The sequence below is a fragment of the Tabrizicola soli genome, assembly GCF_015999335.1.
GTDB classification, from domain to species: Bacteria; Pseudomonadota; Alphaproteobacteria; order Rhodobacterales; family Rhodobacteraceae; genus Tabrizicola; species Tabrizicola soli.
Window position 1 is genome coordinate 1 of sequence record NZ_JAEACP010000001.1, and the last position, 110,395, is coordinate 110,395.

108 protein-coding genes, 3 tRNA genes and 1 pseudogene (1 of these 112 cut by a window edge) are annotated in these 110,395 nt (G+C 67.8%); 63 read left to right on the forward strand and 49 right to left on the reverse strand.

All coding sequences use genetic code 11. The features are described 5' to 3' along the window. Both I7S92_RS23415 and I7S92_RS00010 read left to right on the forward strand, forming a co-directional pair. A partial coding sequence (locus I7S92_RS23415; RefSeq protein ID WP_197641424.1) for an integrase core domain-containing protein occupies positions 1-132 on the forward strand: 132 nt, incomplete at its 5' end. 90 nt (positions 133-222) lie between these two features. Next, positions 223-1,213 (forward strand): annotated as a pseudogene (locus tag I7S92_RS00010) (IS630 family transposase). Positions 1,214-1,225: 12 nt separating this feature from the next. Here the strand turns inward: I7S92_RS00010 and I7S92_RS00015 are convergent. The 9 genes from I7S92_RS00015 to I7S92_RS00055 all read right to left on the reverse strand — a co-directional run bounded on the left by I7S92_RS00015 (position 1,226) and on the right by I7S92_RS00055 (position 11,003). Beyond that, positions 1,226-1,981: an amino acid ABC transporter ATP-binding protein gene (locus tag I7S92_RS00015; protein ID WP_197641425.1), complete on the reverse strand. Its 756-nt coding sequence runs from the start codon at positions 1,979-1,981 to the stop codon at positions 1,226-1,228. Further along, positions 1,978-2,946: an amino acid ABC transporter permease gene (locus I7S92_RS00020; protein ID WP_197641426.1), complete on the reverse strand. Its 969-nt coding sequence runs from the start codon at positions 2,944-2,946 to the stop codon at positions 1,978-1,980. The genes I7S92_RS00015 and I7S92_RS00020 overlap by 4 nt, the downstream gene beginning before the upstream one ends. A gap of 5 nt (positions 2,947-2,951) precedes the next feature. After that, the gene (locus tag I7S92_RS00025) at positions 2,952-4,253 is read right to left on the reverse strand and encodes an NAD(P)/FAD-dependent oxidoreductase (protein WP_197641427.1); all 1,302 of its coding nucleotides are present in this window, start codon (positions 4,251-4,253) and stop codon (positions 2,952-2,954) included. Between the two features lie 91 nt (positions 4,254-4,344). Continuing rightward, positions 4,345-5,160, reverse strand: coding sequence for a transporter substrate-binding domain-containing protein (locus I7S92_RS00030; RefSeq protein ID WP_197641428.1), 816 nt, complete (start codon positions 5,158-5,160; stop codon positions 4,345-4,347). A gap of 233 nt (positions 5,161-5,393) precedes the next feature. Then, positions 5,394-6,203 (reverse strand): ABC transporter permease, encoded by an 810-nt coding sequence (locus I7S92_RS00035; protein WP_197641429.1) that lies wholly within the window; start codon positions 6,201-6,203, stop codon positions 5,394-5,396. 6 nt (positions 6,204-6,209) lie between these two features. Then, positions 6,210-7,451, reverse strand: a complete 1,242-nt coding sequence (locus I7S92_RS00040) for an ABC transporter permease (RefSeq protein WP_197641430.1) — start codon at positions 7,449-7,451, stop codon at positions 6,210-6,212. A 3-nt stretch (positions 7,452-7,454) separates the two neighbouring features. Further along, positions 7,455-8,576: an ABC transporter ATP-binding protein gene (locus I7S92_RS00045; RefSeq protein WP_386002741.1), complete on the reverse strand. Its 1,122-nt coding sequence runs from the start codon at positions 8,574-8,576 to the stop codon at positions 7,455-7,457. Between the two features lie 25 nt (positions 8,577-8,601). Then, positions 8,602-9,642 (reverse strand): ABC transporter substrate-binding protein, encoded by a 1,041-nt coding sequence (locus I7S92_RS00050; RefSeq protein ID WP_197641431.1) that lies wholly within the window; start codon positions 9,640-9,642, stop codon positions 8,602-8,604. 131 nt (positions 9,643-9,773) lie between these two features. Then, a complete protein-coding gene (locus I7S92_RS00055; RefSeq protein WP_197641774.1) occupies positions 9,774-11,003 on the reverse strand; it encodes an aminopeptidase P family protein in 1,230 nt (409 codons plus the stop codon). Between the two features lie 128 nt (positions 11,004-11,131). Between I7S92_RS00055 and I7S92_RS00060 the strand changes: the two genes are divergently transcribed. Next, a complete protein-coding gene (locus I7S92_RS00060) occupies positions 11,132-12,061 on the forward strand; it encodes a LysR substrate-binding domain-containing protein (protein ID WP_197641432.1) in 930 nt (309 codons plus the stop codon). Positions 12,062-12,653: 592 nt separating this feature from the next. Next, positions 12,654-13,964 carry an ABC transporter substrate-binding protein gene (locus I7S92_RS00065; RefSeq protein ID WP_197641433.1) on the forward strand — a complete coding sequence of 437 codons (1,311 nt, stop codon included), beginning with the start codon at positions 12,654-12,656 and terminating at the stop codon, positions 13,962-13,964. Here I7S92_RS00065 and I7S92_RS00070 read toward each other — a convergent pair. Then, positions 13,940-14,710 (reverse strand): FadR/GntR family transcriptional regulator, encoded by a 771-nt coding sequence (locus I7S92_RS00070; protein ID WP_197641434.1) that lies wholly within the window; start codon positions 14,708-14,710, stop codon positions 13,940-13,942. The two genes, I7S92_RS00065 and I7S92_RS00070, sit on opposite strands and share 25 nt — an antisense overlap. A gap of 474 nt (positions 14,711-15,184) precedes the next feature. Between I7S92_RS00070 and I7S92_RS00075 the strand changes: the two genes are divergently transcribed. The 10 genes from I7S92_RS00075 to I7S92_RS00120 all read left to right on the forward strand — a co-directional run bounded on the left by I7S92_RS00075 (position 15,185) and on the right by I7S92_RS00120 (position 31,255). Continuing rightward, positions 15,185-15,847: a tetratricopeptide repeat-containing protein gene (locus I7S92_RS00075; protein WP_197641435.1), complete on the forward strand. Its 663-nt coding sequence runs from the start codon at positions 15,185-15,187 to the stop codon at positions 15,845-15,847. 42 nt (positions 15,848-15,889) lie between these two features. Further along, entirely contained in the window at positions 15,890-18,085 is a 2,196-nt protein-coding gene (locus tag I7S92_RS00080; RefSeq protein ID WP_197641436.1) for an oxidoreductase, read from the forward strand. A 100-nt stretch (positions 18,086-18,185) separates the two neighbouring features. Continuing rightward, positions 18,186-20,348: a heterodisulfide reductase-related iron-sulfur binding cluster gene (locus tag I7S92_RS00085; RefSeq protein WP_197641437.1), complete on the forward strand. Its 2,163-nt coding sequence runs from the start codon at positions 18,186-18,188 to the stop codon at positions 20,346-20,348. Between the two features lie 53 nt (positions 20,349-20,401). Beyond that, positions 20,402-21,739, forward strand: a complete 1,338-nt coding sequence (locus I7S92_RS00090) for a hypothetical protein (protein ID WP_197641438.1) — start codon at positions 20,402-20,404, stop codon at positions 21,737-21,739. Positions 21,740-22,545: 806 nt separating this feature from the next. Further along, a complete protein-coding gene (locus I7S92_RS00095) occupies positions 22,546-24,759 on the forward strand; it encodes an oxidoreductase (protein ID WP_197641439.1) in 2,214 nt (737 codons plus the stop codon). Positions 24,760-25,050: 291 nt separating this feature from the next. Beyond that, on the forward strand, positions 25,051-26,148 hold the full coding sequence (locus tag I7S92_RS00100; RefSeq protein ID WP_197641440.1) for an aminomethyl transferase family protein: 1,098 nt from the start codon (positions 25,051-25,053) through the stop codon (positions 26,146-26,148). A 147-nt stretch (positions 26,149-26,295) separates the two neighbouring features. Then, entirely contained in the window at positions 26,296-27,081 is a 786-nt protein-coding gene (locus I7S92_RS00105) for an electron transfer flavoprotein subunit beta/FixA family protein (protein WP_197641441.1), read from the forward strand. Positions 27,082-27,084: 3 nt separating this feature from the next. Continuing rightward, complete coding sequence (locus I7S92_RS00110; protein WP_197641442.1) at positions 27,085-28,038, forward strand: electron transfer flavoprotein subunit alpha/FixB family protein; 954 nt, start codon at positions 27,085-27,087, stop codon at positions 28,036-28,038. A gap of 246 nt (positions 28,039-28,284) precedes the next feature. Beyond that, positions 28,285-30,021, forward strand: coding sequence for a trimethylamine N-oxide permease (locus I7S92_RS00115; RefSeq protein ID WP_242069994.1), 1,737 nt, complete (start codon positions 28,285-28,287; stop codon positions 30,019-30,021). A gap of 94 nt (positions 30,022-30,115) precedes the next feature. Beyond that, the gene (locus I7S92_RS00120) at positions 30,116-31,255 is read left to right on the forward strand and encodes an aminomethyl transferase family protein (protein WP_197641444.1); all 1,140 of its coding nucleotides are present in this window, start codon (positions 30,116-30,118) and stop codon (positions 31,253-31,255) included. A gap of 426 nt (positions 31,256-31,681) precedes the next feature. Here the strand turns inward: I7S92_RS00120 and I7S92_RS00125 are convergent. Then, positions 31,682-31,756, reverse strand: a tRNA-Asn gene (locus I7S92_RS00125). A gap of 68 nt (positions 31,757-31,824) precedes the next feature. After that, positions 31,825-32,691 carry an MBL fold metallo-hydrolase gene (locus I7S92_RS00130; RefSeq protein WP_197641445.1) on the reverse strand — a complete coding sequence of 289 codons (867 nt, stop codon included), beginning with the start codon at positions 32,689-32,691 and terminating at the stop codon, positions 31,825-31,827. A 50-nt stretch (positions 32,692-32,741) separates the two neighbouring features. Here I7S92_RS00130 and I7S92_RS00135 point away from each other — a divergent pair, with 50 nt between their 5' ends. Continuing rightward, positions 32,742-34,049 (forward strand): ATP-binding protein, encoded by a 1,308-nt coding sequence (locus tag I7S92_RS00135; protein WP_197641446.1) that lies wholly within the window; start codon positions 32,742-32,744, stop codon positions 34,047-34,049. Between the two features lie 2 nt (positions 34,050-34,051). On the opposite strand, the gene I7S92_RS00140 is transcribed toward I7S92_RS00135, so the two are convergent. Beyond that, positions 34,052-34,537, reverse strand: a complete 486-nt coding sequence (locus I7S92_RS00140) for a CAP domain-containing protein (RefSeq protein WP_197641447.1) — start codon at positions 34,535-34,537, stop codon at positions 34,052-34,054. A gap of 207 nt (positions 34,538-34,744) precedes the next feature. Here I7S92_RS00140 and I7S92_RS00145 point away from each other — a divergent pair, with 207 nt between their 5' ends. From I7S92_RS00145 to I7S92_RS00170, 6 genes are all read left to right on the forward strand, one after another. Beyond that, a complete protein-coding gene (locus I7S92_RS00145; protein WP_197641448.1) occupies positions 34,745-35,353 on the forward strand; it encodes a CDP-alcohol phosphatidyltransferase family protein in 609 nt (202 codons plus the stop codon). A 152-nt stretch (positions 35,354-35,505) separates the two neighbouring features. After that, positions 35,506-36,138, forward strand: coding sequence for an ATP-dependent Clp protease proteolytic subunit (locus I7S92_RS00150; RefSeq protein WP_197641449.1), 633 nt, complete (start codon positions 35,506-35,508; stop codon positions 36,136-36,138). Between the two features lie 117 nt (positions 36,139-36,255). Then, the gene (gene clpX, locus I7S92_RS00155; RefSeq protein WP_197641450.1) at positions 36,256-37,515 is read left to right on the forward strand and encodes an ATP-dependent Clp protease ATP-binding subunit ClpX; all 1,260 of its coding nucleotides are present in this window, start codon (positions 36,256-36,258) and stop codon (positions 37,513-37,515) included. Positions 37,516-37,646: 131 nt separating this feature from the next. Beyond that, positions 37,647-38,021, forward strand: a complete 375-nt coding sequence (locus I7S92_RS00160; RefSeq protein WP_197641451.1) for an NADH:ubiquinone oxidoreductase subunit NDUFA12 — start codon at positions 37,647-37,649, stop codon at positions 38,019-38,021. Beyond that, on the forward strand, positions 38,021-38,494 hold the full coding sequence (gene mlaD / locus I7S92_RS00165) for an outer membrane lipid asymmetry maintenance protein MlaD (RefSeq protein ID WP_197641452.1): 474 nt from the start codon (positions 38,021-38,023) through the stop codon (positions 38,492-38,494). The genes I7S92_RS00160 and mlaD overlap by 1 nt, the downstream gene beginning before the upstream one ends. Next, positions 38,491-38,865, forward strand: coding sequence for a DUF2155 domain-containing protein (locus tag I7S92_RS00170; protein ID WP_197641453.1), 375 nt, complete (start codon positions 38,491-38,493; stop codon positions 38,863-38,865). Before mlaD ends, I7S92_RS00170 begins: the two co-directional genes overlap by 4 nt. Here the strand turns inward: I7S92_RS00170 and aat are convergent. The 3 genes from aat to accB form a co-directional block, all read right to left on the reverse strand. Further along, entirely contained in the window at positions 38,805-39,464 is a 660-nt protein-coding gene (aat, locus tag I7S92_RS00175) for a leucyl/phenylalanyl-tRNA--protein transferase (protein ID WP_197641454.1), read from the reverse strand. The two genes, I7S92_RS00170 and aat, sit on opposite strands and share 61 nt — an antisense overlap. An 82-nt stretch (positions 39,465-39,546) precedes the next feature. Next, a complete protein-coding gene (gene accC, locus I7S92_RS00180; RefSeq protein WP_197641455.1) occupies positions 39,547-40,893 on the reverse strand; it encodes an acetyl-CoA carboxylase biotin carboxylase subunit in 1,347 nt (448 codons plus the stop codon). Between the two features lie 11 nt (positions 40,894-40,904). Next, positions 40,905-41,393, reverse strand: a complete 489-nt coding sequence (gene accB / locus I7S92_RS00185) for an acetyl-CoA carboxylase biotin carboxyl carrier protein (protein WP_197641456.1) — start codon at positions 41,391-41,393, stop codon at positions 40,905-40,907. A gap of 232 nt (positions 41,394-41,625) precedes the next feature. On the opposite strand from accB, the gene I7S92_RS00190 reads away from it, so the two are divergent. The 3 genes from I7S92_RS00190 to preA all read left to right on the forward strand — a co-directional run bounded on the left by I7S92_RS00190 (position 41,626) and on the right by preA (position 44,910). Beyond that, positions 41,626-42,945 (forward strand): NAD(P)-dependent oxidoreductase, encoded by a 1,320-nt coding sequence (locus I7S92_RS00190; protein ID WP_197641457.1) that lies wholly within the window; start codon positions 41,626-41,628, stop codon positions 42,943-42,945. A 66-nt stretch (positions 42,946-43,011) separates the two neighbouring features. Continuing rightward, positions 43,012-43,542, forward strand: a complete 531-nt coding sequence (locus I7S92_RS00195; protein ID WP_197641458.1) for a DedA family protein — start codon at positions 43,012-43,014, stop codon at positions 43,540-43,542. A 69-nt stretch (positions 43,543-43,611) separates the two neighbouring features. Continuing rightward, positions 43,612-44,910, forward strand: coding sequence for an NAD-dependent dihydropyrimidine dehydrogenase subunit PreA (gene preA / locus I7S92_RS00200; RefSeq protein WP_197641459.1), 1,299 nt, complete (start codon positions 43,612-43,614; stop codon positions 44,908-44,910). Positions 44,911-44,971: 61 nt separating this feature from the next. Here the strand turns inward: preA and I7S92_RS00205 are convergent, their stop codons facing one another. From I7S92_RS00205 to I7S92_RS00215, 3 genes are all read right to left on the reverse strand, one after another. Next, positions 44,972-45,223, reverse strand: coding sequence for a hypothetical protein (locus I7S92_RS00205; RefSeq protein WP_197641460.1), 252 nt, complete (start codon positions 45,221-45,223; stop codon positions 44,972-44,974). Positions 45,224-45,249: 26 nt separating this feature from the next. Then, a complete protein-coding gene (locus tag I7S92_RS00210) occupies positions 45,250-45,549 on the reverse strand; it encodes a hypothetical protein (protein WP_197641461.1) in 300 nt (99 codons plus the stop codon). Positions 45,550-45,638: 89 nt separating this feature from the next. Beyond that, positions 45,639-46,253, reverse strand: a complete 615-nt coding sequence (locus tag I7S92_RS00215; RefSeq protein ID WP_197641462.1) for a TetR family transcriptional regulator C-terminal domain-containing protein — start codon at positions 46,251-46,253, stop codon at positions 45,639-45,641. A 98-nt stretch (positions 46,254-46,351) separates the two neighbouring features. On the opposite strand from I7S92_RS00215, the gene aptA reads away from it, so the two are divergent. Then, complete coding sequence (gene aptA / locus I7S92_RS00220; protein ID WP_197641463.1) at positions 46,352-47,674, forward strand: omega-aminotransferase AptA; 1,323 nt, start codon at positions 46,352-46,354, stop codon at positions 47,672-47,674. 58 nt (positions 47,675-47,732) lie between these two features. After that, positions 47,733-48,035, forward strand: a complete 303-nt coding sequence (locus I7S92_RS00225; RefSeq protein ID WP_197641464.1) for a cupin domain-containing protein — start codon at positions 47,733-47,735, stop codon at positions 48,033-48,035. A gap of 52 nt (positions 48,036-48,087) precedes the next feature. On the opposite strand, the gene I7S92_RS00230 is transcribed toward I7S92_RS00225, so the two are convergent. Continuing rightward, positions 48,088-48,540 (reverse strand): heme-degrading domain-containing protein, encoded by a 453-nt coding sequence (locus tag I7S92_RS00230; RefSeq protein WP_197641465.1) that lies wholly within the window; start codon positions 48,538-48,540, stop codon positions 48,088-48,090. A 10-nt stretch (positions 48,541-48,550) separates the two neighbouring features. Next, positions 48,551-49,198, reverse strand: a complete 648-nt coding sequence (locus tag I7S92_RS00235; protein WP_197641466.1) for a TetR/AcrR family transcriptional regulator — start codon at positions 49,196-49,198, stop codon at positions 48,551-48,553. Positions 49,199-49,321: 123 nt separating this feature from the next. Here I7S92_RS00235 and I7S92_RS00240 point away from each other — a divergent pair, with 123 nt between their 5' ends. The 14 genes from I7S92_RS00240 (at position 49,322) to I7S92_RS00305 (ending at position 63,005) form a co-directional block, all read left to right on the forward strand. Continuing rightward, positions 49,322-50,572, forward strand: coding sequence for a Zn-dependent hydrolase (locus tag I7S92_RS00240; protein WP_197641467.1), 1,251 nt, complete (start codon positions 49,322-49,324; stop codon positions 50,570-50,572). A gap of 79 nt (positions 50,573-50,651) precedes the next feature. After that, positions 50,652-52,106 carry a dihydropyrimidinase gene (hydA, locus tag I7S92_RS00245; protein ID WP_197641468.1) on the forward strand — a complete coding sequence of 485 codons (1,455 nt, stop codon included), beginning with the start codon at positions 50,652-50,654 and terminating at the stop codon, positions 52,104-52,106. A gap of 27 nt (positions 52,107-52,133) precedes the next feature. Next, positions 52,134-52,811 carry a hypothetical protein gene (locus I7S92_RS00250; protein ID WP_197641469.1) on the forward strand — a complete coding sequence of 226 codons (678 nt, stop codon included), beginning with the start codon at positions 52,134-52,136 and terminating at the stop codon, positions 52,809-52,811. Continuing rightward, the gene (locus I7S92_RS00255; protein WP_197641470.1) at positions 52,808-53,605 is read left to right on the forward strand and encodes an ABC transporter ATP-binding protein; all 798 of its coding nucleotides are present in this window, start codon (positions 52,808-52,810) and stop codon (positions 53,603-53,605) included. The genes I7S92_RS00250 and I7S92_RS00255 overlap by 4 nt, the downstream gene beginning before the upstream one ends. A gap of 81 nt (positions 53,606-53,686) precedes the next feature. After that, a complete protein-coding gene (locus tag I7S92_RS00260; RefSeq protein ID WP_197641471.1) occupies positions 53,687-54,022 on the forward strand; it encodes a hypothetical protein in 336 nt (111 codons plus the stop codon). Next, positions 54,019-54,885, forward strand: a complete 867-nt coding sequence (locus tag I7S92_RS00265) for an ABC transporter permease (RefSeq protein WP_197641472.1) — start codon at positions 54,019-54,021, stop codon at positions 54,883-54,885. The genes I7S92_RS00260 and I7S92_RS00265 overlap by 4 nt, the downstream gene beginning before the upstream one ends. Next, positions 54,882-55,739, forward strand: a complete 858-nt coding sequence (locus tag I7S92_RS00270) for an ABC transporter permease (protein ID WP_197641473.1) — start codon at positions 54,882-54,884, stop codon at positions 55,737-55,739. Before I7S92_RS00265 ends, I7S92_RS00270 begins: the two co-directional genes overlap by 4 nt. Before the next feature lie 40 nt (positions 55,740-55,779). Further along, entirely contained in the window at positions 55,780-56,760 is a 981-nt protein-coding gene (locus I7S92_RS00275; protein ID WP_197641474.1) for an ABC transporter substrate-binding protein, read from the forward strand. A 100-nt stretch (positions 56,761-56,860) separates the two neighbouring features. Beyond that, positions 56,861-57,238: a hypothetical protein gene (locus I7S92_RS00280; RefSeq protein WP_197641475.1), complete on the forward strand. Its 378-nt coding sequence runs from the start codon at positions 56,861-56,863 to the stop codon at positions 57,236-57,238. A 50-nt stretch (positions 57,239-57,288) separates the two neighbouring features. Next, a complete protein-coding gene (locus tag I7S92_RS00285) occupies positions 57,289-58,569 on the forward strand; it encodes a helix-turn-helix domain-containing protein (RefSeq protein WP_197641476.1) in 1,281 nt (426 codons plus the stop codon). Positions 58,570-58,671: 102 nt separating this feature from the next. After that, positions 58,672-59,034: a response regulator transcription factor gene (locus I7S92_RS00290; RefSeq protein WP_197641477.1), complete on the forward strand. Its 363-nt coding sequence runs from the start codon at positions 58,672-58,674 to the stop codon at positions 59,032-59,034. Continuing rightward, positions 59,034-59,282 (forward strand): hypothetical protein, encoded by a 249-nt coding sequence (locus I7S92_RS00295; protein WP_197641478.1) that lies wholly within the window; start codon positions 59,034-59,036, stop codon positions 59,280-59,282. The genes I7S92_RS00290 and I7S92_RS00295 overlap by 1 nt, the downstream gene beginning before the upstream one ends. Then, on the forward strand, positions 59,283-61,970 hold the full coding sequence (locus I7S92_RS00300) for an ATP-binding protein (protein WP_197641479.1): 2,688 nt from the start codon (positions 59,283-59,285) through the stop codon (positions 61,968-61,970). It abuts the gene before it with no gap. Between the two features lie 66 nt (positions 61,971-62,036). After that, positions 62,037-63,005 carry a FliM/FliN family flagellar motor switch protein gene (locus tag I7S92_RS00305; protein ID WP_197641480.1) on the forward strand — a complete coding sequence of 323 codons (969 nt, stop codon included), beginning with the start codon at positions 62,037-62,039 and terminating at the stop codon, positions 63,003-63,005. Here the strand turns inward: I7S92_RS00305 and I7S92_RS00310 are convergent. Further along, a complete protein-coding gene (locus tag I7S92_RS00310) occupies positions 63,002-63,430 on the reverse strand; it encodes a protein tyrosine phosphatase family protein (RefSeq protein WP_197641481.1) in 429 nt (142 codons plus the stop codon). The two genes, I7S92_RS00305 and I7S92_RS00310, sit on opposite strands and share 4 nt — an antisense overlap. Before the next feature lie 130 nt (positions 63,431-63,560). Here I7S92_RS00310 and I7S92_RS00315 point away from each other — a divergent pair, with 130 nt between their 5' ends. Then, positions 63,561-63,893 carry a TraR/DksA family transcriptional regulator gene (locus tag I7S92_RS00315; protein ID WP_197641482.1) on the forward strand — a complete coding sequence of 111 codons (333 nt, stop codon included), beginning with the start codon at positions 63,561-63,563 and terminating at the stop codon, positions 63,891-63,893. Beyond that, the gene (locus I7S92_RS00320; RefSeq protein ID WP_197641483.1) at positions 63,890-64,090 is read left to right on the forward strand and encodes a hypothetical protein; all 201 of its coding nucleotides are present in this window, start codon (positions 63,890-63,892) and stop codon (positions 64,088-64,090) included. The genes I7S92_RS00315 and I7S92_RS00320 overlap by 4 nt, the downstream gene beginning before the upstream one ends. Here the strand turns inward: I7S92_RS00320 and I7S92_RS00325 are convergent. Then, the gene (locus I7S92_RS00325) at positions 64,087-64,302 is read right to left on the reverse strand and encodes a hypothetical protein (RefSeq protein WP_197641484.1); all 216 of its coding nucleotides are present in this window, start codon (positions 64,300-64,302) and stop codon (positions 64,087-64,089) included. The two genes, I7S92_RS00320 and I7S92_RS00325, sit on opposite strands and share 4 nt — an antisense overlap. Positions 64,303-64,423: 121 nt before the next feature. On the opposite strand from I7S92_RS00325, the gene I7S92_RS00330 reads away from it, so the two are divergent. After that, positions 64,424-64,678, forward strand: a complete 255-nt coding sequence (locus I7S92_RS00330) for a DUF2312 domain-containing protein (RefSeq protein WP_197641485.1) — start codon at positions 64,424-64,426, stop codon at positions 64,676-64,678. Here I7S92_RS00330 and I7S92_RS00335 read toward each other — a convergent pair. Next, positions 64,675-65,547 carry a hypothetical protein gene (locus I7S92_RS00335; RefSeq protein WP_197641486.1) on the reverse strand — a complete coding sequence of 291 codons (873 nt, stop codon included), beginning with the start codon at positions 65,545-65,547 and terminating at the stop codon, positions 64,675-64,677. The genes I7S92_RS00330 and I7S92_RS00335 overlap by 4 nt on opposite strands. A gap of 99 nt (positions 65,548-65,646) precedes the next feature. Here I7S92_RS00335 and I7S92_RS00340 point away from each other — a divergent pair, with 99 nt between their 5' ends. Beyond that, positions 65,647-67,305: an ABC transporter permease gene (locus tag I7S92_RS00340; RefSeq protein WP_197641487.1), complete on the forward strand. Its 1,659-nt coding sequence runs from the start codon at positions 65,647-65,649 to the stop codon at positions 67,303-67,305. Positions 67,306-67,349: 44 nt separating this feature from the next. Then, positions 67,350-67,425: transfer RNA gene (locus tag I7S92_RS00345), tRNA-Thr, on the forward strand. 48 nt (positions 67,426-67,473) lie between these two features. Here I7S92_RS00345 and I7S92_RS00350 read toward each other — a convergent pair. The 10 genes from I7S92_RS00350 to I7S92_RS00395 all read right to left on the reverse strand — a co-directional run bounded on the left by I7S92_RS00350 (position 67,474) and on the right by I7S92_RS00395 (position 73,603). Then, complete coding sequence (locus I7S92_RS00350) at positions 67,474-67,812, reverse strand: TfoX/Sxy family protein (RefSeq protein WP_197641488.1); 339 nt, start codon at positions 67,810-67,812, stop codon at positions 67,474-67,476. Between the two features lie 74 nt (positions 67,813-67,886). Continuing rightward, complete coding sequence (locus I7S92_RS00355) at positions 67,887-68,024, reverse strand: hypothetical protein (protein ID WP_197641489.1); 138 nt, start codon at positions 68,022-68,024, stop codon at positions 67,887-67,889. A gap of 180 nt (positions 68,025-68,204) precedes the next feature. Then, positions 68,205-69,287 carry a 2'-deoxycytidine 5'-triphosphate deaminase gene (locus tag I7S92_RS00360; protein ID WP_197641490.1) on the reverse strand — a complete coding sequence of 361 codons (1,083 nt, stop codon included), beginning with the start codon at positions 69,285-69,287 and terminating at the stop codon, positions 68,205-68,207. A gap of 67 nt (positions 69,288-69,354) precedes the next feature. Next, positions 69,355-69,432, reverse strand: a tRNA-Pro gene (locus I7S92_RS00365). A 59-nt stretch (positions 69,433-69,491) separates the two neighbouring features. Beyond that, entirely contained in the window at positions 69,492-70,142 is a 651-nt protein-coding gene (locus I7S92_RS00370; protein WP_197641491.1) for a MerR family transcriptional regulator, read from the reverse strand. Positions 70,143-70,155: 13 nt separating this feature from the next. Next, positions 70,156-70,503, reverse strand: a complete 348-nt coding sequence (gene ihfA, locus I7S92_RS00375; RefSeq protein WP_354001292.1) for an integration host factor subunit alpha — start codon at positions 70,501-70,503, stop codon at positions 70,156-70,158. 45 nt (positions 70,504-70,548) lie between these two features. Next, entirely contained in the window at positions 70,549-71,520 is a 972-nt protein-coding gene (locus I7S92_RS00380; RefSeq protein WP_197641493.1) for a beta-ketoacyl-ACP synthase III, read from the reverse strand. Beyond that, positions 71,517-72,638 (reverse strand): phosphate acyltransferase PlsX, encoded by a 1,122-nt coding sequence (plsX, locus tag I7S92_RS00385; protein ID WP_197641494.1) that lies wholly within the window; start codon positions 72,636-72,638, stop codon positions 71,517-71,519. The genes I7S92_RS00380 and plsX overlap by 4 nt, the downstream gene beginning before the upstream one ends. Positions 72,639-72,661: 23 nt before the next feature. Then, on the reverse strand, positions 72,662-72,868 hold the full coding sequence (gene rpmF, locus I7S92_RS00390) for a 50S ribosomal protein L32 (RefSeq protein ID WP_197641495.1): 207 nt from the start codon (positions 72,866-72,868) through the stop codon (positions 72,662-72,664). A gap of 165 nt (positions 72,869-73,033) precedes the next feature. After that, positions 73,034-73,603, reverse strand: coding sequence for a YceD family protein (locus tag I7S92_RS00395; protein WP_197641496.1), 570 nt, complete (start codon positions 73,601-73,603; stop codon positions 73,034-73,036). Positions 73,604-73,765: 162 nt separating this feature from the next. On the opposite strand from I7S92_RS00395, the gene I7S92_RS00400 reads away from it, so the two are divergent. After that, positions 73,766-74,251 (forward strand): outer membrane protein assembly factor BamE, encoded by a 486-nt coding sequence (locus tag I7S92_RS00400; RefSeq protein WP_197641497.1) that lies wholly within the window; start codon positions 73,766-73,768, stop codon positions 74,249-74,251. Here the strand turns inward: I7S92_RS00400 and msrB are convergent, their stop codons facing one another. Then, entirely contained in the window at positions 74,252-74,644 is a 393-nt protein-coding gene (gene msrB / locus I7S92_RS00405; RefSeq protein ID WP_197641498.1) for a peptide-methionine (R)-S-oxide reductase MsrB, read from the reverse strand. Positions 74,645-74,694: 50 nt separating this feature from the next. Between msrB and I7S92_RS00410 the strand changes: the two genes are divergently transcribed. Continuing rightward, positions 74,695-75,420 (forward strand): GNAT family N-acetyltransferase, encoded by a 726-nt coding sequence (locus I7S92_RS00410; RefSeq protein ID WP_354001285.1) that lies wholly within the window; start codon positions 74,695-74,697, stop codon positions 75,418-75,420. A 58-nt stretch (positions 75,421-75,478) separates the two neighbouring features. Here I7S92_RS00410 and I7S92_RS00415 read toward each other — a convergent pair whose 3' ends face one another. From I7S92_RS00415 to I7S92_RS00430, 4 genes are all read right to left on the reverse strand, one after another. Beyond that, on the reverse strand, positions 75,479-76,177 hold the full coding sequence (locus I7S92_RS00415; RefSeq protein WP_197641499.1) for an eCIS core domain-containing protein: 699 nt from the start codon (positions 76,175-76,177) through the stop codon (positions 75,479-75,481). Between the two features lie 286 nt (positions 76,178-76,463). Beyond that, positions 76,464-77,444, reverse strand: a complete 981-nt coding sequence (locus I7S92_RS00420; protein WP_197641500.1) for a methyltetrahydrofolate cobalamin methyltransferase — start codon at positions 77,442-77,444, stop codon at positions 76,464-76,466. 15 nt (positions 77,445-77,459) lie between these two features. After that, positions 77,460-78,377, reverse strand: a complete 918-nt coding sequence (locus I7S92_RS00425; RefSeq protein ID WP_197641776.1) for a methylenetetrahydrofolate reductase — start codon at positions 78,375-78,377, stop codon at positions 77,460-77,462. 28 nt (positions 78,378-78,405) lie between these two features. Beyond that, complete coding sequence (locus I7S92_RS00430) at positions 78,406-78,708, reverse strand: virulence factor (RefSeq protein ID WP_197641501.1); 303 nt, start codon at positions 78,706-78,708, stop codon at positions 78,406-78,408. A gap of 276 nt (positions 78,709-78,984) precedes the next feature. Between I7S92_RS00430 and I7S92_RS00435 the strand changes: the two genes are divergently transcribed. Both I7S92_RS00435 and I7S92_RS00440 read left to right on the forward strand, forming a co-directional pair. Beyond that, a complete protein-coding gene (locus tag I7S92_RS00435; protein ID WP_197641502.1) occupies positions 78,985-80,139 on the forward strand; it encodes a Ppx/GppA phosphatase family protein in 1,155 nt (384 codons plus the stop codon). Then, positions 80,136-80,882, forward strand: a complete 747-nt coding sequence (locus I7S92_RS00440) for an RlmE family RNA methyltransferase (RefSeq protein ID WP_197641503.1) — start codon at positions 80,136-80,138, stop codon at positions 80,880-80,882. The genes I7S92_RS00435 and I7S92_RS00440 overlap by 4 nt, the downstream gene beginning before the upstream one ends. A gap of 133 nt (positions 80,883-81,015) precedes the next feature. Here I7S92_RS00440 and mepK read toward each other — a convergent pair whose 3' ends face one another. Continuing rightward, positions 81,016-81,585, reverse strand: coding sequence for a peptidoglycan L,D-endopeptidase MepK (gene mepK, locus I7S92_RS00445; RefSeq protein WP_197641504.1), 570 nt, complete (start codon positions 81,583-81,585; stop codon positions 81,016-81,018). 333 nt (positions 81,586-81,918) lie between these two features. Here mepK and I7S92_RS00450 point away from each other — a divergent pair, with 333 nt between their 5' ends. The 4 genes from I7S92_RS00450 to I7S92_RS00465 are packed head-to-tail and all read left to right on the forward strand — an operon-like array spanning position 81,919 to position 86,082. Further along, positions 81,919-83,517, forward strand: a complete 1,599-nt coding sequence (locus tag I7S92_RS00450) for a L,D-transpeptidase family protein (protein ID WP_197641505.1) — start codon at positions 81,919-81,921, stop codon at positions 83,515-83,517. Between the two features lie 31 nt (positions 83,518-83,548). Continuing rightward, on the forward strand, positions 83,549-84,631 hold the full coding sequence (lpxD, locus tag I7S92_RS00455; protein WP_197641506.1) for a UDP-3-O-(3-hydroxymyristoyl)glucosamine N-acyltransferase: 1,083 nt from the start codon (positions 83,549-83,551) through the stop codon (positions 84,629-84,631). Then, entirely contained in the window at positions 84,632-84,892 is a 261-nt protein-coding gene (locus I7S92_RS00460; protein ID WP_206760969.1) for an acyl carrier protein, read from the forward strand. Next, positions 84,889-86,082 carry a beta-ketoacyl-[acyl-carrier-protein] synthase family protein gene (locus I7S92_RS00465; protein WP_197641507.1) on the forward strand — a complete coding sequence of 398 codons (1,194 nt, stop codon included), beginning with the start codon at positions 84,889-84,891 and terminating at the stop codon, positions 86,080-86,082. The genes I7S92_RS00460 and I7S92_RS00465 overlap by 4 nt, the downstream gene beginning before the upstream one ends. A gap of 52 nt (positions 86,083-86,134) precedes the next feature. On the opposite strand, the gene I7S92_RS00470 is transcribed toward I7S92_RS00465, so the two are convergent. Next, positions 86,135-86,866 (reverse strand): invasion associated locus B family protein, encoded by a 732-nt coding sequence (locus I7S92_RS00470; RefSeq protein ID WP_197641508.1) that lies wholly within the window; start codon positions 86,864-86,866, stop codon positions 86,135-86,137. 446 nt (positions 86,867-87,312) lie between these two features. On the opposite strand from I7S92_RS00470, the gene I7S92_RS00475 reads away from it, so the two are divergent. From I7S92_RS00475 to I7S92_RS00485, 3 genes are all read left to right on the forward strand, one after another. Next, entirely contained in the window at positions 87,313-88,854 is a 1,542-nt protein-coding gene (locus tag I7S92_RS00475; protein WP_354001286.1) for a helicase HerA-like domain-containing protein, read from the forward strand. 34 nt (positions 88,855-88,888) lie between these two features. After that, a complete protein-coding gene (locus I7S92_RS00480) occupies positions 88,889-89,116 on the forward strand; it encodes an N-(5'-phosphoribosyl)anthranilate isomerase (protein ID WP_197641510.1) in 228 nt (75 codons plus the stop codon). Positions 89,117-89,251: 135 nt separating this feature from the next. After that, positions 89,252-89,932, forward strand: coding sequence for a D-lyxose/D-mannose family sugar isomerase (locus I7S92_RS00485; protein WP_197641511.1), 681 nt, complete (start codon positions 89,252-89,254; stop codon positions 89,930-89,932). A 120-nt stretch (positions 89,933-90,052) separates the two neighbouring features. Here I7S92_RS00485 and I7S92_RS00490 read toward each other — a convergent pair whose 3' ends face one another. Beyond that, a complete protein-coding gene (locus tag I7S92_RS00490) occupies positions 90,053-91,006 on the reverse strand; it encodes a L,D-transpeptidase (RefSeq protein WP_197641512.1) in 954 nt (317 codons plus the stop codon). A gap of 174 nt (positions 91,007-91,180) precedes the next feature. Beyond that, the gene (gene kynU, locus I7S92_RS00495) at positions 91,181-92,377 is read right to left on the reverse strand and encodes a kynureninase (protein WP_197641513.1); all 1,197 of its coding nucleotides are present in this window, start codon (positions 92,375-92,377) and stop codon (positions 91,181-91,183) included. A 99-nt stretch (positions 92,378-92,476) separates the two neighbouring features. Between kynU and I7S92_RS00500 the strand changes: the two genes are divergently transcribed. From I7S92_RS00500 to I7S92_RS00515, 4 genes are all read left to right on the forward strand, one after another. Then, the gene (locus I7S92_RS00500; RefSeq protein WP_242069995.1) at positions 92,477-92,938 is read left to right on the forward strand and encodes a methyltransferase family protein; all 462 of its coding nucleotides are present in this window, start codon (positions 92,477-92,479) and stop codon (positions 92,936-92,938) included. 101 nt (positions 92,939-93,039) lie between these two features. Then, entirely contained in the window at positions 93,040-94,614 is a 1,575-nt protein-coding gene (locus tag I7S92_RS00505) for a Re/Si-specific NAD(P)(+) transhydrogenase subunit alpha (protein WP_197641514.1), read from the forward strand. A 10-nt stretch (positions 94,615-94,624) separates the two neighbouring features. Next, positions 94,625-96,118 (forward strand): NAD(P)(+) transhydrogenase (Re/Si-specific) subunit beta, encoded by a 1,494-nt coding sequence (locus I7S92_RS00510; RefSeq protein ID WP_197641515.1) that lies wholly within the window; start codon positions 94,625-94,627, stop codon positions 96,116-96,118. Between the two features lie 84 nt (positions 96,119-96,202). Then, on the forward strand, positions 96,203-97,483 hold the full coding sequence (locus I7S92_RS00515) for a DUF3422 family protein (protein ID WP_197641516.1): 1,281 nt from the start codon (positions 96,203-96,205) through the stop codon (positions 97,481-97,483). Positions 97,484-97,490: 7 nt separating this feature from the next. Here I7S92_RS00515 and I7S92_RS00520 read toward each other — a convergent pair whose 3' ends face one another. From I7S92_RS00520 to I7S92_RS00540, 5 genes are all read right to left on the reverse strand, one after another. After that, on the reverse strand, positions 97,491-98,429 hold the full coding sequence (locus I7S92_RS00520; RefSeq protein ID WP_197641517.1) for an ABC transporter permease: 939 nt from the start codon (positions 98,427-98,429) through the stop codon (positions 97,491-97,493). Beyond that, positions 98,422-99,429, reverse strand: a complete 1,008-nt coding sequence (locus tag I7S92_RS00525) for an ABC transporter permease (RefSeq protein ID WP_197641518.1) — start codon at positions 99,427-99,429, stop codon at positions 98,422-98,424. Before I7S92_RS00525 ends, I7S92_RS00520 begins: the two co-directional genes overlap by 8 nt. Positions 99,430-99,496: 67 nt before the next feature. After that, positions 99,497-101,200, reverse strand: coding sequence for a peptide ABC transporter substrate-binding protein (locus I7S92_RS00530; protein WP_197641519.1), 1,704 nt, complete (start codon positions 101,198-101,200; stop codon positions 99,497-99,499). Further along, on the reverse strand, positions 101,197-102,249 hold the full coding sequence (locus tag I7S92_RS00535) for an ABC transporter ATP-binding protein (protein WP_197641520.1): 1,053 nt from the start codon (positions 102,247-102,249) through the stop codon (positions 101,197-101,199). Before I7S92_RS00535 ends, I7S92_RS00530 begins: the two co-directional genes overlap by 4 nt. Then, complete coding sequence (locus I7S92_RS00540; RefSeq protein WP_197641521.1) at positions 102,242-103,267, reverse strand: ABC transporter ATP-binding protein; 1,026 nt, start codon at positions 103,265-103,267, stop codon at positions 102,242-102,244. Before I7S92_RS00540 ends, I7S92_RS00535 begins: the two co-directional genes overlap by 8 nt. A 251-nt stretch (positions 103,268-103,518) precedes the next feature. Between I7S92_RS00540 and argE the strand changes: the two genes are divergently transcribed. From argE to I7S92_RS00555, 3 genes are all read left to right on the forward strand, one after another. Next, the gene (gene argE, locus I7S92_RS00545; RefSeq protein ID WP_197641522.1) at positions 103,519-104,676 is read left to right on the forward strand and encodes an acetylornithine deacetylase; all 1,158 of its coding nucleotides are present in this window, start codon (positions 103,519-103,521) and stop codon (positions 104,674-104,676) included. Between the two features lie 162 nt (positions 104,677-104,838). Continuing rightward, positions 104,839-106,005, forward strand: coding sequence for a M20 aminoacylase family protein (locus tag I7S92_RS00550; RefSeq protein ID WP_197641523.1), 1,167 nt, complete (start codon positions 104,839-104,841; stop codon positions 106,003-106,005). A gap of 4 nt (positions 106,006-106,009) precedes the next feature. Then, the gene (locus I7S92_RS00555) at positions 106,010-109,993 is read left to right on the forward strand and encodes a PAS domain S-box protein (protein ID WP_197641524.1); all 3,984 of its coding nucleotides are present in this window, start codon (positions 106,010-106,012) and stop codon (positions 109,991-109,993) included. On the opposite strand, the gene I7S92_RS00560 is transcribed toward I7S92_RS00555, so the two are convergent. Next, on the reverse strand, positions 109,990-110,395 hold the 3' end of the coding sequence (locus I7S92_RS00560; protein ID WP_197641525.1) for a helix-turn-helix domain-containing protein. It continues 986 nt past the right edge of the window; only the last 406 of its 1,392 coding nucleotides appear in the window; its start codon lies off the right edge, out of view; it ends in the stop codon at positions 109,990-109,992. The two genes, I7S92_RS00555 and I7S92_RS00560, sit on opposite strands and share 4 nt — an antisense overlap.

The window sequence follows — 110,395 nt, forward strand, 5'->3', positions numbered from 1 at the left end:
CCCACATCCGACGCGAGAAACGCCGATCTGCCGCGCTGGCTTGACTGGTTCAACCGATCAAGACCACACTCCGCACTCAACCGAACGCCTCCCCTCTCAAAGGTGAACGACCTCGTAAGAACTCACAGCTAGAGCCTGTCCGCGTCTGATTGAATCGGGATGCGGATTCCCAGGAGTTTCGTTTCGTGATTCAGTCGGCTCACCAGATATGGAGGGCATTGGATGGTCGCGCCACTTTCTATGGACTTGCGGATGCGTGTTGCAGGCGCGTTGGCCGAGGGAGAGACGGTTCGGAGCGTGGCAAAGCGTTTTGGGATTTCGGTGGCATCTGCGGTGCGGATAGGGCAGCGCCAACGTGCGGGGCGCGGCCAGATGCCGGGCAAGATCGGCGGACATCGCCGTCAGGCTCTGGCGGGCGAGGTCGGGGAGTGGTTGCTTGCGCGGCTGGCCGAGAAGCCGACCTGACGATGCGGGCGCTGACGGCGGAACTGGCGGTGCGTGGCGTGCAGGTGGCGCATGACACGGTCTGGCGGTTCGTGAAGCGCGCGGGCCAGACCGTCAAAAAAAGACCCTGATGGCGGCCGAGCAAATGCGCCCGAAGGTGGCGCGGTTCCGGGCGCGCTGGAAGGCGCATCAGCACAGGCTTGACCCCAAGCGTCTGATCTTCATCGACGTCGAGGCGGGATCGGAAATCGTTCCAGTGGAACGATTTCCCCGCCGAGGGTGGATCAAGACCAACATGACCCGGACCTGCGGCTGGGCCGCGAAGGGCAAACGCCTGACGGCGCATGTCCCGCACGGGCACTGGAAAACCCTGACCTTCCTGGCCGGCCTGCGCAACGACGGGATCGTCGCTCCCTTCGTGCTGGACGGACCCATCAATGGCGAGATGTTCACCGCCTGGGTCGGCCAGTGCCTCGCTCCCACCCTCGCGCCTGGCGACGTGGTCATCGCCGACAATCTCGGCAGCCACAAAGGCGCGCCTGCGCGCCAGCTGATCCGCGATGCAGGGGCGCACCTGCTGTTCCTGCCGCCCTACAGCCCGGACCTGAACCCCATCGAGATGGTCTTCGCCAAGCTGAAAACCCTGTTCCGAAAAGCCGACGCGCGCACCATCGAGGCTTCATGGCGACGGGTCGGAAGCCTCCTCGACACCTTCACACCCGACGAGTGCCAGAACTACCTTCGTCATGCCGGATATGCTTCAGTCTAGGTCAGACAGGCTCTAATGCAGCACCTGCCGGAGGAAGGCCTTGGTCCGGTCGCTTCTGGGGGCGGTGAAGAAGGTCGTGGGCGGCCCCTGCTCGACGATCCGGCCCGCATCCATGAAGATCACCCGGTCCGCCACCTGCCGGGCAAAGCCCATCTCATGCGTCACGACCGCCATGGTCATCCCCTCGTCGGCAAGGGCCACCATCACGTCCAGCACTTCCTTGACCATCTCGGGATCCAGGGCCGAGGTCGGCTCGTCGAAGAGCATCACCTCCGGCTGCATCGCCACGGCGCGGGCGATGGCGACGCGCTGCTGCTGGCCGCCCGAAAGCTGCGCGGGGTATTTCGCCGCCTGTTCGGGGATGCGCACCTTCGACAGGTAGTGCATCGTCCGGTCCCGGGCCTCGGCCGCGGAAAGGCCGCGCACCAGCCGCAGGGGCAGGGCGCAGTTCTCCAGCACCGTCAGATGCGGGAACAGGTTGAACTGCTGGAACACCATGCCGACCCGGCGGCGGATCTCCTCGACCACGGCCGGTTCGCGGGTCAGCCGGAGGCCCGCGACCTTGATCTCGCCGCTCTGGAAGCCCTCCAGCGCGTTCACGGTGCGGATCAGGGTGGACTTGCCGGAACCCGAGGGGCCGCAGATCACCAGCCGCTCGCCCTGCGTGACGGTCAGGTTCACGTCGTGCAGCACCTGGAGCAAGCCGTACCATTTGTTCAGGCCGGTGATCTGGATGGCGGGAGGGGCGCTGTCCTGTGCCGATGTCATCGCGTCGCCGCCTTGTTGAAATGGGTCTCGATCCGTTTCTGCGCCAGTTCCAGCACGATCGACATCAGCCAGTAGATCAGCGAGGCGGTGACCATCATCTCGATATGGCGGAATTCGGTCTGGCCCTGGGTGCGGGCCAGATACATCAGTTCCCACACCCCCACGACCGAGACGAGCGAGCTGTCCTTCAGCATCGAGATGAACTGGTTCCCGGTGGGCGGGATGATCACCCGCATCGACTGCGGCAGGATGATCCGGGTCATCACCGAGACTGGCCGCATCCCCAGGGCTCGGGCGGCTTCCCACTGGCCCTTGGGGATGCTCTCGATCCCGGCGCGGAAGATCTCGGTCATGTAGGCGCCATAGCACAGCGACAGCGCCGCGATCCCGGTCGGGACCGCATCGACGACATAGCCCAGTTGCGGCAGGCCGAGGTAGATCATGTAGATCTGCATCAGGAGCGGCAGGCCGCGGAAGAGCGAGGTGTAGAAATGCGCGATGCCCTGCGCGATGCCGTTCGAGGACAGCTTGGCAATCGCCCCGATCAGCGCCAGCACGGTCGCGATGACGATGGACACCGCCGAGATATAGAGCGTGGTCACCAGCCCCTGGGTGATCAGGAAGCCGATCTTGCGCTGGATGAAGGCAAAGCTGAGGTCGAAGGAATAGAAGAAGAGCAGGATCAGGGCGGCAAGCTCGGCCCAGACCAGCCAGACCTGCTGGCGCAGCGGCAGGCGCATCACCACGAAGATGTTGAAGCCGACCAGCATCGTCACGCAGGCGGCGGTCGCAAGATTCAGCGCATCGCCCTCGGCCCCCGGCACGAGGCCGAGAACCAGCCGGCCAAGCGCGCCGTCGCCGGCCCGGAACCACCAGAGCGCCGCGAAGACCGCGGCCAGCACCGGCAGATAGACCGTGGGGCGCGAGAGGAGCGGCGGATAGGCGATGTTGTCCTTGTAATGCATGGCGGTCAGCCCTTGCGCTCGCGCCAGGCATCCATCGCCTGATAGCGCCAGTAGGTCAGCTGCACCGCCGCCATCCCCAGTGCGCCGCCGGTCCAGTCCAGGCCGAAGGGCGCGAAGGCGCGCCAGCGGTCGGTCTGGCCCAGGATGCCTTCGGCGATCACCCGGCCGCCGATCGCGGTCGTGTTCATCCCGTGGCCGCCGAAGGCGGTGGCGTGCCACAGGCCCGAGGGCAGCCGGCCGATCTGCGGCATCAGGTGGCGGGCGTAGGACATCAGCCCGGTCCAGGCCGTCTCGATCTCCAGCCCGGCCAGCTGCGGATAGGTGTCGGTCATGGTACGGTGCAAGAGGCGGGCCAGGTCCTGCGGTTCCGAGGTGCGGGTGGTGATCTTGCCGCCCCAGAGCACCCGCCTGCCGTCGTCGACCAGCCGGTAATAGTCGCCCGCCCTGCGGTCGTCCCCGATGGCCGAGCGGGTGTGGATCGCGCTGGCGATCAGCTCGGGCGCTTCGCGGCTGACCATCACATAGGTCGCGATCGGCAGGAAGGCGCGGTGGAGGTCCGGGACCAGCCGGTCGGTATAGCCGCCGGTGGTCACCACCACCTCGCGCGCCGAGATCCGGCCCTGCGGCGTGGTCACCGTCCAGCCGTCCGGTCCCCCTTCGATCCTGTCGGCGGGCGTCGCCTCGTGGATCGTCGCACCTGCCGCTTCGGCTGCTTTCGCAAGGCCCAGGCAATAGGCCAGCGGATCGAAATGGAAGGCGTTCCGGTCGTGCAGCGCCTGATGGTAACGCGGCGAGGTCAGGTGTTCTGCCAGGGCGGCGCGGTCAAGATGCTCCACCTCATAGCCGAATTCCCGCGCCAGCCAGTCGCGGCGATCCAGAAGTTGCCGCCCCGCGTCATAGCGTACGGCACCAAGGATGCCGGGGCAGGGGGCGGCGGCGGAGATGCCAAGATCACGGATATTCCCGGCGACGATCTCCATCCCTTCGATGGACATTCGGAACAACTCTTTCGCGGCCTCGAGGCCGATCCGGCCGGCGATGCCGTCGAATCCCAGCGCATAGCCAGGGCTGACGAAGCCGCCATTGCGCCCCGACGCCCCCCAGCCGATGCGGCGTGCCTCGACCAGCACGACCCTGCGCCCGGCGCGGGCAAGGTGATGCGCCGTGGTCAGCCCGGCAAGGCCGCCGCCCACGACGCAGACATCGGCCTCGGTCCGGGATTGCAGCGGGGGATGCAGCGGAATCTCTGCTGCGGCCTGACGGCGATACCAGACATCGGCATATTCGGTCGAAGGCTTGGTCGGCATTTCGGTTCCCTGGGGCGGCCCGGCGATGCCGGGCGGAAGGATGCGGCAGAGGCAGAGGCGGGCGGCGCGGGCCGCCCGCCACCGGGTCGGTTCACTCGCTGTAGTCCTTTCCGTACCATTTGGTGGTAAGCGCGCTGAGCGTGCCGTCGGCCTTCATCGCCGCGATCGTCTCGCCGACCTTGGCGGTCCATTCCGCATCGCCCTTGTCGGCGACGATCGCCAGCGGTTCCTGGAAGGCATAGTCGCCCGGCAGGACCTTGATCGGATAGCCGTTCTTGATCGCGCCCAGGACGGTCTGCTCGCCCGAGATCACCGCATCGACGCGCACGCCGTCGCCCAGCCGCAGGTCGTCGAAGGGCAGCATCGAATCGGCATAGGTCTTCACCTCGCCCGGTTCCAGCCAGTATTCGACCGGGGGAACGCCGGGCGCGTCGATCACCAGGCTGCGGTTGACGTATTCCTCCGAGGTCGTCGCGGTTTCCACGCCGATCCGCTTGCCGTTCAGCTCTTTCGGGTCGGTCAGGGTGCTGTCGCTGTGCACGGCGAAGACATAGGGCGTGTAGTAATAGACCGCCGCGAAATCGAGCACCTCGGAGCGCGGCTTGGTCGGCGTGATCGAGCCGACCGCCACATCCCAGCGCCCGCCCCAGCGCCCGCCGGTCATCACGCCCCATTCCGGGGTGTCGAATTCTGCCGCCACGCCAAGGCGCTTGGCGATCTCGTTCGCCACGTCGATGTCGAAGCCGACAAGCTGGTTGCTGTCGTCGAGATAGCTTTGCGGAGGCCAGCCCGCGTTGGTGGCGACCTTCAGCACCTTGGTCGAGGTCACCCGGTCCAGGGTCTCGCCCGCATGGACGGCAGGCGCCAGGAAAACGGCCGCCAATGCGCCGATCAAAGCCAGTCTCATCTTCTTCTCCTCCCTCTGGATTGTGCCCGTTGCCGCAGGCCCTGCGACAGAGGACGATTGTTGTCATACGTCTGTCAACACCGATCTGCTTTCGGCGCGAGGGTTGCGGGACGCGCCCGGCATGGCCGCGGGTGCCCGGCGCAAACGGTTGCGGCCCGCACCATGACGGTGCGGGCCGCATTGTCCGGTCCAGCGCCGGAACCGTGGCAGAGAGAGCGTTGCCGCAGCCTTCTTCAGCGCGCCTTCTTCCGGGTCAGCAGGGCCAGGGCGGCAAAGAGCAGGATCGACAGGATCAGCAACATCGTCGCCGCCGCCATGATCGTGGGATTGATCTGGTCCCGGATGCCCGAGAACATCTGCACCGGCAGGGTCCGCTGTTCGGCCGCGGTCAGGAACAGGGCGACGACCACCTCGTCGAAGGAGGTGGCGAAGGCGAAGATCGCGCCCGAGATCACTCCGGGCAGGATGTTCGGCAGCGTCACCCGGAAGAAGGCCGAGAGGCCCGATGCGCCCAGACTGTTCGCGGCACGGGTCAGGTTGGTGTCATAGGTCGAAAGCGTCGCGGTGACGGTGATCACCACGAAGGGGGTCGCCAGCGCGGTATGGGCAAGAACCAGGCCCGCGCGGGTGTTGGTCAGCCCGAACTCGCCGAAGAACAGGTAGCTGCCGACGGCGACGATCACGATCGGCACGATCATCGGCGAGATCAAAAGCGCCATGATCGCCCGGCGGTAGGGGAAATCCGGACGGGCGATCCCCAGCGCGGCCAATGTGCCCAGGGTGGTGGCGAGGATCGTGGTCAGCACGGCCGCCACCGCGCTGTTGATCATCGCCTCGAACCAGCGCGGGTTGCCGAACAGGTCCTCGTACCAGCGCAGGGAATATTCGCGCACCGGCAGGGTGAAGAACGGGTCCTTCGAGAACGAGAGCGGCACGATGATGAACAGCGGCGCGATCAGGAACAGCATGACCGCGACGGCGAAGGCGACGACGAGGATCCGCGACAGGCGCTCGGACGGGGTTGCATAGGACGGAAGCCACATGATGGATTACCCCAGTTTGATCTTGTCGGCGCCGACAAGGCGCAGGAACAGGCCGTAGATCGCCAGCGTCACCAGCAGAAGCACGACGCCGAGCGCGGCCGCCAACCCCCAGTTCAGATCGCGGTTGATGTAGACCGAGATGAAGTTCGAGACCATCTGGTCCTGCGGGCCGCCGACCAGCGCGGGGGTGATGTAATAGCCCAGCGACAGGATGAAGGTCATCAGGCAGCCCGCGACCACCCCCGGCAGGGTCTGCGGCGCGTAGATCCGCCAGAAGGCCGAGGTCGGCCCGGCGCCGAGCGAGCGGGCCGCGCGCAGCTGCGTGGGCTGGATCGAGCGCATCACCGAATAGATCGGCAGGATGGTGAAGGGCAGCTGGATATGGGTCATCGCGGTGACGGTGCCGAAGCGGGTGAAGATCAGCTGCACCTTCTCGGTGGTCAGGTGCAGCGCCATGAGGACCGCGTTGATCACCCCGTCGGATTGCAGAAGCACCACCCAGGCGGTCGTGCGCACCAGAAGCGAGGTCCAGAGCGGCAGGAGCACCATCAGCATCATCACCGCCGCGATGGTCCGGGGCGCGATGGTCAGGACATAGGCCACCGGATAGCCCAGGATCAGCGTCAGCCCGGTGACGATCCCGGCCACCAGCAGCGTGCGGCCGAGGATCGGCAGGAAGATCGCCTGATCGGGGGCCACGCCCTCGATGCCGCCGGAGGGCGACTGCTGCAGGTCCACAGCCGTCAGTAGGTAATAGGGCGTCAGCCCCGCCCCGTTGCGCCGGATCACGCTCCAGGTTTCAGGCGCGGCCCAGATTTCGCTCTGGTCCAGGAACTTCTCGCGGTAGGGCCCGGCCTCCAGCCCCGCCGCCATCCGGGACGCGGCCAGAACCTTGCTGCGCATCCCCGGGATCTCGTAGTTCAGCCGCTTGCCCGCCTGTGAGGCGGTGCTGTCCTCCTTGGCCAGCTTCAGGTCGGCGGCGAGGGCGGCGAAGACCGGCTCGTCGGGGGTCGAGACGCCGTCCCAGCTCTCCAGCGCGGTCAGGGTCCGGGGCAGGATGCTGCGGGTCTCGGGATTGTCGACGGCCGTCACCAGAAGGTAGAGGATCGGCGCGATGAAGGCGACGATCAGGAACCCCACCAGCGGCAGCGCCAGCGACAGCGCGGCCCGGCGGGCGGGGCGCGCGGCGCGGCGCACGGCGACGAAGGTGCGGATGCGTTCGATGTCGACCGTTTCGGTCACGCTCATCTCTCAATCCTCCAGCAGGCGGCAGTCGGCCGGGGAACAGGCCAGATGCACCGTCCCGCCGACCGCGATGCCGCGGACTTGGCCGACCGGGATGCGCGCGGTCACCGTCTGCCCGCCGAAGGCCGCGACCGACAGGCGCATGTGGTCGCCCAGGAAGAACATGTCCGTCACCTGGCCGGAAAAGAGGTTGCCCGGCCCGTTTGGCTGTCCGCTGGCCAGCCCGATGTTCTCGGGGCGCACCGAGAGCGAGAGCTCGGCCTTTCCGCCGGACAGCAGCGTATCGGCCGCCCGAAGCGTCGCGCCGTCCGCCATCCGCACCACGGCCAGGCCCGCCTCGCGCCCGACGAATGTGCAGGGCATGGTGTTGTTCTCGCCGATGAAGCCCGCGACGAAGCGGTTTTCGGGGGCATTGTAGAGCGTCTTCGGATCGGCAAGCTGCTGGATGCGGCCGTCGTGGAAGACGGCGATGCGGTCCGACATGGTCAGGGCCTCGGACTGGTCATGCGTGACATAGACCATGGTGATGCCCAGCGAGGTCTGCAGGTGCTTGATCTCGATCTGCATCCTTTCGCGCAGCTGCTTGTCCAGCGCGCCCAGCGGCTCGTCCATCAGGACGAGCGAGGGTTCGAACACCAGCGCGCGGGCCAGCGCCACCCGCTGCTGCTGGCCGCCCGAAAGCTGCGCCGGCCGCCGGTCGCCCATCGCCTCCAGCCCGACGCGGCCAAGCGCGCGGGCGACCTTCGCGCCCGCCGCCGCGCCCCTGATGCCGCGATAGCGCAGCGGGAAGGCCACGTTCTCGGCCACGGTCATGTGCGGAAACAGGGCGTAGTTCTGGAAGACGAAGCCGATGTTGCGCCTTTCGGGCGGCAGGCGCTCGACCGGGTTGCCGTTCAGCAGGATCTGCCCCAGCGTCGGCCGCTCGAACCCGCCCAGCATCATCAGCGTGGTGGTCTTGCCCGAGCCCGAAGGCCCGAGCATGGTCAGGAACTCGCCCTTGGCGACATCCAGGTTCAGGTCTTTCACCACATAGTGGATGCCGTCATAGGACTTCTTCACCTGTGAAAAACGGACGAGCGCATCCTCGCTCCTGACCGTCGTGAACGTGTCGGCTGGCATGGCATTCATGATGCGCTCTCCCATTTTCTGCGGTCTACTGGGCGAGCCAGGTGGTGAACCGCTTGCGGATCTCGTCGCCGTTGTCGGCCCAGAAGGCGTTGTCGAGCGTGAGGGCGACGGTCATGTTCGCCGGGCTGGTCGGCAGGTTCGCCGCATCCTCGGGCGTCACGAATTCGGCGGCGGATGCGCGGACCGGGCCGTAGGGAATGTATTTCGTGGTCCCGGCCAGAACCTGCGGCTCGACCGCGTATGTGATGAACTCCAGCGAGGCTTCGGGGTTCTTCGCGCCCTTCGGGATCACCCAGTAGTTGGAGTCGAGGATCTGGTTGTCCCAGACGATCCTGAAGTCCTGGCCTTCCTTGTTGGCGTTGTAGATCCGGCCGTTCCAGGCGGTCGTCATCACCACCTCGCCCGAGGCCAGCAGCTGCGGCGCCTGCGCGCCGGCTTCCCACCAGACGATGTCCTGCTTGATCGTGTCGAGCTTGGCGAAGGCCCGGTCCACGCCCCCGGGGGTGGAAAGCACCTCGTAGACCTGGGCGGCGGGCACGCCATCGGCCAGCAGGGCGAATTCCAGGTTGGTCGCCGGGTTCTTCCACAGGCCGCGCTTGCCGGGGAATTTCGCGGTGTCGAACAGGTCGGCGATCACCGTCGGGCCTTTCGGCAGGGTCGCGGCATTGTAGGCCAGCGCGGTGGAATAGACGATCGTGCCCACCCCGCAGTCCGAGGTGGTGCCCTCCAGCCAGTCGGCCTGATCGCCGATCCGGGTCCAGTCGATCTTCTCGAAGATGCCATCATCGCAGCCCTGCAACAGGGTGGGCGCATCGACATCGACCACGTCGACGGTGGTGTTGCCGGATTCGACCATCGCCGCGATCTTGGCGATCTCGCCGCCGTATTCCTGTTCGTCCACCTTGATGCCGGTGGCCGCGGTGTAGGTCTCGAACACCGCCTTGCGCTGGGCTTCCTGATAGGCGCCGCCGAAGCTCATCACCGAGATCGAGCCCTCGGCCAGCGCCGGCGCGGCCAGCGCCAGAAGGCCCAGAACCGGGACGGTCGTGGCATATGCTTTCTTCATGGGTTGGTCTCCACTGTTGGAAAGTCCGGCCGGCGGGATGCGGGACCGGCGTTTCAGTCACGGCCGGCTTGAGGGCCGCGCTTCTTGACTGGCGGAAGGGGCGCGGACCCTGGCCCGTGCCCCCGTTCGGATCAGCCCTTGCCCTTCACGATCAGGTGCTCGGGCCCATAGGCGAAGCCGGTGATGTTGGTGTTGCCCTTGTTGTTGTCGTCGGTGATCACCAGGATATCGTGCTCGCGGTAGCCGCCAGCGCCCGGCAGGTGGTTCGGGATGGTGATCATCGGCTCCATCGAGACGACCATGCCCGGCTCCAGCACGGTCTCGCAGTCCTCGCGCAGCTCCAGCCCGGCCTCGCGGCCGTAATAGTGGCAGAGCACGCCGAAGGAATGGCCATAGCCGAAGCTGCGGTATTGCAGCAGGTTCTCGGCGGCGTACATCTCGTTCAGTTCCTTGGCGATGTCGCTGCATTTCGCGCCCGGAACCAGCAGTTCCTTGCCGCGGTCATGGACCTTGCAGTTGATCTCCCAGAGCCGGATGTGTTCGTCGCTCGCCTCTTCCGCGAAGAGCGTCCGCTCCAGCGCGACGTAGTAGCCCGCGACCATCGGGAAGCAGTTCAGGGACAGGATGTCGCCGCGTTCGATCCGGCGGCTGGTGACCGGGTTGTGCGCGCCGTCGGTGTTGATGCCGGACTGGAACCAGGTCCAGGTGTCCAGAAGCTCGCCATGCGGCCAGACCCTGGCGATCTCGCGCACCATGGTGGCGGTCGAGTGCAGGGCCACCTCATGCTCTGGCACGCCGACCGCAGTCGCCTCGACGCAGGCCGCGCCGCCGATGTCGGCGATCCGGGTCATCTTGGTGATATGGGCGATCTCCTCGGCCGACTTGATCATCCGCAGCCGCATCGAGGCCGCGGCGATGTCGACGAACTCCATCTGCGGGAACTCGGCCTTGAGCAGGTTCAGCGTGTCGATGGTGATGTGGTCGAACTCGATGCCCAGCCGCTTCACGCCGCCGGACAGACCACGGATGGCATGAAAATAATTGTCCTTCTGCCAGTCGGTGTAGGTGACGTTGCGCCCCCCGAAGGTGCGCCGCCAGGGCTGGCCGCCGTCGATGCCCGCGCTGATCGAGGTCGAGACCTCATGCGTCACCAGAAGGCCGTAGCGGCGGCCGAAGTAGCAGAACAGGAAGTCCGAGTAGTAGTTGATGCAGTGATAGCTGGTGAACAGGGCCGCATCGATGCCGGCCTTGGCCATATGGGCGCGGACGGCGTCCAGCCGACGCTGCATCTCGGCATCGGAAAAGGTCGGGGCCGCCTTTTCGCCATTGTTCACATAGTCTTGCAGCCGCTCTCGCTTCATCCGGATCTCCTGCGGATTGGGGGGCCGTTCGCGGCCCGTCATGCGGCAGAGAGGCAGGGAATCCGGGGCGCTTGTCAAAAGATCATAATTCAGCGAAACATGAGAAAATCTAATGACAGAGGAAAAACATGGCCCTGCCGCCGCTGACCTCTCTGCGCGCTTTCGAGGCGGCGGCCCGCCTCGGCTCGTTCAAGGCGGCGGCCGAGGCGCTTTTCGTCACCCAGTCGGCGATCAGCCACCAGATCCGCAACCTGGAGACCTGGCTGGACCAGCCGCTCTTCCAGCGCGAGGGCAGCCAGACCCGGCTCTTGCCGCTGGGAGAAGAGCTGGCGCGGAGCCTCTCGGTCTCGCTGACCGAGATCGAGGCGGCCTGCCGCCGCGCCCGCGCGGGGCGGGCCGGCCAGGCGCTTGTCATCGCGGCGATCCCCTCGGTGGCGATGTGCTGGATGATCCCGCGGCTGAGCCGGTTCCGCCAGGAACATCCGGACATCGCCATCCGCATCGTCTATGCCATGCATGGCCACGGGATCAATTTCCAGGATGTGCATCTGGCCTTTGTCTTCGCGCCCGCGCCGCCGGTGATCCCGGGCATAGAAAGCGAGTTCTTCCTCAGCGGCGAAAGCGCGCCGGTCTGCAGCCCGGCGCTGCTTGACCGCCGGGGCGCCGGGCCCGGAACGCCCCGGCATCTGCTTTCCCTGGGGCTGCTGCACGACGGCGACACCTCGGGCTGGAAGACCTGGCTGGAGGAAATGGGCGAACCTGCCGCGGGTGCCATTCCCGGCGCCACCTTCGAGGATTTCAACCTTTTGCGGGCGGCTGCCTTGTCGGGGCAGGGGGTCGCGCTTTGCCCGCTGGCGATGGTGCAGCCGGATCTGCAATCGTCGAGTCTCGTCCAGCTGTCGCAACACATGATCAGCTATGGTTCGGACTATTACCTGTTGTCCACGCAACAGGCCGACCCGCAACTGATCCGGAAGACAAGGATATTCCGAGATTGGGCGATGGCCGAGCGCGACGCTCCCTTGCCCGTCCCCGGCGAACTACCCGATAGCCGATGAGGTTCGGATACTTGGCGTCGGTGGTGTTCAGGACCAGGCGGGACAGGCCGTGATCGGGGTCCAGCGGCTGCGCGCTTGTTGTTGGGGAAAGATCAGATGCCGTGCCTGAAAGTGATCGGCTGCGGTGGCTGATCGCGGATACGACGCTCGCGCCGTGCTCGACCTGATCGCCGTGCGGGGCGGAGGAGGCCACATCCCGACGCTGCGCGACCGCAAGGCCAGCGGAAGGTCGCCCCCGCCCTCTACCGCCAGCGCAACCTCGTCGCAATCAAAGCACGACGCTGCGCAATCTGCTTGATCTCGCGCACAGGATGGGTCGGGCGACCGGGAGGGTCGATACTCTGCTGCCCCAAAATGGGAAAGGCCGCCTTTTTGACGGCCTGGGCTGCGGACTCATAAGCCCGCATCCGCAACTTTGAGCAAGCGATGTTTCCGAAGGTTTTCTCGTATCGGGATGGCTTGACGCCGGCAGCGGTTCATGCGGAACGTATGGGCCTGCGATTTCACCCTTTCCCGAAGCCGGCGCCTGAATCATGTCGATCAACAGATCTGCCCCGACCCTGCGACGCGCCGTGGCCGCTGCGAAAATGCCATGAGCAAATATCGTTTCGGCGCCGATCTTGCCGTGTCGGCGAGCCTTCCCAAGCACGCGGTGCGCGCGCGCGAGGCGGTCAAGGTCGGCGTGCTGGCGCCGCTGACCGGCGACGCCTCGGCCTGGGGACGGCCGGGGTTCGAGGGCTGCCAGATCTGGGCCGACTGGGTCAACGCCGAAGGCGGTCTGCGGATCGGCGACCAGCGCCGGCGGGTCGAGATCGTCGCCTTCGACGACCAATACGACCCGGCCCGTGCGGTGCTGGGCGCCAAGCACCTGGTGCTGGACCAGGAGGTCAAGATCATCCTCATGCTGGGGGGCGATACCGTTCCGGCGATCGGCGATTTCCTGACCCGGTCGCGGATGCTGGCGACCACGCTGCTGCCCAGCGACCTGTCGCCGGACACCCCCTATCTTATCGCCCCCTGCGAGGTGCATCCGATCTATGTGGTGACCGGGGTCGACTGGCTGGCCGAGAATCGGCCCGAGTTGCGGCGCGTGGCGCTTTGTGCACAGCGCGACGCCCACGGGCTGCCGTCGCTTGCCACCTACCGCGCCGCGTTCGAGGCGGCGGGGATGAGCGTGGTGAAAGAGATCCTCTATACCGGCGCGCCGGAGGATTCCGACGCGATGGTCGACGCGATGCTGGCCGCCGGACCGGACATCCTGTGCTGGGACACGGCCTATGAACCCTTTGTCCACGCCCTGACCGAGGCCGCCTGGCGCAAGGGCTTCAAGGGCCAGATCCTGTCCTGCACCTGCGACAACTATCCCGCCCTGATTGAACGCACGAGCCGCGAGTTCATGGAGGGCTTCCTCTTCCACTTCCCGGATTTCGATGATCCGGCGCTGAACGCTGCCGGCATGGGGTTCCCGCGGCCGGCCGAGTTCTACGCCGAGTTCAACCGCCGCTTCCCCGGCGAATGGAGCACGGTGTCCTGGGAGTACTACGCAATCCTCGACATGTGGCGCAAGGCGGTCGAGCGCGTCCAGACCGTCGAGCCGATGGTGGTGCTGTCGGCGATGAAGCTGGGCGGCATCGGCGGCAACGTCTTCGGCGAGGCGCGCTGGTGGGGGCGCGAGTTGTTCGGGATCGACCATGCGCTGGTCGGGTCCTGGCCGGTGGTGCGGATCTGCGACGGGCGTGCCCGGATCGTCGAATTCCGCTCGGTCCTGAACTGGTGCGAGGAGCACGGCGACCTGCTGCTGGCCCACATGCGGGCCTGCGGCCAGATGTGGTACCAGCGGCTTGAGCGGCAGGTCAGCGGCACCGCCACGCCCGAGGATCAGGCCCCGCGCACCAGGTCCTGATTGAACTCGGCCAGCGACAGGCGCATGAATTCCACGGCAGATTCAATGTCGCGGCTTTCGATCGCGCCGCAGAGCGACAGGTTCTGCAACTTGTATTCGCGGATCCGGGCCGGCGTCAGCCGCCGCCGCCGCTGCACCGACCAGCCCGCGTCGTTGCTGACCCGGTTGATCATCGTGTAGATCGCCACCAACAGCGGGTTGTGCGTGCCCTCGGCAAGCTGCATGCGGAAGGCATCGTCAAGTGCCGAGAACCTTTCGCCATCGACGGTGACCCGGTCGATCTCGGCTTGTATCTCCTTTATCTTCTCGATGTCGCGCGAGGTCATGTTGAGCACGGCAAGCCGGGCGATCTCGGGTTCGATGATCGAGCGGACCACACCCAGTTCCAGCGGGCTGGTGATGTCCCCAAGTTCTCTAAGGTCAAGCACATCGAGCAGATCCGGCGCGGGTGGCGCTGTCGGATTCTCCTCCTGTTGCGCAGGCCGGTAGTTGACCACCGAACCGCTGCCGGCGCGGCGGAGGACGATGCCGGATCTTTCGAGCAGCGCCAGCGCCTGGCGAACGGTGTTGCGCGACAGGCCGTATTGCTCTGCCATCAGCCGCTCGGCCGGAAGGCGGGTGCCTAGCCTGTAGGTGCCGCCGGCAATCTCGGCGAAGAGTCGGTCCGCCAGTTGCCGGGTCTTGGGCGAAACCGGCGTATCGATCTCCTCCTCGGCATCCAAAGGCGATGAATTCGACCGAATCATGATTCTCCTTCCAGTTTGCCGGGTGCCCCCTGCATGGCCACCGTGTCTTGGCAAGCCCGGCAGGGATGTGGATCAGCGCTGGTTCGGAATCGGTATAATCCTGTGTGTGGCGCGGTGCATCTGGTCATGTGATCTGATCTGGTAAGAGGCTGACAATAAGTAAGAATCGAGAGATGCTCAAGCTTCTCAAGACCAATATTGAACCAATTTCACCCAAACATCAAGCGAATATCGCAACTTTCTTCCGTTTTGGTTGATTCTGGCGAAACATTCCGTTAGATTTTGCCCAGAACCCACCGAGATGGGTCGCGGCGATCGGTTTTGGCTAGATTTGGTCTAAATATGGATCAAATTGGTTCATACAGCCGAAGATGCGCCTAGGGAGGAGACGCGAATGGCCATGGATATTGGCAAGGCGGGCTTGACCCGTCCGACGCATCGCTGCGCGACAGGCCCTTGCCGGCCCGAACCCAGATGAAAGCGCATCAAGCCTGCCGCGCCCCTGCCGGACGGTGCCCCGCATCGGCGATCCCCATCCTGCGCGCACTGGTGCCGGCATCCGATGCCGAGCTTGCCGCGGCCCGTGCGGCGGGCTGGAGGGGCTGCGACCTTGGCTGGGAGCGGTTGCAGGAACGGGCGGAGTCCGCGCTGCACGCCGGGAACGGCGCCGGTGCGACCGGGCTGTGGCGCCATGGCTGGTGGCTGGCGAGGCTGCGCTTTTCCACCGACGATCCCCGCTATGCCACCAGCCTTGCCAATGCCGGAATGGCCGCGCGGCTGACCGGGAACGAGCCGCTGGCGCGGTTGCGCTATGCCCGCGCGCTTCGGCTCTGGGGCGCGGTGCCGGACTGGGTCGAGCGTATGGACATCGCACGGCGCGCCCGCAGCTCCACGTTCCACCTCCGGTTGGAGGCCACCTACTGGGAAGACTACAAGGCCAGCATCCGGCGCCGGGCGATGGACTTCGCGCGCGAAGCCGCGGCCTGTCTCGACGCCGGGGCCCACGGCACACCCGTGACCTTCCGGCTGCACGAACGCTGGCGTGGCGAGAGGCCGGCGGCTTTCGACGATCTGCGCAAGTTCCTGGGCGCGGCGCTTCTGCTTGCCGCCCCACAGTCGCCCGACATGACCAATTGACACGACGCGCCGCCGGATGCGGCAACCGAGGGAGAGTAAGAGATGGCGAAGAGACCAGAGAAACACGACATCCTGTTCGAGCCGATCCAGATCGGCCCGAAGACGATGAAGAACCGATTCCACCAGAGCCCGCACTGCATCGGCGCCGGCACCGACCGGCCCGGCTTCCAGGCGGCGCATCGCGGCGTTAAGGCGGAAGGCGGCTGGGGCGCCATCAACACCGAGTACTGCTCGATCCACCCGGAATCCGACGATACCATGCGGGTTTCGGCCCGGATCTGGGATGCGGGCGATGTTCGCAACCTTCGCGCGATGTGCGACGAGATCCACAAGCACGATTCCCTGGCCGGCATCGAGATGTGGTACGGCGGCGCCCATGCGCCGAACATGGAGACCCGCCAGACCCCGCGCGGCCCGAGCCAGTACGCGTCGGAGTTCGAGACGCTGACCTACTGCCAGGAGATGGACGAGGGTGACATCCGGCAGGTGCAGCAGTTCTACGTCGAGGCAGCGCTTCGGGCCCGGGACGCCGGATTCGACATCGTCAACGTCTATGGCGGTCACGCCTACGGCCCGATGCAATGGCTGAGCCCCTATTTCAACAAGCGTACCGACGGCTATGGCGGCTCGGTCGAGAACCGGGCGCGCTTCTGGATCGAGACGCTCGAAAAGGTGAAGAGGGCGGTCGGCGACGATTGCGCCGTCGCCTCGCGCTGCGCGATCGACACGCTCTACGGTCCGGGCGGGCTCGAGGTCGAGGTCGACGGCCTGCGGCTGATCGAACTGGCCGACCCGCTGGTCGATGTCTGGGACATCAACATCGGCGACATCGCCCAGTGGGGCGAGGATGCGGCACCGTCGCGCTTCCAGCGCCAGGGACATGCGATCCCCTGGCAGCGCCTGGTCAAGCAGGCATCCAGGAAGCCGGTGCTCGGCATCGGCCGCTTCACCGATCCCGAGAAGATGGCCGAGGTCATCCGCAACGGCGAACTCGACATCATCAGCTGCGCGCGGCCCTCGATCGCCGATCCCTTCCTGCCCAACAAGATCAAGGAAGGCCGGGCCGACGACATCCGCACCTGCATCGGCTGCAACGTCTGCATCTCGCGCTGGGAAATCGGCGGCCCGCCGATGATCTGCACCCAGAACGCCACCGCCGGCGAGGAATACCGCCGGAGCTGGCACCCCGAACGGTTCGAGAAGGCGAAATCGGACGACTCGGTTCTGGTGGTCGGCGCCGGCCCGGCCGGGTCCGAGGCCGCGCGGGTGCTGATGGAACGCGGCTATGTCACCCACCTCGTCGACAGCGCCGAGAAGGTCGGCGGCCATATCAACGATGTCGCCACGCTGCCCGGACTGGGCGAATGGGGCTATCACCGCGACTACCGCGAGGTGCAGATCAACAAGCTGCTCAAGAAGGTCAAGGGGTCGCAACTGGCGCTTGGCCAGAAGCGGCTGACGGCCGACGACGTGCTGAACTATGGCGCCGAGAAGGTCATCATCGCCACCGGCGCGTCGTGGAACACCGACGGGACCAGCGCCCTGACCCATGAGCCGATCCCAGGCGTCGATGCCTCGCGCCCCGACCAGGCGACGCCGGAACAGATCTTCCGCGGCGAGAAGACGATCGGAAAGCGCGTGGTGATCCTGAACTCGGACACCTATTTCATGGCGCCCTCGCTGGCCGAGCGGCTGGCGAGCCAGGGCCATGAGGTGACGGTGATCAGCGGTGTCGGGTTCGGGCACTACATGCACTTTTCGCTGGAATACCCGAACATGAAGCGCCGGATGATCGAACTGAACGTCAAGGTCATGGGCGATACCTGGGCCTCGCGGGTCGAGCCGGGGCGGATCGAATACTACAACGTCTGGGCCGAAGGCTCGCGGCGGGAATACCGCGGCCCCGGCAAGCTGCCGCGCGACGAGAACAAGAGCCACAAGTGGCTGGAGTTCGACACCCTGGTCCTGGTCACCGGGCGCCACTCCGAGGCCGGGCTGTTCCGCGAGGTCAAGGCGCGCCAGGCCGAATGGGACAAGCATGGCGTCAAGGCGGTCTATGTGATCGGCGATGCCTGGGCGCCGAAGATGATGGCCGATGCGACCTTCGACGGCCACCGCATCGCGCGCGAGATCGAGGACGCCGATCCGCAGCATCCGCTGCCCTACAAGCGCGAGGTCTCGCCCTGGGGCACCGCCTATCTGCCGGGCGGCGAATACAAGCAGGAGTGGCGGGTCTAGCGCTACCGCCCGGATGGCCGTGCGTTGCCGCGCACGGCCGCCACCTTACTGACGATGCGGTCCCGAACCGCATCGGAAGAACCAAAAAGGAAGACGCCAGATGTTCCTCGAGCAAGACCCGAAGGAAGTGACCCGCATCCTGTTCCAGGATTTTCCGGTCTGGATGATCGTCAGCTTCTATATGATCGGCTTCCTGGCGATCGGCGTTTTCCTCTATGGGGTCTGGGCGCAGATCCGCAAGTATCTGCGTGGCGTCCGCTCGGGCGCGTGGTCGCCCTTCTGGCCGCGCTTCCGCCAGATGATCGCCACGGTGCTCAGCCACCGGACCATCAAGCGGCGGGCCGAGGCGGCGGGCCGGAAACATGCCTGGATCTTTTACGGCTTCACGCTGCTGTTCATCGGCACCAGCATCATCACGCTGGACCACGACATCCTCAAGCCGTTGACCGGGCTGGAGTTCTGGCATGGCTGGTTCTACCTGATCTTCTCGGTCGTCATGGACGTGGCGGGCGTGGCGCTGATCGCCGGGCTTCTCTACATGATGTATCGGCGCAAGTGGCTGGCGCTGCCGCGGCTCGACTATACCCGCCCCGACCGATCGCCCGGCGACCCGGACTATGACCGCTCGTTCTACCGGCGCGAGGACTGGGCCTTTCTCTGGACGCTGATCATGATCGCCGCCACCGGCTTCCTGCTCGAGGCGTCGCGCCTGGTCTGGCTTCAAGGCGATCCCTCGGTCTGGAACTATCGCTGGTTCTCGCCGGTCGGCGCCGTGATCGCCTGGCTGATGAAGGGCCTGGGCCTTGGCCCCGATGGCGCGGCCGGGTGGCGCATGGGTCTGTGGTGGTTCCACGGAATGCTTGCGCTTCTGTTCATCGCGTTGACGCCCTACACCAAGGTCAAGCACATCTTCACCGCCATGGCCTCGCTGATGGCGCGCGACCCCGAAGCCAAGCGGCGGATGCCGGTCGCGGATGTCGATGGCGAGCGGATCGGCTTTTCGCTGCTGACCGACTTTTCCGACAAATACCTGGTCAACGTCGATGCCTGCACCAAATGCGGCCGCTGCCACGAGGCTTGCCCGGCCAATGCCAGCGGCTATCCGCTGTCGCCGCGCGATCTGGTGCTGAGCCTGCGTGAACTGGCCAATGACACCCTGTCGCACGCCCGCATGCCCGCGGGGCCGATTGAGGTGTCGGGCGCGGAGGTCAACATGATCCGACCGGAAACGCTCTGGTCCTGCCGCAGCTGCGCGGCCTGCGTGGAAATCTGCCCGGTGGGAATCGAACACCTGCCGATGATCGTCCAGATGCGCCGCGCGCTGGTCGAGGCGGGCGAATTCGATCCGATGCTGCAGCCGACCCTGAAGAGCCTGCAGAAATCCGGCAATTCCCTGGGCGAGTCCAAGCGCAAGCGGCCGCGCTGGACCAAGGATCTCGACTTCGAGATCAAGGATGCCCGGAAAGAGCCGGTGGATGTGCTGTGGTATGTCGGCGACTATGCCTCGTTCGATCCGCGGTCGCAGAAGGTGACGATGGCCTTCGCCCGCATCCTGCATGCGGCCGGCATCGACTTCGGCATCCTCTATGAGGACGAGCAGACCGCCGGCAACGACGTGCGCCGCGTCGGCGAGGAGGGGCTGTTCCAGGCACTGGCCGAGGCCAATATCGAGTTGCTGAACAGTTGCGAATTCACCTCGATCGTTACCACCGATCCCCACACCTACAACACCATCCGCAACGAATATCCCGATTTTGGCGGCACCTACCGGATCGAACATGCCAGCGCCATGCTCGAGCGGCTGATCCGCGAGGGCACCGTTCCCACGCCGGTCAGCCTGAACTACCGCGTGACCTATCACGATCCCTGCCACCTCGGCCGGATCAACGACGGATCGGAACCGCCGCGGCAGGTGCTCGGGCGTCTTGGCGTCGATCTGGTCGAGCTGCGGCGCAGCCGCGACAATTCGTTCTGCTGCGGGGCAGGCGGCGGCCGCATCTGGCTGGCCGATCCGGTCGAGATGAAGAAGCCGGCCGAACTGCGCGCCGCCGAAGCCGCCGAGATCGACGGGCTCGAGGTGCTGGTCGTCAACTGCCCGAAATGCCTGAACATGATGGAGGACGGGGTCAAGGGCACCGGAAACGAAGGCAAGTTCCGGGTGATGGAGTTGATCGAACTGGTCCATGAAGCCATGGGCCTGACCCCGGGAGCGGTCCGGGAGGATGACGAGGCAGGCGCGACCGAACGCCTGGCCACGGCATGAGCAGCATGGCCGGGCATCGGCAGATGACGCCTGGGAATGGCGCGGATGCTTTGATGGAGCGGCTGCTGGAGGCTGGCGATCCCTATGCTGCGCTCGGCGCCTATCCCCATGTGGAAGCCGGAAGGCGACCGGCGCTGGAAGGGATCATCCTGTCCAGTGTGCGCCTGCGGCTGATCGTGGCCGCTGCCCCCTATGCTCCGGCCGGCCTGCTGGACCGGCTGTCGTGCGGGGCAGGGGCGCCGGTGGCGCTGCGGCTGGTGAAGAACCCGACGACTCCGGCCAGCGCGCTCGACCGCCTGCTGCGCAATGCCGCGGATGAACGGTCGCGCCGCTACATCGCCGCCCATCCGCGGGCCGATGCCGCGATCCTCTCGCGGTTGGCCGAAGACGGCGCGATCGAGGTCCGTCGCGCGGTTGCCGGCAATGCTCGGGCATCGGCCGCGGTGATCGCGCGACTGGCCGCCGAGGATGACGGCCAGATGGCGCGCAATGCTGCCGCGGCACCGCAGGCCGATGCAGCGACCTTGCGCGCGCTTTGGGATGCGGGTGATGCCTGGGTGCGTGCCGAGGTGGCTGCACATCCGAATTGCCAGGCCGGGATCCTATCCAAGGCCGCGGCGGCCGCCGATCCGCTGATCCGCAGGAAATGTGCAGCCAATCCCGCCATCGACGACCGAACGCTGTCGCGCCTGCTGTCCGACCCTGACGAGCGGGTGCGTGCTGCGGCGGTGCGCAATCCGGCGATATCGGGCGACTGCCTCGACGAGGCCGGCGACCCGTCGGCGAAGGTCCGGCGACATTTTGCCCGGCACAGCCGGCTTGCCCCTGCGCTGCTCGCGCGGCTGGCGAGCGACCCCGATGTCTGGGTGCGGCGCTGGATCGCGCGCAACCCCGACCTGACCTGCGATCTGCTCGGCCGGATGGCAGCCGATCCGCAGATGGAGGTGCGCCGCAGCGTCGCCCGCAATCCGTCCTGTCCGCCACGGCTCTTGCAGGCGCTTGGCTCCGATCCGCAGCCCTGGGTGCGCGCCGGGGTCGCGCTGCGCGAGGATCTGCCCGAGACGGTGATCGCCCTTCTGGCGGACGAGCAGGATCGCGACGTGCTGGGCGCGCTGGGGCGAAATCCGCGCGCACCCGCGACGCAGCTCGATGCCATCGCCAGACATCCCGACAAGGACGTGCGCCGTTCGGTCGCCCTCAATCCCGCGGCTCCGGCCAGCGCGCTGGCTCTGCTTGCGGCGGATCCCTATCCGCTGAACCGGGCCGTCCTTGCGGGTCATCCCAACCTGGCACTGACGTTGGCCGAGAGGCTGCTGCACGACCCCGAACCGCAAGTGCGCTTTGCCGCCGACCCCGAGCCGGCAAGGCGGCGTTCCGGACATCGGGGATGATGAAGGCGCGGCAAGGGCTGCGCCTGAATTGGACAGATCGAATCGCTTTGGTCAACTCATGAGCGGCGACTCGAGCGAAGGAGAAATGGTTCTGAATGGCGCCGCCATTCCAGAACGTCGTCGACGTGTAGTATTATTTAATTGACTTGGGTGTCTCTTCGATAATTGAGAGCCTTGAAATCGACATCCTCTCGGGGCTGTGTCCGGCAGTCCCGTGGCGCTGAAATATCAGATCGTTCCGGCGTGTAGGCCTGCAGTGTTTTATTCTTATCCATCCGCTTTTCTTTCCAATTGATTTGCCATGATTTCGATGCAGAACGCAGGGCGGCTTTCGCCCTGTGGGATTTGTACATTGCATGATACTGATTGAAAACCAGACGAATCTATAACTTAAATAATTGATTTTAAATGATAATTTATCATAAGGCGCATCGCTTCCCCATCCATCTGATCTGCGTTCTCCGGCTGAATAATTTGCTTCGCTTTCATATGTCCGGATTGCGCGATGATCTGCGTCAATCTGCCGCATGGGGGGTTTTTCGTTGAAACAATGAATTGCAAGACTTAGGCTTTCATAAGGGAGTCTCTGGGAGGCAGATTCTCAATATCACGTATCGGCGGTCCGGGCGCAGCCGCTCCCGGTCGCCTTGCCTGGAGGATCCGACGGGGCGGCTGTCCGGGAAGTGGCGATTTGTCAGGATGCCGAGGCTGAACAGCCGCATTCCATTGCCGCTTCCGTTTTGCCGGCCTGGTTCATCGTTCGACGCGGTTAATCGCGGGTTTGCTGAAAAGGGAGAGGAGCGACAATGGCTAATACTGGTTCGGCTTACGACATCTTGTTCACACCGATCAAGATCGGCCCGAAGACCCTGAAAAATCGGTTCTACCAGGTGCCGCACTGCATCGGCGCAGGCACCAACTATCCCGGCTTCCAGATGGCCCACCGCGGGCTCAAGGCCGAAGGCGGCTGGGGCGCGATCAACACCGAGCAGTGTTCGATCCACCCTGAATGCGACGACTCGCTGCGGATCACGGCGCGGATCTGGGACGAAGGCGACATGCGCAACCTTCGCCCGATGGTCGACCACATCCACCAGCACGGCGCGCTGGCCGGCTGTGAACTGTTCTATGGCGGTCCCCATGCCCCGGGCCTGGAAACCCGCACCATCTCGCGCGGGCCGAACCAGTACAACTCGGACTTCGCGACGGTTCCGGGCTGCCCCGGCTTCACCTACAACCACATGGCCGACGAAGACGAGATCGACCGGCTCCAGCAGCACTACGTGAACGCCGCGCTGCGTGCCCGCGATACCGGCTATGACATCGTCGACGTCTATGGCGCCCATGCCTACGGCCCGATGCAGTGGCTGAACCCCTACTACAACACCCGCACCGACAAATACGGCGGCAGCTTCGAGAACCGCGCCCGGTTCTGGATCGAGACGCTCGAGAGGATCCGCAAGGCGGTCGGCAATGACGTGGCGCTGGTGACGCGCTGCTCGATCGACACGCTTTACGGCGATGCCGGGGTCGAGGTCGGCGAGGACGGGCTCAAGTTCATCGAACTGGCCTCGCCCTATCTCGACATGTGGAATGTCAACATCGGCGACATCACCGAATGGGGCGAGGATGCCGGCCCGTCGCGCTTCTACCGGATCGGCCACCAGAACGAATGGATCCGCCACATCAAGCAGGCGACCAACAAGCCTGTCGTCGCGGTCGGGCGCTACTACGATCCCGAAAAGATGCTCGAGGTGATCAACACCGGCGTGGTCGACATCATCGGCGCGGCGCGCCCCTCGATCGCCGATCCCTTCATGCCCAACAAGATCAGGGAAGGCCGGTTCGAGGACATCCGCACCTGCATCGGCTGCAACGTCTGCATCTCGCGCTGGGAAATGGGCGGCGTGCCGTTCATCTGCACCCAGAACGCGACCGCCGGCGAGGAATACCGCCGCGGCTGGCACCCCGAGAAGTTCGAGCCGGCGAAGTCGGACAAGGACGTGCTGGTGGTCGGCGCCGGCCCGGCCGGGTCCGAATGCGCGCGGGTGCTGATGGAACGCGGCTACACCGTCCACCTGGTGGACGCACGCGACAAGATCGGCGGCTATGTCAATGACGTGGCGACCCTGCCGGGCCTTGGCGAATGGGGCTATCACCGCGACTATCGCGAGATCCAGCTCAACAAGCTGGTCAAGAAGAACAAGCAGTCGCAGATCGCCCTCGGCCAGAAGCGGATGACCGCGGACGACGTGCTGAACTATGGCGCTGCGCGCGTGGTGATCGCCACCGGCGCACACTGGAGCCCGATCGGCCTCAACCACCGCACGCAGAAGCCGATCCCCGGCGCCGACGCCTCGCTGCCGCATGTCCTGACGCCGGAACAGGTGTTCGAGGGCAAGAAGCCGGTCGGCAAGCGGGTCATGATCATCAACTATGACCCCTATTACATGGCCCCGAGCCTGGCCGAGAAGTTCGCCCGCGCCGGACATGAGGTCACCATCGCCAGCGTCGGCGGCGTCGGTGCCTATATGGAATACACGCTCGAAGGGCCCAACACCCACCGCATGCTGCACGAGCTGGACATCACCATCCTGGGCGAGACCGGCTGCTCGCGCATCGAGCCGGGGCGGGTCGAGCTGTTCAGCATCTACGGCGAAGGGTCCAAGCGCCAGTACAAGGGCAGCGGCCAGCTGCCGCGCAAGGAGAACGACTCGCATCACTGGCACGAGTGCGACACCGTGATCCTGATCACCAGCCGCCGCTCCAACGACAGCCTGTTCCGCGAACTGAAGGCGCGGAAGTCCGAATGGGCCAAGAACGGCATCGACAACGTCTTCGTCATCGGTGACGCCGAGGCGCCGCGCATCATCGCCGACGCCACCTTCGACGGCCACCGCCTGGCGCGCGAGATCGAGGACGAAAGCCCGCAGCACCAGAAGCCGTTCAAGCGCGAGCAGAAGGTCTGGGGCGTCGCCTACAACCCGGGCGAGAATCCCGAACTCGAATGGCGCCTGTAGGCTGATGCGCGACCGGGATCGCGCAGGATGACCGTCGCCCGGGCGGCAGCCACGCAGGCCGCCCGGCCCGATGTCACGAGCGCGGTCCCTTCGCCGTGACACCCGCGCCGGCCGGGCATCGGCCGCCGCATCCCATCGACGCCCTGGCGCCCCGAGATCCTGACCGATCCTCGCCACGGCGGCCGCCCGCGGAGAAGCCGAAGCCGCGGCCGGTTCGATACCGTCTTCAACCCAAGGGGGCGCGTGCTTTGCGCGATCAGCCCCGGACCACAAGAGAAAGGACACAGGGAAATGGCCAAACGCATCTCCGCGCTCGAGGATACCCACCGTGCACTTGGTGCCGGACTGGGCGAATGGAACGACATGGATGTGCCGTGGAGCTATGCTCACCCGGCCGAGCAACAGCTTGACGCGGTGCGCGAGTCGGCCGGGCTGTTCGACCTTACCGGATTGAAGAAGATCTGGGTCAAGGGGCCGGACGCCGCGGCGGTGATCGACAAGGTCTCACCCCGCGACATGAGCAAGGTGACCAGGGGCAAGGCTGCCTATGTCCCGATCCTGACCGATGAAGGCACGATCTGCGACGACACGATCATCTACCGCATCGCAGACGACAAGTATCTGTTCGTCTACGGCACCGGCACCGGCGCGGATCGCCTGGCGCTGGCGGCAAAGGGCAGGAACGTCACGCTCGAAAAGGATGACGACCTGCATACCCTGTCGCTTCAGGGGCCGAAGTCGATGCCCTTGCTGAAGGCGAATGCCAGGGCCGACATCGCCGCGCTGGATTTCTTCGACCTGACCGAGACCGAGCTGTTCGGCCACAAGGTGATCGTCTCGCGCACCGGCTATTCCGGCGAGCGCGGCTACGAGATATTCGTCGACCGCAAGGATGCGGTTCCCCTCTGGAACAGCATCCTCAAGGCCGGCGAGAAGGACGGGATGGTCCCCTGTTCGTTCACCTGCCTGAACAAGGGCCGGATGGAAGCCGGGCTGCTGTTCTATCCCTTCGACATGAACGAGGCGCATACCCCCTGGGAAGTGGGCCTCGGCTGGGCCGTGTCGCGCAAGAAGCCCGACTATCTCGGCCGCGAGGCGGCGTTGCAGAAGCAGGGCAAGGAGACGTTCCGGCTGACCGGCGCCTCCGCCCCCTCGAAGGAGGGGATCATCGCCGGCGGCACCGACCTTTACCTGAACGGCGAGAAGGTGGGCGTGGTCAGCAGCTCCGAATATTCGCACCGGCTGGGCCGGTCGCTCGGGCTGGTCCATGTCCGGCCGGACCTCAAGGAAGGGGCCAGGCTGAAACTCGGCAACGAGGCGAATGCCGCGGAAGTCACGCTCGAGGAACTGCCGTTCTACGACAAGGAAAAGAAGCGGATGCGCATGTAACGGCGCCGCCGGCTAGCCGACCGCCGTGCCCGGAGAAGGTGCAGGCACCCCGGGCACGGCACCCCCTTGCAGCAAGGCAGCTGCTGCCAAGCCGGATCTATGGGGCGCGCACCGCAACAGGACAGGAACACAAGTGGAGCAAGCAAGATGAAGATACTGGTGGCGGTCAAGCAGGTCGCCTTTCTCGACGACGAGTTCGAGATGCGCGACGACGGTCGCGATGTCGACGCGGACTTCTTCGAGAAGGATCTCAACGAATTCGACCACTTCTCGGTCGAGGAGGCGATGCTGATCAAGGAGGCGGCGGGCGACGCTGCCGAGGTGGTGATCGCCATCATCGGCGACGAGGATGCCGACGACGCGCTGCGCACCGCGCTGGCCAAGGGCGCCGACCGCGGCATCCGGGTCTGGGACGAGGCGCTGGCCGATGCCGATGGCGTGGCGGTTGCCCGTGTGCTGGCCAAAGTGGTGGAACGCGAAAAGCCCGACATGGTGTTCACCGGCGCGCAATCGGCCGATTTCGGCTCTGCGGTCACCGGCATGGCGCTGGCCGGCCTGCTGGGCTGGCCGCACACCGCGGTGGTCTGCAACCTCGATTATGCGCCGGGTGCCGGCACCGCCACGATCCGCCGCGAGCTTGAGGGCGGGCTGGAAGAGATCATGACCATCCGCTGCCCGGCCGTGCTGTCGATCCAGCTCGGCATCAACCAGCCGCGCTATGCCTCGCTGCGCGGCATCAAGCAGGCCAAGCAGAAGCCGGTGGACGAACTGTCGCTGGACGACCTGGGACTGTCGGCCGCCGAGGTCGTTCCGGCTGCGCGGGTGCGCAGGATGTATGCGCCGGAACGCGGCAAGGCCGAGCTGATCACCGGGTCGGCTGCGGAACAGGCGGCGCGCCTGGCTGAAATCATCAAAGAACTGCGGGGAATGTGAATCATGGCCGAACTTCTTGTCATCGCCGCACAGCGGCAAGGCGAGCTTCGCCCCTCAACGCTGGAGGCGATCGCCGCGGCCAACGGCATCCGGCAGCCGGGCGACACGCTGGCGGTCGCGATCGTCGCCGCCGATCCGCAGTCGCTTGTCGGCGCGCTTTCGGTCGATGGCGTGGACGAGGTGATCGCCGTCAAGGCGACCGACGACTTCCAGCCCGACCTGACCGAGGCGGTGATCCTGGCGCTGGCCGCGGCGCGCAAGCCCGCGGTGATCGCCGCCGCCCATGGCGTCGATGCCTGGTCCTTCGTCCCTGCCGCCGCAGTGAAGCTGGGCTGTGGCCTGGCCACCGACGTGCAGGCGTTGCGGCGCGAGGACGGCGAACTGGTCGCCACCCGCGCCGGCTACGCCGAGAAGGTGCTGGTCGACCTCGACTTTCCCGGCAAGTCCACCGTGCTGCTGACCATCCGCACCAACGTGTTCGAGCCCGCCGCCGGCACCGGCGCCCCCCGGGTGACCGAGATGGCCGCGCCGGCCGCCGATGTCGCCACCACGCACCAGGGCTGGAAACCGCCCGCGGATGCCGGCGGCATCGACATCCCCGGTTCGGAATTCATCCTGTCGATCGGGCGCGGTGTCGGCGACGAAAGCAATGTCGAGCAGTTCCTCGAACTGGCCGAGGAGATGGGCGCCACGCTCGGCTGCTCGCGTCCGATCGCCGACAACGGCTGGCTGCCCAAGGCGCGGCAGGTCGGACAGTCCGGCCAGCTTGCCGCAAGTTGCCGGCTTTATGTCGCGATGGGCGTTTCGGGCTCGGTCCAGCACCAGTGGGGCATGAAACATGTCGAGACCATCGTCGCGGTGAACACCGACCCCGAAGCCTCGATCTTCAGCATCGCCCGCTATGGCATCGTCGGCGACATGTTCGAGATCGCCGAGGAACTCAAGGGGCACTTCTGACCCGGCGGGCAGGCCCCTTCGATTGCAACGCATGCTTCCCGGCCGGTGCCGGGGGCATGGCCCGCCAAAGGAGAGCCAGGGGCAGGGAGGCCGGCGTGACGCGAGGGGCGCGAAGGCGTCCGACAGAGGAGAAGGGCTGGACTGCACAACAAGGACAACGGGCGGCAAACGACCGCCAGAGAACAACGGGAGGAATGGAGAATGACGTCAGCAACAACTGAAGTTAGCCGCACGGAGAGTGGCCAGATGGTCCGTGCGCTCAGCTGGAAGGGGGCCTTCTGGGTCGCCGCCGGCGTGCCGCCGCTGGTCCTTTTCTCGATCGGCGGGATTGCGGGGACCACGGGGAAGCTGGCCTTTCTGGTCTGGATGATCTCGATGGTCATGGGTTTCCTGCAAAGCTTCACCTATGCCGAGATGGCGGGGATGTTCGGCAACAAGTCGGGCGGGACCTCGGTCTATGGCGCCACCGCCTGGCTGCGCTACAGCAAGCTGATCGCGCCCTTGTCGGTCTGGTGCAACTGGTTCGCCTGGTCGCCGGTGCTGTCGCTCGGCTGCGCCATCGCGGCGGGCTATATCCTGAATGCGCTCTTTCCGATTCCGCTGGCCGACAGCCAGCCGGTGCTGGACTGGGTGACGGCGAACCTGGCCAGCTACACGGCCGAAACGCCCAGCGTGGTGCAGTATCTGGCCGACAACGCCGGGACCACGGCGGAACAGGCCATCCAGGCCGTCGCCTCGGCTGACGGCGTTGCCGCGCAGACCCCGTGGTTTCGCGTCTTCGAGGCCTTCCAACTGACCATCCCGGGCCTTGGCACGCTGCACTTCAACTCCACCTTCATCATCGGCGTGGCGCTGATGCTGATCATCCTGGTGATCCAGGAACAGGGCGTCGCCCAGACCGCCAGTGCGCAGAAATGGCTGGCGATCATCGTGCTGGTCCCGCTTCTGCTGGTTGGCCTGGTGCCGATCCTGACCGGCGCCATCGACACGATGAACGTGACCAACCTGCTGCCGCCCACCGCCGCCTATTCCGGCGAGGACGGCGCCTGGAACATCGGCGGGTGGACGCTGTTCCTGGGCGGGCTGTATATCGCGGCCTGGTCGACCTACGGCTTCGAGACCGCGGTCTGCTACACCCGCGAGCTGAAGGACCCGCGGCGCGATACCTTCCGCGCGATCTTCTACTCGGGCCTCCTGTGCTGCATCTTCTTCTTCCTGATCCCCTTCTCGTTCCAGGGTGTTCTCGGGCACGAGGGAATGCTGGCCGACGGGATCGTGGACGGCACCGGCATCGCCGAGGCGCTTGGCGGCCTGATCGGCGGCGGGCCGGTGATCACCCAGATCTTCGTCATCCTGATGATCCTGGCGCTGTTCCTGGCGATCATGACCGCCATGGCCGGTTCTTCGCGCACGCTCTACCAGGGCTCGCGCGACGGCTGGCTGCCGAAGTATCTGGGCGAGGTGAACAGCCACGGCGCACCGCACAAGGCGATGTGGACGGATGTGGCCTTCAACATCTTCCTGCTGGCGCTGGCCTCGGACGCGGGAGGGTATTTCTACGTCCTCGCGATCTCGAACGTCGGCTACATCATGTTCAACTTCCTGAACCTGAACGCCGGCTGGATCCACCGCTTCGACTCGGCCCATATGGATCGCCCGTGGAAGGCGCCCACCTGGCTGATCGGGCTGAACACCTGCCTGGCCTTCGTCAACGCCCTGTTCCTGGGCGCGGGCGCCAAGGTTTGGGGTTACGAGAACGCGCTGTGGTCGGGGCTGATCTTCGCCTCGTTCATCTTTCCGGTGTTCTGGTATCGGCACTATTTCGTCGATGGCGGCAAGTTCCCCAAGGAAGCCTATGAGGACCTTGGCCTTCCTTATGGCGAGTTGGGGGAAAGGAAGGCCGGCATCCTGCCCTATGTGGCGCTGGTCGCCGGAGCCTGCGTCGTCCTCTGGGCGAACTGGTTCTTCGTCCTGCCGGGCTGATTTCGCACCTTGGAAAAAGCTTCCGGGCGGTCCTTCTGGGCTGCCCGTAGCGCCTGAATGACGAAGAAACGACATATCCTGCGAAGGAGGGAACATGACCAATTCCTGGAGATTCACGGCGCTTGGCGACCGTCACCGCGCGCTCGGCTCGGGGCTTGAGGACTGGAACGGGATGGGCTTGGCCTGGTCCTATACCAGCGGCGATCCGGATGCCGAATACATGGCGATCCGCACCAGGGCGGGGCTGATGGATGTCTCGGGGCTGAAGAAGCTCCACATCACCGGCCCGGCAGCCAGCCATATCATCGAGCGGGCCACCACCCGCAACCTGGAAAAGCTGATGCCCGGGCGCTCGGTCTATGCCTCGATGCTCGATGATGGCGGCCGGTTCATCGACGACTGCGTGATCTACCGCAACGCGCCCAACCAGTTCATGGTGGTGCATGGCTCGGGGCAGGGGCACGAGCAGCTGACCATGGCCGCCACCGGGCGCGACGTCTCGATCCGCTTCGACGACAACCTGCACGACCTGTCGCTTCAGGGCCCGCTGGCGGTGGACTTCCTGGAAAAGCACGTCGAGGGCATCCGACAGCTGGCCTATTTCGGCCATATGCATACCGCGCTGTTCGGCCGGCCGGTGACCATCTCGCGCACCGGCTATACCGGCGAGCGCGGCTATGAGATCTTCTGCCGCGGTCAGGACGCCGGAATGATCTGGGACCGGATCCTTGAGGAGGGCCAGGCGATGGGGATCATTCCCTGCCGGTTCTCGACGCTCGACATGCTGCGGGTGGAAAGCCAGCTCCTGTTCTTTCCCTATGACAACTCGGAGGTCTATCCGTTCGAGAACGGTGACGCGGGTGACACGCTGTGGGAGCTCGGACTCGACTTCACGGTTTCCCCCGGCAAGACCGGCTTCCGCGGCGCCGAGGCGCATTACCGGCTGAAGGGCAATGAGCGGTTCAAGATCTGGGGCCTGAAGCTCGAGGGCGACAAGGTGCCGGGCAACGGCGCCCCGGTGATGCGCCGCGGCAGGAAGGTGGGCGTGGTGACGCAGGCCATGCACTCGCCGCTGAACCACTGGACGGTGGCGATTGCCCGGCTGCCGCTCGATTGCGCCAACGACGGCACCGATCTGGTGGTGGCCTGCGACACCCATGGCGAGATCCGCGCCAGATCCCACTCGATGCCGTTCTACGACGTCGACAAGAAACGTCGCACCGCCAAGGGATAGGCGCGCGTCGTCGATAATTGTCGTTCGGCGCGCGAACACCGGCTTTTCGGCAAAAGTCCGATCCGACTTCTCGACCGCACCCGAGGCCGTTCCGGGCGAGGTGGCGATGAAAGGTAGAATCGCGCCCCCCACCAGAGGGGATCTCGGCCATCGAACGGGCCCCGGTTGAGGTGCATTTCCCCTCGAAGGCGTTCTGCTCCGACAGCCCTCGGATCGCCGCCTCGTACTGGTGGGGGGCTCGCGATGACATGGGATCGGTCCCGGTAGACGCCGTTACGGCGGATGAGGTGGGGGTAAGAGGGCACTGGCCGGCTCCATTCAGGAGACCGACGCGCGTTTCACCACCGGAGTGGTGGCACAGTCTGGTGGCACACCAACGGACCCCCGCGGGGGTAAGTGGGTAACATCAGATATTTACGGGATTTTTGGCTCCGGCGGTAGGGATCGAACCTACGACCAATTGATTAACAGTCAACTGCTCTACCGCTGAGCTACGCCGGAACACGGGGCGCGTATAGCAAGGGTGTCGGGGGGCGGCAAGGGGCAAATGCGGGAAAAGATGCCGGCGCTCAGATCCTCTGGAAAATCGGCTCTGGCGCGGTGGTGGAGGGGGCGGAAACCAGGCTTCTTGCGGAAAGATCAACGAGATGCGCAAGCACGTTCTGCTGGGCGGCGGGCCAGAGCGTCCGGGGGATGTCCTGGTAGATTCGCGCGGTCAGTTCGGTGGCGGTGGCCGGCGCGAGAGCGAGGGCGGCGAGGATTGCGGCCTCGCGGTTCCGCCGATGGGCGATGAGGGCGGAGAGGCGGGCTGCGGGGTCGGCGACAGCCTCGCCATGGCCGGGCAGGAGGACCTGCCACTCCCGCTCGGCCAGGCGGTGCAGCGAGGCCATGTAATCGGTCATGTCGCCATCGGGCGGGGCGACGATGCTGGAGGACCAGCCCATCACGTGATCGCCGGAGAACAGCATCTCTCCCAGCGCCAGGCAGATGTGGCTGCCCAGATGGCCGGGCGTGTGATGGATCGAAAGCTCCCAGTCGGGGCCGGAGAGGCGCTCGCCCCCGGTCAGGCGGCGGTCGGGGATGAAGTCGGGGTCAAGGCCCTCGGCGGCGGGGGGCAGGCGGCCGGCCCAGTCCACCATGCGCGGGCTGCGCCCCTCGGTCGCGGTGCCGAAGGCCAGGACTTCGGCCCCGGTGGCGGCGGCAAGGCGCGGGACGAGGGCGGAATGGTCGCGGTGGGCATGGGTCACGACGATCCGGGTGACCGGGCGGCCGGCGGCGGCGGCAAGGATCGCGGCGAGGTGGTCGTTGAGGTCGGGCCCGGGGTCGATCACCACAAGGTCGGTCGCGCCGATGACATAGGTGTTGGTTCCGGTCCCGGTCAGGGCCGAGGGGTTGGGTGCGAGAATCCGCCGGATCGGGGGATCACTGAAAGACATGGCGGGGACGGTCTTTCCAAGCGAGATCGGGGCAGCTAGGCTGGCGGGCGATGGCGATCTTCAAGCGGTTCCTTCCCCGGGGTCTCTACTGGCGCGCGGCGCTGATCCTGATCGTTCCCATCGTCACGATCCAGCTGGTCGTGTCCACCGAATTCATCCAGCGCCATTACGAGCGGGTGACGCAGCAGCTGACCTCGGGCGTGGCACTGGAACTGGCCTTCATGATGCGCGAGATCGACGCCTCTGCCACGCCCGCGGCGGCGCTCGCGGCGGCGGGGCCGCTGGCCGAGGCGCTGCAGATCACGCTGACCCTGCCGGCGGGCGCGGATGCGCCGGTCGAGGACCGGATCGGGTTCCTGGACCTGTCTGGCCGTGCACTCGTCGACACCCTGCGCGAAGGGGTGCCGGGCCTGGTCGCGGTGGACGTGACGGGCGAGGGCCGGGTGGTGAACCTGCGGCTCGACAGCGCGGTCGGGCCGGTCCAGGTGCGGATGGAGCGGCGGCGGATGTCGGCGACCAATCCGCACCAGCTTCTGGTGCTGATGATCTTCACCTCGCTTCTGATGACGGCGGTGGCCTTCCTGTTCCTGCGCAACCAGCTGCGGCCGATCACCCGGCTGGCCAGGGCGGCCGAGGATTTCGGCAAGGGGCGGCTGGCCCCCTACCGGCCGCGCGGGGCGCTGGAGGTGCGGGCGGCGGGCCGCGCCTTCCTGGACATGCGCGAACGGATCGAGCGGCAGATCGAGCAGCGCACGCTGATGCTCTCGGGCGTCAGCCACGACCTGCGCACGCCGCTGACCCGGTTGCGCCTGGGGCTGGCGCTTCTGCCCGAGGACCCGGAGGTCGCGGCGTTGCAGGCCGATGTGGCGCAGATGGAGCGGATGGTGGACGAGTTCCTGGCCTTTGTCCGGGGCGATGCGATGGAGGGGACCGAACCCACCGATGCGGTGGCGCTGGTGCGCGCGGTGGCGGAACGCGCGGGGGCGGTCCTGGCCGAGATCCGGGGCGAGCCCGCGCCGGTCGAGATGCGGCCGCAGGCGGTGACGCGGGCGGTGGAGAATCTGGTCTCGAACGCCCGGCGCTATGGCAGCCGGGTCGAGATCAGCCTGTGGTTCCGCGAGGGCAGCCTCTGGATCACGGTCGAGGATGACGGGCCGGGAATCCCGCCCGAGAAACGGGACGAGGCGCTGCGGCCCTTCACGCGGCTGGACGCCTCACGCGATCCGAACAAGGGGGGCGGGGTGGGGCTGGGGCTGTCGATCGCCTCGGACATCGCGCTGAGCCATGGCGGCGCGCTGCGGCTGGGGCAGAGCGCGCGTCTGGGCGGGCTGAAGGCCGACCTGACGCTGGCGCGCTAGGGTCAGCGCGACGCGCCGAAGTTGATGACCCAATGCAGCTTGTTGTCGGGCGCGTCCGAGACGGCGATGCCGATCCCGACCTCGTTCACCTTGCCGAGCAGGATGTTGTCGCGATGCTTGGGCGAGTTCATCCACCAGTCCACCGCCCGGGCCCCGGTGCCGAAGCCGCGCCCGGTATTCTCGGCCGCGGCGCGGAACCTGTAGCCCACGCGCTTGAGCCGGGTCTTGAGCGTGCCGCCATCCGAGGAATCATGGCTGATCGAATGGCGCCGGGCGTTGTCGCAGGCATGGCCCTGTGCGGCCTTGTCAAGCTTGGTGGAAAGCTTGAAGGCAGACAGGCCATGCGCCCGGCGCTCGGCGTTCAGATGCGCCAGCACCTCCTGCTGCAGCGCGGACGCGTCGGCCGGCTGGGTGCAGGCCATCGCCGGAGCGGCAAGGCCGAGACCCATCGCCAGGGCAAGTGCGGAAAGGCTGAACTGCGGTGACATGGCTTCCCCTTGAACGCGGTGACCCCATTGTGCAAGCCTCTGCGGCCAGATTTCGGCAGATGATGGCGAAAATGTGAAGTTTGCGCGAACTTCGCGGGTTCAATGCAACCGAAGGTGGCGAAAGCCTGCATGTCGCCGCCGGCTGAAAAAAGGGGAAAGCCGAGGCCGCGACCTTGTGCAAGGGTGGCATGGGACCAGGAGAACGGCATGCTGGACGGGCTGATGCGTGGGGTGATCGATGCGCCGCTGAACCGCGGCGGGCGGTGGCTTGCGGCGCGGGGCGCCTCGGCCGACCGGGTGACGCTGATCGGGCTGGGACTGGGGCTGTTCGCGGCTGCCCTGGTGGCGCTTGGCGGGTCGGGCCTCTTGGTCGCGCTGCCGCTCATGGCCAGCCGGCTGGCGGACGGGCTGGACGGCGCGGTGGCACGGGCGCGGGGCAAGTCGGATTTCGGTGGCTACCTGGACATAACCTGCGACTTTGCCTTCTACGCCGCGATCCCGCTGGCCTTTGCCGTTCGCGATCCGGGCGCGAACGGGGCGGCGGCGGCCTTCCTCCTGGCCACGTTCTACGTCAATGGCGCCACCTTCCTCGGTTTCGCGATCCTGGCCGCGAGACAGGGGATGGAGAGCATCCACCGGGGCGAGAAGTCGCTTTATTTCACCGCCGGTCTGCTGGAGGGGACCGAGACGATCCTGTTCCTCCTTCTGATCGTGCTTTTCCCTGCGCTTTTCGTTCCGGCCGCCTGGACCTTCGGCGCGCTGTGCCTGGTGACGGCCGGGGCGCGGGTGCTGCTGGCGGCCCGGACGTTCCGTTAGGCGCCTGGAGGGACGATTCCACCGGGCCTACGGCAAGCCGCCCGGGCCCGGGATTTCGGGCGGGCCGCCCTTGCAGCCCCCGTGTCACCCCACTAAGACTCTGGCAATACAAACGACGCTATTCATCGCGAGACACGAAGAGGCAGGCCCCGATGCGCGATCCCGTTGACCACTACATGAACACCCTCGTCCCCATGGTCGTCGAGCAGACCAGCCGGGGTGAACGCGCCTATGACATCTTCAGCCGGCTGCTGAAGGAACGGATCATCTTCCTGGGCGGCCCGGTGCACGATGGCATGTCCAGCCTGATCTGCGCGCAGCTCCTGTTCCTTGAATCGGAGAATCCGACCAAGGAAATCAGCATGTACATCAACAGCCCCGGCGGCGTGGTGACCTCGGGCCTGTCGATCTACGACACGATGCAGTACATCCGCCCCAAGGTCTCGACCCTGGTGATCGGGCAGGCGGCCTCGATGGGCTCGCTTTTGCTGACGGCTGGCGAGAAGGGGATGCGCTTCAGCCTGCCGAACAGCCGGGTCATGGTCCACCAGCCGAGCGGCGGCTACCAAGGCCAGGCGACCGACATCATGATCCACGCCCGCGAGACGGAAAAGCTCAAGCGCCGGCTGAACGAGATCTACGTCAAGCACACCGGCAACAGCTATGAGGCGGTCGAGGCCGCGCTGGAGCGCGACAATTTCATGTCGGCCGAGGATGCCAAGGCCTGGGGTCTGATCGACCAGATCCTGGAAAGCCGCGGCAAGGCGGACGATACGTCGAAGTGATCGCGACCCCTCCGCCGGCCGGTCCGGCGGGGGATTTTCGCATTGTGGTGGCCGGGGGCTTGTCCTAGACTTTGCCCGAAGGCCCGTGACAACGGACGGGTGTCCAGAGGACTTTGGATGGCGAACAACTCCGGCAGCGACAGCAAGAACACGCTCTACTGCTCGTTCTGCGGCAAGAGCCAGCATGAGGTGCGCAAGCTGATCGCGGGGCCGACCGTGTTCATCTGCGACGAATGCGTCGAGCTTTGCATGGACATCATCCGCGAGGAGACGAAGACCACGGGTCTGAAGTCGACCGACGGGGTGCCGACCCCGCGCGAGATCTGCAAGGTGCTGGACGATTACGTGATCGGCCAGATCCACGCCAAGCGCGTGCTCTCGGTCGCGGTCCACAACCACTACAAGCGGCTGAACCATTCCTCGAAGAACGACATCGAGCTGTCGAAGTCGAACATCCTGCTGATCGGCCCCACCGGCTGCGGCAAGACGCTGCTGGCGCAGACGCTGGCCCGCATCCTGGACGTGCCCTTCACCATGGCCGACGCCACCACGCTGACCGAGGCGGGCTATGTCGGTGAGGATGTGGAGAACATCATCCTCAAGCTCCTGCAGGCCAGCGAGTACAACGTCGAGCGCGCGCAGCGCGGCATCGTCTACATCGACGAGGTCGACAAGATCACGCGCAAGTCCGACAACCCCTCGATCACCCGCGATGTGAGCGGCGAGGGCGTGCAGCAGGCGCTTTTGAAGATCATGGAGGGCACGGTTGCTTCGGTGCCGCCGCAGGGCGGGCGCAAGCATCCGCAGCAGGAATTCCTGCAGGTCGACACGACCAACATCCTCTTCATCTGCGGCGGCGCCTTCGCCGGCCTGGAAAAGATCATCGCGCAGCGCAACAAGGGCTCGGGTATCGGCTTCGGCGCCGATGTGAAGGGCCCGGAGGAGCGCAGCGTCGGCGAGCTCTTCAAGGAGCTGGAGCCGGAGGATCTGCTGAAATTCGGCCTGATCCCGGAATTCGTCGGCCGCCTGCCGGTGATCGCCACCCTGACCGATCTGGACGAGGCCGCGCTGGTCACCATCCTGACCGAGCCGAAGAACGCGCTGGTCAAGCAGTACCAGCGCCTGTTCGAGATCGAGGGCGTCAAGCTGACCTTCACCCCCGACGCCCTGACCGCCATCGCCAAGCGCGCGATCAAGCGCAAGACCGGCGCGCGCGGCCTGCGCTCGATCATGGAGGACATCCTCCTCGACACGATGTTCGAACTGCCCGGCATGGACGGGGTCGAGGAAGTCGTCGTCAAGGACGAGGCGGTGAACCTGGGGGCCAAGCCGATGCTGGTGTACACCGAGAAGAAGAAAGAGCCGGTCAAGGCCTGAGGGCCGGGACCTGAAAGGCGGGCCTTCGGGTCCGCCTTTTTCCTTGGCGAAGGTCGGCTCCGGCCCCGGCTTGGCCCTAGACCTTCCCGCCGCTTTCCGCCATATCAGGGCCAGAGATCCGGAGGCCGCCCATGTATTTCCTGAAACGCCTGCTGACCTGGTGGAACAGCCAGACCCTCGGCACCCAGCTCTTCACCGCCCGCAAGGGGGTGAAGGTGGGCGAGGACGAGGCCGGGAACATCTTCTACCAGACCCATGACGGCAAGCGGCGCTGGGTGATCTACAACGGCGAGATGGAAGCCTCGCGCGTGTCGCCGGATTGGCATGGCTGGCTGCACTACACCTGGGACGAGCCGCCGACCAAGGCCCCGCTGGCCCGCAAGCCCTGGCAGAAGCCGCACCAGGAAAACCTGACCGGCACCGATGCCGCCTATGCCCCGCCCGGCTCGATCCGCCGCGTGGAACCCGTCGCGCGCCGCGACTACGAGGCTTGGCAGCCCGAGTGATGGCCTACGAGAAGGCAGAGATCGTCACCGGGGCGGCGGTTCTGGCCGTGGCCCTCGGCTTCGCCATCTACGCCGCGCAAGGCGCCGGCATGGGTCGCCAGCCCGAGAGCTATCCGCTGAGCGCCAGCTTCCGCTCGGTCGAGGGGATCACCGTCGGCTCGGACGTGCGGCTGGCCGGGGTGAAGGTCGGGACGATCACCAGCCTGGAACTGAACCCCGAGACCTTCTTCGCCGATGCGTCGATCCAGCTGCGCAACGATGTGCAACTGCCGACCGATTCCTCGATCCTGATCTCGTCCGAGGGGCTGCTTGGCGGAAATTTCGTCGAGATCCTGCCCGGTGGCGCGCTCGAGACCCTGGCCCCCGGCGAGGAGATCGAGGATACCCAAGGCGCAGTCAGCCTGATCACCCTCCTGTTGAAATTCGTCGGCGGCGGTGAGGGCGAGGCTCCGGCCGATCCGGCCCAGCCATGAGGGCGATCGCACTCGCCCTGCTGCTGGCCAGCCCCGCCACGGCGCAGGACTTCGCCGATTCGACCGGGGCGACGCTGCGTTTCCTGGACAAGCTGACCAGCGAGACCGGGGACGTGACTTTAAGCATCGGCCAGGCGGCCAAGTTCGGGCGGCTGGTGGTGCGGCTCGACAGCTGCCGCTATCCGGTGGCGAACCCGGCCTCGGACAGCGAGGCCCATGTGACGATCATCGAGGAAACCACCCAGACCCAGCTCTTCACCGGCTGGATGCTGGCCTCCTCGCCCGCACTCTCGGCGCTGGATCATCCGCGCTATGACGTCTGGGCGCTGTCCTGCGTCCTGCCCGAAGCCGCCGCCCAGCCCGAGGAATAGGACGCAGGCTCGAAGCGCGCGGTTCCGTCCAGCGCCGCCTTGAGCAGCCGGTGGTAGGACGCACGCGGAATCTCGCCCGCGCCGAGGCTGGCGAGATGCGGCGTCAGGAATTGGGTGTCGAACAGGCGGAACCCGTCCGCCCGGAGCCCCCGCACCGCATGGGCCAGCGCGACCTTCGAGGCATCGGGGACGCGCGAGAACATGCTTTCCCCGAAGAAGGCCGCGCCAAGCGTCACGCCATAGACCCCGCCGGCCAGCCGGTCCTTTTGCCAGACCTCGATGGAATGGGCATGGCCAAGGGCGTGCAGGCTTTCGTAAAGCGACTGGATGCGGCGGCTGATCCAGGTCTCGTCCCGCTCGGCGCAGGCGTCGACCACCTGGGCGAAGGCGCGGTCGGCGGTGACGGTGAAACCGCCCAGCCGCAGCCGCCGGGCCAGCGAGCGCGAGATGCGGAAACCGTCCAGCGGCAGGATGCCCCGGCGGCGCGGATCGACCCAGTGGATCTCGGGGTCGTCGCGGCCCTCGGCCATGGGGAAGATGCCCATGGCATAGGCGCGCAGCAGGATCTCGGGGGTGATCTCGTCGGCCGGGTCCGGCATCGCAAAATCCTTCGAAGGATTTTGCAAAAGTTTTCAAAAACTTTTGCGGAAAAGGGCGCCGCAGGGGGGGGCGCCCTTCAGGTCACTTGAACTGGCTCTCCAGCCATTTTTCCAGCCAGTGGATGTTGTATTCCCCGTTCTGGATGTCGGGCTCGGCCAGAAGCATGTGGAACAGCGGCACCGAGCTGTCCACCCCGTCGATGATCAGCTCGGACAAGGCCCGCTTCAGCCGGGCCAGCGCCTCGGGCCGGTCGCGGCCATGCACGATCAGCTTGCCGATCAGACTGTCGTAATAGGGCGGGATCGAATAGCCGCCGTAGAGCGCCGAATCCATCCGCACACCCAGCCCGCCGGGGGCATGGAAGGTGCGGACCTTGCCGGGGCAGGGGGCGAAGTTCGGCAACCGCTCGGCGTTGATCCGCACCTCGATCGCATGGCCGGAAAGCTCCAGCTCGTCCTGGGTGAAGGACATCGGCAGCCCGGCCGCGACGCGGATCTGTTCCCGCACGAGGTCGACGCCGAAGATGTATTCGGTCACCGGATGCTCGACCTGAAGCCGCGTGTTCATCTCGATGAAGTAGAACTGCCCGTCCTCGTACAGGAACTCGATGGTCCCCGCGCCGATGTAGTCGATCTTCGCCACGGCCTGGGCGCAGATCTCGCCGATCTCGGCGCGCATCTTCGCGGTGATCGCGGGGCCGGGGGCTTCCTCGAAGACCTTCTGGTGCCGGCGCTGCAGCGAGCAGTCGCGCTCGCCCAGATGGACGGCCTTGCCCTTGCCGTCGCCGAAGACCTGGATCTCGATATGGCGCGGCTTCTGGAGATACTTCTCCATGTAGACTTCGTCGTTGCCGAAGGCGGACTTGGCCTCGCTGCGGGCGGTGCGGAAGGCGATTTCAAGGTCCTGGGCGTTCTTCGCGACCTTCATCCCGCGCCCGCCGCCGCCGGCGGTGGCCTTGATGATGACCGGATAGCCGATCCCCTCGGCCACCTTCTTCGCGGTCTCGAAATCCGGCACCCCGCCATCCGAGCCGGGAACCACCGGGATCCCCAGGTCCTTGGCGGTTTCCTTGGCGGTGATCTTGTCGCCCATGATGCGGATATGCTCCGCGTTCGGGCCGATGAAGGTCAGCCCGTGATCCTGCAGCGCCTGGGCGAAGCCGGCGTTCTCGGACAGGAAGCCATAGCCCGGATGCACCGCCTGCGCGCCGGTGATCTCGCAGGCCGAGATGATCGCGGCCTTGTTCAGATAGCTTTCCGAACTGGGCGCGGGACCGATGCAGACGGATTCGTCGGCCATGCGGACATGCATCGCATCGGCGTCGGCGGTGGAATGCACCGCGACCGACTTGATCCCCATCTCCCGGCAGGCGCGGATCACGCGCAGCGCGATTTCCCCGCGGTTGGCGATCAGGATTTTCTCGAACATCCCGCGCGCCCTTATTCGATGATCATCAGCGGCGCGCCGTATTCGACCGGATGGCCGTCCTCGACCAGGATGCGCTTGACGGTGCCCGCGCGGGGCGCGGGGATGTGGTTCATGGTCTTCATCGCCTCGATGATGAGGACGGTCTGGCCCTCGGTCACCTGGGCGCCGACCGTGACGAAGGGCGAGGCGCCGGGTTCGGCCGCAAGGTAGACGGTCCCGACCATGGGCGAGGTCACCGCACCCGGATGCTGCGCCGGATCCTCGGGCGCCGCCGCCGGGGCGGCGGCCGCCGCCGCGACGGGGGCCGCATGATGCGCGACCGGGGCAGGGGCCGCAGCCGTCACGGCGACCACATTGGCCTGCTTGACCACGCGGACCTCAAGGCTGTCGTCCTCGCCATATTCCCGCTTCACCGACAGTTCGGTCAGGTCATTCCTGTTCAAAAGCTCGGCCAGCGCCGAAATGAAGGCCACGTCCGTGTCTGTCGTCTGCTTGCTCATGAAGTCCTCTGTTGGCCAGGAGCCCCGGGATCTTGCGGGGATCGCTGCCCCGCCCGTTGTGCCGCGCTTATACGCGACAGGAACCGGGGTGAAAAGCCGCGAAACTCCGACCTGCGGGGCTGGCCCGGTCCGGAAGGCGCAAAAATTGTCCATCTGGGAAAATTTACCGTTTGATAAAAAAACTGACCTGTGCCAGCGTGATAAAAAACATAAGCCAGGGAGGCCCCCAGCCATGTCGAACAGCCCGCTCACGCCGGGAATTGCGGCCAGCCGTCTGCCCGCAGAAGCCTATGCGCGGAACTTCTCGGACCACGAGCCGGCGCTGGACCGGCACGAGGCCAGGGTCGCCGCGGACCGCTGCTATTTCTGCCATGACGCACCCTGCATCACGGCCTGCCCGACCTCGATCGACATTCCGCTCTTCATCCGCCAGATCGCGACCGGCACGCCCGAGGCGGCGGCAACGACGATCTGGAGCCAGAACATCCTGGGCGGCATCTGCGCCCGGGTCTGCCCGACCGAGACCCTGTGCGAGGAGGCCTGCGTCCGCGAGGCGGCCGAGGGCAAGCCGGTCGAGATCGGTCAGCTCCAGCGTTTCGCCACCGACACGGCGATGGCGAAGGGCCTGCATCCCTTCACCCGCGCGGCCCCGACCGGAAAGCGGGTGGCGGTGGTGGGGGCGGGGCCCGCGGGCCTGGCCTGCGCGCACCGGCTGGCGCTGCATGGCCATGAGGTGGTGGTGTTCGAGCGCCGGGCCAAGGCCGGGGGGCTGAACGAATACGGCATCGCCAGCTACAAGGCGACCGGCGGCTTCGCTCAAGCCGAGGTCGAGTGGCTGTTGCAGATCGGCGGGATCGAGGTCCGCACCGGGGTGGAACTGGGCCGCGACGTCTCGCTGGAGCAGCTGACGGCCGAGTTCGACGCGGTCTTCCTGGGCATCGGCCTGACCGGCGTGAACGCGCTGCGCGCGGTGGGCGAGGATCTGGCGGGCGTGCGCAACGCGGTCGATTTCATCGCCGAACTGCGCCAGGCGGCGGACCTGTCGCAACTGCCGGTGGGCCGCGACGTGGTGGTGATCGGCGGCGGCATGACGGCCGTGGATGCGGCGGTGCAGTCCAAGCTTCTGGGTGCCGAAAACGTCACCATCGTCTACCGGCGCGGGCAGGCGAAGATGTCGGCCTCCAGCCATGAGCAGGACCACGCCGCGCAGGCGGGCGTGCGGATCATCCACAACGCGGCCCCGGTTCGGGTCCTGGGCGACGGCCAGGCCGAGGCGGTGGAATTCGCCTATACGTCCGAGGGGGAAACCGGGCTGGTCCTCTCGCCCGAGACCTTCACGCTGAAGGCCGACCAGGTGTTCAAGGCTATCGGCCAGACCCTGCAGGGCGCGCCCGAGGGGCTGGCCGTCGCGGGCGGCAAGCTGGCCGGTCCGGCGGGCAAGGTCTGGGTCGGCGGCGATTGCGCGGCGGGGGGCGAGGACCTGACCGTCACCGCCGTTGCCGAGGGCCGCGATGCCGCCGAGGCGATCCACGCTGCGCTGGTCCAGGGCTGATGCGCGCCGTTTTCCCTTGCCAGGCCGGGACTTCCCCGCCACTAGAAGGGCGGGCAGGGACCTTGCATGAGCGGCTGGACCGACACTTTCATCGCCTTCATCGAGCGCAACCAGGATTGGCTGCCGCTGATCATGCTGGTCTTCGCGGCGGCCGAGACCACGGCCTTCCTGTCGATCCTGATCCCCTCGACCGCGGTTCTGGTGGCGGTCGGCGCCCTGGCGGCGACGGGGGCGGTGGCGTTCTGGCCGCTCTGGGCCGGGGCGACGCTGGGGGCGCTGATCGGCTCCAGCTTCAGTTACTGGCTGGGGCGGCGCTACGGCACGACGATCCTGCGGATGCGGCCCCTGCGCGACCATCCCGAGATGGTGGAGAAGACGCAAGGCGCCTTCACCCGCTATGGTCCGGCGACCATCCTCGTCGGGCACTTCACCACCGTCTTCCGCCCGGTCGTGTTCCTGCTGTCGGGGATGAGCGGCATGACCCTGCCGCGCTTCCTGTTCTGGAACCTGCTCGGCTGCGTGGCCTGGGCCTTCCTGATCCCGAAGCTCGGCCAGTTCGGCGGCGATCTGATCGGCCTGGTCTGGTCGCTTTTCTGACCAAAGGTGGGCGGATCGCCCAGCCTGCATCCCCCACATCACTCCCAGCTTGCCGCAAGGAGGCGTCCCATGGCTGACCTCAGCTCGAATTTCATCGGCATCAAGTCCCCGAACCCGTTCTGGCTGGCCTCGGCCCCGCCGACGGACAAGAAATACAATGTCGAGCGCGCCTATGAGGCGGGTTGGGGCGGCGTGGTCTGGAAGACGCTGGGCGCCGAAGGGCCGCCGATCGTCAACGTCAACGGCCCGCGTTATGGCGCGATCTGGGGCGCGGACCGCCGCCTTCTGGGCCTGAACAACATCGAACTGATCACCGACCGCCCGCTTGAGGTGAACCTGCGCGAGATCAAGGAGGTCAAGCGCAAGTGGAAGGACCGGGCGCTGATCATCTCGCTGATGGTCCCCTGCGAAGAGGACCACTGGAAGGCGATCCTCAAGCAGATCGAGGATACCGAGGCCGACGGGGTCGAGCTGAACTTCGGCTGCCCGCACGGCATGGCGGAACGCGGCATGGGCTCGGCCGTGGGGCAGGTGCCGGACTACATCGAGATGGTCACGCGCTGGGTCAAGCAATACTCCCGCATGCCCTGCATCGTGAAGCTGACGCCCAACGTCACCTCGATCCTGCCGCCCGCCATGGCGGCCAACCGGGGCGGCGCGGATGCGGTGTCGCTGATCAACACCATAAAGTCGATCACCAACGTCGACCTCGACGCCTTCTCGCCCTTCCCGATGATCGACGGCAAGGGCAGCCACGGCGGCTATTGCGGCCCGGCGGTGAAGCCCATCGCGCTGAACATGGTGGCCGAGATCGCCCGGCACCCGGAAACCCGCGGCCTGCCGATCTCGGGTATCGGCGGTGTCACCACCTGGCGCGACGCGGCCGAGTTCATGGCGCTTGGCGCCGGCAACGTGCAGGTCTGCACCGCGGCCATGACCTATGGCTTCAAGGTGGTGCAGGAGATGATCTCGGGCCTGTCGCAATACCTCGACGAAAAGCAGATGGCGCTCTCCGACCTGGTCGGCCGCGCGGTGCCGAATTTCGTCGAATGGCAGCACCTGAACCTGAACTACGTCACCAAGGCCCAGATCGACCAGGACCTCTGCATCAACTGCGGCCGCTGCTACGCCGCCTGCGAGGACACCAGCCATCAGGCCATCGCCATGTCGCCCGAGCGGATCTTCACCGTGAAGGACGAGGAATGCGTGGCCTGCAACCTCTGCATCGACGTCTGCCCGGTGGACAGCTGCATCACCATGCGCGAATTGCCGAAGGGCAGCACCGATCCCCGGACCGGCCGCGTGGTGGGGGATTTCGCAGACTGGACCACGCATCCGAACAATCCGATGGCCCAGGCGGCAGAGTAAGCAGCGGGCCGGTGTTTCCAGGCCCAAAAATTTTCGTCGAAAATTTTTGGGCTCCCCTGCCTCAGCAGATGACCTGCATCCGGCCGTCGTTGCAGATGACGATGAACTGTCCGCCGCATTCGATCAGGTGAAAGCCCCGGCGGCGGACCGCCGCCACCAGGGCGTCGCGGCCGACCTCGCGTTCCACGTCCTGCACGGCGCGGCGGACGATGCCGCCTTTCCCGACGGCCTTGGCCGCGAACAGGTCCTCAAGCCAGGTGCGGCCGGATAGGGATGGCGGGCGGAACATCTGCATGTTTCCGTTCTCCCCCATCCGGGTTAAGACCCCCTTAACGGGCTTCAGGGCAGCGGCAGCGGATTGATCCCGGCGGCGATGCTAGCGCGGATATAGGCATCGCGCGCGGCTTCGGCCGCGGCGCGGGCGGCAACCACGGGTTCGCGGTTCTCATCCACCTCGGCAAGCTGCACCCCGACGGAGGCCGGTGCGCTGTCGGGCTGGCGGACGGCATCCGGGCGCAGCGGTTCGGCGACCGCGGCGATCGACTGCGCGACAGATGCGCCTTCGCTCGTCCCACTGGCAGGATGTGGTTGCGAGGCCGGAACCGGCAGCTGCGACCGGACGGCAGAGATGATACCCATTTCGCGTCCCCCTTTTCCGACGCCCCCAACCGGCAAGATAGCAGCATGCCGGCCGCCTTGCCCGCCCGAAATGCGGAAAACTTGATGCGTCAGGGGGCCAGAAGCCGGGTGAAGAGCGTCTCGAGAAAGCTACCCGCTTCGGCGAACGGGTCGTGTTCGGGGCCGAGGACGGCGCGGACCTGCACTTCGAAATCGGCGTAATGCTGGGTCAGCGCCCAGATCGAGAAGATCAGGTGCACCGGGTCGACCCGGGCGATCCGGCCCTCCTCCATCCAGCGCGAAAGGATGCGCGATTTCCCGGCCACCAGATCGCGCAGGTCGCCCTCGATCGCCTCGCGCATCCGGGGCGCGCCCTGCAGAATCTCGCCCGCGAACAGGCGGCTTTCGCGCGGGAAATCCCGCGACATCTCCAGCTTGCGGCGCACATAGGCCAGGATCTCGGCCAGGGGATCCCCCTCCGGATCCATCTCGCGCAGGGGATCCAGCCAGCTGTCCAGAAGCCCGGTCAGCAGCACCTTGTGCACCGCCTCTTTCGACGGGAAGTAATACAGCAGGTTCGGCTTCGACAGGCCCGCGACCTCGGCGATCTGGTCCAGCGTCGCCCCGCGGAAGCCGTGCAGCGAGAAGACTTCCAGCGCCGCGTCCAGGATCAGCTCTCGGTTGCGCTGCTGGATGCGCGAGCGGGGGCGGGCGGTGGGGGGCATCGCGATCCTGCGCTTGTCGGTCCGGACCTCTTGGATAGCGCGAGGCCGAGTGCTAGGTCAAACCATTCGCCCCGCGCCAGGGGCGCTGGGAGGAAGCCATGGCCCTAGCCCGCAACGCACCGAACGACCTCGACGCCTTCTGGATGCCCTTCACCGCGAACCGCCAGTTCAAGAAGAACCCGCGGATGTTCGTGGCGGCCAGGGACATGCATTACACCACCGCCGACGGCCGCCAGGTGCTGGACGGCACCGCGGGCCTGTGGTGCTGCAACGCGGGCCATTGCCGGCCGAAGATCACCGAGGCGATCCAGAAGCAGGCGGCCGAACTGGACTATGCGCCCGCCTTCCAGATGGGCCACCCGGTCGCCTTCGAACTGGCCAACCGCATCATCGACATCGCGCCCAAGGGGATCGAGCATGTGTTCTACACGAACTCCGGCTCGGAAAGTGTCGAGACGGCGCTGAAGATCGCCATCGCCTACCACCGCGCGCGCGGCGAGGGCACCCGCACCCGCCTGATCGGGCGCGAGCGCGGCTATCATGGGGTGAACTTCGGCGGCATCTCGGTCGGCGGCATCGTGAACAACCGGAAATTCTTCGGCAGCCTGCTGACCGGCGTCGATCACCTGCCGCATACCCATCTGGCCGAGAACGCCTTCTCGAAGGGCCAGCCCGAGCACGGCGCGACCCTTGCCGACGATCTGGAGCGCATCGTCGCTCTGCACGGGGCCGAGACCATCGCGGCGGTGATCGTGGAGCCGATGGCGGGCTCGACCGGCGTCCTCCTGCCGCCGAAGGGCTATCTGGAGAAGCTGCGCGCGATCACGCGGAAGCACGGCATCCTCCTGATCTTCGACGAGGTCATCACCGGCTTCGGCCGCCTCGGCAGCGCCTTCGCCGCCCAGCATTTCGACGTGCTGCCGGACATGATGACCACCGCCAAGGGCCTGACCAACGGCGTGATCCCGATGGGCGCCGTCCTGACCACGGCGGCGGTGCACGACGCCTTCATGCAGGGGCCCGAGCACATGATCGAGCTTTTCCACGGCTATACCTACTCCGGCAATCCGATCGCCGCCGCCTGCGGCATCGCCACGCTGGAGACCTACAAGGAAGAGGGCCTGTTCGAGCGCGCGTGCGAGCTGGAGGGCTACTGGCAGGACGCGCTGCACAGCCTGAAGGGGACGCGCCATGTCATCGACATCCGCAACATGGGCCTGATCGGCGCGGTCGAGCTGGAGGGCATCCCCGGCGAGCCGACCAGGCGCGCCTTCACCGCCTTCCTCAAGGCCTATGAGAAGGGTATCCTGATCCGCACCACCGGCGACATCATCGCCATGTCGCCGCCGCTGATCATCTCCAAAGCGCAGATCGACCAGCTGATCGGCACCCTGGGCGAGGTGCTCAGGTCGCTGGACTAACCCGTTGCCGCCTCCGCCCGACCTTCGGGGTCGGGCCGGCCTTTCCAGGGAGACTGCGATGACCCGTCCAAACTGTGCGGCCCATGTTCTGGTGGACGACGCGCGGGTGCGCGTCACCCGCTTCGATTTCGCACCGGTGGCCGAGACCGGCTGGCACCGGCACGGGCATGACTATGTCATCACGGCCCTGACCGACTGCCCGATGCTGCTGGAGGAGCCGGGGGGCGCGATGCGACGGGTGCTGGTCCCGGCGGGGACAGCCTACCGGCGGTCCGAGGGCGTGGAGCACAACGTGGTCAATGACGGCGCGCAGCCGATGAGCTTCGTCGAAGTGGAGCTGAAGGAACCGGCGCGGGGATAGGGGGCCGAAATTCTTCGAAGGATTTTGCAAGTCTTTTCGAAAGGATTTGCCCTTACCCCGCCGCCAGCGCCCCGATTCCGCGCAGGACCAGCCGGTGATCCTCGACCTGCGGCAGGCCAGACACGGTGGCTACCGCCACAATCCCCACGCCCTTGACCCGGATCGGCACCGCCCCGCCGCTGTCGGCGAAATCCGCAGGCGGGAGGCCGTGCCGCTCCAACCCCTCGCCCCTGGCCTGGTTGCGCCGTCCGACCAGCAGCGAGGGCAGCTGGAACAGCAGCGCCGTATTCGACTTGCGCCGCGCCCAGAGGTCGTTCAGCGCGGCGGAGCCCGGCAGCGCGGCATGATAGAGCGTGCGGTCGGCGGTGCGGATGTCGATCACCACCGCAAGCCCCTCGGCCAGCGCAAGGTCAAGCAGGATCTGCCCCAGCCGCAGGGCCGACCGCTCATCGAACCGCGCCAGTTCCAGATCTGCGAATTCGGCCTCGAGCTCCGCAATCTCCATCCCGTCCCCCTCAGATCGCCCCGATCCCGCGCAGGACCATGTCCTTGACGCTGGCCTTCGCCTCGGCCCATTGCCGGTCGGACAGGGGCTTGCCGGCGTTCAGCGTCTGGATCTGGTGGCCGAAGTCGGCATAGTGCTGCGTCGTGGCCCAGAGGAGATAAAGGAGGTGCCGCGGGTCCACCGGGCGCATCTTGCCCTCGTCGATCCAGCGCCGGATCACCGCGATCCGCCCCTCGGTCCAGTCGCGCAGCGTCGTCTCCAGATAGTCCTGGATCACCGGGGCGCCATGCATCACCTCCGACGCCCAGACCTTGGACCCGTGCGGATGGGTGCGGCTGATGTCCATCTTGGCGTCGATATAGGCCCCGATCCCCTCGACGGGCCCCGGCGCATCGTCGAAGCTCGATGCCGCATCCAGCCAGATCTCGAAGATCTGCTGCACGACACGGCGATAGAGGTCTTCCTTCGTGGCGAAGTAATAGTGCAGGTTGGCCTTGGGCAGCCCCGCCATGTCGGCGATCAGCTGCATGGTCGCGCCGCCGAACCCGGCCTCGGCAAAGACCTTCTCGGCCGCCTCCAGGATCGCGCGTTCGTTCTCGCGCCGGATATCCGTGCGGCGGCCGGGTTTCAGGCGCGTGATCTCGGCATCGCCGGACATGGGCCTCCCATATTCTTGTTGACCGATTGGTCAGGTTGTGCTGCGCTTCACCTTGACCATACGGTCAGGAAACGAGTCGCGGCAAGGGGCAGCATGGCCCCGACGCGAACAGGGAGCGATGCGATGCCAGCCACCGGGGACAACCTGCGGATCAACCCTGCGCGCCTGTGGGACGCGCTTGAGGAAATGGCGAAGATCGGCCCCGGTATCGCCGGCGGCTGCAACCGCCAGACCCTGACCGATGCCGACGGCGACGGGCGCCACCTCTTCGCGTCCTGGTGCAAGGCGGCGGGCCTGACCATGGGCGTGGACAGCATGGGCAACATGTTCGCGACGCGGGCGGGAGAGGACCCGGAGGCGCTGCCGGTCTACATGGGCAGCCACCTCGACACCCAGCCGACCGGGGGGAAATATGACGGCGTCCTGGGCGTCCTCGGCGCGCTGGAGGTGGTGCGGACCTTGAACGACATGGGCGTCAAGACCAAGCGGCCGATCGTGGTGACCAACTGGACCAATGAGGAGGGCGCCCGGTTCGCCCCCGCCATGCTGGCCTCGGGCGTCTTCGCCGGCATCCATACCGAGGATTACGCCAAGTCGCGCCGCGACCTCGACGGCAAGGTCTTCGGCGAGGAGTTGCAGCGCATCGGCTGGGTCGGCGACGAGAAGGTCGGCGCCCGCAAGATGCACGCCATGCTGGAACTGCACATCGAGCAGGGCCCGATCCTGGAGGCCGAGGGCAAGGACATCGGCGTCGTGACCCACGGCCAGGGCCTCTGGTGGCTGGAGATCACGTTGACCGGCAAGGACGCCCATACCGGCTCGACCCCGATGAACATGCGGGTGAATGCGGGGCTCGGCATGGCGCGGATCACCGAGCGCGTCCACCAGATCGCGATGAGCCATCAGCCGAATGCCGTGGGGGCTGTGGGGCAGGTGAAGGTTTTTCCCAACAGTCGCAACGTGATACCGGGCAAGGTTGTGTTCACCGTCGATATCCGCTCGCCCGAGCAGGCCAAGCTCGACGCGATGAAGGGAGAGGTCATCCGCGCCGCCCATGCGGTGGCAAAGGAACTCGGGCTGAGGTGCGAGATCGAGGACGTGGGCCATTTCGACCCCGTCACCTTCGACCCTGGACTTGTGAAGATCGTCCGCCAGTCCGCTGAAAAGCTGGGATATTCTCACATGGACATCATCTCCGGCGCAGGCCACGACGCCTGCTGGATCAACCGGGTGGCGCCCACGGTGATGGTGATGTGCCCCTGCGTGGATGGGCTTTCCCACAACGAGGCCGAGAAGATCAGCCCGGAATGGGCAGCGGCGGGCACGGATGTGCTCTTGCACGCGTGCCTCGAGGTGGCGGAAGTCGTCGCCTGACGGCCGCCCCCGGGGGGCACACCCACGGCCCCCCCGTGGAGTTTTTCAAGAAAGCAAGCCGCAAGGCAGGGAGCGGAAGATGGCAAGCACGGTGATCAAGGGCGGAACGGTCGTCACGGCGGACCTGAGCTATGCGGCCGATGTGAGGGTCGAAGGCGGGGTAATCACCGAGATCGGGCAGGGCCTCAAGGGCGACAAGGTCCTGGACGCGACCGGCTGCTATGTCATGCCCGGCGGGATCGACCCGCATACCCACCTGGAGATGCCCTTCATGGGCACCTATTCCAGCGACGATTTCGAAAGCGGCACCCGCGCCGCGCTGGCGGGCGGCACCACGATGGTGGTGGATTTCGTCCTGCCGGGGCAGGGGCAGGGGCTGATGGATGCCGCGCAAATGTGGCACAACAAATCCGGCCGGGCGAATTGCGACTATTCCTACCACATGGCGGTGACCTGGTGGGGCGAGAAGGTCTTCGACGGAATTGCCGACGCGATGAAGGCCGGCATGACCAGCTTCAAGCATTTCATGGCCTACAAGGGCGCGCTCATGGTCAATGACGATGAGCTTTTCGCCAGTTTCCGCCGCATCGGCGAATTGGGCGGCCTTGCCATGGTCCATGCCGAGAACGGCGATGTGGTGGCCGAGCTGACGGCGAAACTGCTGGCGGAGGGCAATACCGGGCCGGAGGCGCACGCCTACTCGCGGCCCCCGCAGGTCGAGGGCGAGGCCACGAACCGCGCGATCATGATCGCCGACATGGCGGGCGTGCCGCTCTACGTGGTCCATGTCTCCTGCGAGGATGCGCATGAGGCGATCCGCCGGGCCCGCCAGCAGGGCAAGCGGGTCTGGGGCGAGCCCCTGATCCAGCACCTGACGCTGGACGAAAGCGAATATTTCAACCCCGACTGGGACCACGCCGCCCGCCGGGTGATGAGCCCGCCGTTCCGCAACAGGAAGCACCAGGACAGCCTCTGGGCCGGGTTGCAATCGGGCTCGCTGTCGGTGGTGGCGACCGACCATTGCGCCTTCACCACCGAGCAGAAGCGGTTCGGCCTCGGCGACTTCTCGAAGATCCCGAACGGAACCGGGGGGCTGGAGGACCGGATGCCGATGCTCTGGACCCATGGGGTCGGCACGGGCCGGCTGACACCGAATGAATTTGTTGCCGTAACTTCAACCAATATCGCGAAAATCCTGAACTGCTACCCGAAGAAGGGCGCGGTCCTCGTGGGCGCGGATGCCGATCTGGTGGTCTGGGATCCCGAGAAGGAAAAGACGATCACCGCCGGCGCACAGCAATCCTTGATCGACTACAACGTCTTCGAGGGCCAGAAGGTGAAGGGCCTGCCGCGCTTCACCCTGACCCGCGGCCATGTCGCGATCCACGACGGCGAGGTCCGCACCCAAGAGGGCCACGGCCAGTTCGTCGCACGCGAGCCGCGCCCGGCGGTGAACCGGGCGCTGAGCCAGTGGAAGGACCTGACCGCCCCGCGTCCCGTGGTGCGGAGCGGCGTGCCGGCGACGGGGGTGTAGACATTGGCCGGAACCAGTTCAGTGACAATGCGCGTCGACAAGCCGCCCTCCGCGAGATGGAAGGCCAGCAAGGCGTTGAGTAAATTGAACTATATTTTGGTCGGAGACTACGAATTCGACCACCAGACACGACGCTATCTGGCGCTCTCGTTCCTGATCCTAGCGGTGTTGATCGGCTTTGGCAGCTATACCCAGACCGGAATATTCAGAAGCACATCGGTCAGTTTTCGGCCAGATTTCTATTCGGGGATGCTCGCCATCGGCTTTGTGGCCGCGCTCCACGTTCGGCGGCTTATCCCCATCAGTTTGAGTGTGTATTTCCTGCTCTCCTTCTCGCTCAATACCACGGTCACGGCCATTATCGTTCAGGGCTTGCTCGGAACCGGGATGTTGTTTGGCTTGGCCATGAAGACGGCTCTGCCAGCAGCCTTGGTACTGACGTGGTTCGGCATCAGGGCGATTGCGCCTCTTGTCTGGCTCGCGGTGGTTCTGCTTGGCTCTTTCAACCTTAGCTCGATGGGGGGCGCGATGGGGCTCTGGGGTTTTGCGTTCCTGATCCTGACGGTGCTGGGAATCTTGGTGCAGGTTGAAGGCCATGCGGCGAAGATCAAGGACAATTTCATTTTCGATTTCACGGGCAGGCTTCCGGCAGAGCGTCGCAATCCTAGCAATCCGCTGGAACAAACCGGGACGAACGCATCGTGAAGGATACGATCAGTCAGAACCAGCCGGTGATCGAGGCGAAGGGGCTGAACCTCGTCTTCCAGACGGCGGACGGGCCGGTGCAGGCGTTGAAGGATGTGAACCTGACCGTGGCCAAGGGCGATTTCGTCAGCTTCATCGGGCCGAGCGGCTGCGGGAAGACGACTTTCCTGCGGGCCATCGCCGCGCTGGAGCATCCCACCTCCGGGACGCTTACGGTCAACGGGATGTCACCCGACGAGGCGCGGCGGAAGCGGGCCTATGGCTATGTGTTCCAGGCGGCGGGGTTGTATCCCTGGCGTACGATCAGGGGGAACATCAAGCTTCCCCTTGAAATCATGGGGTTTTCCAAGGCCGATCAGGAGGAGCGGGTTCAACGCGTGCTGGAGCTGGTGGAGCTGAAGGGGTTCGGGAAGAAGTTCCCCTGGCAGCTGTCGGGCGGGATGCAGCAGCGGGCCTCGATCGCGCGGGCGCTGGCCTTCGATGCGGATATCCTCCTCATGGATGAACCCTTCGGCGCGCTGGACGAGATCGTGCGCGACCGGCTGAACGAGGAGGTGCTGAAGCTCTGGGCGCGCACCGGCAAGACCATCGGTTTCGTGACCCATTCCATCCCGGAGGCGGTGTATCTTTCCACCAAGATCGTCGTCATGTCCCCGCGTCCGGGGCGGATCACCGATGTGATCGACTCGCCTTTGCCGAAGGAGAGGCCGCTGGATATCCGCGACAGCCGCGAGTTCATCGAGATCGCGCATCGGGTGCGGGAGGGGCTGCGCGCCGGTCATCATGAAGACTAAGTTGATGGTCTGGCACCCGTCTGGCATCTGTCTGGCATCCGTCCAGACGCCCGACGGCCGGAAACGGCCGGGGGGCGCGGCATGACGGCGCTTGCTTTCCTGTGGCTGGCGGCGGCGACGGTGGTCTTTGTCGCGGCCAATGGGGTGCTGAAGGTCTACGCGATCAAGGGCCAGCCTGGCGTCCTGATCGGCGCGCTGCTGATGTTCTGCGTCGGCAACTGGCTGATGGTGCAGGTGATGAAGGCAAGCGGGCTGGGCCTTGCCATCGCGGTATCGTCGATCGTGCAGCTGGTCGCGATCTCGGTTCTGGCGCTGGTCGTCTTTGGCGAGCGGCCGACGGGCCTGCAACTGGCCGGGATGGCGCTTGGCGTGGTGGCGGTGGCGATGATCGCCTGGCCTGCGGGGGGCCGGGCATGAACCGGGCGCTTCCCGTCCTCACCGTTCTTCTGGGCATCCTGGCGATCTGGTATGCCGCCGCGGTCTGGATGAACGCGACCTGGGTCTTCGACCAGGCCGAGCGCGCCGGAACCACGGTCACCTGGGCCGAGGCGATCCCGCAGACCATGGCGCAGGAGCGGCCGCTCTTGCCGCCGCCGCACCAGGTGGGGGCGGAGCTGTGGAAGGGGCTGTTCGGGCAGGCGGTGACCTCGAAGCGGAGTCTCGTCTACCACGGCTATGTCACCTTCAAGGGCACGATGATGGGCTTCGGCCTGGGGATCGTCGCCGGGGTGCTGCTGGCGATGGCGATTGTCCGGTTCCGGGTGATGGACATGGGGCTGATGCCCTGGGCGATCATCAGCCAGACCATCCCCATCGTGGCGCTGGCGCCGATGATCATCACGCTGTCCAGCCAGCTGGGCCTCACGGCGCGCGACGTGCCGAAGGCGATCATCGCGGCCTACCTGTCGTTCTTCCCGGTGCTGGTCAGCATGGTGAAGGGGTTGCGCAGCCCGGACCAGATGCAGCTTGACCTCTTGAAAACCTATGGCGCGGGCGAGATGGCGACTTTCCTCAAGCTGCGGTTGCCGGCCTCGATGCCCTATTTCTTCGCCTCGCTGAAGGTGGCGGTCGCGGCCTCGCTGGTCGGCACCATCGTGGGAGAGCTGCCGACCGGGGCCATCGAGGGGCTGGGCGCGCGGATGCTGATCGGCTCGCAGTTCGGCGAGCCCCTGATCATGTGGGCGGCGCTGTTCGCGGCGGCGATCCTGGCGGGGCTGCTGATCGTCGTCGTCGGCGTGGTCGAGCGGCTGGCGGCGCGCCGGATGGGGGTGCGGGCATGAGCTGGGTTCCGGCACATTCCGGCTGGCTTGCCGGCGCGCTGATGCTTTGGCTGGTGCTCTGGGCGGCAAGCGTCATGTTGGCCCGGCGCGAGGGTCGCGGGGTGCGGCTGGTGGTGCCGGTCCTGTTCGGCCTGTCGCTTCTGGTGCTGTGGGAGGGCATCGTCCGGGCCTGGGCGGTCGCCCCGGTGATCCTGCCGGCGCCAAGCGTGATCGCGGCGAAGATCGCGGCGTCGGGGCCGGTCCTCTGGCAGGACTTCGCCCAGACGATCCTGAAGGGCGCGGTGCCCGGTTTCCTGATCGGCGCGGGCGCGGCCTTCGCGGTGGCGATCCTGATCGACCGGAGCCCGTTCCTGCAGCGCGGCCTGCTGCCGGTCGGCAATTTCGTCGCGGCGCTGCCCATCGTCGGGCTGGCCCCGATCCTGGTGATGTGGTTCGGCTTCGACTGGCAGTCCAAGGCGGCGGTCGTGGTGGTGATGGTGTTCTTCCCGATGCTGGTGAACATCGTCGCGGGGTTGCAGGCCAGCGAGCGGATGCAGCGCGACCTGATGGCGACCTGGGGGGCGAGCTACCTGCAGACGCTGCTCCGGCTGCGGCTGCCGGCGGCGATGCCCTTCGTCTTCAACGGGTTGAAAATCGCATCGACTCTGGCCCTGATCGGGGCCATCGTGGCCGAGTTCTTCGGCAGCCCGATCTACGGCATGGGGTTCCGCATCTCGACCGAGGTGGGGCGGCTGGGGCTGGACATGGTCTGGGCCGAGATCGCGGTGGCGGCCCTGGCGGGGTCGGTCTTCTACGGGCTGATCGCGCTGATCGAACGGGGGGTGACCTTCTGGCACCCGTCGCAACGGAAGTGAGAAGAAGCCCGCCAGACGGGCGCAACACGGGAGAGCGAAGATGAAGAGACTGATCACGGCGGCCTTCCTTGCGGCGGCGGCGACCAGCGCCAGCGCCGAGGATGTGAAGCTGCAGCTGAAATGGGTCACCCAGTCGCAGTTCGCGGGCTATTACGTCGCCCAGGCGAAAGGCTTCTACGAGGAGGAGGGGCTGAACGTCACCATCCTGCCGGGCGGGCCGGATATCGCGCCGACCCAGGTGATCGCGGGCGGCGGGGCCGACGTGATGGTGGACTGGATGCCGGCCGCGCTGGCCGCGCGGGAAAAGGGGCTGCCGCTGGTGAACATCGCCCAGCCCTTCGCCAGCTCGGGGATGATGCTGACCTGCCTGAAGGAGACCGGGATCACCTCGCCGGCCGATTTTGCCGACAAGACGCTGGGGGTCTGGTTCTTCGGCAACGAATTCCCGTTCCTGAGCTGGATGAGCCAGCTTGGCCTGAAGACCGACGGCTCGCCCGGCGGGGTGACGGTGCTGAAGCAGGGGTTCAACGTCGATCCGCTGCTGCAGAAGCAGGCGGCCTGCATCTCGACCATGACCTACAACGAATACTGGCAGGTGATCGACGCCGGGATCGCGCCCGAGGATCTGGTGACCTTCAAATACGAGGACCAGGGCGTCGCGACGCTGGAGGACGGGCTTTACGTGCTTGAGGACCGGCTGGCCGATCCGGCCTTCCAGGAGACGATGGTCAAGTTCGTCCGTGCCAGCATGAAGGGCTGGAAATATGCCGAGGCGAATCCGGACGAGGCGGCGATGATCGTGCTGGAGAACGACCAGACCGGCGCGCAGACCGAGACGCACCAGAAGCGGATGATGGGCGAGATCGCCAAGCTGACCGCCGGCTCGAACGGGGCGCTGGACGTGGCGGCGGCGGAGCGGACGGTGGCCTCGCTTCTGTCGGGCGGGTCGGATCCGGTGATCACCAAGGCGCCGGAAGGGGCCTGGACCAGCGTGATCACCGACAAGGCGCTGGCGGAATAATCGCGCGACTTGTCTGCATTCGGCGGGCGCGGCCGGGGGTCGCGTCCGCCTTTTCTTTACCTTTCGCGGTCTTTCTGGTGCCGGATAGCAGGGGGCCAGGATGGGATGGATCGCGGCGGGACTGGTGGCGCTGGCGCTGATGGCGACGGTCTGGTGGCAGGGCTTCGCCGCGCCGGCGGGGCTTTTGTACGGCGCGGCCACGGCCGAGGAGGAGGCGGCCTATTGCCTCGCCGTGGCCGAGCGGATCGGCGAGATCACCGGCGGGCGGGGCGCGGCGCGGCTCGAGGCGCATCTGGACGAGCAGGTGGCCTTCTGGCGGCCGCGCGCGGGGCCGCGTCCCGGGATCGGGCGGGTCGCGCTGGCACGGGACAGCAATGCCCCCGGCGTGAACGAGGGCGCGCATCTGCATCTGGCGGTGCAGGATTGCGCCGGGCGCGCGGTGGGCTTCTACGGCCACCGCTTCAAGGGGTTCGACTAGGGGATTTCCAACGCTTGTAAAGCTTCACAACGCCTGTAAACTCTGCCGCCATGGCCCTGACCGCCCTGACCGGAACCAAGCTGCGCGAACGCCGTCTGGCGGCCGACCTGCGCCAGGCCGATGTCGCGGCGGCGGCGGGGATCTCGGCCTCCTACCTCAACCTGATCGAGCATAACCGGCGCAATGTCACGCCCGAGGTGATGGAGCGGCTGGCCGGCGCGCTGGGGCTGGACCGCGCCGCGCTGGCCGAGGGGCCGAACCCGGCGCTCATGGAGGATCTGCGCGCCGCGGCGGCGCGGGGCGGGCTGGAGGCGGCGGAGCTGGACCGGCTGGAGGATTTCGCCGACCGTTTCCCCGGCTGGGCCGGGCTTCTGGTCCGGCTGGGCGCGCAGGCGCAGGGGCTGGAGCGCGCGGTCGAGGCGCTGAACGACCGGATGACGCATGACCCGCATCTGAGCCAGTCGCTGCACGAGCTGCTGTCCTCGCTGTCCTCGGTGCGGGCCACGGCGGCGATCCTGGCGGATACCGAGGATCTGGACCAGGACTGGGCCACGCGCTTCCACCGGAACCTGCACCACGACAGCGAGCGTCTGGCCGCCGGGGCCGAGGCGCTGGTCGCCTATCTGGACGGAGGCGGGGGCCGGGCCGAGCAGGGCATCGCCTCGCCGCAGGAGGAGGTGGAGGACTGGCTGCGCGGCCGGAACTGGCGGATCGGCGACGAGGAACTGGCGCGCGGGCTGGACGGCGAGATCGCGGGGCTGGCGGCCACGGCGGCGCGGGCGCTGGCGCGGGCCCATGTCGCGCGGGCGGCGGCGGATGCGCGCGCCATGCCCGAGGCGGGCCTGCGCGCGGTGCTGGCGAGGACGGGGCCCGACCCCCTGGCGCTGGCGCAGCATTTCGGGGCCGATCCCCTGGCCGCGATGCGCCGGCTGGCGACGCTGCCCGAGCTGGGCGCGGGGCTGGTCGCCTGCGATGCCTCGGGGACGCTGACCTTCCGCAAGCCCGCGCCCGGCTTTCCGCTGCCGCGCTTCGGGGCGGCCTGCCCGCTCTGGCCGCTCTACGCCGCCCTTGCCCGGCCGCAGCTGCCGGTCGAGACGGCGGTCGGGATCGCGGGCCAGGCCGGGCGGCGGCACCGGGTGGTCGCGGTCTCGGCGCTGCGCCACCCCCTGGGCCTGCGCGGGCCGGAACTGCGCGAGGCGGCCATGCTGATCCTGCCCGACGAGGGCGGCACGGGCCCGGTGCTGACCGTCGGCTCCAGCTGCCGGGTCTGCCCGCGCACGGGTTGCGTCGCCCGGCGCGAGCCGTCGATCCTGACGGTCGACGGCGGGTGACCGGGGGCGGGCGAACGGGGCGGGTGAAGACGGTTTTGACACGGGCCGGCGATCCGGGAATAGTGGGTGCGAGGGCAGCGCAAGCCTGCCGGGGGGTATTTCGTGGGACGGCATGTGCTTCTGGTCGAGGATGAGGCGAATATCGCCGAGGCGATCCGCTTCATCCTGACGCGCGACGGGTGGCGGGTCTCGCATCTGGCCGACGGGGCCGAGGTCCTCGCGCTGGTGCGGCGGGAGCGGCCGGACCTGGTGATCCTGGACCACATGCTGCCCGGCATGTCCGGCCTGGAGATCCTGACCGCGCTGCGGGCCGAGCCCGCGACGCGCGCGCTGCCGGTGATGATGCTGACCGCGCGCGGTCGCGACCGCGAGGCGGCCGAGCGCGCCGGGGCCGACCGCTTCATGTCCAAGCCCTTCTCCAACGCCGAGATCCTCGCCGAGGTGCGGGCGATGATGGGGCGCTGATGCGCCGCCCGCTGTTCCTGGCCCGCGCGCCCTATCGCCGCCGCCGGCTGCGCGACGCGGCGCGGCTTCTGCCGGTGCTGGGGATGCTGTTGCTGCTGCTGCCGCTTCTGTGGACGCCCGGCTCGGAGGTGCGGCTGGGGGCGGGGGACGTGGCCTATTTCTTCCTGGTCTGGTTCGGGCTGATCGCCCTTGCCGCCGCCATCGCCCCGGGCCTGAGCCCCGGCGAGGGGGACGAGGAGGAGGACTGAATGCAGTTCAACCTGCTGGTCGCCGCCTGCCTGGCCTATGTGATCATCCTGTTCGTCGTGGCCTTCATGGTCGAGCGGCGGGCCCAGCACGGCCGGCTGGGCTGGCTGCGCTCGCCCCTGGTCTACACGCTGTCGCTGTCGATCTACTGCACCGCCTGGACCTTCTACGGCGCGGTGGGCTACGCGGCGCGGTCGGGGCTGGAATATCTGACGATCTACTTCGGCCCGACGCTGGTCTTCATCGGCTGGTGGTGGATCCTGCGCAAGCTGGTCCGGATCGGGCGGCAGTATCGGGTGACCTCGATCGCCGACCTGATCTCGTCGCGCTACGGCAAGTCGAACACGCTGGGGGTGATCGTGACCCTGATCGCGGTGATCGCGACCACGCCCTATATCGCGCTGCAGTTGCAGTCGGTGGTGCTGGCCTTCGGCGTCTTCGCCACCGGCACGCCGGACGGGGTGACGCCGCCCGATGCGGCGAGCACGGCGATCTGGGTCGCGGCGGGGCTGGCGGTGTTCACCGTCCTGTTCGGCACCCGCAACCTGGACGCGCGCGAGCAGCACCACGGCATCGTCACCGCGATCGCGGTCGAGGCGGTGGTGAAGCTGGTGGCGCTGGTCGCGGTCGGGGCCTTCGTGGTCTGGGGCATTGCGGGCGGGGTGGGCCAGGTCCTGGCCCGGATCGACGCGGCGCAGCTTTCGGCCTGGCAGGTCCAGCCCGGCCGCTGGGCCGGGCTGATCGCGCTCTCGGCCATGGCGGTGATCACGCTGCCGCGCATGTTCCAGGTCATGGTGGTCGAGAACGACGACGAGGGGCATCTGGCGCGGGCGAGCTGGGCCTTCCCGGCCTATCTGATGCTGATGAGCCTTTTCATCGTCCCCATCGCGGTGATCGGGCTGGAGCGGCTGCCGCCGGGGTCCAATCCCGACATGTTCGTCCTGACCCTGCCCCTGGCCGAGGGGCAGGGCGGGCTGGCGATGCTGGCCTTCCTGGGGGGCTTTTCCTCGGCCACCTCGATGGTGATCGTGGAATCCATCGCGCTGGCGACGATGATCTCGAACCATATCGTGATCCCGCTCTGGCTGCGGCTGCGCCCGGCCGCGGCAGGGCAGGGCGAGGATCTGCGCGGCGTGGTGCTGATGGCGCGGCGGTTGGCGATCGGCGGGGTGCTGGCGCTGGGATACGGCTATTACCAGGTCTCGGGCGGCTCGGCCGCGCTGGCCTCGATCGGGCTGATCGCCTTCCTGGGGGTGGCGCAGGTGCTGCCGGCGATGATCGGCGGCCTGTTCTGGCGCGGCGCGACGCGGCTGGGGGCGATCCTGGGGCTGGGGACGGGGTTCGCCATCTGGGCCTTCACCTCATTCCTGCCGTCCTTCGGGCCGGGGGCGGTGCTGTCGCGGGCGGTCTTCGCCGAGGGACTGTTCGGCCTGCACTGGCTGCGGCCCTATGGCCTGTTCGGGACCCAGGCGATGGACCCGATGATGCATGCCCTGTTCTGGTCGCTGGTGCTGAATGCGCTGGCCTTCTGCCTGGGGTCGCTGCTCAGCTTTCCCGGCCCGGTCGAGCGGCTGCAGGGCGCGGCCTTCGTCAAGGTCTTCGACGGCGCGGTCGGCCCGCAACGCTGGGCGCGCGGCCAGGCCGAGCCGGAGGCGCTGCTGACCATGGCGCAGCGCATCCTGGGCGAGGAGGTGGCGCTGGCGCTGTTCCAGTCGGCCGCGCGCGAGCAGGGCAAGGAGGGCTATCTGCCCGACCCGACGCCCGCCTTCCTGGACGCGCTGGAGGCGCGGCTTTCTGGCTCGGTCGGGGCGGCGACGGCGCATGCGATGATCAGCCAGCTGGTCGGCCGGGCCACGGTCACGGTCGAGGAGCTGATGGCGGTGGCCAGCGAATCGGCGCATATCATGGAACATTCCGCCCAGCTGGAGGCGCGCGAGGCCGAGCTGACCCGCACCGCCGGCGCGCTGCGCGAGGCGAACGAGAAGCTGACCCAGCTTTCGGTGCAGAAGGACGCCTTCCTCAGCCAGATCAGCCATGAGCTGCGCACGCCGATGACCTCGATCCGGGCGTTCTCGGAGATCCTGACCGAGGGCGACCTGCCGCCGGACCAGGTGGCGAAATACGGCCGGATCATCCATGACGAGGCCAAGCGGCTGACCCGGCTTCTGGACGACCTTCTGGACCTCAGCGTGCTGGAGACGGGGACGGTGCAGCTGAACCTGGGCCTGGCCAGCCTGCAGCAGATGCTGGACACCGCGCTGACGGCGGCGCAGCAGACCCGGCCCGAGCGGACTTTCATCGTGCAGCGCGACCTGCCCTCCGAGGCGATCTACCTGCGCACCGATGCCGACCGGCTGACGCAGGTCTTCATCAACCTGGTCTCGAACGCCCGGAAATACTGCGACGCGGCCCGGCCCGAGCTGCGCATCGGCGTGCGGCAGCGGGCGGGGCGGGTGATGGTGGATGTGGTGGACAACGGCACCGGGATCCCCAAGGGCAGCCAGGCGCTGATCTTCGAGAAGTTCGCGCGCCTGACCGATGCCAACCGCGCGGGCGGGGCGGGCCTCGGGCTGGCGATCTGCCGCGAGATCATGGCGAACCTCGGCGGCTCGATCGTCTACCTGCCGGGGCAGGGCGGGGCGGCCTTCCGGGTGACGCTGCCCCTGCGGCTGGAAAAGGCGGCGGCCTGATCCGGCTTAACCCTTTGTGAAGGGCTTTCGGTCTAGCGTCGGGGCAAGCCTCGACGGGACCAGAAGATGACCGACGTGATCCGCCGCAAGATCGACCGCGCCCGCCCGGCCCAGGCCGAGGGGGCGCCCGGCGCCGACCGGGGCTGGCGCCTGGCGCTGGCCCGCGCGGCGCGCGACGCCATGGGGCTGGAGCTGGATTTCACCCGGATGAGCATCGGCCGCTACAGCCTGGCCGAACTGCCCGAGCTTGCGCCCGACCGGGTGCTGGTGGCGCTCCTGGACGGGCCGCGCGGCGCGCTCGGGGTGCTGATGCTGGGGCCCGAGGTGACCTCGACCCTGATCGAGATGCAGACGCTGGGCCGGCTGACCGCGACGCCGGCCGCCGCGCGCAAGCCGACGCGGATCGACGCGGCCATGGTGGCCGGCCTGATCGACCGGGCGCTGGCGGGCCTGGACGAGGCGCTGATGGAGGAGGCCGATCTCGCCTGGGCGGGGGGGTTCCGCTATGCCTCGTTCCTGGAGGAGGTGCGCCCCCTGGGCCTGATGCTGGAGGACGAGGCCTATCGCGTCCTTTCCGCCGAGGTGTCCCTGGGCGGCGGCAGGCGCAGCGGCCAGGTGCTGCTGGTCCTGCCCGCGCAGGGAAGGGGCGAGCGTCCGGCCACGCTGGCCCCGGCGGCCGAGGGCGAGGCGCCGCTCTTCTCGGCCGCGCTCTCGGCGCAGGTGATGGCGGCCGACTGCCGGCTGGATGCGGTGATCGGCCGGATGACGCTGCCGATCCGGCAGATCATGGCGCTGCGCGCCGGCGATGTGCTGCCGATGCTGCAGGCATCGGTCGACAGCGTCGGGCTGGAGACGATGGCCGGGCGCAAGGTCGCCTCGGGCAGGCTGGGCCAGCATCGCGGGATGCGGGCGCTGAAACTGTCGGATACGGCCGATCTCGCCGCCGACCCGCCGTTCCCGGCGCAGGGCGGGCCGATGGTGCAGGACCTCTCGCCGCTGGCGGGGCCGGGCGAGCCCCTGCGGGCCGCGGGCTAGGCCTCGCGCGCCAGCGCCTCGAGCTGCGGGCGCAGATGCTCCAGCTGATAGCCGTGGCGCGCGGGCAGGCCGATCAGCTCCTCCACCGGGCGCTTGCCGGCATGGGCCAGCGCCCAGCAGATCGAGGAGCGGTTGCCCGAGGCGCAATAGGCCAGCACCGGCCCCGTCGCCGCCGCGATGGCCGCGCCCTGGGCCGCGACATTGTCCAGGGTCAGCGCGCCGCCGATCACCGGATTGGCGATGAAGGTCAGCCCCAGCGCCTCGGCCGCGGCGCGCATGGCGGGGGTGTGCAGCTCGGCCGGGATCTCGCCGTCGGGGCGGTTGTCGAGGATGGTGGTATAGCCCGCCGCCTTGATCGCCGGCAGGTCGGAGGGGGCGATCTGCGGCGAGACCGCGTAATCGGGCGTGAGCGGGCGGATGTCCATCATTCTGTCCTCGGGATGCGGGTGGCGCATGTTTAGCGGCCGCGGGGCGAAAGCGGAAGCGCAAGCTTGACGTGGGTCAAGGCGGCGGGCCGGGTTTCGTGCGATGGTTGCGAAGTTGAAGGAGATCCGCATGCAGGCCAGTGGAAAGACCCCGATCCCCCAGCGCAAGGCGCAACTCGAACGCCGCCTCGCCGAGCTTGGCGCCCGGCTCGAGGCGATCGAGGACGAACTCGAATCGCACCAGAACCCGGATTGGGACGATCTGGCCGCCGAGCGGGAGGGCGACGAGGTGCTGGAGGCGACGGGCGAGGCCGGGCAGGCCGAGATCCGCAGGATCCACGCCGCGTTGCAGCGGATCGAGGCGGGCGAATACGGCGAATGCGTCCGCTGCGGCGCCGAGATTCCGGAGGAGCGGCTGGACGCCCTTCCCTGGACCCCCCTGTGCAGGAGTTGTGCGAAATGACCGGGAAGACTTCGGAAGACCTGGTTCAGGCGGAAGCCGAGCTGCTCTCGGCCGGGATCGCGTTGCAGGAACAGGGGCTTGCGCTGCTCCTGGCCGAGATGCAGGCCCTGAAGGGGGTGATGTCGGGCAGCGTGCCCCTGGCCGAGCCGAAGACGGACGCCGAGACGGAAGCCGACTTCGACAACATGCCGGTCTAGCCGAAGAAGATCCCCACCACCACGAGCATCAGCCCGAGGATGGAAAGCCCGAGTGCGGCGAGGTTGATCGCCACGATGCGCTGCAGTTCGGCGCGCATCGCAGCGTCCGGCAGGCCCGCCCGCCGGGCCATGAGCGCGCGCCGGACGCACCAGGCCAGGCCCGCCACGCCCAGAAGCGTCAGGATCGCGCCGCCCCAGATCAGTGCCTGCATCACCCGTCCCCCGATTGCCGCCCGGCGTCGCTACCGCTTCGGCCCGTTCGGCGCAACCCTTCCCGCTTGAACCCCGGGGGCCGGGCAGGGTAGGAAGCCCTTCATCCCTTTGGAGACCGCCATGGCCGATGCGAACGACCCCTATGCCGTGACCGCCGACGAGCTGCGCCAGTTCATCGAACGCTACGAACAGCTTGAATCCGAGAAGAAGGACGTCACAGAGCAGCAGAAAGAGCTGATGGCCGAGGCCAAGGGCCGGGGCTATGACACCAAGGTGATGCGCAAGGTGATCGCGCTGCGCAAGCGCAAGCCGGACGAGATCGCCGAGGAGGAGGCGGTGCTGGAGCTCTATAAGGCCGCGTTGGGGATGAGCTAAGGCTCGAGGAAGGTCACCCGGCCCATCCGGCGGATGTGGTTCACGTCCTCGTGGTAGCGGGCGGTCAGCGCGTCGACGGTGTCCTGGGTCCAGCCCGGCATGTCGACGAAGGTCTCGATCGTCTCGGGCCGGGCGAACCTGTCGAGGAAGCCGGTGACGATCCGGCGGCGCTCTGCGACGCTTTCCGGCGGATGCTCGGCGCAATGGGCCCGCAGCTGCGCCAGGCCCGGCTCGGTGAGCGTCAGCGCCAGCACGTCCTCGCTGTCCTGCAGGACGGTGCCGGGGCGATGGCCGGAGACCGCCTGCAGCACCTCGGGCCAGATCAGCGGCGTATCCTCGTCGCACCAGACCGTCAGCGGCACGCCGGGATTGCAGGCCAGGATCTGCCGGATCGCATCGGACCAGGCGAGCGCGAGCGGATCGGCCTCGACCAGGGCGGGGTCCTGGCCGCGCTCGGCGACCCTGGCCTTCAGCGCCGGAAGATAGGTCGCGGGGTTGCGGATCGAGAGGTGGAACTCGGGCTGGAAGCCGGGGAAGATCCGGGTGAAGGCGCGGATCCGCTCGCCCGCGGAATCGTAGAGCCGGCCGCGCACCGCCCAGGCCGGAAAGGACATGAAACTGTCCCAGCTGAGCACCAGCCGCCCGGCCCCCTCGGCGTCCATGATCTGGTCGAGGATCATCGCCTGCGTCTCGTCCGAGGCGGCGGCCCCCTTCAGCTGCAGGGCGGTGTCGCGCAGAAGCTTGCGGTAGCGGGTGGGCGAGGGGACGGCGATTCCCTGTTCGGCCAGGAGCGCCCGGTTCTTGAGCAGGCAGCGGACCAGCCGGTCCTCGTCGGTGCAATGGGCGCCGAGATGAAAGACGATACGCATTGGCCCCGATTCACTCCGGCCGCAACAGGGCCGCTTACGGGCGCGACTATACGGGCTTTTCTGGACAGTCCAACCGCTTTCCGCTAGACGGGCCGGGCGATGACCGAGCGTTTCAGTCAACTTGACCAGTCCCCGCGCCGCCTGCGCCCCGACCTCTGGACTCCGGGGGCGCTGGCTATTGCCGTCGTCGTGCTGGCGCCGGTGGTTTCGATCCTGTGGCTGGCGCTGACGCCGACCGAGAACATCTGGCCGCATCTGATGGCCACGGTGCTGCCGCGCTACATGGCGACGACGCTGGGGCTGATGCTGGGGGTGGCGGCGCTGACCGCGATGATGGGGACGGGGGCGGCCTGGCTGGTCAGCCAGTACCAGTTTCCGGGGCGCTTCTGGCTGAAACATGCGCTGCTGTTCCCGCTGGCGATCCCGGCCTATGTCGGGGCCTATGCGCTGGTGGATTTCCTGGACTATGCCGGCCCCCTGCAATCCGCCCTGCGCACCGCCTTCGGCTGGAGCTCGGCGCGCGACTACTGGTTCCCCGAGACGCGTTCGCTCTGGGCGGCGGTGCTGGTGCTGTCCTTCGCGCTGTATCCTTACGTCTATCTCCTGGCCCGGGCCGCCTGGCGCGAGCAGTCGGGCCGGAGCTACGAGGTCGCGCGCGCGCTCGGCTGCGGGCCGGTCGCGGTCTTCCTACGGGTGGGCCTGCCGCTGGCGCGCCCGGCGGTGGCGGCGGGGGTGGCGCTGGCGCTGATGGAGACGGTGGCCGATTACGGCACGGTGCAGCATTTCGGGGTGCAGACGCTGACGACGGGGATCTTCTCGACCTGGCTCAACGGCGGCAATGCCGGGGGGGCGGCGCAGATCGCGCTGGTGATCCTGGCGCTGATCCTGCTTCTGGTCGGGCTCGAGCGGGCAGGGCGGGGCAAGGCGCGCTTTCACCGGCTGGGCCGCGGCGCCCGCGCGGTCGAGCCGCAGCCCCTGACCGGGGCGCGGGGCTGGCTGGCGAGCGCGCTCTGCCTTTTCCCGGTCGCGGGGGGCTTCCTCCTGCCGGTGGGAGTGATGGCAGCGCAAAGCCTGGCCGCGCCGCAGGGCTGGCTGGCCCCCGGCCTGGTCGAGGCCCTGCGCAACACGCTGGTCGTGGCCGGAGTCGCGGCGCTGGCGACGGTGGGGGCGGCGCTCTACCTCGTCTATGCGCTGCGGATGGCCGGCAGCCGGATCGCCGCCATGGTCCTGCCGGTGACGCTGATCGGCTATGCCGCGCCGGGGGCGGTGCTGGCGCTGGGGCTGCTGGTCCCGCTGGCGGCGCTGGACCACCGGCTGGCGGATGCGGTGCTGGCCGCGACGGGCCGGGACCCCGGCCTGATGATCACCGGCACCGCCTTCGCCCTGGGGCTGGCCTATCTGGTGCGCTTCTTCGGCATCGCCCAGGGCGCGCTGGATGCGGCCTATGGCCGGGTGGCGCCCAGCCTGCCGATGGCGGCGCGCTCGCTGGGGCGGACGCCGGGGGGGACGCTGGCGGCGGTCTACCTGCCCCTGATGCGCGGCTCGGTCCTGACGGCGCTGCTGGTGGTCTTTGTCGATTGCGTGAAGGAACTGCCGGCGACGCTGCTCCTGCGGCCCTTCGACTACAACACGCTGGCCACCCGGGTCTTCGAGCTGGCCAGCCTCGAACGGCTGAGCGAGGCCGCCCCGGCCGCGCTGGTGGTGATGGCCGTGGGCATGGCGGCGGTGGCGGTCCTGGCGCGCGAGCAGAAGGACTGAACCCTTGCGCGTGGGGACGCGCGAAGGTATCTGGAATGCCGGTGGCCCCTATAGCTCAGCTGGTAGAGCATCTGATTTGTAATCAGAGGGTCGGGGGTTCGAGTCCCTCTGGGGGCACCATCTCCGCCGATCTGCCGCAGGGTGGGCAATCTGCCCAGCTTCCGATCTTCAGCTGCGTTCGACGACGCCGAGGAAGCTTAGCATCGCCTCCATGTCCGCCCGCAGCTTCGCGTCCGAGCGGTTGAACCCGGCGCAGAGGGTGTCGAAGCGTTTGCGCAGCGCCTTCTTCTCCTCGCCCTTGCAATCGTGCCAGGGGCGGCCCTGCAGGCCCATGACCAGGACGTAGTAGCCGATGAAATGCGGTCTGGAGCCGGCCGCCAGGAGGCGCCGGTAGGCCTCGTCGGGGCCGAGGGCGCGGATCTCCTCGGCGCTGGCGATGCCGGCGCGGGCGAAGGCCTGTTCCGAGGCGGGGCCGAGGTTCGGGATCGAGGAGACCGGGCTGGGCATCGCTTGTGCGGGGTGCTGGAATGACGAAGGCCAGCCTTGCGGCTGGCCGGAACACTGTCAACGGGGCGTTTGCCTCAGATCGCCGCCCAGTCGCGGAAGATCGGCTGCCCGGCCTGCTGGCCCGGCTGCTGCGGCGCGCTGCCGCCCTGTTGCTGCTGCTGTGACTGACCCGAACTGCCGCCTTGCTGGGGGTTCGGTTGCTGGGTGGCCATCTGACTGCTCCGTTCGCTGGCTCTGTTCCGTTCGCTGGCTCTGTCGCCTTCCATCGATGTTGCGTCGCATTGCGGCGTTTGCAAGGCGTCGATGGCGGATTTGCGAGGAAATGGCAGGAATGTGAACTTGTGGCAACAGAATTCGCCAGAAACACGCGCCTTTCCGACCTGGCGTCGCGCCTATCCCATGCGGAATTGCTTGGCCAGTTTCAGGCCCTGGCCCTGGTAGTTTGAGGAAATCCCGGCCCCGTAAAGGGTTTCGGGGCGTTCCCTCATGTGTTCGTAGACGAGGCGGCCCACGACCTGGCCGTGCTCCAGCACGAAGGGGGCCTCGTGGCAGCGCACCTCCAGCACCCCGCGCGAGCCTGCGCCGCCCGCCGCCGCATGGCCGAAGCCGGGGTCGAAGAAGCCGGCGTAATGGACGCGGAATTCGCCGACCATGGCAAGGTAGGGCGCCATTTCGGCGGCATAGTCCGGCGGGATCGTCACCGCCTCGCGGCTGACGAGGATGTAGAAGGCGCCGGGGTCCAGGATGATGCGGCCGTCGCGGCTGTGCAGCTCCTCCCAGAAATCGGCGACCGGGTAATGGCCGATCCGGTCGAGGTCGATCACCCCGGCATGCGGCTTGGCGCGGTAGCCGACCAGCGTGCCGCTGGCGGGCTTCAGGTCGACCGAGAAGCCCAGGCCCTCGGAGATCACCGCCTCGCCGCTCACCAGCGGCTCGCGCGCGTGGAGGGCGGCAAGCCCGGCGTCGGAGAGGGTGGCCTGGCCCTGGCGGAAGCGGATCTGGTTCAGGCGCTGGCCCTCGCGCACCAGGACCGAGAAGCTGCGCGGGCAGACCTCGGCGTAGAGCGGGCCGTGATAGCCTTCGGCGATGCGGTCGAACTCGATCCCGCCGTCGGTGATGGTGCGGGTCAGGAGGTCGAGACGGCCGGAGGAGCTTTTTGCATTCGCCACCGCGGTGATGCCGGAGGGCAGCGCGAGGCGTTCGGCCAGGGGAATCACGTAGACGCAGTTCTTCTCCAGGACCGCGCCTTCGGCCAGGTTCACCCGGTGCATGGTGAACTCCTCCAGCCGCTCGGCGACCGTGCGGCCGTGCCCCGCCAGGAACGAGGCGCGGACGCGGTAGGCGACGGGGCCGAGGCGCAGATCGAGGCTGGCGGGCTGGATCTGGTCGTCGCGGATCGCGGGATCGGCGGCAAGCGCGCCGGTTTCGATCAGCTGGCGCAGGTCCTGCGCGGGCAACACCCCGGATGTCGTCACGGCGTCCCCCCGACGGCCAGAAGTGAAACCGCCCGCACTGCTAAGGGGCAGGCGGGCGGGTTTTCGATGGTCGGGCCGGAGAGATTCGAACTCTCGACCTCCCGCCCCCCAGACGGACGCGCTAACCAGGCTGCGCTACGGCCCGACACGGGGCGATACATACCCGTATTCCGGGCCGGTGCAAGCGGGAAAGCGCATCATTCTTCACGCGGATCCCCCTTCGGCGCGATCGGCCAGCCGGGCGCGCAGCGCCGCGAGCCGTCCGGCGATCCGCGCCAGTTCCGGCCGGGCGGCCGCGAGGCTGCCGGCGGGCAAGCGCCTGATCCGGCTGGCAAAGGTCGCGTCGTCGCGCGGCGGTTCCGGCGCGCGGGCCGCGGCAGCCTCGAACAGCGGCAGGACGGGCTGGACCGGCTGCGGGCGCGGCCGGGGCGGGGGCGCGGGTTCGGGGAGCACGACTTCGTCCTCGTCCTCGACGGCGATGAAGGCGGCCTCGGGGATTTCCCCGGCGCTCTCCTCGGGGACCGGGGCCTCGAGGGGTGCTTCCACCGCCTCGGGCACGGCGATCAGGCTGTCGACCGCGACGGTGTCGTCCGACAGGCCCGCCACATGCCGCACGCCATGGTCGCGCAGGATCTTCTGCACGCCGCGAATCGTCAGCCCCTCGTCATGCAGCAGCCGCTTGATCCCGGTCAGGAGCGCCACGTCCGAGGGCCGGTAGTAGCGCCGCCCTCCGGCCCGCTTGACCGGGCGGATCTGCGGGAAGCGGCTTTCCCAGAAGCGCAGCACATGGGCGGGCGTCTCCAGCTGGTCCGCGACCTCGCTTATGGTGCGGAAGGCGTCCGGCGACTTGTCCATTCCGGGCTATTCCTCAGCGTTTCGCACCCGCTGCCACGCGGTCCTTCATCAGATGCGACGGGCGGAAGGTCAGCACCCGGCGCGGCGAGATCGGCACTTCCTCGCCCGTCTTGGGGTTGCGGCCGACGCGGGCGGATTTCGCGCGCACCGAGAAGGTCCCGAAGGAGGAGATCTTCACCGTCTCGCCCTGGGCCAGCGCGTCGGACATGTGCTGCAGCACGCTTTCCACCAGATTGGCGGATTCGTTGCGGCTGAGCCCGACCTCGCGAAAGACGGCTTCGCTGAGATCCATCCGGGTCAAGGTCTTCTCGCTCATCACGTCCCCCGCGTGGTTGTTTTGGCGAGATTGAGCCGGATGGATTATCGAGTCAATATCAACCACTTGCGGCGCGCGGTTGAGAGGCGGCTACCAGCGCAGGACGACCGAGCCCCAGGCCAACCCGCCGCCGATCGCCTCGGTCACCAGAAGGTCGCCGGGCTTGATCTGGCCGCGCGCCTTGCCGACCGAGAGGGCGAGGGGAATCGAGGCGGCCGAGGTGTTGCCGTGGTCCTGCACGGTGACGACGACGCGCTCCATCGGGACCTGCATCCGCTTGGCCGTGCCCTCGATGATGCGCAGGTTGGCCTGGTGCGGCACGATCCAGTCGACATCGTCGGGCGTCAGCCCGGCCTTGTCCAGCGCGTGATGCGCGGTTTGCGCAAGCTTTTCAATGGCATGACGGAAGACTTCCTTGCCTTCCATCACCAGGTGCCCGGTGGTCCCGGTCGAGGTGCCGCCATCGACGTAGAGGATGTCCTTGAAGCGCCCGTCCGAGTTCAGGTCGGTGGAGAGGATCCCCCGGTCGGCGGGCGTGCCGGCACCCTCGGCGGCCTCGAGCACCAGGGCCCCGGCGCCGTCGCCGAACAGGACGCAGGTGGTGCGGTCCTGCCAGTTCATCAGCCGGCTGAAGGTCTCGGCCCCGATGACGAGGATGCGGCCGGCCTGGCCCGAGACGATCAGCGCATTGGCATTGGCCAGCGCATAGACGAATCCGGCGCAGACGGCCTGGACGTCGAAGGCGAAACCCCTGGTGATCCCGAGCTCGGCCTGGACCATGGTGGCGACCGAGGGGAAGGTGAGGTCGGGGGTCGAGGTCGCGACGATGATCGCGTCGATCTCCCCGGCCGCGATCCCGGCATCGGCCAGCGCGGCGCGGGCGGCGCGGGCGGCAAGGTCGGAGGTCAGCTGCCCCTCGGCCGCGAAATGCCGCCGCTCGATCCCCGAGCGCGAGCGGATCCACTCGTCCGAAGTCTCGACGATCGCCTCGAATTCGCTGTTCGGCACAATGCGGTCGGGAAGATAGTGCCCGATGCCCTTCACTACGGCGCGTATCGTCATTCGGTCGGACTGCTCCCCGTCCCGTTGGCGGGACCCACACGGCCGCCATCCTGCCCTGCGGCCTCGGCGGATGCAACCCGCGCGGCCAGACGCTCGAGAAAGCGGACCTGGGCCAGCTGGTAGGCCAGCCCGATCGCCGCTGCGATGCCGGTCGAATCGGCCGAGCCATGCGACTTGATCACCGTGCCGTTGAGGCCGAGGAACACCCCGCCATTCACCCGGCGCGGGTCGATGCGGCGTTGCAGCCGCCCCAGCGCGCCGCGCGCCATCAGCGCGCCGAGCTTGGCCATGAGCGTGCTGGTCAGGGTCTGTCGCATGAGGTCGCTCACCAGACGGGCGGTGCCCTCGATCGCCTTCAGCGCGACATTGCCGGTGAAGCCGTCGGTCACGATCACGTCGACTCGGTCCGAGAGGATGTCGGTGCCCTCGACGAAGCCGACATAGTCGAAATCCCCGGCCCCGGCGCGCTTGCCCAGAAGCGCGTGCGCCTCCTGCAACTCGGCCCGGCCCTTGTGTTCCTCGGTGCCCACGTTCAGGAGGCCGACGCGCGGACGCGACAGGCCGAGGCCGTTGCGGGCGTAGGAGGCCCCCATGAAGGCGAATTGCAGCAGGTCTCCCGGCTCGGCCTTCACGTCGGCGCCCATGTCGAGCATGACGTTCATCTTGCCCGGCTTCGGGGTGGGAAAGAGGCTGGCGATGGCCGGGCGGTTCAGCCCCGGCATCTTGCGCAGGCGCAGCATCGACACCGCCATCAGCGCGCCGGTATTGCCGCAGGAGACGGCGGCGGCCGCCTCGCCCTCGCGCAGGGAATCGATCGCCGACCACATCGAGGTGCCCTGGCCGTGGCGCATGACCTGGCTGGGCTTGTCCTCCATCGTCACCACGCGTTCGGCGTGGCGCAGCGTGATGCGGGGGGCAAGCTCGGGATGGCGATCCAAGAGCGGCCGGAGCGCCGCCTCGTCGCCATGCAGGATCACGTCCAGCCGGTCATGCTGGGCCAGCGAGTCGACAAGGCCGGCAACCACCGCCGCCGGCCCCCGGTCGCCACCCATGGCGTCCACCGAAATGACGACACGCTCGGAAGCCGTGGCAGACACAGACGAGGGTCCGGTGGCCATGGGAACTTTGCGCGGGGCGTGGATTACGCCGCGTCCTCGTCCAGGTCCACTTCGCGCGCCATCGAGACGACTTCGCGCGAATCGTAGTGGCCGCAGGAGGCGCAGACGTGGTGCGGGCGCTTCAGCTCGCCGCAGTTCGGGCAGTCGTTCGGGTTGGCGGCAACAAGGGCGTCATGCGCGCGGCGCATGTTGCGGCGGGATTTCGTGGTGCGGTTCTGCGGGACAGCCATGTCTCAACCTTCGGGCAGTGGGGACGGGAGGCCCCGGTTTTCCTTTGTTCCGCAACAGCCTGGCCTGCCCCGTGGGCAATATCCGACGCATGCTGCTTCACAGCTTGAATAAGGCGCGGAACATACTCGGATTCCGGGGCGGTGCAAGCCCCTTTTCGCCGGTGCCTACGCCTCGTCCTCCGGGCCGCCGCCGGGCTTGGCGGCGAGCTTGCCCGCAAGCCCGGCCAGCCCCGCGAAGGGCTTCAGCGCGGCATCGGTCAGGGGCTCGACCCCCGGCCCGGCATGGACCGCCTCGCCGAGTTCGGCCCCCGGCGCGCGGGGGTATTCCGGCAGGGCGAGGGCCAGGGCCTCGGCCGCAAGCCCGGCCAGGTCGATCACCTCGGGCAGGGGGTCCAGGCTGTCGTCCTCGGCCATCTCGACCTCGTCGCCCTCGGGCGTGGCGAGGCCGGCGACATAGCGCCGCCGCACGGTTTCGTCCAGGCGGGCGGGGACGGGGGCAAGCGTCACGACGCAGGCCTGGGTGGCGCTGGCCAGGAGCCGGGCCTCTAGCACCAGCTCGTCGCGGCCTGCGGGGCGGATCTCGCCCTCCAGCGCCAGCCGGTCGAGCGCCAGAAGCCCGAGCTCCCCGGCCAGCGCGGTCCGTTGGCCGGCATCGGCCTCATAGCGGAAGCGGGTGGGCTTGCGCGGGCTGAGGGTTGCGGTGCGCAGCCGGGTGGGGCGTTCTTTGTCGGTCATGGCGGATCCGGTCTGGGTCAGGGGCAACGCGCGGGTCAGGTCCGGCGTTCCATTCTTGAACATGGGCCTCTGCATCTGTTATCCCGAAGCCCAGGGGTTTTGAAGAACCCGCGTTCGGAGGGGCCCCGGCCCGCCGATCCAGCATTGGGCATGAGGGCAGGCATGGCAGTTATCCGGTTGGCGCACGCGGTCCTGGCGGCAGGCCCAAGCCTGCGCAGGAGCGGCCTTGCGCTGGTTCTTGGCGTCGCGATCGCCGCCTGCTCTCCGGTGATCCGCAACCACGGCTATGTCCCGGCCGAGGACGAGCTGGCCCAGGTCGTGGTCGGCAGCGACACGCGCGAGACCGTGGGCCAGAAGATCGGCCGGCCCTCGACCTCGGGCCTGTTGAACGACGAGGGCTGGTACTACGTCCAGAGCCGCTATCGCCATGTCGGCCCGCGCCAGCCGAAGGAGATCGAGCGCCAGGTGCTGGCGATCACCTTCAACCAGGCCGGCGTGGTCGAGAACATCGGCCGCTTCGGGCTGGAGGACGGCAAGGTCGTCGAGATCTCGCGCCGGGTGACCGAGACCAACGTCAAGGGCCTGAACCTGATCCAGCAGCTTCTGGGCAACATCGGCCAGTTCAATCCGGGCATGCTGCAGGAGTGATCAGGCCTCGGGCTCGAAGCGCAGCGCCACGCCGTTGACGCAGTAGCGCAGGCCGGTGGGGGCGGGGCCGTCGGGGAAGACATGGCCCAGATGCGCCTCGCAGCGGGCGCAATGCACCTCGGTGCGGCGCATGAAGTGGCTGGTGTCGGACTGCTCGCCCACCCGTTCGGGATCGAGGGGCGCGTAGAAGCTGGGCCAGCCCGAGCCGCTGTCGTATTTGGTGGCCGCGTCGAACAGGGGCGCATCGCAGCAGACGCAGCGGAAGGTGCCGGGGCCCTTGGGGAAATTGTCCTGGGTGAAGGCGCGTTCGGTGCCGTGCTGGCGCGTCACCCTGTAGGCGAGGTCGGACAGTTCGGCCTGCCATTCGGCATCGGTCTTGACGATCTTTTCCATACGGGTCTCCTTTCAGGGTAATCTAGGCGCGTCGGGCGCGGGGGAAAAGGGTGGAGCCGATCCGGACAGGCGGGATGGTGGCGCGGCTGGCCGAGGGGCCGGCCGACATGGCGCGGGTGATGGACCTGCGCCGGGCGGCCTTTCCGCGCGCCTCGGGCGTGGAGGAGGACACGCAGGACGCGCTCTCGGCGCATCTGATGGTCGAGGGCGGCGGGCGGCTGCTCGGCTATTTCCGGGTGATGCTGTTCGGCTGGGGCGCGGGCCTCGGGCAGGGCTATGCGGCGCGGTTCTACGATCTCGCACCGCTTTCGGGCTATGCCCGGCCCATCGCCGAGATGGGGCGATTCTGCGTGGCGCCGGGCGGGGTGCACCCGGATGTGCTGCGGCTGGCCTGGGGGGCGATGACGCGGATCGTGGACGAGGGGCAGGCGGGGCTGATCCTGGGCTGCACCTCGTTCCGGGGGGCGGGCTGGGAGGCGCATCGGGCGGCGCTGGCGCTGCTGGCGGCCGAGTTCATCGGGCCGCAGGAGCATCTGCCGGGGCGGAAGGCGGCGGAGGTGGTGGACTATCCGGCGCTGGCCGGGCCGCCGGGAGAGCGCAGGGCCGCGCTGGCCGGGTTGCCGCCGCTGTTGCGGACCTATCTGGGGATGGGGGGCTGGGTCAGCGACCATGCGGTGGCGGACCGCGAACTGGACACGCTGCATGTCCTGACCTGCGTCGAGGTGGACCGGGTGCCGCCCGCGCGGGCGGCCTCGCTGAGGTCGGTGGCGGGGTAGTGGGTTGATTCCGAGAGCTGCGCCAATGGGTTCGGCGTTGGAGTTGATGTGACCTTCCCTATTGCGACAGGCCGGGAACCCGGCCGCGATCCGAGGGGCAGTAGCAGGATTTGCCGGGTGCCAGGGCAGAGCCCATGACGCAGGCGCCTTCCGGGGTCGCGCAGACCAGGGCGGTGCCGGTGGCCGGGATGTTGGTCGCCGGGGCCCCGCGCCAGGCCCCGGCGTCATAGGCGGCGCGGAAGGCCTCGGCGGCGGCAAGGGCCTCGCGCTCGACGGCGGGATGGTCGCGGACATAGCGGCGGGCGAAGTCCATGACGCCCCAGCGGCGGAACTGCTCGACGTGCTTCACCTCATGCGCCCAGAGCGCGACGTTGTTCGTCGCGTCGAAGGCATCGGCGAAGGTGATCGTGTCGATGGTGGTGACGGCCACGGCGTCGCCGTAGCGGATCGACCAGGATTGCAGGGTCGGATCCTCGCCGGCCCCGACGCGATAGTCGATGCCCTGCAGAAGCTCCGCCGGATACCAGGTCAGGAGGGCGGCGCGGATCTGCGGCGGGATCGGAAGGGTTCCCGCCTGCCGGGCCTGGTCCTGCGAGGACCGGAGCGCGTTGGCCAGCGTCGCGGCGAGCATGTCGATGCCGGTGTCCAGCGCGGCGCGGCCGGTGGCATCCAGCGGGCCGAGCCCGGCGCCGATGCCCTGCGCGCCGGCCGGGACGAGGCCGGCCAGCCACAAGGTCGCGACAAGGGAAAGTCTCATCCGCACCTCCTGGAGTCGCGCAGGAGGGTGGCAGGGAGGCCCCCGCGGTTCAACCCGCGCGCGGCGGGGCTGTCGCAAAGGTGAAGGCCGGCGCGGCGGGAACGGTGGGTGAATCACCCACCCTACGCCGGGGTCCGGGAACGTCGCGGCGGGTGGGGAGCGGGGGAGCCTCCGGCGGGAGTATTTATGAAAAGAGCAAGTTCGGGGGCAGGCGGGTGAGGCCGGTTCCGCCCGGTTGGTCGGGGGACGGTGGGGTAGGGTGGGTGATTGCACCCACCCTGCGGGTTCAGGCCCGGCCGCGACGGCCGCCGCGGCGGCCACCGGCGGCTTGCGCGGCGGCGGCGGAGGCTTCGGCGAAGCTCATGCCGGTTTCCACCGTCTCCAGCACCTTGGCGAAGCGGATCCATTCGCCGCCGTTCGCGTCGTGGTTCATCAGGAAGTTGGCGGCGCGGATCGCCTCCATCTCCTGCTGGCGGACGGGGTTCATGATCGCCGAGGTCATGCCCGCGCCGATGGCCATCGGCAGGAAGGCGCCGTTGATGCCGTGGCGATGCGGCAGGCCGAAACTGATGTTCGAGGCGCCGCAGGTGGTGTTGACGCCCAGTTCCTCGCGCAGGCGGCGGACGAGGGCGAAGACCTGCTGGCCGGCGGAGGCCATGGCGCCGACGGGCATCACCAGCGGGTCGACGACGATGTCATGCGCGGGGATGCCGAAATCGGCGGCGCGCTGGACGATCTTCTTCGCCACCGCGAAGCGGACGTCCGGGTCGGGCGAGATGCCGGTGTCGTCGTTCGAGATGGCGACGACCGGGACGTTGTATTTCTTGACCAGCGGCAGGACGAGTTCGAGGCGTTCCTCCTCGCCCGTCACCGAGTTCAGGAGCGGGCGGCCTTCGCAGGCCTGGAGGCCCGCCTCCAGCGCGCCGGGGACCGACGAGTCGATGCAGAGCGGCACGTCGGTCACGCCCTGCACGATCTCGATCAGCTGCTTCATCAAGGGCGGCTCGACGAAGTTGTTGTCGGCGTAGCGCGGGTCCTTGGCCATCATGTTGGTGAAGACCGCGCCCGAGTTGATGTCGAGGACGGTGGCGCCGCAGGCGACCTGTTCGAGGGCGTCCTTGATGACGGTCTCGAAGTTGCCGGCCTCAAGCTCGGCGGCGAGTTTCTTGCGGCCGGTCGGGTTGATGCGTTCGCCGATCACGCAGAAGGGCTCGTCAAAGCCGATGATGACGGTTTTCGTTTTGGATTCAACGACAGTGCGAGTCATTCTTAAACCTTGTTCTCAGGCGGTTGCGCTGGCGGGAACGCCCGAGGCGCCGCCGTTCTCGGTGACCCACTGGGCGTTGGTCTTGATGCCGCCGAGGGGGAAGAAATGGACCTGCTCGATGCCGAAACTGGGGTTCGCGGCCTTGTGGGCGGCGAGGCCTTCCAGCACTTCGGTCGGCTCGTAGGGCAGGAGGAGCTTGGTCACGTCCATCGCGCGCTTCTGCAGCACGCGGAGGCTTGGCCCCACGCCGCAGGCGATGGCGAACTTAATCAGGGTCTGCAGCTTGGCCGGGCCGGCGATGCCGATATGGACCGGAAGCTTGATCCCCTCGGCCTGGAGGCGGTTGACCCAGTCGATCACCGGCTGGGCCTCGAAGCAGAACTGGGTGGCCATCGCCATCTGCGCGTCGGTCCGCTCGCTGAACGCCGATTTCCAGCGGGCGGCTTCCATGACCATCTTGTCCGACCCATCGGGGTCGATGTCCTTGTTGCCTTCCGGGTGGCCGGCGACATGCAGGCGCTTGAAGCCGGTGAAGGCCCCGGAGTCGAGGAGTTGCATCGAGGTGCTGAACTCTCCCGCCGGGGTGGTGACGCCGCCGGCGAGGAGCAGGGCCTGTTCGACGCCGACGTCGCGGTAGCGCGCGACCCAGTCCAGAAGCGTGGCCTTGTCCTTGATGATGCGCGCGGGGAAATGCGGCATCACGTCGAAGCCTTCGGCCCCGATGCGCTTGGCGGTGGCGATCATCTCCTCGACCGGGGTGCCGTCGATATGGGCGATGTAGACGCGGGTGCCGAGGGGAAGGATGTCGCGGAAGCTTTCCACCTTTTCGGCGGTGCGCGGCATGACCTCGATCGAATAGCCCTTGAGGAAGCCCTCGAGCGGCTGGCCGGTGGCGGGGGCGTCGTCCTTGCGGCGGAAGTTGAACAGGGCCATGACGGTCTCCTTGATGGTCATGATGGGCTCAGGCCTTGGCCCAGCCTTCGGCGTCGATCAGCGCCTTGAGGCGCGGGGTGTCGAACTCGGCCTCGAGGCGGGCGGCATGGGCGGCGGCGAGGGCGTCGGGATCGCCCTCCTCCTCGGCCACCACGGCTTTGCGCCATTCGGCGAGATAGGCATCGGTGTCGCGCGCGCCGACCTTCATGGCGCAGCGGTCGATGGCCTGTTCGAAGCGTTCGGGGAGCTGGACCTTCGATCCGCGCCGGCCCTTGCCGACGATGACCTGGGCCGGAATGTCGCGCCAGTAGACGACGGTGATTTCGGCCATTTCCGCTGATTCCCCTTGGCTGCTGTGCCCCCAGTTGATAGTCGCGCGGTCCCGACAGTCAGTGTCGGTTTTCGACATGGCGAAGGATGTAAGCGACCCCTGTCAACTTGTCGCGATCAGGAGGACTTGGGAAGGGGCGCGATGGGCCGGGGGCCGGAAAAATCTTCATGCAGATGATGAAAGGGGCAGGACCGCCCCGGCAACGCTGCGGACAGGCCACTTGCGCCCTTGCCGGTTCGCGACTACCTTTCCCACAACCACATATGGAGGGCGGTCATGACGCCCGTGCGTCCCCGTAGGGCGGACGCGACTGACGCGCAGGTCGAGACGGTCGGGGTGACTCCGGCACCTGTTTCCCGCGCCGATGGCCCGTCGGCCCTTCCCGACCCAGGGTCGGCACCGCTTTACGCGGCGCTGGACCTTGGCACAAACTCGTGCCGGATGCTGATTGCCCAACCGATGGGCAGTCAGTTCTCGATCGTCGACAGCTTTTCCAAGACCGTGCAGCTGGGCGTGGGGCTCGAGGCGACGGGGCGGCTGTCGCGGCCGTCGATGGGGCGGACGATCCAGGCGCTGCGGATCTGCGAGAAGAAGCTGATCAAGAACGGGGTCGGCCGGATGCGGCTGGTCGCGACCGAAGCCTGCCGGAGGGCGCGCAACGCCCGCGACTTCATCCGCCAGGTCCGGCGCGAGACCGGGCTGGCGCTGGAGATCATCACCCCCGAGGAAGAGGCGCGGCTGGCGGTGATCTCCTGCGCGCCGCTGGTCAGCCCCTCGACCGAGCAGCTTCTGGTGGTGGACATCGGCGGCGGCTCGACCGAGCTGGTGTGGATCGACCTGTCGGCGGTGCTGGCTGCGGACCGGGCGAAGGCGATCATGCGGCTGCACATGGGGTTCGATGCGCAGGGCGACGGCCCGGCCGCGCGGGTGGTGGACTGGATCTCGGTGCCGCTGGGGGTGGCGACGCTGAAGGACCAGTTCATCGACGTGGACGACGACGCGGCGCGCTTTGCGCTGATGAGCTGGTTCTTCGAGGAGAACCTGGCCAGTTTCAGCCCCTACAACTCGGACAATCCGCGCGAGGGGTTCCAGATCATCGGCACCTCCGGCACGGTGACGACGGTGGCGGCCTCGTTCCTGAACCTGAAACGCTATGACCGGACCAAGGTGGATGGGCTGCAGATGACCAGCGACCAGATCGACCTGGTGATCCGGGAATATCTGGCGCTGGGGCCAGAGGGGCGGCTGAGCGATCCGCGGATCGGGCGCGACCGCCATGCGCTGATCATGTCGGGCGCGGCGATCCTGCAGGCCTTGATGCGGATCTGGCCCACGGACCGCTTGTCGGTTGCCGACCGGGGGCTTAGGGAGGGGCTTCTCTACGCGCAGATGAGCGCGGATGGCGTGCTGGCGGACGGGCCCTACAGATGAATGACAAGCCGAATTCGGGGCGCGGGCAGCGCGAGCTGCGGGTGCGGGTCAAGACCGCCAAGGGGCGCAAGCTGTCGTCGACGCTGTGGCTGGAGCGGCAGCTGAACGATCCTTACGTGCAGAAGGCCAGGCGCGAGGGCTATCGCGGCCGGGCGGCCTACAAGATCCTGGAGCTGGACGACAAGTACGGGTTCCTGAAGCCCGGCGCGCGGGTGGTGGACCTGGGGTGCGCGCCCGGCGGCTGGTGCCAGGTGGCGGTGGTGCGGGTCAATGCCCTGGGGCAGAACCCGAAGAAGCCGGTGGGCCGGGTGCTGGGGGTGGACCTGCAGGAGGTGGAGCCGATCGCCGGGGCGGAGATCCACCAGCTGGACTTCCTGTCCGACGATGCCGACGAGAAGGTGAAGTCCTGGCTCGGGGGGCGGGCCGACGTGGTGATGTCGGACATGGCGGCGGCCTCGTCGGGGCACAAGGCGACCGACCATCTGCGGATCGTGGCCCTGGTCGAGGCGGCGCTGGCCTTTGCCTTCGACGTGCTGGAGGATGGCGGAACCTTCGTCGCCAAGGTGCTGGCGGGGGGCGCCGAGAACGAGATGCAGGCGATGCTGAAGCGGAATTTCCGCAAGGTGGCGAATGTGAAGCCGCCGGCGAGCCGGTCGGACAGTTCGGAGAAATTCGTGGTGGCGATGGGCTATCGCGGGCGCGAGATCGAGGGCGGGGCGGGGCTTCAGGACGAAGCGGAGTAACGCCTCCTCGTGCGACTTCGTCTTCTCGTCGGAGGGCCAGCGAGGAGTGACGAAGTCATCGACGAGCGGATCGGTGGACGTCGCATGAAAAAGGCGCCCGAAGGCGCCCTGTTTCAGGTAGGTTCGAAATGTCTCAGCCGCCCCAGCTGCGGACCGGGCCGCAATCCATGTGGACGAAGTTCGAGCGCGAATATTTCCCGACGCCGCCCGAGGCGCAGGCCGCCGCCGCCTTGGCCATCTGCCCGACCGAGCGCGACTTGAGCCTCAGGTCGGCCGCCTGGCCCTTCATGTGCAGCGAGTTGCGCGCCACGCCGCCGGATTTCGAGCGCAGCATGGCATTGGTCTTGGGGCTGCGATAGCCGGAGAGGAGCATGTAGGGTTCGCCCACGTCCATCAGCCGGTGCGAAGCGGCCATGATGTCCAGCGTGCGCATGTCCATTCCGACCACGTCGTCGGTGCGCCAGTCGCGCATGAAGTGATTGATTTCCTTCATCACTTCCGGGATGTACTCACCCTCGATCCAGTAGATCGTGTCGATGCTTTCCCCGGTGCGGCCGGAATACATGCGGATCTTCCGGATGTCGCCGGCGCCTTTCAGAAGCCCGAAGGCGCTGGAGTAGGTCGGTGCCGCCACGACCGCTGTCGCCGCGAACGCACCAAGAAGGCCGCGCCGCGAGACGCCGATAAGCTTGTTTTCCGTCATTCTAACGCCTGTCCCCGTAGCTGTCCTGGACTGCCTTAGTGCAGCTCTCGTGCCACTTATCCCCAAGTGCCGCCACTTTATTGCACAAGTCGAATCGAAGCCCAAGCGCCGTTTGCCGTCCGGTTCCGAACCTGCGGGTGAATCGGCAAATATTTGCTGAACGCGGTGGATCCTTGCCGACTGTGGCTTCGATGCACCGCTTTTCGCCGGACTGTCACGCAAACGACGACAATGAGCCCTGGTGGCCGGGGGCAGACGGGTTTGTGAATGGACAGTCACGCGGCTTTCACGATTAGATGAAGAAAAGACCCAAGTATCTGGAATGGGGGCTTAATGTCTGTCTGCGTCGTGTCCGGGACGAATGTCCGGTCCGCCCTCTTGTCGCTTGCGCTGTTGCTGGTCCCGCCGGGAGCCGGGGCCCAGACCTCGGCCTTCACGCAATCGCTGGCGGCCACCGCCTCGGCCGAGCCGGCGGTCGCAGACTGGTACCGGACGACGGGCTACCGCACGCTGTGGACGGGGCCGGAAGATGCGGCGCGGCGGGCGGCGCTGCTGGCGGCTCTGGCCACGGCCGATCTGCACGGGCTGCCGCGCGCGCGCTATGACGCCGAGGCGATCCGGGCGGCGCTGGCCACGGCCGCGACCGAGGGCGACCGCGGCCGGATCGAGGTGCAGATGACGCGGGCCTATCTGGCCTGGGCGGGCGACCTGACCGCGGGCGCGCTGGAGCCGAAGAAGGTGGACGGCGGCATCCTGCGCGAGATCCTGCGGCCCGATCCGCAGGTCCTGCTGTCCCGGATCGCGACGGGCGAGCCGGAGGCGGTGCTGGCGGCGCTGGTCCCGAGCTCGGCGGTCTATGTGCAGCTGATGAAGGCGAAGCTCGACCTCGAGGCGGTGATCGCGGCGGGCGGCTGGGGCGAGCCGCTTGCCCTCACCCCGCTGGAGCCGGGGGCGACCGGGCCCGAGGTGGTGGCGTTGCGCGACCGTCTGGTGCGGCTGGGCTATCTGCGGGCCACGGCCTCGGCCAGCTATGACGCGGGGCTGCAGGCGGCGGTGCAACGGGTCCAGCTGGACAACGGGCTGGTGGCCGACGGCCGGCTGGGCGAGGGCACGATCGCCGAACTGAACCGGACGCCGGAGGAGCGGCTGCAATCGGTCGTCGTCGCGCTGGAGCGGGAACGCTGGATGCATATCGACCGCAGGGTGCGCCATGTCTGGGTGAACCTGCCGGATTTCAAGGCCCGGATCGTGGACCAGGGCCGGACCATCTTTGAAACCCGGGTGGTGATCGGCAAGAACATGCCCGACCAGCGCAGCCCGGAATTCTCGGACGAGATGGAGCATATGGTGATCAACCCCTCCTGGGGGGTGCCGCGGTCGATCATCGTCAAGGAATACCTGCCGCTTTTGCAGAAGAACCCCAATGCGGTGGGGCATCTGCAGGTGGTGGACCGGCGGGGCCGGGTGGTGCCGCGCGGCTCGGTCAATTTCGGCGCCTATACGGCGCGGAGTTTTCCTTACGCGCTGCGCCAGCCGCCCTCGGACGACAATGCGCTGGGGAAGGTGAAGTTCATGTTCCCGAACCCCTACAACATCTATCTGCACGACACGCCGTCCAAGTCGCTGTTCGACAAGGAGGTGCGGGCCTACAGCCACGGCTGCATCCGCGTCGCCGATCCCTTCGACCTGGCGCATGAGCTTCTGTCCTGGCAGACCGACGATGCCGAGGGCGAGTTCGAGACCGCGCTCAAGACCGGGCGCGAGACGACGGTGAAGCTGAACCGGCACCTGCCGGTGCATCTGGTCTATTTCACCGCCTATCCGGATGCGAAGGGCCGGATGACCTGGCGGCGCGACGTCTATGGGCGGGATGCGGCGCTGTGGGAGGCGCTGGAGGCCGCCGGGGTGGAACTGCCGGGCGTTCGGGGGTAATTCTGGAGGGATGATCCCGCCGGAGGACAGGATGGCCCATACGATCCGCGACATCGCCCAGGCGCTGGGGGCCGAGGCCGAGGGTGAGCTCGACCTTGCGGTCCGGGGCGCGGCCGAGCCGCAGGCGGCGGGGCCGGACGACCTCGCCTTGGCGATGGACCCGCGCTATGCCGAGGGGATCGCCAGGGGCCGCGCGCGGGCGGCGGTGGTCTGGCCGGGGGCGGACTGGCGGGCGATGGGGCTGAAGGCCGCGATCTTCGCGCCGCGCGGGCGGCTGGCGATGGCCGGGCTGACGCGGCTGATGGACCCGGGGCCCGAGATCGCGCCGGGCCTGCATCCGATGGCGGTGGTGGATCCTTCGGCGGCGATCGGCGAGGGTGCGGCCATCGCGCCCTTCGTGGTGATCGGCCGGGATGTGCGGATCGGACCGGGGGCGCGGATCGCGTCGCACGTCTCGATCGCCGAGGGCGCGCGGATCGGCGCAGGGGCCCTGATCCTGCAGGGCGCGCGGATCGGGGCGCGGGTCAGCATCGGCGACCGCTTCATCTGCCAGCCCGGCGCGGTGATCGGGGCAGACGGGTTCAGTTTCGTGACGCCCGAGAAATCCGGGGTCGAGGAGATCCGCGAGACGCTGGGCAGCCGCGCCGAGATCAAGGGGCAAAGCTGGACACGCATACATTCGCTTGGGGCCGTAAGCATCGGGGACGACGTGGAAATCGGCGCGAACGTCTGCATCGACCGCGGCACGATCCGTGACACGGTGATCGGCTCGGGCACCAAGCTGGATAACCTGGTCCATATCGGCCACAACGTGCAGGTGGGCCGGGATTGCCTGTTGTGCGGACAGGTGGGCGTGGCGGGCTCGGCCCGGATCGGCGACCGGGTGGTGCTGGCCGGGCAGGTGGGCGTCAACGACAACATCTTCGTCGGCGATGACGTGATCGCGGGCGGGGGCACGAAGATCTTCACCAATGCCCCGGCGGGGCGGGTGCTCCTGGGCTATCCGGCGGTGAAGATGGAGACCCATGTCGAGATCCAGAAGGCGCTGCGCCGCCTGCCGCGCCTGGCGGCACGGGTCGCGGCGCTGGAAAGGCCCTTGCCGGAGGGGGAGTGATTGGACCGGGCGGGAATCGAGGCGGTGGTGATCGAGATTCTGGCGGCGCAGCTTCTGCTGCCGCCGTCCGAGGTCGCGCCGGATGCGCGGGTCGACGACCTGGGGCTGGACAGCCTTGGCAAGGTCGAGGCGATCTTCGCGCTGGAGGAGCGGTTCGGGATCAGCGTGCCTTTCAACGCCAATGAACCGGACCAGCCGGATTTCGATTTCCAGAGCGTCGGAAGCATCGTGGCGGGCGTCGAGCGGCTGCTTCGGGGATGAGGCGGGTCGTCGTCACCGGCATCGGCACGGTGAATGCGCTGGCGGGGGATGTGCCGGGCACCTTCGCGGCTTTCCGTGCGGGGCGGTCGGGGATCGGTCCGCTGACCTTTCGCGATGCCGGACGGCTGACGATCCGGGTCGGGGCCGAGGTCCGCGACTGGGACGAGGCGCGGTTCACCCCCTCGGAGCGGGCGCTTTACGACCGGGTGACGCAATATGCGCTGGTGGCGGGGGCCGAGGCGCTGGCGATGGCGGGGCTGGCCGGGCCGCTCGGGCCGCGGGCGGGCGTGATCATGGGCACGGCGGCGGGCGGCATCCGGACCTGGGAGGAAAGCTATCGCGCGGTCTTCGCCGAGGGCCGGAACCGGGTGCCGCCCCTGGTGGTGCCGAGGCTGATGCACAATGCGGCGGCCTCGCATCTGTCGATCCGGCATGGCGCTTCGGGGCCGGTGCTCTCGGTCGCGTCGGCCTGCGCCAGCGCCAATCACGCGCTGGGGCTGGCGCTGCAGCAGGTCCGCTCGGGCGCGGCCGATGTGATGCTGGCGGGCGGGGCCGAGGCGATGCTGTGCTTCGGCGGCGTGAAGGCCTGGGAGGGGCTGCGGGTGCTGTCGCCGGACATGTGCCGGCCGTTCTCGCTGGGGCGCAGGGGCATGGTGATCGGCGACGGGGCCGGGGTGCTGGTGCTGGAGGACGAGGCGCATGCGCGGGCGCGGGGCGCGCGGGTGCTGGCGGAACTGGCGGGGTTCGGGACGACGGCCGATGCGGGCGACATTGTCGCGCCCGATCCCGAGGGCGCGGCGCGGGCGATGCGGGCGGCGCTGGCGGATGCGGGGCTTGCGCCGGGCGACATCGGCTATGTCAATGCGCATGGCACGGGGACGCTGCTGAACGACCGTTCCGAGGCGCGGGCGATCCGGGCGGTGTTCGGCGGGGCGGCGCCGCCCGTCTCCTCGACCAAGGCGATGCATGGCCATGCGATCGGGGCCACCGGCGCGCTGGAGGCGATCGCCTGCATCCTGGCGCTGACCGAGGGAATTGTGCCGCCGACAGCGGGGTTCGAGACGCCCGATCCGGATTGCGCGCTGGACGTGGTGGCCAATATCGCGCGGGAGGCGCGGGTGGAGGCGGCCTTGTCGAATGCCTTCGCCTTCGGCGGGCTGAACGCGGTGCTGGCCTTCCGCCGGGCGTGAGACGAAAAGGGCCGGCCCCTGCGGACCGGCCCCGGTTCGCGCGGATCCGCGCTCAGTCGTTCGCGGCGCCTTCGGCGGGCGCGGTGCCTTCGGCCGGGGCAGCTTCGGCGGGCGCGGCTTCGGCGGCGGCTTTCGCCGCGGCGTCGGCGGCGGCGTTGGCGGCGTTCACCGCCTCGAGGCCGGCGGTGAAGCCCTTGAGCGACATGGTGAGTTTCACGGTCTGGTCGGGAGCGACGAAGGGAACGATGGTCAGCGTCGCATTCGCGCCGTTCTTCATCTGCGCCAGTTCCTCGGCCGTGAACCCGAGCCGGGCGACGCAGCCGATCTGGGTGCAGAAGGTGAAGGGATAGGCCTTGGGCTTGGAGGTGTCGATCTGCACCTGCATCCCGGCGGTCAGCAGGGTCTCGAGCGGGGCGATGAAGGTGGCGCCGGCCACGGCCGGGCCGCCCGCACCTTCGGGCAGACCGAAGATGGTGAATTCGGCCACCGAATTGCCCTCGCCGTCCTTCAGGAGCTGGTAGAGCTGGCAGGGATCGACCCCGTTCTCGGTGCGGACGCAGCGCTGCTCCCAGGCATCGAAGGTTGCGGCGGTGTAATTGCTGCCCACGCCGTCGCCGCCGCCGACCTCGGTCCCCATGGAGAGGTTGTCGGCGCCCGCCGCCGGCGCCGTGCCTTCGGCTGCCGGAGCCGCACCCTCGGCCGGGGCTTCGGTGGTCTGGGCGAGAAGCGGGGAGGCCATCAGCGCAAGGGCGAGGGCAAGCGCGGTGCTCGTGGTCTTTGCCATTTGGGGACAGATCCTTTGGTCGTCTGGCTTGGTCTTGGGTGGCCGGTCTCTAGCATGGCGACCGGGGCAAGTCAGGTCAGAAAAGCGTCATCAGCACCGATCTGCCGGGCGGTCCGGGAAATGAAAAAGGGCCGGTGGACCGGCCCTTTTCTGATGTTGTTTTTGCTCCCTGTCGGACTGGCCGACTTCATGGAACCGGACGCTACGGCGGATTTTTCGCGCGGTCAACGGGTTTCTGCGGCCAAGGGCCGCAAGGGCGCGGATGGAAAAACGCGCCTTTTCAGGGGTGCGGCCGGTCGACGGGGAGGACGCGCCACCGGACCGGACCGGGACGCCGGCGCCCGATGCGTTCGGTCTGGCACAGGCGGGTCAACGATGTATGTTCGAGGGAACCGTGGTTCGGGTGGCCGCGCCGAAGCGCCCCCCCTTTAGGATGCGAGGCGGAAGTGACGGATCAGGCGGAGAGCATTTTCCTGGGCGGCGGCGGCGAGGGTTATGGGACGCCGCAGCGCCTCTTGCTGAAATACGGCAACCGGCACGGGCTGATCGCGGGGGCGACGGGGACCGGCAAGACGGTGACGCTGCAGATCCTGGCCGAAGGCTTTTCGGCCGCGGGCGTGCCGGTCTTCCTGTCGGACGTGAAGGGCGACCTTTCGGGGATCGCGGCCGCCGGCTCGGCCGCGGGCAAGCTGCACGAGGCCTTCGCCAAGCGGGCGGCGACGATCGGGCTGGACCTGCAGTACCGCGCCTTCCCGGTGATCTTCTGGGATCTCTTCGGCGAGAAGGGCCATCCGGTTCGGGCCACGGTCGAGGAGATGGGGCCGCTGCTCCTCTCGCGCCTTCTCGAACTGTCCGAGGCGCAGGAGGGGGTGCTGAACGTGGCCTTCCGGCTGTCGGACGAGGAAGGGCTGGCGCTTCTCGACCTGAAGGACCTGCAGGCGCTCCTGACCTTCGTGGCGCAGAATGCGGACGAGATCTCGGCCCGCTACGGGCTGGTGTCGAAGGAATCGGTCGGCGCGATCCAGCGCCGGCTCCTGGTGCTGGAGAACGAGGGCGGTGCGGGGCTTTTCGGCGAGCCGGCGCTGGAGCTTGCCGACCTGATGACGGTGGACGGCGAGGGGCTGGGGCGGATCAGCATCCTGGCGGCGGACCGGCTGATGAATTCGCCGCGCCTCTATGCGACCTTCCTCTTGTGGCTTCTGTCCGAGCTCTTCGAGATGCTGCCCGAGGTGGGCGACCCGGAGAAGCCGAAGCTGGTGTTCTTCTTCGACGAGGCGCATCTTCTGTTCGACGACGCGCCGAAGGCGCTGGTCGCCAAGGTGGAACAGGTGGCGCGGCTGATCCGGTCGAAGGGGGTGGGGGTCTATTTCGTGACCCAGAACCCCGCGGATGTGCCGGATACCATCCTGGGCCAGCTGGGCAACCGGGTGCAGCACGCGCTGCGCGCCTTCACGGCGAAGGACCAGAAGGACCTGGCCAAGGCGGCCGAGACCTACCGGCCGAACCCGCGCTTCAGGATCGAGGAGGCGATCCGGGATGTGGGGACGGGCGAGGCGGTGACCTCGCTCCTTGAGGCCAAGGGGGTGCCCGGCATCGCCGAGCGGACGCTGGTGCGGCCGCCGTCCAGCCAGTTGGGGCCGATCGACGAGGCGGCGCGGGCGGCAGTCGTGGCGGGCTCGCCGGTCCGGGGCAAGTACGACCGGGTGCTGGACCGCGAAAGCGCCTGGGAGAAGCTGCGCGCGAGGGCCGAGGCGGCGGCGCGCGAGGCGGAGGCGGCGGAAGAGCGCGCGGCCGAGGAGAAGCGCGAGTTCGAGCGCGCCCGGCGCTACGACGGCGAGGGCTACCGCGAGGCGAAGCCGAAACGCGGGGCGAGTCGGTCGGATTCGGTCGGCACGGCCTTTGCCAAGAGCTTCGCCCGGCAGCTGGGCTCGCGGTCGGGGCAGGCGCTGGTGCGCGGCATCCTGGGGTCGATCTTCGGCAAGCGGTAACCGGATCTTAACTCCGCCGGGCGAGGCTGGCGGCATGTCGATGATGCAGCCCGTCTCGCCGCAACAATTCCTGGCCGAGCTGTTCAGCTCGCGCGCCGCCGCGACCGGGGCGGTGATCCGGCGCAATGCGCGCGACGTGGACCGTTTCGTCGGGCGCGAGGCTTTCCTGGAGGAGATGCGGCGGCGCGGATTCTCGGTGGTGGAGAATGCGGGGCAGCTGGTGATCTTCTGCAATCGCGAACCGCTCCGCCGCCTGGCGTGACGCCGATTTCCGGACGGAAATCGTGGCGGAAACCGTTCGGTTTCCGGTGGCGCCCGTTGACAGGGGCGGTGACAGGGGCGGTGACAGGCGGGGCGAAATCGGGTCATCTCGGCGAATGATTCCCGGGAGGACGCCATGAAACGGTCACGCATCAACCAGATCATGCGGGCGGCGGACGAACTGATCCGCCGGCATGGCTTCGTCCTGCCGCCCTTCGCCTGGTGGAGCCCGGAGGAATTCGGGGCGCGCAAGGATGCCGGAGCCATCGTCGAAGCCCGGATGGGCTGGGACATCACCGACTACGGCCAGGGCCGGTTCGACGAGATGGGGCTGTTCCTCTTCACCCTGCGCAACGGCCGGCTGGCCGACCTGCAGCGGGGCGGCGGCATGTGCTATGCCGAGAAACTGCTGATCTCGCGCCAGGACCAGCTGTCGCCGATGCACACCCATGTGATCAAGGCCGAGGACATCATCAACCGCGGCGGTGCCACGCTGGTGGTGGAGCTTTATGGCTCGGACGACAAGGGTGGTTTCGCCGGGGACCGGGGTGGCGCCGTGCGCTGCGACGGGATCGAGCGGCGCTATGGTCCGGGCGAGAAACTGCGGCTGGCCCCCGGCGAGAGCGTCACGCTGATGCCGGGCGACTGGCATGCCTTCTGGGGCGACGGCGGCGACGTGCTGATCGGCGAGGTCTCGACGGTGAACGACGACCTGACCGACAACATCTTCCGCGAGCCGATCGGCCGTTTCGCCGAGATCGAGGAGGACGAGGCGCCCTGCCACCTGCTGGTCAGCGACTACGACCGCTGGCTTTAGGCGGCTCGACTGCCGCCACTCCTACCCTTCCCCAAGAGGGGGAGGCGGCAGTCGGTGAGACGGTCGCAACGAAAAGGGCGCCCGCGACACCGCAGGCGCCCTGTCATTTGCCGGGAACCCTCAGTCCGTGCCGGAGGCTGGCGGGCACATCCCATCGACCAGCGCGGTGGCGCAGGCCGGCGCAGTGCTCGCCGGGGCGGCGGCCGGAGCCGCAGGCGTCGCCGGGACCGTTGCAGGGGCAACGGCAGGCGCGGTGGCCGGGGCAGCGGCGGGAGTCGCGGCCGGGCTGCCGGTCACCACGGCGGGGGGCGGCAGGACCTTGAGCGCCGGGACGGCGACCACGGCCGGTGCGGGCGCGGCCTTCTTCTTCGGCGCGGGCGGCTTCGGGATATGCAGGCCCTTCGGCATCTCGCCCGAGGCGGTGAGGACGACCACCTTCTCGCCCCCCTGCAGCCGGCTGTAGAGGTCGATCACGTCCTGGTTGATCATCCGGATGCAGCCGGACGAGGCATTGCGGCCGATCGACTTCCACTCGGGCGTGCCGTGGATGCGGTAGCCATAATCCTTGCCGCCCGAGGTCAGGTAGATCGCGCGCGCGCCCAAGGGGTTGGTCGGGCCGCCGGGCTGGCCGTTCTCCCATTTCGCGAGCTTGGGGTCGCGGGCGATCATCTCTTTCGGCGGGGTCCAGGTCGGCCAGGGCTTCTTGTTGGCGACGATCGCCTCGCCCGACCATTCGAACCCGGCGCGACCGACGGAAATGCCGTAGCGGATCGCCTTGTTCTTGCCGACAACATAGTAAAGCAGCCGCGTCGAGGGGTTGATGATGATGGTGCCGGGGGCCTGGTCGGTCTCGTAGGCGACGACCTGGCGGCGGTGCGTCTCGGGGATCTGGTCGACCGGCAGGGCGGGGATCGCGATCCCGGCGTCCATCGTGGCGACATAGACATTCTCGTCCGCCTTGGGCAGCGGCTGGCTGGTCGAGGTGCTGACCGTCGGATCGACGCAGGCCGCCAGCGACAGAAGCGCCAGGACGGCGACGGCCTGCCGGGTCAGGGAGGGGGAGATCAGGCGCATGAAGAAACTCGCTTCAAAGGGACCCGCACGGGGCGGTGCCGTGGGAAAACTTTCCGCGACGGTAGCTTACGGCAGGTTTGCCGTCAAACCGGCGCACAGGTCCGGCGTGATCACGGCCGCGTGAAAACCGCGCCGAACCCGCCGGTTTCACGGTGGTTTCCGCCGTTCCGGCGTTCAGGTGACGGCGGCGCGGGCCTTGAACCCGGGCCGGTCCCAGCTGGACTGGTCCATGATCCGGCCCAGCACGCCGACCGCGCGGGCGACGTCGTCCTCGTCGATGTAAAGCGGCGTGAAGCCGAAGCGCAGGATGTCGGGGGCGCGGAAGTCGCCGATCACGCCCTCGGCGATCAGGGCCTGCATGATCGCATAGCCCTCGGGGTGGCGGAAGCTGACCTGGCTGCCGCGCATCAGATGCGAACGCGGGGTGGCGAGTTGCAGCATCGGGGCGCGGCTCTCGACCCCCTTGATGAAGAGATCCTGCAGGCGGAGGGAGCGGGCATGGACTTCGCGCATGTCCACGCCCTCCCAGACCTCGAGCGCGGCTTCGAGGGCGGCGAGTTGCAGCACGGGCGGCGTGCCGACGCGCATCCGCTCGATCCCGCGGCCGGGGCGGTAGTCCAGGTCGAAGGCGAAGGGGGCCTCGTGGCCGAGCCAGCCGGAGAGGGCGGGGCGGGCGGTCTCGGCATGGCGGGGGGCGACGTAGATGAAGGCGGGGCCGCCGGGGCCGGAGTTCAGGTATTTGTAGGTGCAGCCCACGGCGAAATCGGCGCGCACGCCCGCCAGGTCCACCGGGACCGCGCCGGCGGAATGGGCGAGGTCCCAGACGGTGAGCGCCCCCATCTCATGCGCGCGTTTGGTGATCTCGGCCATGTTGTGACGCCGGCCGGTGCGATAGTCGACCTCGGTGATCATGGTCACGGCGACGGTCTCGTCGATCGCCGAGAGCACGTCCTCGGGCGCGACGGTCTTCAGACGGTATTGCCCGCCCAAAGTGCGGCAAAGGCCCTCGGCCATGTAGAGGTCGGAGGGGAAGTTGCCGGTGTCCGAAAGGATCACCCGGCGCTGCGGGTTCATCTCCAGCGCCGAGGCGAGGGCCTGGTAGACCTTGATCGAGAGCGTGTCGCCCAGGACCACGCTGCCCGCCTCGGCGCCGATCAGCCGGGCGATCCGGTCGCCAAGGGCGCGCGGCTGCGTCATCCAGCCGGCCTGGTTCCAGCCGCGGATCAGCATCCCGCCCCATTCCTGCGTCACGGCCCTTTCCACCCGCGCGGGCGCGGCGCGGACCATCGGGCCGAGCGAGTTGCCGTCAAGGTAGACGACGCCTTCGGGCAGGTGGAAGCGGGCCTTGGTCGCGGCGAAGTCGATGGGCATGGGCGGTCTCCTTTCCAGTGTTATCGGGGCTTCGCACGCGGTTGCCAAGTGGTTGCGCCGGGGCCGCCGCTCTGCTTGGATCGGGGCGGAGGTGCCCGGATGCCGAAACTTCTGTTGCGGATCGACCTGCCGCCGGCCTGGCTGGCGCTGCATGTGCTGGCGGCCTGGGGCCTGGCGCCGGTCTCGCCGCCGCTGTTCGGGGCGGCAGGTACGCTGGCGGGCAAGGTGCTGGTGGCTTCGGGCGTGCTGGTCATGCTCGCGGCGGTGGCGCAGATGCGGCTGCAGCGCACCACGATCATTCCGCGCCGCGACCCCTCGTCCCTGGTGACGGGCGGGCTTTTCGCCTGGTCGCGCAATCCGATCTATCTTGCCGATGCGGTGATCCTGCTGGGGGCGGTCCTCTGGCTGGATGCGGTGCTGGCGCTGCCGCTGGTCGCAAGTTTCGTCTGGCTGATCCAGAGCCGTTTCATCCGCGACGAGGAGGCGCGGCTTACGCTGGCCTTCGGGCCCGAGTTCGACCTTTGGGCCGCGCGGACCCGGCGCTGGCTCGGGCGGAAATAGCGACGCTTCATGTCGGAAAATGAAGGGTTTGAAATATTGTTGCGCAATGTTAAGTGCATCGGGACAGTTTATGCCGACTGGCACGGAATGGGGGGATTCAGGTGAAGATCGGGGCTTTGACAGAGGTATTCCCGGGCGAGAATCGGGTTGCCATGACACCGGATTCGGCGACCCAGCTTGCCAAACTTGGACATTCCTCCTGCATCCAGTCGGGCGCGGGGGTGAAGGCGGGGTTCTCGGACGCGGCCTATGCGGCGGCGGGGGTCGAGGTGCTGCCGGATGCGGCTTCGGTGATCGCGGCCTCGGATGTGGTGGTCAAGGTGCGGGGGCCGGATGCGGCCGAACTGGCGACGCTGCAGGACGGGCAGACGCTGATCTCGTTCTTCTGGCCGGCGCAGAACGGCGAACTGCTGGAAGCCGCGGCGAAGAAGAACCTGACCGTGGTGGCGATGGACATGGTGCCGCGGATTTCCCGCGCGCAGAAGATGGATGCGCTGTCGTCGATGGCCAACATCGCGGGCTATCGCGCGGTGATCGAGGCCGGGAACAACTTTGGCCGCTTCTTCACCGGCCAGGTGACGGCGGCGGGCAAGGTGCCGCCGGCCAAGGTGCTGATCGTAGGCGCGGGCGTGGCCGGTCTGGCCGCAATCGGGACCTCGACCAGCCTTGGCGCGATCACCCTGGCCTTCGACGTGCGCCCCGAGGTGGCCGAGCAGATCGAGTCGATGGGTGCGGAGTTCGTTTACCTCGACTTCGCCGAGAGCCAGACCGATGGTGCCGCGACGGGTGGCTATGCGGCGCCCTCGAGCCCCGAGTTCCGCGAGGCGCAGCTGAAGAAGTTCCGCGAGCTGGCGCCGGAGATGGACATCGTCATCACCACCGCCCTGATCCCGGGCCGGCCGGCGCCGAAGCTCTGGACCGAGGACATGGTGCGGATGATGAAGCCGGGCAGCGTCATCGTCGACCTTGCGGCCGAGCGCGGCGGCAACTGCGACCTGACGGTGCCGGACGAGAAGATCGTCACCGACAACGGCGTGACCATCGTCGGCTACACCGACTTTCCCAGCCGGATGGCGGCGCAGGCTTCGACGCTCTATTCGACCAACATCCGCCACATGCTGACGGACCTCACGCCGAAGAAGGACGGTGTCATCCTGCACAACATGGAGGATGACGTGATCCGCGGCGCGACCGTGGCGCATGTCGGCGCAGTGACCTGGCCGCCGCCGCCGCCGAAGGTCGCCGCGATCGCGGTGCAGAAGCCGAAGGAGAAGCCGCGCGAGCTGACGCCCGAGGAACGCCGGGCGAGGGAAGTCGCGGAGTTCCGCGCCCAGACCCGCAACCAGGTCGGCCTGCTGGCGATCGGCGGCGGGCTGATGCTTCTGGCGGGGCTTTATACCCCGGCCAGCTTCATGAGCCATTTCATCGTCTTCGTGCTGGCGGTCTTCGTCGGCTTCCAGGTGATCTGGAACGTCTCGCACAGCCTGCACACGCCCTTGATGGCGGTGACGAACGCGATCTCCTCGATCATCATCCTGGGGGCGCTGATGCAGATCGGATCGGGGTCCTTCCTGGTGATCCTTCTCGCGGCGCTGTCGGTCTTCATGGCCGGGATCAACATCTTCGGCGGCTTCATGGTGACGCGCCGGATGCTCGCCATGTTCCAGAAGTCGTAAGGGGGCCGTCATGGAATTCGGATTTACCACGGCGGCCTACGTCGTTGCAGCGGTGCTGTTCATCCTGTCCCTGGGCGGGCTTTCGGGGCAGGAAAGCGCCAAGCGCGCGGTCTGGTACGGGATCGTCGGCATGGCGCTGGCGGTTCTGGCCACGCTCTACGGGCCGGGGATGGGCCTCTGGTGGCTGTCGGTCGTGCTGATCGCGGGCGGCGGCGTGCTGGGCTGGATCGTCGCGCAGCGGGTGCAGATGACCGAGATGCCGCAGCTGGTGGCGGCGATGCACAGCCTCGTCGGCCTTGCGGCGGTGTTCATCGGCTTCAACACCCATATCGAGCTGGTCGGCCTGTCCGATCTTCTGGCCATCGCGCATGACCCGGCCGCCGCGGCGGGGCTGAGCATGGAGAAGCTGGCCGAACTGAGCACCCAGGGCGCCGAACTGGGCGGCTTTGCGGCGCTGATCGCGCACAAGAGCCCGACCGAGATCACCATCCTGCGGGTCGAGACCTTCCTTGGCGTCTTCATCGGGGCGGTGACCTTCACCGGCTCGGTCATCGCCTTCGGCAAGCTCGCGGGCAAGGTCGACGGCAAGGCGAAGAAGCTGCCGGGCGGGCATCTGCTGAACGCGGGCGCGGCGCTGATCAGCATCGCGCTTCTGGTGATCTACCTGCAGTCGGGTAGCACGCTGGCGCTGATCGGGATGACGATCGCCGCCTTCTTCATCGGCTATCACCTGATCATGGGGATCGGCGGGGCGGACATGCCGGTCGTGGTCTCGATGCTGAACAGCTACTCGGGCTGGGCGGCGGCGGCGATCGGCTTCTCGCTGTCCAATGACCTGCTGATCGTGGTGGGCGCGCTGGTCGGCTCCTCGGGTGCGATCCTCAGCTACATCATGTGCAAGGCGATGAATCGGTCCTTCATCAGCGTGATCCTGGGCGGCTTCGGCGGCACGGCGGGGCCGGCGATGGAAGTGACGGGCGAGCAGATCGCCATCGACGCCGAGGGCGTGGCGGCGGCGCTGAACGATGCGGACAGCATCATCATCATTCCGGGCTACGGCATGGCGGTGGCGCAGGCGCAGCAGTCGGTGTCGGAGCTGACCCGGAAGCTGCGGGCCAAGGGCAAGAACGTCCGCTTCGCCATCCATCCGGTGGCGGGGCGTCTGCCGGGGCACATGAACGTGCTCCTGGCCGAGGCGAAGGTGCCCTATGACATCGTGCTGGAGATGGACGAGATCAACGAGGACTTCCCGGAGACCGACGTCGCCATCGTCATCGGCTCGAACGACATCGTGAACCCGGCGGCGCAGGAGGACCCGAACTCTCCCATCGCGGGGATGCCGGTGCTGGAGTGCTGGAAGGCGAAACAGGTGTTTGTCAGCAAGCGCGGGCAGGGGACGGGGTATTCGGGGATCGAGAATCCGCTCTTCTACAAGGAGAACACGCGGATGTTCTATGGCGACGCCAAGAAGTCGATCGACAGCCTGCTGCCGATGATCGAGTGAGACGATCCGTAGGGTGGGCAACATTGCCCACCCTGCCAAGCCCGCCCGGACGGATACGGCAGGCCGGGCCCCATGAGATCCGCCATGCCGATCCCTGACCATCCCCTGCGCTACGCCACCGTCAACGAGCTGCACGCGCGGCCCTTCCCCGCGCTCGACGTGCCCTCGACGGCGGTCTATGTCGCGATCAAGGAGCCGGTGCAGGCGCAGAACCGCGACCGGACGGCGGATCTGGCGCATCTGCTGGCGCTGCTCGACCGGCACGGCAGCCCGCATCCGCAGCCCGGCGCCACGCATTTCCAGGGGCCGGTCGGACGGGCGGCGCTGAAATGGGAGAGCCATACCGAGTTCGTCACCTATTCCGCCTTCACCAGGGGCGTCTCGGCCCGGCCCTTCGATCCGGCCGAGGCCGAGGTGCTGCCGGAGGACTGGCTGGAGGCGGCGCCGGGCAAGCGGCTGACCTCGGTCCTGATCCGGGTCGAGGCGATGCCGGCGGGCGAGACCGAGATGCTGGCGCGGCTGGACGAGTGGTTCGTGCCGGAAAGCCTTGCGGTGTCCCGCGTGGTGGACGGGGCGGCGGTGGTGGCGGGGGATTTCCGCATCGACCCGGCCGGGCACATCCGGTTCGCGGTCTTCGTCGCGCCGGGGACGGGGCCGCGCCGGGTGGGGCGGATCGTGCAACGTCTCTGCGAGATCGAGACCTACCGGGCGATGTCGATGCTGGGGCTGATGCGCTCCCGCGAGCTGTCCGCCCGCCTGAACGCGCTGGACCCGAAGCTTTCGGCGCTGGTCTCCGGCCTGGACGATGCCGGGCCCTCGCCCGAGCGGGCCTTGCATGACCTCCTGACGATCTCGGCCGAGCTGGAGAGCCTGGCGGTGCAGTTCTCGTTCCGCTTCGGGGCGACGGCGGCCTATGAGGCGATCGTCAACCAGCGGATCGAGGTCCTGCGCGAGGTGCGGATCCAGGGGCGGCAGACCTTCGGCGAGTTCATGATGCGGCGCTATGATCCGGCGATGCGCACGGTGAAATCGGCGGAAAGCCGGCTGCGGGCGATGGCGGAACGGGCGGAACGGGCGGCGGAGCTGCTGCGGACCCGGGTGGATGTGGAGAGGAGCGCGCAGAACCAGCGCCTGCTGGAGAGCATGGACCGGCGGGCCGACCTGGCGCTGCGGCTGCAGCACACGGTCGAGGGCCTGTCGGTGGTGGCGATCAGCTATTACGCGGTGAGCCTTGCCGCCTATCTGGCCGCACCCTTGGCCAAGGCGGCGGAGATCTCGAAGGAGGCGCTGACCGCCGCCCTGGTCCTGCCGGTGGTGGGGCTGGTCTGGCTGATGATCCGGCGCATCCGCACCCGGTTGCACTGATCGCGGCTTATCTCCCCCGGATCCGCGGGTCGAGCGCATCGCGCAAGCCGTCGCCGACATAGTTCACCGACAGCACCGTCAGCGAGATCGCGAGGCCCGGCCAGACCATCTGCATCGGATAGGTCTGGTTGTAATAGGCCGAGTTCAGCATCGAGCCCCAGGTCGAGAAGTCGGACTGGAAGCCCTGGCCGAGGAAGGAGACCACCGACTCGGTGATGATCGCGTTCGCGACGCCCAGCGCGCCGGCGACCATCACAGGGGCCAGCACGTTGGGCAGGATGTGGCGGGTGATGATCCGGCGCGCGGGCGTGCCGATCGAGCGGGCGGCCAGCACGAATTCGCGTTCCTTCACCGCAAGAACCTGGCCGCGCACGATGCGGGCGACATGCATCCAGCTGGTCAGGCCGATGGCGATGATCAGGATGAAGAAGGTGCCGAGGTTCGGGCCGAAGAGCTCGCGCAGGTAGGGGCCGTAGAGGAAGGTGAGGACCAGGATCAGCGGCAGGAGCGGCAGCGACAGGAAGAGGTCGGTCAGCCGCATCAGCGCCCCGTCGAGGCGGCGGAAATAGCCCGAGAGAAGGCCGATCAGCGTGCCGAGGAACACCGCCACCGACATGGCGACGAAACCCACCGCCATCGAGACCTTCCCGCCCAGCATGAGCCGGGCCATGATGTCGCGGCCGACCTGATCGGTGCCCAGTGGATTGTCCCAGGAGGGCGGCAGGTTGCGGGACTTGAACATCTGGGCCGTGTTCGGGTTCACCTTGATCGGCTCGGCCGTCCAGACCAGCGGGCCGAGGAGCACGAAGACGAGGAGGATCCCCAGCACCCAGAGCCCGACCATGGCGCCCCGGTGCATGCGGAACTGGTCCCAGACATCGCGCCAGAGGCTGCGGGGCGCGTCTTCCCGGTCGGGGGCGGAGGTCGCGGCGGTGGCGTCAGTCATAGCGGATCCGGGGGTCGAGGATGCCGTAGAGGATGTCGGCAACCAGGTTGAAGAGCACGATCAGGATCGCGGTGATGAAGGCGATGGTCTGCACCACCGGCAGGTCGTTGACATGGATCGCCCCGATCAGCGCGGCGCCGATGCCGTTGATCTTGAACACCTGCTCGGTCACGATCGCCCCGGCGAAGATCGCGGGCATCCCGAGGGTGATGACGGTGATCACCGGGATCAGCGAATTGCGCAGCACATGTTTCAGGACCACGGTCCGCTCGCTCATCCCCTTGGCGCGGGCGGTGCGGGCATAGTCCTGGCTGAGGTTTTCCAGCATCGAGGACCGGGTGTAGCGGCTGAGTTCGGCCGCGTTGAAGAGCGCGAGCACCGCGACGGGCAGGAACATCTGCGTCACCTGCTGCTTGAAGCTTGCCCAGTCCACCACCCGAAGCGAGGTGTTGTAGATCGAGGGGAACCAGCCCAGCCAGGAGGTGAAGACGATGATCGCCAGAAGCCCGGTGAAGAAGGTCGGGACCGAATAGCCCACCATCGAGACGAAGGTGCCGATCTGGTCGAACCAGGAATATTGCCGGTAGGCGGAATAGATGCCGATCGGCAGGGCGATCAGGATGGCGATCACATAGGCCGAGCCGATCACGATCAGCGTCTGCGGCAGGCGCTCGGCGATGTAGTCGATCACCGGGACCTTGGAGGAATAGGAGATGATGCGCGGCGCGTTGTCGGCGAAATCGGTGCCGAAGGCGGCGTCGATGGCGTAAAGCGGCTCGGTCCAGAAGAACTGTTTCAGCCAGAGCAGATAGCGGATGTGGACGGGCTCGTTGATGCCCATGGCCTCGATCATCTTTGCCTTCACCTCGGCCGGGACGGTCAGCGGGATCTCGGACGCGGGACTGCCCGGCGCGAGATCGACCAGGAGGAAGATCACGAGGCTGATGAGGAGAAGCGTCGGGATCGCGACCAGCAATCGCCGGAGCGTGTAGGTCAGCATGGGCGGGCCTGCGGGAAAGGAGGGAAGGGGTGCCCGCATGGCCGCGGGCACCCCGGGGATCAGAGGCTTACTTGATGCGGAACCAGTCCTGGGCGTTCCACAGCTCGGTGTCCCAGGTGTTCAGCACCACGCCGCCCAGCGTGTTCGAGGCCGCCGAGAGCCGGCCGCGGTCCACCAGCGGGACGACGACATAGCTGTCCTTGGTCAGCATCTCGTTCAGGCGGATCGCGATCTCGGCGCGCCTGGCCATGTCCGAGGTCTTGGACAGCTCCTCCACCAGCGCGTCATAGGCCGGGTCGCAGAAGCGGTTGACGTTCTCGCCCTGCCACTGGTTTTCCGGGCCGGGGATCTTGTCGCAGAGATATTGCGCCAGATAGGGCTCTGGATCGGTGCCGTCGAAGTTGTTCGCATACATCTCGACATCGGCATAGAACTTCTGGAAGGTGTCGGGCGAGCCCGCGTCACCGCCGAAGAACACCGAGGAATCGACCTGCTTCAGTTCGACCTCGACGCCGATCTCGTTCCAGAACGACTTGATGATCGCCTGGAAGTCCTGGCGGACCGGGTTGACCGAGGTCTGGTAGAGCAGTTTCAGCTTCACGCCATCCTTGTCGCGCACGCCGTCGCCGTCGCTGTCGACCCAGCCGGACTGTTCCAGCAGGGCCTTGGCGCCCTCGACGTCCTGCTTGATGCAGTCGGTGTTCGGGCTGGCGAACATCTCGGGCGCGGGGACCAGGTTGCAGGTCGCGCGGCCGGCGGCGCCATAACCCACATCGACCAGCACCTGGCGGTCGATCGCCATCGACAGCGCCTTGCGGACATTCAGGTCCGAGAGGATCGGGTGCGGATGCTTGGTGGTCGACCGCTCGCCCTCCGGCAGGGCCGGGTCGGGGTTGGTCATGTTCATCTCGATCCGCTCGACGAGCGTGCCGAAACCGTTCAGCAGCACGCCCTTGCCGGCCGCCGCCATCTGCGCCTGCATTTCCGGGTTGATCTGGGTGTTCCAGGCATAGTCGAACTCGCCGGTTTCCAGCACGGCGCGGGCCGCGGCCTGCGCGTCGCCGCCGCCCTTGACCGTCATCGTGGCGAAGGCGGGCTTGGCCGGGTCGCGGTAGTTCGGGTTGGCTTCCAGCTCGACCACGTCATTGACCTTGAAGTCCTTGACGACGAAGGGGCCGGTGCCGATCGGCTTGAAGTTCTGCTCCGAGCAGGTCGAGGCCGCGGCGCCGAGGCAGTTGGCGAATTGCGCCGCCTGCAGGATCGGCGAGGTGCCGCCGACGAAGGCCTGGTAGGGGTTCGGCTTCGGGCCCGAGAACTTGACCACGATGGTCAGCTCGTCCGGGGTCTCGACCGCGGTGATCCCCTCGTAGCGCGCGGCCTGGGCGCAGCCGCCCTCGGGGTGGGTGCAGTATTCCCAGGTGAACTTGGCGTCGGCCGAGGTGACGGGCGTGCCATCCGACCACAGCAGACCCGGCTTCAGTTTCCAGGTGATCTGGGTCAGGTCCTCGGTGATGCCGCCGTTCTCGACGGTGGGGATGGTCTCGACCAGGCGGGGGATGACCACGCCCTTCTCGTCGAAGCCCGCGAGCCCTTCGAGGACCAGCGAGCCGGTTTCCACGTCCTTGGTGCCCGAGGAGAGGTAGGGGTTCAGGATGGACGGCGCTTGCCAGTAGAGCACGTTGACATGCCCGTCGGCGCCGCGTTCGGCAAAGGCGGCGGGGGCCAGGCCCGCGACCGCGACAGCGCCCAGGAGGGCGGTTCTCAGTTTCATTGCGTCACTCCTTGTTGGTTGTGCTCGGGAACCTCGGACGCGCCGGTTCGGCCGGCGGCGGTGTTGTCGAAGAGATGGCAGGCGACGAAGCGGCCGGGCTCGACCTCCTGCAAAGGGGGCTTCTCGACCCGGCAGCGGCCGAAGACCCTGGGGCAACGGGTGCAGAAGTTGCAGCCGACCGGCGGATTGGCGGGCGAGGGCACGTCGCCCTTGAGGATGATCCGCCTGCGGGTTGCGGCTCGCACCGGGTCGGGCTCGTTCACGGCGGAGAGCAGCGCCTCGGCGTAAGGATGCAGCGGGCGGGCGTAGAGCGCGTCGCGGGGGGAAAGCTCGGCGATGCGGCCCAGATACATGACCGCCACCCGGTCGGCGATATGGCGGACCATCGACAGGTCGTGGCTGATGAAGAGATAGGTCAGCCCCAGCTTTTCCTGCAGATCCTCCAGCAGGTTCACCACCTGCGCCTGGATCGAGACGTCCAGCGCCGCGATCGGTTCGTCGCAGACGATGAAGCGCGGGTTCAGGGCCAGCGCCCGGGCAATGCCGATGCGCTGCCGCTGCCCGCCCGAGAATTCGTGCGGATAGCGGTTGGCGAAGCGGCGGTTCAGGCCCACGGCGTCCATGAGCTCGTAGACCCGCTCCAGCTTCTTCGCCTTCGGCCAGGCGGTGTGTTCGTCCAGCGGCTCGCCGATGATGCGGGCCAGGGTCATGCGGGGGTTCAGGCTGGCCTGCGGGTCCTGGAAGACCATCTGCATCGTCGGCCGCTTCTTGCGCAGCGCCTCGGGCGAGAGGCTGGCCACGTCGTCGCCGTCGATCACCACCCGGCCGGCGGTCGGCTCGTAGAGCCGCAGCATGGCGCGGCCGACGGTGGACTTGCCGCAGCCGGATTCGCCGACGAGGCCCAGCGTCTCGCCCGGAAGGATCGAGAAGCTGACCCCGTCCACCGCCTTCACGTCGCCGGTATGGCGGCGGAAGACCCCGGTATGGATCGGGAAATGCATCTTGAGGTCGGTGACCTCGACCAGCGGGCGGGGAGGGGCGTCAAGCATGGATCACCTCCGCCACGGGGGCAGGGGCGGTCCAGTGGCAGGCGACGTCGTGGCCCTGGCCCACGGGGCGGCCATCGACGGCGCGGCGCAGGGGGTTCTCGCGGTCGCAGCGGTCGTGGCGATAGTCGCAGCGGGCGCGGAACGGGCAGGCAGCCGGCGGGGCCATGAGGATCGGCGGCTGGCCCTGGATCACCTTCAGCCGGCCCTCGCGCGGGCCGCTGATGGCCGGGATCGTCCGCAGCAGTGCGCGGGTATAGGGATGCTGCGGATTGGCGAAAAGCTCGCGTACCGGGGCCTGTTCGACGACCTGCCCGCCATACATCACCAGCACCCGGTCGGCGATGCCCGCGATCACGCCGAGGTCATGGGTGATCCAGATGATCGCCATGCCGAGCTTGTGGCGCAGCTCCTTCACCAGCTCCAGGATCTGGGCCTGGATCGTCACGTCCAGCGCCGTGGTCGGCTCGTCGGCGATCAGCACGTCGGGGTCGCAGGCCAGTGCGATGGCGATCATCACCCGCTGCCGCATCCCGCCCGAGAACTGGTGCGGATAGGCCTTGAGCCTGCGCCGCGCGTCCGGAATTCCCACGAGTTCCAGAAGCTCCACCGCGCGGTTCGCGGCCGCCGTCCTGTCCATCCCCATGTGCTTGCGCAGGGGTTCCATCAGCTGGTCGCCCAGGGTGAAGACCGGGTTGAGGCTGGTCATCGGGTCCTGGAAGACGAAGCCGACCCTGGCGCCGCGCACCTCCTGCAGGGCGCGCGTGTCCAGCTTCAGAAGGTCGCGCCCGCCCAGAAGGACCTCGCCCCCCCGGTTCTCGGCCGGGGGCGCGGGCAGCAGGCCGATCAGCGACATCATCGTCACCGACTTGCCCGAGCCGCTTTCGCCCACCACGCCCAGCACCTCGCCCCGGTTCAGGTGGAAGCTGACGTCGTTCACGGCATGGACTTCGCCGCCGCGGGTGCGGAAGATGGTCCGAAGGCCCTTGACCTCAAGCACAGGCGCAGCCCGTTCGGCCATTCAGTACCCCCTGCGTCTTTTCTTAGTTATTGTTATCTTTGTATCTTTTGGCAGGAAACAATCGTTGTTGCTCCCTGAAGTGCAACTGTTTCCGATTTTCCAGAGTCTATCAATCCTGTTTCGATGAGCGATTCCACCGTCTCGCTTCGGTGAAATGCAGCAGTGGCGCTACAATCTGCCAGATATTGACAGCTTCTTCGCCGCCAGAGAGGCTGGCCACAACATATTGGGTCATGCTTCGGAGGTTAGAAATGCAGCAACTGACGGCGCGTCAGGTCCTTGACCGGCTGGTCAGCTATCCGACGGTGAGTCGAGGCTCGAACCTGGCGCTGGTCGACTGGCTGGAAGACTACCTGACGGGGCAGGGGGTTCGCTGCTTCCGGCACTGGAACGAGGACCGGCAGAAGGCTGCGCTGATCGCCCATGCCGGCCCCTGGGAGGAGGGGGCGGTGGTCCTCTCCGGCCATTCCGACGTGGTGCCGGTGGACGGGCAGGCCTGGACCTCGGACCCCTGGACGGTGACGGAACGCGACGGGCGGCTTTACGGGCGCGGGACCTGCGACATGAAGGGTTTCGTCGCGCTGGCGGTCTGGGCGCTGGTCGAGGCGCAGGCGCGGGGGGTGCGGCGGCCGTTGCAGCTCGCGCTGTCCTATGACGAGGAGATCGGCTGCACCGGCGCGCCGCCGATGATCCGCACCATGCAGGAGGTGGTGCCGAAGGGCAGCGCCGCGATCATCGGCGAGCCCAGCCGGATGGGTGTGATCACCGGGCACAAGGGCGGCACCGGCTATCATGTGCATGTGAAGGGGTTCGAGGTGCATTCCTCGCTGCTGCCCTATGGCGTCTCGGCGATCATGGAGGGGGCGCGGCTGATCGACTGGCTGAACGACACCAATGCCGGGATCCGGGCGAAGCCGCCGACCGGGATAGCCGCGCGCTTCGACCCGCCCTTCACCACGCTGCATGTCGGGATGATCGAGGGCGGCACCGCGCACAATATCACCGCCGCCGATTGCCGCTTCGCGGTCGAGATGCGGGTGGTTCCCGGCGAGTCGATCCCGGACTGGGAGGCGCGCTTCGTCTCGGCCGCGCGCGGGATCGAGGCGGAGATGCAGGCGGTGCGGCCCGAGGCGGCGATCCATCTGGACCGTTTCTTCGGCGTCCCCGGCCTGCAGCCCGAAGCCGGGGGCGAGGCCGAGGCGCTGGCCCGCCGCCTGACCGGCGACAACCGGACGGGCGTGGTGAGCTACGGCACCGAGGCCGGGCAGTTCCAGGAGGCCGGCTATTCCGCCGCGATCTGCGGGCCGGGCGACATCGCCCAGGCACACCAGCCGGACGAATACCTGGAGGTCTCGGAGTTCCGGGCCGGGGAGCGGTTCATGGAGCGCCTGCTGGAGGCGCTGGGGTGACCTGCCGTCGGCACCCCGCCCCGGCCCGAGCCTGTGAGCGGCGCCGGAAATCGAACGACTTCCGGGCCGATTTCCGTTCGGAAATCGCTGTCGCGCAGCTTGTCGCGTTCCCCCTTGCCGAAGCGGCGGCAAAGGCCCAGGCTTCACCAAAAGGAGACAGCCATGCCGCCCAGGAACCGCTTTGCCGAACTTCTGCCGGAGATCACCGCCTGGCGCCGTGATTTCCACGAGAATCCCGAGCTGCTGTTCGAGGTCCACCGCACCGCCGGCAAGGTGGCCGGGCTTTGCCGCGGCTTCGGCTGCGACGAGGTGGTGGAAGGCATCGGCCGCACCGGCGTGGTCGCCGTGATCAAGGGCAAGACCGATACGAAAGGCCGGGTCATCGGCCTGCGCGCCGACATGGATGCGCTGCCGATCCGGGAGCAGACCGGAGTGCCCTATGCCTCGAAGAGCCCCGGCAGGATGCATGCCTGCGGCCACGACGGCCATACGGCGATGCTTCTGGGGGCGGCGAAATACCTGGCCGAGACGCGGAATTTCGACGGCACCGTGGTCTGCATCTTCCAGCCGGCCGAGGAGGGCGGCGGCGGCGGGCGCGAGATGGTGCAGGACGGTCTCATCAGCCGCTGGAAGATCGACGAGGTCTACGGGATGCACAACATGCCGGGCATCCCGGTCGGCCATTTCGCGATCCGTCCCGGCGCGATGATGGCGGCGGCGGACCAGTTCGAGATCACGGTGACCGGCAAGGGCGGCCATGCCGCCAAGCCGCATGACTGCATCGACAGCACCCTCGTTGCGGCCCATATCGTGGTGGCGATCCAGACCATCGCCAGCCGCAACGTGGACCCGTTGAAGCAGGTGGTGGTCTCGGTCTGCACCGTCGAGACCGACAGTCCGGCGCATAACGTGATCCCGCAGGTGGTGAAGATGAAGGGCACCGTCCGCACCCTGGATGCGAAGGTGCAGGACTTCGTGCAGGCGCGCCTGTCGCAGGTGGTCGAGGGCACGGCGCTGGCGCTTGGCGCAAGTGCCGAGGTCGTCTACCAGCGCGGCTATCCGGTGACGGTCAACGCGGCCGAGAACACCGGCTTCGCCGCCGAGGTCGCGCGCGCGGTCTCGGGCCAGGTCGATACCGAGACGCCGCCGCTGATGGGGGCCGAGGATTTCAGCTACATGCTGAACGAAAGGCCCGGCGCCTATATCTTCCTCGGCAATGGCGATACCGCGATGGTGCATCATCCGGCCTACAATTTCGACGACAACGCCATCCCCTTCGGCGCGAGCTGGTACGCCGGCATGGCCGAGGCGCGGATGCCTGCCGGCTGAGCCCGTGGAGCAGTCCGGCCAGCCCGCGCCCGACGATGCCCGCCCGGCGCGGGTGGAGCTTCTGGTGGTCGAACTGATCAACCGGCTGCTCGATGCCGACATGCGCACCGCCGATGCCCGGATCGACGAGGTCCTGGCGCGGCTGGGAACCGCCTGCGGGCTGCGCCGGAGCTTCCTTTTGCGGTTGCGGCCGGACGGGTCCTGGTACGGCAGCCATGAATGGGCGGCCGCAGGCGTGCCGGCGTTGCGGCCGCAGATGCGGGCGGCGGCGCAGCGGCATCCGCTCTGGCATGCCGAGTTCCATGCCGGCCGGCCGGTCGCGGTGCCCCGCAGGGAGGAGGTGCCCGAAGGCAGCGGCGAACGCGCCTTCCTGGAGCGGATCGGGGCCCGGTCGGCGCTGATGGTGCCGCTGATGGACGGCCCCCGGCTTCTGGGGATCCTCGGCTACGACAGCCGGGACGCGGGCCGGCCCTGGGACGAGGAGGAGCTTTTCCTCCTGGCCTCGGTCGGCCGCGCGGTGGCCAGCCTCTTGTCGCGCGCCGAGGCGGCGGCCGGAGCCGGGATCCGCGACCATCTGGAGGCGACGTTGCGGGCCTTGCCCGACCTCGTGGTCGAAATCTGCCCGGAAGGCAGGATCCTGGCCTGCCGCAACGACAGGCTGCCCTGGCTGTCGGGCCTCGTCCGCGCCGGGATCGGCCGTCCTCTCCGCGAGGTGCTGCCGCATCCGCTGGCCGCGGCCCTGTGCGAACTGCTGGCGACCCCGGCGCGGGCGGCGCGGCGACGGGTGGGGGTCGCCTCGCCCGTCGCGCCGCATTGGTACGACGTCTCGGTCGCGCCGCTGCCGGTGGAGGCCGACGGGGCGAAGCCCGGCGTGGTGGCGGTGATCCGGGACCTTTCGGCAGACCAGGTCCAGAGCGAGATGGCCGCATACCGCGAGGGGCAGTTCGCCGCCTTCTTCGAGATGTGCCCGCAGCCGATCCTGCTGAACGACTACGACACCGGCCAGATCCTGGACGCGAACGGGGCCTTCAAGACCACCTTCGGGCTGGATCCGCAGGCCGCGCCCGAGCTGCGGGTGCGCGACCTGCTGCCCGCGGATATCGAGCCTTTCATCGGGCAGGCGATCGCCGAGCTGAAGGCGAAGGGCAGCTACGGCCCGCTCGAGGCCTCGTTGCGCCGGGCGGATGGCAGCCGCTTCCCGGCCGTCCTGCGCGGCTTTCTCAGCGTCGATCCGAACGGGCGCCGCTTGGTCTGGGCGCTGATCGAGGATGTGACGGCCCTGCGCGCGCAAGGGGCGGCCCTTCTGGCCGAACGCGAGACGCTGCAGGCCACGCGCCGCCGCTTCCTCTCGGCGATCGAGGCGCTGGACGACGGATTTGCGATCTTCGACGCCGATGACCGGCTGGTCCTGTGGAATTCTCCCTACGAGCGGGTGTTCGAGGGCATCGCCGACCTGATCCGGGTGGGCGCGCTGTATGACGACCTTCTGCGCGCGGCGATCGAGCGGGGCGTCTTCGGCGCACGGGGCGAGCGCGACGAGGCGGCGCTGCAGCGCAGGCTGGACCGGCCGCTGACCGAGGTCTGGGACGGCGAGGACCAGCTGGGCGACGGACGGATCATCTGGGTGCGCGAACGCTCGACCCCCGAGGCCGAGACGGTGGGGCTTTACGAGGATGTCACCGCCCGCAGGCTGGCCGACCGGCGGCTGCAGCAGGTGATGGAGGGCGGCGAGGTCGCCGTCTGGGACTGGGACGACCTGCGCGGGCTCAGTGCGATGAACGACCGCTGGCGCAGCATGCTTGGCCTGGAAGACGCGGCCATCGACGCCGCCGATCTCATGCGGCTGGTCCACCGCAGCGACCGGGCCGCCGTGGAGGAGGCGCGGCGCGCGATCCTTCAGGACGGCAGCGACCAGTTCGACCTGGTGTGCCGGCTGCGCCACTCCAGCGGGCGCTGGCTGTGGTTCCTGGCGCGGGGCAGGGTGCTGGCCCGGCGCGCCGACGGCAGCCCGCGCCGGATCTCGGGGGTCACGCTGGACATCAGCGCCCGGACCGAGGCGGAACGCAAGCTGTCGCGGCTGATCGACGGCGCGCGGGTCGGCACCTGGGAGCATGACGTTCGCGACGGTCGCACCGTGGTCGACGAACGCTGGGCCGAGCTTCTGGGCTATCGCGCGGCCGAGCTGAATCCGATCCCGCGCGACCGCTGGCTGGCGATGATCCACCCGGACGACGCGGCCGACATGCTGCTGCGCGAGGCGCAGTCGTTCTCGGCCGGGGTCTGGCGCATCCAGCACGAGATGCGCCTGCGCCACCGCGACGGCCATTGGGTCTGGATCCTGACGCGCGGCCAGGTGATCGACTGGGACTGGGCGGGGCGGCCGCTGGAGATCACCGGGGTGCATATCGACATTTCGGACGCCAAGCGGCTGGAGGCCGAGCTGGCGCGCGAGCGCGACACGCTGGCGCGGCTGATGGAGACCTCGGTCTCGGGGATCATCGCGGTGGATCCGGCCGGGAAGGTGGTCTTCGTCAATGGCGCGGCGGCCTCGGTGCTGGGCCGGCCGATCGCACCGGGCGACGATCTGACGGCGCTGATGTGCCAGGCGCGGATCGCCACGCAGGAGGGAACCCCCATCCCGCCCGCGGACCTGCCCTTCGTCAAGGCGCTGGCGGGGACCGTCGGCCTGCATGACATGCGTCACTCGATCCTCTGGCCCTGCGGCACGAGGCGCATCGTCTCGGTCAATGCGGCGCGGCTTTCGGCGCCGGGGACCGAACTGGCGGTGGTCTGCTCGATCACCGACATCACCGCAGCCGTCGAGGCCGAGGAGCGCCTGCGTGCGGCGATGACCGCGGCCGAGGCTGCCAACCGCGCCAAGTCGGATTTCCTGGCCGCGATGAGCCACGAGATCCGCACCCCCCTGAACGGCGTCCTCGGCATGGCGCATGTGCTGGACCGGCGGCTTTCCGACCCCGAGGATCGCGCCATGCTGCAGGTGATCCGCGAATCGGGCGAGCATCTTCTGGGCGTGATCAACGACATCCTGGACCTGGCCAAGATCGAGGCCGGCCGCCTGACGCTGGTGCCGCGGCCGATGCAGTTCTGCCAGGTGGTGGCGCGGATCGTGACGCTGCATGCGCTGAAGGCCGGCGACAAGGGGGTGAAGATCTCCACCTCCTGCACCGGCGAGGCCGAGGGAGAACTGCGTTTCGGCGACGAGCAGCGCATCATCCAGATCCTGCACAACCTGCTGGGCAATGCGGTGAAGTTCACCGATTCGGGCGAGATCGTGCTGGCGGTCGATGCCTCCTCGGCCGAGCGGCTGGTGATCGAGGTGCGCGACACCGGGATCGGCATGGCCGAGGAAGAGCTTGCCGCCGTCCTGGAGGAGTTCACCCAAGGCCGGGGCGGCCGCTCGCCCCGGCACGGCGGCACGGGGCTGGGCCTTTCCATCGTGCGCCGGCTGGCGCGGCTGATGCAGGGCGATATCACCCTGCATTCGCGTCCCGGCCAGGGCCTGACGGCGCGGGTGGACCTCGCGATGCCGGTCGTGCCCGGCGGGCGGAACTCGGCCCCGCCGATCGAGGTGCCGCCGGTTCCCGCGCTGCGGGTGCTCGCGGCCGAGGACAATGCGACGAACCGGATCATCCTGCAAAGCATGCTGCGGTCGCTGGGCGTCACGGCCGAGATCGTGGCCTCGGGCGAGGAGATGCTGGAGCGATGGCCGGACGGCGGGCATGACGTGCTCCTCCTCGACATCGCCATGCCCGGCCGGAGCGGGCTGGAAACGCTGCGACTGTTGCAGGAGAAGGCGCAGGCCAGAGGCGTGGACCTGCCGCCCGCGGTGGCCGTGACGGCCAATGTGATGACCCACCAGATCGAGGCCTACCTCGCCCAGGGCTTCGCGGCCTGCGTCGCAAAGCCGATCGCGCTGGACCAGCTGGCGCTGGCGCTGATCCACTGCCGGGCGGACGCGACGGCCTAGCCGTCGAAACGGGTCGCGCCGCGTCGCTTTTCATCCACCGGGCGGGTCAGGATCACCGCCTGATAGGCGCGCTGGTCGCAGTTCGCGCGCGGGCAGATCCGGCAGTTGATCCCGATCGGCACCATGCGCGCGCCCGCGACCGAGAAGGCCTCGGCATAGCCGATCTCGGCCGCATGGGCGATGGTGCAGCCCATGGCCACGGCCAGGCGGTTGTCCTGGGCGTGGCGGATCCAGGTCGGGCGGTCTACCGTGCGCGAAAAGACGAAATACTGGGTATTGTCAGGCATTTCAACGAATTGCGGGACGATCTTCCCAGGGGTCCGGAAGCTGGTGTGCACGTCCAGCCGTGGGCAGGCGCCGCCGAACTCGGCCAGGTGGAAATCGGTCGCGTTGAACCGCTTG

What these genes read in the sequence shown, in the direction of transcription:
- I7S92_RS00015 (WP_197641425.1), bottom strand. Translation starts at nt 1,981, where the DNA reads ATGACATCGGCACAGGACAGCGCCCCTCCCGCCATCCAGATCACCGGC.
- I7S92_RS00020 (WP_197641426.1), bottom strand. Translation starts at nt 2,946, where the DNA reads ATGCATTACAAGGACAACATCGCCTATCCGCCGCTCCTCTCGCGCCCC.
- I7S92_RS00025 (WP_197641427.1), bottom strand. Translation starts at nt 4,253, where the DNA reads ATGCCGACCAAGCCTTCGACCGAATATGCCGATGTCTGGTATCGCCGT.
- I7S92_RS00030 (WP_197641428.1), bottom strand. Translation starts at nt 5,160, where the DNA reads ATGAGACTGGCTTTGATCGGCGCATTGGCGGCCGTTTTCCTGGCGCCT.
- I7S92_RS00035 (WP_197641429.1), bottom strand. Translation starts at nt 6,203, where the DNA reads ATGTGGCTTCCGTCCTATGCAACCCCGTCCGAGCGCCTGTCGCGGATC.
- I7S92_RS00040 (WP_197641430.1), bottom strand. Translation starts at nt 7,451, where the DNA reads ATGAGCGTGACCGAAACGGTCGACATCGAACGCATCCGCACCTTCGTC.
- I7S92_RS00045 (WP_386002741.1), bottom strand. Translation starts at nt 8,576, where the DNA reads ATGAATGCCATGCCAGCCGACACGTTCACGACGGTCAGGAGCGAGGAT.
- I7S92_RS00050 (WP_197641431.1), bottom strand. Translation starts at nt 9,642, where the DNA reads ATGAAGAAAGCATATGCCACGACCGTCCCGGTTCTGGGCCTTCTGGCG.
- I7S92_RS00055 (WP_197641774.1), bottom strand. Translation starts at nt 11,003, where the DNA reads ATGAAGCGAGAGCGGCTGCAAGACTATGTGAACAATGGCGAAAAGGCG.
- I7S92_RS00060 (WP_197641432.1), top strand. Translation starts at nt 11,132, where the DNA reads ATGGCCCTGCCGCCGCTGACCTCTCTGCGCGCTTTCGAGGCGGCGGCC.
- I7S92_RS00065 (WP_197641433.1), top strand. Translation starts at nt 12,654, where the DNA reads ATGAGCAAATATCGTTTCGGCGCCGATCTTGCCGTGTCGGCGAGCCTT.
- I7S92_RS00070 (WP_197641434.1), bottom strand. Translation starts at nt 14,710, where the DNA reads ATGATTCGGTCGAATTCATCGCCTTTGGATGCCGAGGAGGAGATCGAT.
- I7S92_RS00075 (WP_197641435.1), top strand. Translation starts at nt 15,185, where the DNA reads ATGAAAGCGCATCAAGCCTGCCGCGCCCCTGCCGGACGGTGCCCCGCA.
- I7S92_RS00080 (WP_197641436.1), top strand. Translation starts at nt 15,890, where the DNA reads ATGGCGAAGAGACCAGAGAAACACGACATCCTGTTCGAGCCGATCCAG.
- I7S92_RS00085 (WP_197641437.1), top strand. Translation starts at nt 18,186, where the DNA reads ATGTTCCTCGAGCAAGACCCGAAGGAAGTGACCCGCATCCTGTTCCAG.
- I7S92_RS00090 (WP_197641438.1), top strand. Translation starts at nt 20,402, where the DNA reads ATGGAGCGGCTGCTGGAGGCTGGCGATCCCTATGCTGCGCTCGGCGCC.
- I7S92_RS00095 (WP_197641439.1), top strand. Translation starts at nt 22,546, where the DNA reads ATGGCTAATACTGGTTCGGCTTACGACATCTTGTTCACACCGATCAAG.
- I7S92_RS00100 (WP_197641440.1), top strand. Translation starts at nt 25,051, where the DNA reads ATGGCCAAACGCATCTCCGCGCTCGAGGATACCCACCGTGCACTTGGT.
- I7S92_RS00105 (WP_197641441.1), top strand. Translation starts at nt 26,296, where the DNA reads ATGAAGATACTGGTGGCGGTCAAGCAGGTCGCCTTTCTCGACGACGAG.
- I7S92_RS00110 (WP_197641442.1), top strand. Translation starts at nt 27,085, where the DNA reads ATGGCCGAACTTCTTGTCATCGCCGCACAGCGGCAAGGCGAGCTTCGC.
- I7S92_RS00115 (WP_242069994.1), top strand. Translation starts at nt 28,285, where the DNA reads ATGGTCCGTGCGCTCAGCTGGAAGGGGGCCTTCTGGGTCGCCGCCGGC.
- I7S92_RS00120 (WP_197641444.1), top strand. Translation starts at nt 30,116, where the DNA reads ATGACCAATTCCTGGAGATTCACGGCGCTTGGCGACCGTCACCGCGCG.
- I7S92_RS00130 (WP_197641445.1), bottom strand. Translation starts at nt 32,691, where the DNA reads ATGTCTTTCAGTGATCCCCCGATCCGGCGGATTCTCGCACCCAACCCC.
- I7S92_RS00135 (WP_197641446.1), top strand. Translation starts at nt 32,742, where the DNA reads ATGGCGATCTTCAAGCGGTTCCTTCCCCGGGGTCTCTACTGGCGCGCG.
- I7S92_RS00140 (WP_197641447.1), bottom strand. Translation starts at nt 34,537, where the DNA reads ATGTCACCGCAGTTCAGCCTTTCCGCACTTGCCCTGGCGATGGGTCTC.
- I7S92_RS00145 (WP_197641448.1), top strand. Translation starts at nt 34,745, where the DNA reads ATGCTGGACGGGCTGATGCGTGGGGTGATCGATGCGCCGCTGAACCGC.
- I7S92_RS00150 (WP_197641449.1), top strand. Translation starts at nt 35,506, where the DNA reads ATGCGCGATCCCGTTGACCACTACATGAACACCCTCGTCCCCATGGTC.
- clpX (WP_197641450.1), top strand. Translation starts at nt 36,256, where the DNA reads ATGGCGAACAACTCCGGCAGCGACAGCAAGAACACGCTCTACTGCTCG.
- I7S92_RS00160 (WP_197641451.1), top strand. Translation starts at nt 37,647, where the DNA reads ATGTATTTCCTGAAACGCCTGCTGACCTGGTGGAACAGCCAGACCCTC.
- mlaD (WP_197641452.1), top strand. Translation starts at nt 38,021, where the DNA reads ATGGCCTACGAGAAGGCAGAGATCGTCACCGGGGCGGCGGTTCTGGCC.
- I7S92_RS00170 (WP_197641453.1), top strand. Translation starts at nt 38,491, where the DNA reads ATGAGGGCGATCGCACTCGCCCTGCTGCTGGCCAGCCCCGCCACGGCG.
- aat (WP_197641454.1), bottom strand. Translation starts at nt 39,464, where the DNA reads ATGCCGGACCCGGCCGACGAGATCACCCCCGAGATCCTGCTGCGCGCC.
- accC (WP_197641455.1), bottom strand. Translation starts at nt 40,893, where the DNA reads ATGTTCGAGAAAATCCTGATCGCCAACCGCGGGGAAATCGCGCTGCGC.
- accB (WP_197641456.1), bottom strand. Translation starts at nt 41,393, where the DNA reads ATGAGCAAGCAGACGACAGACACGGACGTGGCCTTCATTTCGGCGCTG.
- I7S92_RS00190 (WP_197641457.1), top strand. Translation starts at nt 41,626, where the DNA reads ATGTCGAACAGCCCGCTCACGCCGGGAATTGCGGCCAGCCGTCTGCCC.
- I7S92_RS00195 (WP_197641458.1), top strand. Translation starts at nt 43,012, where the DNA reads ATGAGCGGCTGGACCGACACTTTCATCGCCTTCATCGAGCGCAACCAG.
- preA (WP_197641459.1), top strand. Translation starts at nt 43,612, where the DNA reads ATGGCTGACCTCAGCTCGAATTTCATCGGCATCAAGTCCCCGAACCCG.
- I7S92_RS00205 (WP_197641460.1), bottom strand. Translation starts at nt 45,223, where the DNA reads ATGGGGGAGAACGGAAACATGCAGATGTTCCGCCCGCCATCCCTATCC.
- I7S92_RS00210 (WP_197641461.1), bottom strand. Translation starts at nt 45,549, where the DNA reads ATGGGTATCATCTCTGCCGTCCGGTCGCAGCTGCCGGTTCCGGCCTCG.
- I7S92_RS00215 (WP_197641462.1), bottom strand. Translation starts at nt 46,253, where the DNA reads ATGCCCCCCACCGCCCGCCCCCGCTCGCGCATCCAGCAGCGCAACCGA.
- aptA (WP_197641463.1), top strand. Translation starts at nt 46,352, where the DNA reads ATGGCCCTAGCCCGCAACGCACCGAACGACCTCGACGCCTTCTGGATG.
- I7S92_RS00225 (WP_197641464.1), top strand. Translation starts at nt 47,733, where the DNA reads ATGACCCGTCCAAACTGTGCGGCCCATGTTCTGGTGGACGACGCGCGG.
- I7S92_RS00230 (WP_197641465.1), bottom strand. Translation starts at nt 48,540, where the DNA reads ATGGAGATTGCGGAGCTCGAGGCCGAATTCGCAGATCTGGAACTGGCG.
- I7S92_RS00235 (WP_197641466.1), bottom strand. Translation starts at nt 49,198, where the DNA reads ATGTCCGGCGATGCCGAGATCACGCGCCTGAAACCCGGCCGCCGCACG.
- I7S92_RS00240 (WP_197641467.1), top strand. Translation starts at nt 49,322, where the DNA reads ATGCCAGCCACCGGGGACAACCTGCGGATCAACCCTGCGCGCCTGTGG.
- hydA (WP_197641468.1), top strand. Translation starts at nt 50,652, where the DNA reads ATGGCAAGCACGGTGATCAAGGGCGGAACGGTCGTCACGGCGGACCTG.
- I7S92_RS00250 (WP_197641469.1), top strand. Translation starts at nt 52,134, where the DNA reads ATGCGCGTCGACAAGCCGCCCTCCGCGAGATGGAAGGCCAGCAAGGCG.
- I7S92_RS00260 (WP_197641471.1), top strand. Translation starts at nt 53,687, where the DNA reads ATGACGGCGCTTGCTTTCCTGTGGCTGGCGGCGGCGACGGTGGTCTTT.
- I7S92_RS00265 (WP_197641472.1), top strand. Translation starts at nt 54,019, where the DNA reads ATGAACCGGGCGCTTCCCGTCCTCACCGTTCTTCTGGGCATCCTGGCG.
- I7S92_RS00270 (WP_197641473.1), top strand. Translation starts at nt 54,882, where the DNA reads ATGAGCTGGGTTCCGGCACATTCCGGCTGGCTTGCCGGCGCGCTGATG.
- I7S92_RS00275 (WP_197641474.1), top strand. Translation starts at nt 55,780, where the DNA reads ATGAAGAGACTGATCACGGCGGCCTTCCTTGCGGCGGCGGCGACCAGC.
- I7S92_RS00280 (WP_197641475.1), top strand. Translation starts at nt 56,861, where the DNA reads ATGGGATGGATCGCGGCGGGACTGGTGGCGCTGGCGCTGATGGCGACG.
- I7S92_RS00285 (WP_197641476.1), top strand. Translation starts at nt 57,289, where the DNA reads ATGGCCCTGACCGCCCTGACCGGAACCAAGCTGCGCGAACGCCGTCTG.
- I7S92_RS00295 (WP_197641478.1), top strand. Translation starts at nt 59,034, where the DNA reads ATGCGCCGCCCGCTGTTCCTGGCCCGCGCGCCCTATCGCCGCCGCCGG.
- I7S92_RS00300 (WP_197641479.1), top strand. Translation starts at nt 59,283, where the DNA reads ATGCAGTTCAACCTGCTGGTCGCCGCCTGCCTGGCCTATGTGATCATC.
- I7S92_RS00305 (WP_197641480.1), top strand. Translation starts at nt 62,037, where the DNA reads ATGACCGACGTGATCCGCCGCAAGATCGACCGCGCCCGCCCGGCCCAG.
- I7S92_RS00310 (WP_197641481.1), bottom strand. Translation starts at nt 63,430, where the DNA reads ATGGACATCCGCCCGCTCACGCCCGATTACGCGGTCTCGCCGCAGATC.
- I7S92_RS00315 (WP_197641482.1), top strand. Translation starts at nt 63,561, where the DNA reads ATGCAGGCCAGTGGAAAGACCCCGATCCCCCAGCGCAAGGCGCAACTC.
- I7S92_RS00320 (WP_197641483.1), top strand. Translation starts at nt 63,890, where the DNA reads ATGACCGGGAAGACTTCGGAAGACCTGGTTCAGGCGGAAGCCGAGCTG.
- I7S92_RS00325 (WP_197641484.1), bottom strand. Translation starts at nt 64,302, where the DNA reads ATGCAGGCACTGATCTGGGGCGGCGCGATCCTGACGCTTCTGGGCGTG.
- I7S92_RS00330 (WP_197641485.1), top strand. Translation starts at nt 64,424, where the DNA reads ATGGCCGATGCGAACGACCCCTATGCCGTGACCGCCGACGAGCTGCGC.
- I7S92_RS00335 (WP_197641486.1), bottom strand. Translation starts at nt 65,547, where the DNA reads ATGCGTATCGTCTTTCATCTCGGCGCCCATTGCACCGACGAGGACCGG.
- I7S92_RS00340 (WP_197641487.1), top strand. Translation starts at nt 65,647, where the DNA reads ATGACCGAGCGTTTCAGTCAACTTGACCAGTCCCCGCGCCGCCTGCGC.
- I7S92_RS00350 (WP_197641488.1), bottom strand. Translation starts at nt 67,812, where the DNA reads ATGCCCAGCCCGGTCTCCTCGATCCCGAACCTCGGCCCCGCCTCGGAA.
- I7S92_RS00355 (WP_197641489.1), bottom strand. Translation starts at nt 68,024, where the DNA reads ATGGCCACCCAGCAACCGAACCCCCAGCAAGGCGGCAGTTCGGGTCAG.
- I7S92_RS00370 (WP_197641491.1), bottom strand. Translation starts at nt 70,142, where the DNA reads ATGGACAAGTCGCCGGACGCCTTCCGCACCATAAGCGAGGTCGCGGAC.
- I7S92_RS00380 (WP_197641493.1), bottom strand. Translation starts at nt 71,520, where the DNA reads ATGACGATACGCGCCGTAGTGAAGGGCATCGGGCACTATCTTCCCGAC.
- plsX (WP_197641494.1), bottom strand. Translation starts at nt 72,638, where the DNA reads ATGGCCACCGGACCCTCGTCTGTGTCTGCCACGGCTTCCGAGCGTGTC.
- rpmF (WP_197641495.1), bottom strand. Translation starts at nt 72,868, where the DNA reads ATGGCTGTCCCGCAGAACCGCACCACGAAATCCCGCCGCAACATGCGC.
- I7S92_RS00395 (WP_197641496.1), bottom strand. Translation starts at nt 73,603, where the DNA reads ATGACCGACAAAGAACGCCCCACCCGGCTGCGCACCGCAACCCTCAGC.
- I7S92_RS00400 (WP_197641497.1), top strand. Translation starts at nt 73,766, where the DNA reads ATGGCAGTTATCCGGTTGGCGCACGCGGTCCTGGCGGCAGGCCCAAGC.
- msrB (WP_197641498.1), bottom strand. Translation starts at nt 74,644, where the DNA reads ATGGAAAAGATCGTCAAGACCGATGCCGAATGGCAGGCCGAACTGTCC.
- I7S92_RS00415 (WP_197641499.1), bottom strand. Translation starts at nt 76,177, where the DNA reads ATGAGACTTTCCCTTGTCGCGACCTTGTGGCTGGCCGGCCTCGTCCCG.
- I7S92_RS00420 (WP_197641500.1), bottom strand. Translation starts at nt 77,444, where the DNA reads ATGACTCGCACTGTCGTTGAATCCAAAACGAAAACCGTCATCATCGGC.
- I7S92_RS00425 (WP_197641776.1), bottom strand. Translation starts at nt 78,377, where the DNA reads ATGGCCCTGTTCAACTTCCGCCGCAAGGACGACGCCCCCGCCACCGGC.
- I7S92_RS00430 (WP_197641501.1), bottom strand. Translation starts at nt 78,708, where the DNA reads ATGGCCGAAATCACCGTCGTCTACTGGCGCGACATTCCGGCCCAGGTC.
- I7S92_RS00435 (WP_197641502.1), top strand. Translation starts at nt 78,985, where the DNA reads ATGACGCCCGTGCGTCCCCGTAGGGCGGACGCGACTGACGCGCAGGTC.
- I7S92_RS00440 (WP_197641503.1), top strand. Translation starts at nt 80,136, where the DNA reads ATGAATGACAAGCCGAATTCGGGGCGCGGGCAGCGCGAGCTGCGGGTG.
- mepK (WP_197641504.1), bottom strand. Translation starts at nt 81,585, where the DNA reads ATGACGGAAAACAAGCTTATCGGCGTCTCGCGGCGCGGCCTTCTTGGT.
- I7S92_RS00450 (WP_197641505.1), top strand. Translation starts at nt 81,919, where the DNA reads ATGTCTGTCTGCGTCGTGTCCGGGACGAATGTCCGGTCCGCCCTCTTG.
- lpxD (WP_197641506.1), top strand. Translation starts at nt 83,549, where the DNA reads ATGGCCCATACGATCCGCGACATCGCCCAGGCGCTGGGGGCCGAGGCC.
- I7S92_RS00465 (WP_197641507.1), top strand. Translation starts at nt 84,889, where the DNA reads ATGAGGCGGGTCGTCGTCACCGGCATCGGCACGGTGAATGCGCTGGCG.
- I7S92_RS00470 (WP_197641508.1), bottom strand. Translation starts at nt 86,866, where the DNA reads ATGGCAAAGACCACGAGCACCGCGCTTGCCCTCGCCCTTGCGCTGATG.
- I7S92_RS00480 (WP_197641510.1), top strand. Translation starts at nt 88,889, where the DNA reads ATGTCGATGATGCAGCCCGTCTCGCCGCAACAATTCCTGGCCGAGCTG.
- I7S92_RS00485 (WP_197641511.1), top strand. Translation starts at nt 89,252, where the DNA reads ATGAAACGGTCACGCATCAACCAGATCATGCGGGCGGCGGACGAACTG.
- I7S92_RS00490 (WP_197641512.1), bottom strand. Translation starts at nt 91,006, where the DNA reads ATGCGCCTGATCTCCCCCTCCCTGACCCGGCAGGCCGTCGCCGTCCTG.
- kynU (WP_197641513.1), bottom strand. Translation starts at nt 92,377, where the DNA reads ATGCCCATCGACTTCGCCGCGACCAAGGCCCGCTTCCACCTGCCCGAA.
- I7S92_RS00500 (WP_242069995.1), top strand. Translation starts at nt 92,477, where the DNA reads ATGCCGAAACTTCTGTTGCGGATCGACCTGCCGCCGGCCTGGCTGGCG.
- I7S92_RS00510 (WP_197641515.1), top strand. Translation starts at nt 94,625, where the DNA reads ATGGAATTCGGATTTACCACGGCGGCCTACGTCGTTGCAGCGGTGCTG.
- I7S92_RS00515 (WP_197641516.1), top strand. Translation starts at nt 96,203, where the DNA reads ATGCCGATCCCTGACCATCCCCTGCGCTACGCCACCGTCAACGAGCTG.
- I7S92_RS00520 (WP_197641517.1), bottom strand. Translation starts at nt 98,429, where the DNA reads ATGACTGACGCCACCGCCGCGACCTCCGCCCCCGACCGGGAAGACGCG.
- I7S92_RS00525 (WP_197641518.1), bottom strand. Translation starts at nt 99,429, where the DNA reads ATGCTGACCTACACGCTCCGGCGATTGCTGGTCGCGATCCCGACGCTT.
- I7S92_RS00530 (WP_197641519.1), bottom strand. Translation starts at nt 101,200, where the DNA reads ATGAAACTGAGAACCGCCCTCCTGGGCGCTGTCGCGGTCGCGGGCCTG.
- I7S92_RS00535 (WP_197641520.1), bottom strand. Translation starts at nt 102,249, where the DNA reads ATGCTTGACGCCCCTCCCCGCCCGCTGGTCGAGGTCACCGACCTCAAG.
- I7S92_RS00540 (WP_197641521.1), bottom strand. Translation starts at nt 103,267, where the DNA reads ATGGCCGAACGGGCTGCGCCTGTGCTTGAGGTCAAGGGCCTTCGGACC.
- argE (WP_197641522.1), top strand. Translation starts at nt 103,519, where the DNA reads ATGCAGCAACTGACGGCGCGTCAGGTCCTTGACCGGCTGGTCAGCTAT.
- I7S92_RS00550 (WP_197641523.1), top strand. Translation starts at nt 104,839, where the DNA reads ATGCCGCCCAGGAACCGCTTTGCCGAACTTCTGCCGGAGATCACCGCC.